The organism is Aeromonas sp. R6-1 (genome assembly GCF_040908165.1).
Classification (GTDB): Bacteria; Pseudomonadota; Gammaproteobacteria; order Enterobacterales; family Aeromonadaceae; genus Aeromonas; species Aeromonas caviae.
In genome coordinates this window covers 1-109,730 of record NZ_JBFODF010000055.1, presented here as the reverse complement: position 1 = coordinate 109,730, position 109,730 = coordinate 1, and the positions used below count along the sequence as shown (strand labels likewise).

Annotated in this window: 106 protein-coding genes and 1 pseudogene (1 of these 107 running past the window's edge); 57 read left to right on the top strand and 50 right to left on the bottom strand. The window is 63.4% G+C overall.

The features are described from left to right. A protein-coding gene (locus AB5Y68_RS19725) for a protein disulfide oxidoreductase (protein WP_039039741.1) crosses the window boundary here: on the top strand, window positions 1–362 show its 3' portion. It extends 163 nt beyond the left edge of the window; the window shows 362 of its 525 coding nt (coding positions 164–525); its start codon lies beyond the left edge, outside the window; it ends in the stop codon at window positions 360–362. Window positions 363–438: 76 nt separating this feature from the next. Here the strand turns inward: AB5Y68_RS19725 and AB5Y68_RS19720 are convergent, their stop codons facing one another. Further along, on the bottom strand, window positions 439–849 hold the full coding sequence (locus AB5Y68_RS19720; protein ID WP_039039742.1) for an EF-hand domain-containing protein: 411 nt from the start codon (window positions 847–849) through the stop codon (window positions 439–441). A gap of 267 nt (window positions 850–1,116) precedes the next feature. Here AB5Y68_RS19720 and AB5Y68_RS19715 point away from each other — a divergent pair, with 267 nt between their 5' ends. The 4 genes from AB5Y68_RS19715 to AB5Y68_RS19700 are packed head-to-tail and all read left to right on the top strand — an operon-like array spanning window position 1,117 to window position 3,661. Beyond that, window positions 1,117–1,401, top strand: coding sequence for a DnaJ domain-containing protein (locus tag AB5Y68_RS19715; RefSeq protein WP_024943298.1), 285 nt, complete (start codon window positions 1,117–1,119; stop codon window positions 1,399–1,401). A 23-nt stretch (window positions 1,402–1,424) separates the two neighbouring features. Further along, window positions 1,425–1,967, top strand: a complete 543-nt coding sequence (locus AB5Y68_RS19710) for a hypothetical protein (RefSeq protein WP_039039743.1) — start codon at window positions 1,425–1,427, stop codon at window positions 1,965–1,967. A gap of 12 nt (window positions 1,968–1,979) precedes the next feature. Beyond that, complete coding sequence (locus AB5Y68_RS19705; protein WP_026035107.1) at window positions 1,980–2,747, top strand: hypothetical protein; 768 nt, start codon at window positions 1,980–1,982, stop codon at window positions 2,745–2,747. An 11-nt stretch (window positions 2,748–2,758) separates the two neighbouring features. Further along, window positions 2,759–3,661 carry a hypothetical protein gene (locus AB5Y68_RS19700; RefSeq protein WP_039039744.1) on the top strand — a complete coding sequence of 301 codons (903 nt, stop codon included), beginning with the start codon at window positions 2,759–2,761 and terminating at the stop codon, window positions 3,659–3,661. Between the two features lie 274 nt (window positions 3,662–3,935). On the opposite strand, the gene AB5Y68_RS19695 is transcribed toward AB5Y68_RS19700, so the two are convergent. The 3 genes from AB5Y68_RS19695 to AB5Y68_RS19685 all read right to left on the bottom strand — a co-directional run bounded on the left by AB5Y68_RS19695 (window position 3,936) and on the right by AB5Y68_RS19685 (window position 5,969). Continuing rightward, window positions 3,936–4,439, bottom strand: a complete 504-nt coding sequence (locus AB5Y68_RS19695) for a histidine phosphatase family protein (protein ID WP_270829789.1) — start codon at window positions 4,437–4,439, stop codon at window positions 3,936–3,938. A gap of 63 nt (window positions 4,440–4,502) precedes the next feature. Next, on the bottom strand, window positions 4,503–5,546 hold the full coding sequence (locus tag AB5Y68_RS19690; protein ID WP_039039746.1) for an SDR family oxidoreductase: 1,044 nt from the start codon (window positions 5,544–5,546) through the stop codon (window positions 4,503–4,505). A gap of 3 nt (window positions 5,547–5,549) precedes the next feature. Further along, on the bottom strand, window positions 5,550–5,969 hold the full coding sequence (locus AB5Y68_RS19685; RefSeq protein WP_039039747.1) for an ester cyclase: 420 nt from the start codon (window positions 5,967–5,969) through the stop codon (window positions 5,550–5,552). A 116-nt stretch (window positions 5,970–6,085) separates the two neighbouring features. On the opposite strand from AB5Y68_RS19685, the gene AB5Y68_RS19680 reads away from it, so the two are divergent. From AB5Y68_RS19680 to AB5Y68_RS19670, 3 genes are all read left to right on the top strand, one after another. After that, a complete protein-coding gene (locus AB5Y68_RS19680; protein WP_039039748.1) occupies window positions 6,086–6,991 on the top strand; it encodes a LysR family transcriptional regulator in 906 nt (301 codons plus the stop codon). A 386-nt stretch (window positions 6,992–7,377) separates the two neighbouring features. Continuing rightward, complete coding sequence (locus AB5Y68_RS19675) at window positions 7,378–7,629, top strand: hypothetical protein (RefSeq protein WP_039039818.1); 252 nt, start codon at window positions 7,378–7,380, stop codon at window positions 7,627–7,629. Window positions 7,630–7,777: 148 nt separating this feature from the next. Beyond that, window positions 7,778–8,152, top strand: a complete 375-nt coding sequence (locus AB5Y68_RS19670) for a hypothetical protein (RefSeq protein WP_039039749.1) — start codon at window positions 7,778–7,780, stop codon at window positions 8,150–8,152. 1,068 nt (window positions 8,153–9,220) lie between these two features. On the opposite strand, the gene parC is transcribed toward AB5Y68_RS19670, so the two are convergent. The 11 genes from parC to nudF all read right to left on the bottom strand — a co-directional run bounded on the left by parC (window position 9,221) and on the right by nudF (window position 20,766). Next, entirely contained in the window at window positions 9,221–11,512 is a 2,292-nt protein-coding gene (gene parC / locus AB5Y68_RS19665; protein ID WP_039039750.1) for a DNA topoisomerase IV subunit A, read from the bottom strand. A gap of 255 nt (window positions 11,513–11,767) precedes the next feature. Continuing rightward, complete coding sequence (parE, locus tag AB5Y68_RS19660; protein WP_039039751.1) at window positions 11,768–13,678, bottom strand: DNA topoisomerase IV subunit B; 1,911 nt, start codon at window positions 13,676–13,678, stop codon at window positions 11,768–11,770. A gap of 113 nt (window positions 13,679–13,791) precedes the next feature. Beyond that, window positions 13,792–15,795 (bottom strand): FUSC family protein, encoded by a 2,004-nt coding sequence (locus tag AB5Y68_RS19655; protein ID WP_039039752.1) that lies wholly within the window; start codon window positions 15,793–15,795, stop codon window positions 13,792–13,794. Window position 15,796: 1 nt separating this feature from the next. Beyond that, window positions 15,797–16,663 carry an HlyD family secretion protein gene (locus tag AB5Y68_RS19650; RefSeq protein WP_039039753.1) on the bottom strand — a complete coding sequence of 289 codons (867 nt, stop codon included), beginning with the start codon at window positions 16,661–16,663 and terminating at the stop codon, window positions 15,797–15,799. Continuing rightward, a complete protein-coding gene (locus AB5Y68_RS19645) occupies window positions 16,656–16,898 on the bottom strand; it encodes a DUF1656 domain-containing protein (protein WP_039039819.1) in 243 nt (80 codons plus the stop codon). Before AB5Y68_RS19645 ends, AB5Y68_RS19650 begins: the two co-directional genes overlap by 8 nt. 170 nt (window positions 16,899–17,068) lie before the next feature. After that, the gene (locus AB5Y68_RS19640; protein WP_039039754.1) at window positions 17,069–17,473 is read right to left on the bottom strand and encodes a GFA family protein; all 405 of its coding nucleotides are present in this window, start codon (window positions 17,471–17,473) and stop codon (window positions 17,069–17,071) included. Window positions 17,474–17,509: 36 nt separating this feature from the next. Beyond that, on the bottom strand, window positions 17,510–18,133 hold the full coding sequence (locus tag AB5Y68_RS19635; protein ID WP_039039755.1) for an NUDIX hydrolase: 624 nt from the start codon (window positions 18,131–18,133) through the stop codon (window positions 17,510–17,512). Window positions 18,134–18,135: 2 nt separating this feature from the next. Further along, window positions 18,136–18,723 carry a YqiA/YcfP family alpha/beta fold hydrolase gene (locus AB5Y68_RS19630; protein WP_039039756.1) on the bottom strand — a complete coding sequence of 196 codons (588 nt, stop codon included), beginning with the start codon at window positions 18,721–18,723 and terminating at the stop codon, window positions 18,136–18,138. A 9-nt stretch (window positions 18,724–18,732) separates the two neighbouring features. After that, window positions 18,733–19,551, bottom strand: coding sequence for a 3',5'-cyclic-AMP phosphodiesterase (cpdA, locus tag AB5Y68_RS19625; protein ID WP_039039757.1), 819 nt, complete (start codon window positions 19,549–19,551; stop codon window positions 18,733–18,735). A 27-nt stretch (window positions 19,552–19,578) separates the two neighbouring features. Then, window positions 19,579–20,025, bottom strand: a complete 447-nt coding sequence (locus AB5Y68_RS19620; protein WP_039039758.1) for a DUF1249 domain-containing protein — start codon at window positions 20,023–20,025, stop codon at window positions 19,579–19,581. A gap of 99 nt (window positions 20,026–20,124) precedes the next feature. Then, window positions 20,125–20,766 (bottom strand): ADP-ribose diphosphatase, encoded by a 642-nt coding sequence (gene nudF / locus AB5Y68_RS19615; RefSeq protein WP_010672772.1) that lies wholly within the window; start codon window positions 20,764–20,766, stop codon window positions 20,125–20,127. 306 nt (window positions 20,767–21,072) lie between these two features. On the opposite strand from nudF, the gene tolC reads away from it, so the two are divergent. Continuing rightward, window positions 21,073–22,398, top strand: a complete 1,326-nt coding sequence (gene tolC / locus AB5Y68_RS19610; RefSeq protein ID WP_029313618.1) for an outer membrane channel protein TolC — start codon at window positions 21,073–21,075, stop codon at window positions 22,396–22,398. A gap of 154 nt (window positions 22,399–22,552) precedes the next feature. Here the strand turns inward: tolC and hldE are convergent, their stop codons facing one another. Continuing rightward, entirely contained in the window at window positions 22,553–23,980 is a 1,428-nt protein-coding gene (gene hldE, locus AB5Y68_RS19605; protein ID WP_039039759.1) for a bifunctional D-glycero-beta-D-manno-heptose-7-phosphate kinase/D-glycero-beta-D-manno-heptose 1-phosphate adenylyltransferase HldE, read from the bottom strand. 248 nt (window positions 23,981–24,228) lie between these two features. Between hldE and lpxL the strand changes: the two genes are divergently transcribed. Beyond that, window positions 24,229–25,152 (top strand): LpxL/LpxP family Kdo(2)-lipid IV(A) lauroyl/palmitoleoyl acyltransferase, encoded by a 924-nt coding sequence (gene lpxL / locus AB5Y68_RS19600; protein WP_010672769.1) that lies wholly within the window; start codon window positions 24,229–24,231, stop codon window positions 25,150–25,152. Between the two features lie 114 nt (window positions 25,153–25,266). On the opposite strand, the gene AB5Y68_RS19595 is transcribed toward lpxL, so the two are convergent. From AB5Y68_RS19595 to AB5Y68_RS19585, 3 genes are all read right to left on the bottom strand, one after another. Further along, window positions 25,267–27,246 carry a bifunctional 2',3'-cyclic-nucleotide 2'-phosphodiesterase/3'-nucleotidase gene (locus tag AB5Y68_RS19595; protein ID WP_039039760.1) on the bottom strand — a complete coding sequence of 660 codons (1,980 nt, stop codon included), beginning with the start codon at window positions 27,244–27,246 and terminating at the stop codon, window positions 25,267–25,269. Between the two features lie 127 nt (window positions 27,247–27,373). Further along, the gene (gene lysE, locus AB5Y68_RS19590) at window positions 27,374–27,994 is read right to left on the bottom strand and encodes an L-lysine exporter (protein ID WP_039039761.1); all 621 of its coding nucleotides are present in this window, start codon (window positions 27,992–27,994) and stop codon (window positions 27,374–27,376) included. A gap of 262 nt (window positions 27,995–28,256) precedes the next feature. After that, window positions 28,257–29,039, bottom strand: a complete 783-nt coding sequence (locus AB5Y68_RS19585) for a LuxR family transcriptional regulator (RefSeq protein ID WP_010672766.1) — start codon at window positions 29,037–29,039, stop codon at window positions 28,257–28,259. Window positions 29,040–29,103: 64 nt separating this feature from the next. Between AB5Y68_RS19585 and AB5Y68_RS19580 the strand changes: the two genes are divergently transcribed. The 8 genes from AB5Y68_RS19580 (at window position 29,104) to AB5Y68_RS19545 (ending at window position 39,552) form a co-directional block, all read left to right on the top strand. Next, entirely contained in the window at window positions 29,104–29,733 is a 630-nt protein-coding gene (locus tag AB5Y68_RS19580) for an acyl-homoserine-lactone synthase (RefSeq protein ID WP_029313613.1), read from the top strand. 233 nt (window positions 29,734–29,966) lie between these two features. Continuing rightward, complete coding sequence (locus tag AB5Y68_RS19575; protein ID WP_010672764.1) at window positions 29,967–30,866, top strand: LysR family transcriptional regulator ArgP; 900 nt, start codon at window positions 29,967–29,969, stop codon at window positions 30,864–30,866. A gap of 86 nt (window positions 30,867–30,952) precedes the next feature. Next, on the top strand, window positions 30,953–32,974 hold the full coding sequence (locus AB5Y68_RS19570) for an exoribonuclease II (RefSeq protein WP_039039762.1): 2,022 nt from the start codon (window positions 30,953–30,955) through the stop codon (window positions 32,972–32,974). Between the two features lie 644 nt (window positions 32,975–33,618). Continuing rightward, complete coding sequence (locus tag AB5Y68_RS19565; RefSeq protein WP_039039764.1) at window positions 33,619–35,547, top strand: PTS mannitol transporter subunit IICBA; 1,929 nt, start codon at window positions 33,619–33,621, stop codon at window positions 35,545–35,547. Window positions 35,548–35,584: 37 nt separating this feature from the next. Beyond that, window positions 35,585–36,730: a mannitol-1-phosphate 5-dehydrogenase gene (locus tag AB5Y68_RS19560; protein ID WP_039039765.1), complete on the top strand. Its 1,146-nt coding sequence runs from the start codon at window positions 35,585–35,587 to the stop codon at window positions 36,728–36,730. 97 nt (window positions 36,731–36,827) lie between these two features. Further along, entirely contained in the window at window positions 36,828–37,349 is a 522-nt protein-coding gene (locus AB5Y68_RS19555) for an MltR family transcriptional regulator (RefSeq protein WP_010672759.1), read from the top strand. 94 nt (window positions 37,350–37,443) lie between these two features. Beyond that, window positions 37,444–39,234: a cation:proton antiporter gene (locus AB5Y68_RS19550; RefSeq protein WP_368207494.1), complete on the top strand. Its 1,791-nt coding sequence runs from the start codon at window positions 37,444–37,446 to the stop codon at window positions 39,232–39,234. Between the two features lie 69 nt (window positions 39,235–39,303). Further along, on the top strand, window positions 39,304–39,552 hold the full coding sequence (locus tag AB5Y68_RS19545) for a hypothetical protein (RefSeq protein ID WP_010672757.1): 249 nt from the start codon (window positions 39,304–39,306) through the stop codon (window positions 39,550–39,552). Between the two features lie 36 nt (window positions 39,553–39,588). Here the strand turns inward: AB5Y68_RS19545 and AB5Y68_RS19540 are convergent, their stop codons facing one another. Both AB5Y68_RS19540 and zntB read right to left on the bottom strand, forming a co-directional pair. After that, entirely contained in the window at window positions 39,589–40,107 is a 519-nt protein-coding gene (locus AB5Y68_RS19540) for a mechanosensitive ion channel domain-containing protein (RefSeq protein WP_039039767.1), read from the bottom strand. Window positions 40,108–40,116: 9 nt separating this feature from the next. Continuing rightward, entirely contained in the window at window positions 40,117–41,082 is a 966-nt protein-coding gene (gene zntB, locus AB5Y68_RS19535; protein ID WP_171865294.1) for a zinc transporter ZntB, read from the bottom strand. Window positions 41,083–41,213: 131 nt separating this feature from the next. Between zntB and AB5Y68_RS19530 the strand changes: the two genes are divergently transcribed. The 3 genes from AB5Y68_RS19530 (at window position 41,214) to AB5Y68_RS19520 (ending at window position 42,663) form a co-directional block, all read left to right on the top strand. Continuing rightward, window positions 41,214–41,666: a YaiI/YqxD family protein gene (locus AB5Y68_RS19530; RefSeq protein WP_039039769.1), complete on the top strand. Its 453-nt coding sequence runs from the start codon at window positions 41,214–41,216 to the stop codon at window positions 41,664–41,666. 121 nt (window positions 41,667–41,787) lie between these two features. Further along, a complete protein-coding gene (locus tag AB5Y68_RS19525; RefSeq protein ID WP_010672753.1) occupies window positions 41,788–42,057 on the top strand; it encodes a PepSY domain-containing protein in 270 nt (89 codons plus the stop codon). Window positions 42,058–42,105: 48 nt separating this feature from the next. Further along, a complete protein-coding gene (locus AB5Y68_RS19520; protein ID WP_039039770.1) occupies window positions 42,106–42,663 on the top strand; it encodes a cytochrome b/b6 domain-containing protein in 558 nt (185 codons plus the stop codon). A 106-nt stretch (window positions 42,664–42,769) separates the two neighbouring features. On the opposite strand, the gene AB5Y68_RS19515 is transcribed toward AB5Y68_RS19520, so the two are convergent. Beyond that, the gene (locus AB5Y68_RS19515) at window positions 42,770–43,975 is read right to left on the bottom strand and encodes a NupC/NupG family nucleoside CNT transporter (RefSeq protein WP_010672751.1); all 1,206 of its coding nucleotides are present in this window, start codon (window positions 43,973–43,975) and stop codon (window positions 42,770–42,772) included. A 529-nt stretch (window positions 43,976–44,504) separates the two neighbouring features. Between AB5Y68_RS19515 and dbpA the strand changes: the two genes are divergently transcribed. Next, window positions 44,505–45,884, top strand: a complete 1,380-nt coding sequence (gene dbpA, locus AB5Y68_RS19510; protein ID WP_039039771.1) for an ATP-dependent RNA helicase DbpA — start codon at window positions 44,505–44,507, stop codon at window positions 45,882–45,884. A gap of 86 nt (window positions 45,885–45,970) precedes the next feature. Further along, window positions 45,971–46,261, top strand: a complete 291-nt coding sequence (locus AB5Y68_RS19505; protein WP_039039772.1) for a YkgJ family cysteine cluster protein — start codon at window positions 45,971–45,973, stop codon at window positions 46,259–46,261. 9 nt (window positions 46,262–46,270) lie between these two features. Here the strand turns inward: AB5Y68_RS19505 and AB5Y68_RS19500 are convergent, their stop codons facing one another. Continuing rightward, complete coding sequence (locus AB5Y68_RS19500) at window positions 46,271–46,693, bottom strand: hypothetical protein (protein ID WP_039039773.1); 423 nt, start codon at window positions 46,691–46,693, stop codon at window positions 46,271–46,273. 255 nt (window positions 46,694–46,948) lie between these two features. Between AB5Y68_RS19500 and AB5Y68_RS19495 the strand changes: the two genes are divergently transcribed. Then, on the top strand, window positions 46,949–48,343 hold the full coding sequence (locus AB5Y68_RS19495; RefSeq protein WP_039039774.1) for a PepSY domain-containing protein: 1,395 nt from the start codon (window positions 46,949–46,951) through the stop codon (window positions 48,341–48,343). 202 nt (window positions 48,344–48,545) lie between these two features. Here AB5Y68_RS19495 and AB5Y68_RS19490 read toward each other — a convergent pair whose 3' ends face one another. Then, a complete protein-coding gene (locus AB5Y68_RS19490) occupies window positions 48,546–49,451 on the bottom strand; it encodes a 1,4-dihydroxy-2-naphthoate polyprenyltransferase (RefSeq protein WP_039039775.1) in 906 nt (301 codons plus the stop codon). Window positions 49,452–49,661: 210 nt separating this feature from the next. Between AB5Y68_RS19490 and AB5Y68_RS19485 the strand changes: the two genes are divergently transcribed. From AB5Y68_RS19485 to AB5Y68_RS19450, 8 genes are all read left to right on the top strand, one after another. Next, complete coding sequence (locus AB5Y68_RS19485; protein ID WP_039039776.1) at window positions 49,662–50,993, top strand: isochorismate synthase MenF; 1,332 nt, start codon at window positions 49,662–49,664, stop codon at window positions 50,991–50,993. 33 nt (window positions 50,994–51,026) lie between these two features. Then, window positions 51,027–52,772, top strand: coding sequence for a 2-succinyl-5-enolpyruvyl-6-hydroxy-3-cyclohexene-1-carboxylic-acid synthase (gene menD / locus AB5Y68_RS19480; protein ID WP_039039777.1), 1,746 nt, complete (start codon window positions 51,027–51,029; stop codon window positions 52,770–52,772). Continuing rightward, window positions 52,762–53,526: a 2-succinyl-6-hydroxy-2,4-cyclohexadiene-1-carboxylate synthase gene (menH, locus tag AB5Y68_RS19475; protein WP_039039778.1), complete on the top strand. Its 765-nt coding sequence runs from the start codon at window positions 52,762–52,764 to the stop codon at window positions 53,524–53,526. The genes menD and menH overlap by 11 nt, the downstream gene beginning before the upstream one ends. Window positions 53,527–53,530: 4 nt before the next feature. Beyond that, the gene (gene menB / locus AB5Y68_RS19470) at window positions 53,531–54,379 is read left to right on the top strand and encodes a 1,4-dihydroxy-2-naphthoyl-CoA synthase (RefSeq protein WP_010672740.1); all 849 of its coding nucleotides are present in this window, start codon (window positions 53,531–53,533) and stop codon (window positions 54,377–54,379) included. Then, window positions 54,379–55,308 carry an o-succinylbenzoate synthase gene (menC, locus tag AB5Y68_RS19465; RefSeq protein ID WP_039039780.1) on the top strand — a complete coding sequence of 310 codons (930 nt, stop codon included), beginning with the start codon at window positions 54,379–54,381 and terminating at the stop codon, window positions 55,306–55,308. The genes menB and menC overlap by 1 nt, the downstream gene beginning before the upstream one ends. A 3-nt stretch (window positions 55,309–55,311) precedes the next feature. Further along, window positions 55,312–56,712 carry an o-succinylbenzoate--CoA ligase gene (gene menE, locus AB5Y68_RS19460; RefSeq protein WP_039039781.1) on the top strand — a complete coding sequence of 467 codons (1,401 nt, stop codon included), beginning with the start codon at window positions 55,312–55,314 and terminating at the stop codon, window positions 56,710–56,712. Between the two features lie 176 nt (window positions 56,713–56,888). Next, the gene (locus AB5Y68_RS19455) at window positions 56,889–59,636 is read left to right on the top strand and encodes a collagenase (RefSeq protein WP_368207490.1); all 2,748 of its coding nucleotides are present in this window, start codon (window positions 56,889–56,891) and stop codon (window positions 59,634–59,636) included. A 201-nt stretch (window positions 59,637–59,837) separates the two neighbouring features. Then, window positions 59,838–60,818 carry a vancomycin high temperature exclusion protein gene (locus tag AB5Y68_RS19450; RefSeq protein ID WP_182935162.1) on the top strand — a complete coding sequence of 327 codons (981 nt, stop codon included), beginning with the start codon at window positions 59,838–59,840 and terminating at the stop codon, window positions 60,816–60,818. 53 nt (window positions 60,819–60,871) lie between these two features. On the opposite strand, the gene AB5Y68_RS19445 is transcribed toward AB5Y68_RS19450, so the two are convergent. Together AB5Y68_RS19445 and AB5Y68_RS19440 are read right to left on the bottom strand one after the other, a co-directional pair. After that, on the bottom strand, window positions 60,872–61,486 hold the full coding sequence (locus AB5Y68_RS19445; RefSeq protein WP_182936360.1) for a superoxide dismutase: 615 nt from the start codon (window positions 61,484–61,486) through the stop codon (window positions 60,872–60,874). 23 nt (window positions 61,487–61,509) lie between these two features. Continuing rightward, the gene (locus AB5Y68_RS19440) at window positions 61,510–61,935 is read right to left on the bottom strand and encodes a hypothetical protein (RefSeq protein ID WP_368207505.1); all 426 of its coding nucleotides are present in this window, start codon (window positions 61,933–61,935) and stop codon (window positions 61,510–61,512) included. Window positions 61,936–62,241: 306 nt separating this feature from the next. Between AB5Y68_RS19440 and AB5Y68_RS19435 the strand changes: the two genes are divergently transcribed. After that, the gene (locus AB5Y68_RS19435) at window positions 62,242–63,153 is read left to right on the top strand and encodes a triacylglycerol lipase (protein ID WP_039039783.1); all 912 of its coding nucleotides are present in this window, start codon (window positions 62,242–62,244) and stop codon (window positions 63,151–63,153) included. Then, a complete protein-coding gene (locus AB5Y68_RS19430; RefSeq protein WP_039039784.1) occupies window positions 63,150–63,890 on the top strand; it encodes a lipase secretion chaperone in 741 nt (246 codons plus the stop codon). Before AB5Y68_RS19435 ends, AB5Y68_RS19430 begins: the two co-directional genes overlap by 4 nt. Window positions 63,891–63,944: 54 nt before the next feature. Here AB5Y68_RS19430 and AB5Y68_RS19425 read toward each other — a convergent pair whose 3' ends face one another. From AB5Y68_RS19425 to sgrR, 3 genes are read right to left on the bottom strand one after another with little or no spacing between them, the layout of a single operon-like run. Continuing rightward, complete coding sequence (locus AB5Y68_RS19425) at window positions 63,945–64,658, bottom strand: hypothetical protein (protein ID WP_368207488.1); 714 nt, start codon at window positions 64,656–64,658, stop codon at window positions 63,945–63,947. Window positions 64,659–64,688: 30 nt separating this feature from the next. Beyond that, entirely contained in the window at window positions 64,689–65,084 is a 396-nt protein-coding gene (locus tag AB5Y68_RS19420) for a thioesterase family protein (RefSeq protein WP_041214362.1), read from the bottom strand. 35 nt (window positions 65,085–65,119) lie between these two features. Next, window positions 65,120–66,874: an HTH-type transcriptional regulator SgrR gene (gene sgrR, locus AB5Y68_RS19415; RefSeq protein WP_182935160.1), complete on the bottom strand. Its 1,755-nt coding sequence runs from the start codon at window positions 66,872–66,874 to the stop codon at window positions 65,120–65,122. Between the two features lie 100 nt (window positions 66,875–66,974). Between sgrR and AB5Y68_RS19410 the strand changes: the two genes are divergently transcribed. The 3 genes from AB5Y68_RS19410 (at window position 66,975) to AB5Y68_RS19400 (ending at window position 69,297) form a co-directional block, all read left to right on the top strand. Further along, on the top strand, window positions 66,975–67,151 hold the full coding sequence (locus AB5Y68_RS19410; RefSeq protein ID WP_080988754.1) for a hypothetical protein: 177 nt from the start codon (window positions 66,975–66,977) through the stop codon (window positions 67,149–67,151). A gap of 139 nt (window positions 67,152–67,290) precedes the next feature. Continuing rightward, window positions 67,291–68,559, top strand: a complete 1,269-nt coding sequence (locus AB5Y68_RS19405; RefSeq protein WP_323923039.1) for an aminotransferase class I/II-fold pyridoxal phosphate-dependent enzyme — start codon at window positions 67,291–67,293, stop codon at window positions 68,557–68,559. Between the two features lie 108 nt (window positions 68,560–68,667). After that, entirely contained in the window at window positions 68,668–69,297 is a 630-nt protein-coding gene (locus AB5Y68_RS19400; RefSeq protein ID WP_039039787.1) for a glutathione S-transferase family protein, read from the top strand. A gap of 194 nt (window positions 69,298–69,491) precedes the next feature. On the opposite strand, the gene AB5Y68_RS19395 is transcribed toward AB5Y68_RS19400, so the two are convergent. Beyond that, entirely contained in the window at window positions 69,492–70,667 is a 1,176-nt protein-coding gene (locus AB5Y68_RS19395) for an iron-containing alcohol dehydrogenase (RefSeq protein WP_368207485.1), read from the bottom strand. 186 nt (window positions 70,668–70,853) lie between these two features. Between AB5Y68_RS19395 and AB5Y68_RS19390 the strand changes: the two genes are divergently transcribed. Continuing rightward, window positions 70,854–71,438 (top strand): hypothetical protein, encoded by a 585-nt coding sequence (locus AB5Y68_RS19390; protein WP_039039788.1) that lies wholly within the window; start codon window positions 70,854–70,856, stop codon window positions 71,436–71,438. A gap of 81 nt (window positions 71,439–71,519) precedes the next feature. Here the strand turns inward: AB5Y68_RS19390 and AB5Y68_RS19385 are convergent, their stop codons facing one another. The 4 genes from AB5Y68_RS19385 to AB5Y68_RS19370 form a co-directional block, all read right to left on the bottom strand. Further along, window positions 71,520–71,945 carry a hypothetical protein gene (locus AB5Y68_RS19385; protein ID WP_029313593.1) on the bottom strand — a complete coding sequence of 142 codons (426 nt, stop codon included), beginning with the start codon at window positions 71,943–71,945 and terminating at the stop codon, window positions 71,520–71,522. Between the two features lie 223 nt (window positions 71,946–72,168). After that, complete coding sequence (locus AB5Y68_RS19380) at window positions 72,169–72,915, bottom strand: SDR family oxidoreductase (protein ID WP_213319763.1); 747 nt, start codon at window positions 72,913–72,915, stop codon at window positions 72,169–72,171. A 42-nt stretch (window positions 72,916–72,957) separates the two neighbouring features. Then, window positions 72,958–73,194, bottom strand: coding sequence for a DUF3624 domain-containing protein (locus AB5Y68_RS19375; protein WP_041212265.1), 237 nt, complete (start codon window positions 73,192–73,194; stop codon window positions 72,958–72,960). Continuing rightward, window positions 73,191–73,664: a GNAT family N-acetyltransferase gene (locus tag AB5Y68_RS19370; protein WP_124244417.1), complete on the bottom strand. Its 474-nt coding sequence runs from the start codon at window positions 73,662–73,664 to the stop codon at window positions 73,191–73,193. The genes AB5Y68_RS19375 and AB5Y68_RS19370 overlap by 4 nt, the downstream gene beginning before the upstream one ends. Window positions 73,665–73,851: 187 nt before the next feature. Between AB5Y68_RS19370 and AB5Y68_RS19365 the strand changes: the two genes are divergently transcribed. Both AB5Y68_RS19365 and AB5Y68_RS19360 read left to right on the top strand, forming a co-directional pair. Further along, entirely contained in the window at window positions 73,852–75,294 is a 1,443-nt protein-coding gene (locus AB5Y68_RS19365) for a RimK family alpha-L-glutamate ligase (RefSeq protein ID WP_010672720.1), read from the top strand. 24 nt (window positions 75,295–75,318) lie between these two features. After that, window positions 75,319–75,849, top strand: a complete 531-nt coding sequence (locus tag AB5Y68_RS19360) for an MgtC/SapB family protein (protein ID WP_160836811.1) — start codon at window positions 75,319–75,321, stop codon at window positions 75,847–75,849. Between the two features lie 55 nt (window positions 75,850–75,904). Here the strand turns inward: AB5Y68_RS19360 and AB5Y68_RS19355 are convergent, their stop codons facing one another. Together AB5Y68_RS19355 and AB5Y68_RS19350 are read right to left on the bottom strand one after the other, a co-directional pair. After that, on the bottom strand, window positions 75,905–77,521 hold the full coding sequence (locus tag AB5Y68_RS19355) for an alpha-amylase family glycosyl hydrolase (protein WP_368207482.1): 1,617 nt from the start codon (window positions 77,519–77,521) through the stop codon (window positions 75,905–75,907). A 117-nt stretch (window positions 77,522–77,638) separates the two neighbouring features. Further along, a complete protein-coding gene (locus AB5Y68_RS19350; RefSeq protein WP_039039795.1) occupies window positions 77,639–77,917 on the bottom strand; it encodes a DUF2442 domain-containing protein in 279 nt (92 codons plus the stop codon). Window positions 77,918–78,175: 258 nt separating this feature from the next. Here AB5Y68_RS19350 and AB5Y68_RS19345 point away from each other — a divergent pair, with 258 nt between their 5' ends. After that, on the top strand, window positions 78,176–80,140 hold the full coding sequence (locus tag AB5Y68_RS19345) for an LTA synthase family protein (protein ID WP_039039796.1): 1,965 nt from the start codon (window positions 78,176–78,178) through the stop codon (window positions 80,138–80,140). Window positions 80,141–80,195: 55 nt separating this feature from the next. On the opposite strand, the gene AB5Y68_RS19340 is transcribed toward AB5Y68_RS19345, so the two are convergent. Further along, window positions 80,196–80,666, bottom strand: a complete 471-nt coding sequence (locus tag AB5Y68_RS19340; protein WP_010672715.1) for an Lrp/AsnC family transcriptional regulator — start codon at window positions 80,664–80,666, stop codon at window positions 80,196–80,198. A 149-nt stretch (window positions 80,667–80,815) separates the two neighbouring features. Here AB5Y68_RS19340 and AB5Y68_RS19335 point away from each other — a divergent pair, with 149 nt between their 5' ends. Next, complete coding sequence (locus AB5Y68_RS19335; RefSeq protein ID WP_039039797.1) at window positions 80,816–81,334, top strand: tyrosine-protein phosphatase; 519 nt, start codon at window positions 80,816–80,818, stop codon at window positions 81,332–81,334. A gap of 5 nt (window positions 81,335–81,339) precedes the next feature. Here the strand turns inward: AB5Y68_RS19335 and metA are convergent, their stop codons facing one another. Continuing rightward, window positions 81,340–82,287, bottom strand: coding sequence for a homoserine O-succinyltransferase (gene metA, locus AB5Y68_RS19330; protein WP_010672713.1), 948 nt, complete (start codon window positions 82,285–82,287; stop codon window positions 81,340–81,342). 144 nt (window positions 82,288–82,431) lie between these two features. Between metA and AB5Y68_RS19325 the strand changes: the two genes are divergently transcribed. Both AB5Y68_RS19325 and AB5Y68_RS19320 read left to right on the top strand, forming a co-directional pair. Further along, window positions 82,432–83,676 (top strand): HD-GYP domain-containing protein, encoded by a 1,245-nt coding sequence (locus AB5Y68_RS19325; RefSeq protein WP_029313584.1) that lies wholly within the window; start codon window positions 82,432–82,434, stop codon window positions 83,674–83,676. A 28-nt stretch (window positions 83,677–83,704) separates the two neighbouring features. Continuing rightward, window positions 83,705–84,880 carry a CinA family nicotinamide mononucleotide deamidase-related protein gene (locus AB5Y68_RS19320; protein ID WP_039039798.1) on the top strand — a complete coding sequence of 392 codons (1,176 nt, stop codon included), beginning with the start codon at window positions 83,705–83,707 and terminating at the stop codon, window positions 84,878–84,880. On the opposite strand, the gene AB5Y68_RS19315 is transcribed toward AB5Y68_RS19320, so the two are convergent. Beyond that, window positions 84,877–85,392, bottom strand: a complete 516-nt coding sequence (locus AB5Y68_RS19315) for a metal-dependent hydrolase (protein WP_010672710.1) — start codon at window positions 85,390–85,392, stop codon at window positions 84,877–84,879. The two genes, AB5Y68_RS19320 and AB5Y68_RS19315, sit on opposite strands and share 4 nt — an antisense overlap. Window positions 85,393–85,429: 37 nt before the next feature. Here AB5Y68_RS19315 and AB5Y68_RS19310 point away from each other — a divergent pair, with 37 nt between their 5' ends. The 4 genes from AB5Y68_RS19310 to AB5Y68_RS19295 all read left to right on the top strand — a co-directional run bounded on the left by AB5Y68_RS19310 (window position 85,430) and on the right by AB5Y68_RS19295 (window position 89,508). Next, window positions 85,430–85,669 (top strand): hypothetical protein, encoded by a 240-nt coding sequence (locus AB5Y68_RS19310; protein WP_039039799.1) that lies wholly within the window; start codon window positions 85,430–85,432, stop codon window positions 85,667–85,669. 117 nt (window positions 85,670–85,786) lie between these two features. Beyond that, on the top strand, window positions 85,787–87,451 hold the full coding sequence (locus AB5Y68_RS19305) for a DUF342 domain-containing protein (protein WP_039039800.1): 1,665 nt from the start codon (window positions 85,787–85,789) through the stop codon (window positions 87,449–87,451). A 113-nt stretch (window positions 87,452–87,564) separates the two neighbouring features. Then, entirely contained in the window at window positions 87,565–88,374 is an 810-nt protein-coding gene (gene yidA / locus AB5Y68_RS19300) for a sugar-phosphatase (RefSeq protein WP_039039801.1), read from the top strand. 363 nt (window positions 88,375–88,737) lie between these two features. Continuing rightward, entirely contained in the window at window positions 88,738–89,508 is a 771-nt protein-coding gene (locus AB5Y68_RS19295) for a gamma-glutamyl-gamma-aminobutyrate hydrolase family protein (RefSeq protein ID WP_039039802.1), read from the top strand. A 151-nt stretch (window positions 89,509–89,659) separates the two neighbouring features. On the opposite strand, the gene AB5Y68_RS19290 is transcribed toward AB5Y68_RS19295, so the two are convergent. The 7 genes from AB5Y68_RS19290 to AB5Y68_RS19260 all read right to left on the bottom strand — a co-directional run bounded on the left by AB5Y68_RS19290 (window position 89,660) and on the right by AB5Y68_RS19260 (window position 95,034). Continuing rightward, window positions 89,660–89,992: a hypothetical protein gene (locus AB5Y68_RS19290; protein ID WP_234704016.1), complete on the bottom strand. Its 333-nt coding sequence runs from the start codon at window positions 89,990–89,992 to the stop codon at window positions 89,660–89,662. Between the two features lie 143 nt (window positions 89,993–90,135). Next, window positions 90,136–90,846, bottom strand: a complete 711-nt coding sequence (locus AB5Y68_RS19285) for an HAD-IA family hydrolase (RefSeq protein ID WP_039039804.1) — start codon at window positions 90,844–90,846, stop codon at window positions 90,136–90,138. A 93-nt stretch (window positions 90,847–90,939) separates the two neighbouring features. Then, window positions 90,940–91,917 carry a tyrosine recombinase XerC gene (xerC, locus tag AB5Y68_RS19280; protein ID WP_039039805.1) on the bottom strand — a complete coding sequence of 326 codons (978 nt, stop codon included), beginning with the start codon at window positions 91,915–91,917 and terminating at the stop codon, window positions 90,940–90,942. Continuing rightward, the gene (locus tag AB5Y68_RS19275) at window positions 91,910–92,590 is read right to left on the bottom strand and encodes a DUF484 family protein (protein WP_010672702.1); all 681 of its coding nucleotides are present in this window, start codon (window positions 92,588–92,590) and stop codon (window positions 91,910–91,912) included. Before AB5Y68_RS19275 ends, xerC begins: the two co-directional genes overlap by 8 nt. A gap of 79 nt (window positions 92,591–92,669) precedes the next feature. Continuing rightward, window positions 92,670–93,500, bottom strand: a complete 831-nt coding sequence (gene dapF / locus AB5Y68_RS19270) for a diaminopimelate epimerase (RefSeq protein WP_029313578.1) — start codon at window positions 93,498–93,500, stop codon at window positions 92,670–92,672. A gap of 62 nt (window positions 93,501–93,562) precedes the next feature. After that, window positions 93,563–94,813 carry a diaminopimelate decarboxylase gene (lysA, locus tag AB5Y68_RS19265; protein WP_039039806.1) on the bottom strand — a complete coding sequence of 417 codons (1,251 nt, stop codon included), beginning with the start codon at window positions 94,811–94,813 and terminating at the stop codon, window positions 93,563–93,565. Between the two features lie 20 nt (window positions 94,814–94,833). Next, a complete protein-coding gene (locus AB5Y68_RS19260) occupies window positions 94,834–95,034 on the bottom strand; it encodes a lipoprotein (RefSeq protein ID WP_010672699.1) in 201 nt (66 codons plus the stop codon). A gap of 73 nt (window positions 95,035–95,107) precedes the next feature. On the opposite strand from AB5Y68_RS19260, the gene cyaY reads away from it, so the two are divergent. Both cyaY and AB5Y68_RS19250 read left to right on the top strand, forming a co-directional pair. After that, complete coding sequence (gene cyaY / locus AB5Y68_RS19255; RefSeq protein WP_010672698.1) at window positions 95,108–95,422, top strand: iron donor protein CyaY; 315 nt, start codon at window positions 95,108–95,110, stop codon at window positions 95,420–95,422. Beyond that, window positions 95,419–96,072 carry an alpha/beta hydrolase gene (locus tag AB5Y68_RS19250; protein WP_039039807.1) on the top strand — a complete coding sequence of 218 codons (654 nt, stop codon included), beginning with the start codon at window positions 95,419–95,421 and terminating at the stop codon, window positions 96,070–96,072. Before cyaY ends, AB5Y68_RS19250 begins: the two co-directional genes overlap by 4 nt. A gap of 187 nt (window positions 96,073–96,259) precedes the next feature. Here the strand turns inward: AB5Y68_RS19250 and AB5Y68_RS19245 are convergent, their stop codons facing one another. Next, complete coding sequence (locus AB5Y68_RS19245; protein WP_039039808.1) at window positions 96,260–98,779, bottom strand: class I adenylate cyclase; 2,520 nt, start codon at window positions 98,777–98,779, stop codon at window positions 96,260–96,262. A gap of 322 nt (window positions 98,780–99,101) precedes the next feature. On the opposite strand from AB5Y68_RS19245, the gene hemC reads away from it, so the two are divergent. From hemC to AB5Y68_RS19215, 6 genes and pseudogenes are all read left to right on the top strand, one after another. Next, window positions 99,102–100,031 (top strand): hydroxymethylbilane synthase, encoded by a 930-nt coding sequence (gene hemC, locus AB5Y68_RS19240; protein ID WP_039039809.1) that lies wholly within the window; start codon window positions 99,102–99,104, stop codon window positions 100,029–100,031. 46 nt (window positions 100,032–100,077) lie between these two features. Further along, on the top strand, window positions 100,078–100,812 hold the full coding sequence (locus AB5Y68_RS19235; RefSeq protein WP_039039810.1) for a uroporphyrinogen-III synthase: 735 nt from the start codon (window positions 100,078–100,080) through the stop codon (window positions 100,810–100,812). Then, a complete protein-coding gene (locus tag AB5Y68_RS19230) occupies window positions 100,809–101,885 on the top strand; it encodes a uroporphyrinogen-III C-methyltransferase (protein ID WP_039039811.1) in 1,077 nt (358 codons plus the stop codon). Before AB5Y68_RS19235 ends, AB5Y68_RS19230 begins: the two co-directional genes overlap by 4 nt. Window positions 101,886–101,895: 10 nt before the next feature. After that, a complete protein-coding gene (locus tag AB5Y68_RS19225) occupies window positions 101,896–103,059 on the top strand; it encodes a heme biosynthesis HemY N-terminal domain-containing protein (RefSeq protein WP_039039812.1) in 1,164 nt (387 codons plus the stop codon). Window positions 103,060–103,117: 58 nt separating this feature from the next. Further along, window positions 103,118–103,252: a hypothetical protein gene (locus tag AB5Y68_RS19220; protein ID WP_010672691.1), complete on the top strand. Its 135-nt coding sequence runs from the start codon at window positions 103,118–103,120 to the stop codon at window positions 103,250–103,252. Beyond that, a pseudogene (locus AB5Y68_RS19215) lies at window positions 103,234–103,628 on the top strand (DDE-type integrase/transposase/recombinase); the annotation flags it as partial. The gene AB5Y68_RS19220 and the pseudogene AB5Y68_RS19215, both read left to right, overlap by 19 nt. 74 nt (window positions 103,629–103,702) lie before the next feature. Here AB5Y68_RS19215 and pmbA read toward each other — a convergent pair. Beyond that, window positions 103,703–105,046, bottom strand: coding sequence for a metalloprotease PmbA (pmbA, locus tag AB5Y68_RS19210; RefSeq protein WP_039039813.1), 1,344 nt, complete (start codon window positions 105,044–105,046; stop codon window positions 103,703–103,705). Window positions 105,047–105,160: 114 nt separating this feature from the next. Between pmbA and yjgA the strand changes: the two genes are divergently transcribed. Then, entirely contained in the window at window positions 105,161–105,685 is a 525-nt protein-coding gene (gene yjgA / locus AB5Y68_RS19205; protein ID WP_010672689.1) for a ribosome biogenesis factor YjgA, read from the top strand. A gap of 86 nt (window positions 105,686–105,771) precedes the next feature. On the opposite strand, the gene AB5Y68_RS19200 is transcribed toward yjgA, so the two are convergent. Together AB5Y68_RS19200 and tmaR are read right to left on the bottom strand one after the other, a co-directional pair. Beyond that, a complete protein-coding gene (locus AB5Y68_RS19200; protein ID WP_039039814.1) occupies window positions 105,772–108,855 on the bottom strand; it encodes a transglycosylase domain-containing protein in 3,084 nt (1,027 codons plus the stop codon). Window positions 108,856–109,068: 213 nt separating this feature from the next. Next, complete coding sequence (tmaR, locus tag AB5Y68_RS19195) at window positions 109,069–109,386, bottom strand: PTS system regulator TmaR (protein WP_010672687.1); 318 nt, start codon at window positions 109,384–109,386, stop codon at window positions 109,069–109,071. Window positions 109,387–109,730 lie beyond the last annotated feature (344 nt).

Genomic DNA, 109,730 nt, shown 5'->3' with positions numbered 1-109,730 from the left:
GCACCACCACCACTCTGGCCGCGCAGAGCCGCGGCAAGCCCCTGCTGGTCTACTACTGGGCCAGCTGGTGCGGGGTGTGCCGCTTCACCACTCCCACGGTGGAGCAGCTCTGGCAGGAGGGTGAAAATGTGCTGACGGTGGCCCTGCGCTCCGGCAGCGATGAGCAATTGCGCGCCGGGATGGCGAAGAAGGGGCTGACCTTCCCCACCCACAACGACGAGTCCGGGGATCTGGCCGCCCGCTGGCAGGTGGGGGTGACGCCGACCTTCCTCGTCATCAAGGATGGGGCTCTGGTGAGCAGCACCACCGGCTGGAGCAGCGCCTGGGGGCTCAGGTTGCGGCTGCTCTGGGCAAGCTGGTAGCCCCCTTCATGCCAGAGATGCAAAGAGCCCGGTATCGCTACCGGGCTCTTTTTCATCAGAGGGCTGACAACCCGTCCTATTGGGCGGCCTCCATCGCCCGCTTCTCCAGATTGGCCTTGATGTCGAGACGCTCAGACTCCCCGATCACTCCGTCACCGTTCTTGTCCAGGCGAGTGAAGAGCGCCTCCTGCCGCGCCATGAACTGGGCCCTGGTGGTCTCCCGCGACGGCTTGAGCTGGCTCATCCGCTCCGGGACCGGCTTGCCAGCCTGTTGCATCACGCCAGCCAGCTTTGCCAGGTTGGCCTCTTTCTCGGCAACCGACAGCACGCCGTCACCGTTTTTGTCTTGCAGGGCAAAGCGCTGGGCGGCGCGCTCCATGAACTGGGCCCTGGTGACATCCCCCATCAGCGGCGAGACGGGCAATATGTCGCTGGCAGAGGCGGCACTGCCTGCCAGCGCGAGCACGAAAAACGCGGACTTGACCATGGCGATGACTCCTTGTGACGGCAGAATCCGGATGGTTCGGACAAGAGGGGGCCGGGCAACGCCGGGGCCTGCCGCCCCCCTCTGCCAGTGTAGCCCCACCGCCATCTCGCACCGCCCGCTCTTTTCGTACAGAAAGACCGCACTTTCATGGCAGAGGCGCCGGCTTTCCGTTAAAATCTCCGGTTTTTGCCGAGCCTGGTTTGCCGACGTTGCGCCACCAGGTCGACACAGGATGAATTCCACCATGCCAGTGAGGCAGGATCCGTCATGAACAACTACTTCCGGGTGTTGGGCGTCAAGTCCAATGCCAGTGAAAACGACATCAAAAAAGCCTATCGACGGCTGTCGAACCAGTACCACCCCGACAAGCTGCACGGGGCGAGCGAAGAAGAGAAAGAGCAGGCAGCCGCCCGGCTGCACCAGGTAAAGCAGGCCTATGAAGTGCTGTCCGATCCGAAACAGCGGGCCGCCTTTATCAAGGATTTCAACAACGTCATCGTGACCGATCCCGCTGCTGCCATGCAGGAGATGTGGGACCAGTTCTACCCCTGAGCCACCAGGCAAGAAGAGCGACTATGCAAAAAAAATGGGACCAGGCACGGCTCAAGGCCCTGCAAAGCGATGCCAGCGAGAACATCGAATCCTACCGGGATCAGGATGACCCCAAGGGGCTCGAGCAGTTCACCGACCAGATGAAGGCCCTGCTGCTGGCCGACATGAGCATGCTGGAGTTCATGCCCGAATACCTGCCGCTCGCCCTCTATGGCCGGGTGCAGTTCCCGGCCAAGGCCAAGTCGCAGTGGAACAAGTGGCTCGCCAGCGGCGAGCAGCCCTCCTGGGACGAGTTCAAGGTGAGCGTCGGCTTCAACAACGCCATCCTGCCCCTGGTCAAGGCGGTGCGGGCACAGAGCGAAGATCAGCTGATGGAAGCCTGCGCCGTGCTGTTCCTGCTCGACAACCCGCTGCCGCGCGGCAGCCACCGCGCTGATGACGACTATGAGCTGCGGGACGAAGAAGAGGAAGACGGGGAAGATGCCGACGCCGACTACCACGGCGGCAGTGACCGCTATGGTGATGACGATGGCGATCAGGATATGTACGACGAAGTCCGTTTCTAATTGGGGCAAGGCATGAGCAACAGTCTGATAGAAATTACCGCCATCGAGATCAAAGAGCTGGCCGTCATCGAGCCGAAGCAGGCCAGCGAGAAGTTCGAGCTGATCGCCAAGACCATGTCTGACGACCAGTTGGCAGAAGTGATTGAAAACATTGATATCGTTACCCTGACCCAGATCAACGGCCAGCACGACATCTCCTTCCCTTCCATCATCTCCGAGCTGATGACCCCGGAGCGGATCCGCGACATCGTCTGCCAGCAGCCCCTCTACTGGGAAGAGGCGATCAAGAACAACGCCGACGAGCTGCAACAGCACACCTTCGACTTCCTCAACTACCTGATCCGCACCCAGGATAGCGAGGCCAAGCAGCGGGAGATCCTCGAGTGCGTGGCCGAAGATCCGGCCGGTCTCTTCTACCTCGCCATCCCCTTTATCGAGTTCTATCGCGGCGATCGCTATGAAGAGGACGAAGGCTATCGCGACGTGCTGCACGCCGAAGAGGAAGATCTCGAAGAGTCCCTGCGCTACAGCGAGCGCCAGCAGGCCGAAGACAGCCACGACTATGCGCTGGACGACCCGCGCAGCCTCTTGATGCTCATTCGCGAGCTGGCCCCCGAGGTGGAAAAATCCATCAAGTCGCTGCTGCGCAACGAGCACTCCACCTGGGACGGCATCATCAACAAGTTTGCCGCCGAGCTGGTGATGCAGGCCAAAGAGAAGAACAAGGTCGAGGAAGACGAGTACGGTGACGTCGACGACATGTTCAGCTTTCTGGATTAAGGAGCCCATTCATGCAGTTAGTCATTCGCGATGCCAACCAGGGCCCCTTTCTGACCCAGGTGCTGCGCTTTGGCCGCGACAACGAACTCTTGAGTCAGCAGCAGCTCGCCGCCATCAAGGGCAAGGCGGTGCTGATGAGCCTCAAATTCGCCGACAAGTACTACAACAAGTACAAGATGCACCTGCTGGAGCAGGCCGCCCACGACGTCATCGGCGTGGTGAGCCTCGGTCTGCAGGAGCTCTCCCAACGGGACCCGGCCAAGGCCCTGGCCCTGCTGCAGGCGCCGGAAGGCCCCATCAAGCCGTTCCAGAAGGGCTGGTCGATGCTCATCACCGTCAGCCCCAAGCAGGCTGGCAACAGCCTCTACGGTGACGTGGATGCGCGCCTGCTGGACAAGATCTCCAGCCCCCCCGATGTGGAGGAGTGGCAAGGGTGGCAGGAGTACGAGAAGGCGCTGACCGAGCACAACAAGAGCCGCCTGATGGCGCTCATCGACCAGCACTTCTTCGCCTGCGAGAGCGACCACCCCACCATGGAGGACAAGCTGGCCGAGGCGCTGCTCTACCGCATCCTCTGCGGCAAGGGCAGTGGCGCCGCCCCCCTCAGGGTGAAGCAGGATCTCAAGCGCAAACTGGCGCGGGAGATTGAGCTCGACGAGGGCTGGTACGACACCGACTACCTCGCCGCCCAGCTCACCCTGATGCTGAGCGCGTTGCCCGCCGACATGGCCACCGCCCTGCGTCAGGAGCTGAGCCCGGGCTTTGTGCCCAACCTGCTGCATACCCTGGGGTTTGTGCGTCAGTACCAGCAGTTGCAAAAAGAGGACGCCTCGCCGGAGAAGCTCGACAACATGGAGATGCGCGCCGGTCTCAAGCATCCATTGCTCGGCTGGCCCCTCTACCACGACTTCTAAGGGGCCATACCCCCTTGCAGGACGGCCCCCGCCGCTCCTCCCCACAACGCCCGGCTTGCCGGGCGTTGTGCTATCTGCCTGGCAGTAGCCGCCGCCGAACAAGCACTGCCAATAGAACACGCCCCTATATAAGCACCAACGTACAACCAACCCAATTGTAAGGCGTCGAGCGCTCCTCTCGGAACGCTCGCAGGTCATTGCAACCATACCCGTATCGGCCCAGTCAATTTCGAAGGGGGGTCGCCGATCTCTGTATAACAGAAGCGCTCACCTCTTAAATGCTGTCATTTTGATACACAGTCGCACTCCAATATTGGCTGCCGTTACCTGTTTGGCGAGTCCATCCATCTGCCTCCAGTTGTCTGGCGATCATTCGATTCATAAAGCCATGACCGAGCAGCAGCACCGGTCCTTCGCTGGCAAGGGATTGAAGTCGTTGAGCTGTCGTGCTGGCGCGCATCTTCGCAGTGCCGACAGATTCGACTCTGTGTGAGTAACCCCACAACCATAAAATTCGCAGGATAAACGCCCAGGCAAACGGCGATAGCCGTGGCAGTATCCAGTGGCCATAAGGCAGTTGCGCTTCACAAAATAGCCCGTCGATGAGGGCGGGCTTCAGGCCGAGAGCCTGGACTGAGGTCAGCGCGCGAGGCAAGTTGCTCGAGACTATTACCTTGGCGGTGGCGGCGAGTTGCCTGCTGGCATCCGGGACGGGGTACTTGGTAATGTCGGAACTGTCGTACTGCTCGATCCAATCTTTCATCTCGAGCGCTGACATTTTGTCGGTTCCGGCCAGCTTTGGCTGGCCGTGACGCATCAGGATTATTTTCTGCTCACTGTCTCACTGTCCGTTTACGCCCTTGTCCTGATATGTTCCAAACCAACCGTGATCACGGTACCACACCACTGTGTCGGTGATGGTTTGCTCCAACGCCCGGAAACGCAGATCAAGTTCTCGCTCACTTTTGCCGTGATTGAAACAGGTGCGGTCCTTTTCTCGTATCAACAGGCGCAACGTAGCCATGCTCAGCAGAATGGGCTTGCCAGTAATACGCGCGTAGACCTCCTGCACCGCCGCCAAGGCGTATAAAAAGGGCAGCGGCAGTTGTCGAACGGGTGTCTTGACGCCAGCGATGCGCCCAAGAACAGGTATCAGCTCACGCATTGTCATATGCCGGCCCGCAGCGAGATAGCGCTCACCCCGGCGCCCATACTTGGCTGCAGCGATCAACGCCAATACCACATCGCGAGCATCGACAACGGAGAAGCTACCGGGGATAAGTCCGGGCAATTTGCCGCGTACGACATCGTTGACCAACTGTCCCGAGGAGGTCGGGCCAATGTCGGCAGGACCCCACATCCAGCCAGGCAGGACCATGCAGGCATGCATCTCGGGATGGGCTTCCAGGAACGACAGGACGACACGGTCGGCGAGGATCTTGCTGCGGTAATAGTCATCCGCGTCAGCGTCGGCCCGCAGACAGCTTTCATCAATTGACGTGCCGGGTGCGCCGTCGAGCACGGCAATGGAAGACGTATGGATAAACCGTCTTATGCCAGCGCTGTAGGCCTGGCCAAGCAGGTTCCGTGTACCTGACACATTAATCTTGTCGAGCTCCTCCCAGTGACTGCCGCCCTTGTAGCAGTCGCGAAAGTACGCTGCAGTGTGGAACACCGTATCACAGCCTTGTAGCGACGCAGCGAACGCATCGACATCAGCCATGTCACCCACCACCAGTTCCACACCCGGCAAATCCTTGAACTGTTGTTCACCTTTGGCTCTTGAACGAACCAGGGCTTTGACTGCGTGACCACGAGCGACCAATTCACGCACCAGGTTGTTGCCCAGCAAGCCGGTCGCGCCAGTGACAAATGTGTTATGCATGCATCACCCCTCAATCTGGTCGGCTAACGGCATCAATACCACACTGTCGAAGAAAACTTCTTCACGTATGACCAAGCCGTCTCTGAAGGTCAGGTGTGCGGCGTAATACAAGGTAATGTGGCGCCCATGAGGTGGAATCACCCGGTCCGACAGCACTAATGGTGCAGTGAAGGTGCCGGTCAGGAAGACGATCAGTGCCAAACGATCGTCAGTGACAACAAATGGGCTCAAGATCACTTGGGCATCAGGGAATGCTTCGAGTAGCGCCAGCTCTCGCTTCTGCATGGCCTCACGACCTGTTTGTATCCCTATGCCATCGAAGTAGATAACGTCTTCGGAAACCAGTGCAAACATCGCCTCCAGGTCTCGGCGATTAAAGGCGCTGGCGGCGCATGCCGCATAGCCATTGGAACCAGTTGTCATACAGTCCATTCCATGCTTTTCGAGGGAGTGTAGATATACCGTTGACGCCGCTATCTAAAAACAGCGACTACTGCATAATGGCTTTGCAAATTTGCAGATCAGGCAAGATATGGAGCATGGCTTTGCAAGCAAACTGGGACGATCTTCGCCTGTTGTTGGCAGTCTCGCGACGTGGCAGCTTTCTTCAGGCTGGCCAATTGCTGGGGATCGCAGCCTCTACTGTGGCGCGACGGCTGACTCAGCTTGAAGGCGCACTGGGCGAGCCACTCGTCGAGCGGGGAGTTGAAGGATGCAGATTGACCCCGCGAGGCCAATCCCTCGTGGACGTTGCCCTGGCTGCAGAAGCAGGCTTGAGACGTCAAACCGTGACGGGCATGTCCGAACCGCACACCGTGCTATCTGGCAATATCGTGGTCAGTGCAGGAGAGGGGTTCTCGTCTTGCGTGCTGGAGGCCGCGAGTCGCTTCACCACTCTGCATCCGCGATGCTCGGTGGAGTTGCTGGTCACAGCCGATTTTCACAAGATCGTCCGCGGCGCCGCAGACATTGCTGTACGCACGACTCATCTGGGCGAACCTTCGCTTATTTATCGCTTCATAGACAGGCTCGCTTATGGTGTCTTCGCCGATGCAGCTTATCTGAAGCAGTTTCCGGGGCTGACTCCAGCCACTGCGGTCAATATTGGCCTGCTTCCTCCGCTGGACATGTTGCCTCAAATGCGTGCGGCAAAGGCCGCAGGTCTGGACCACACGCCGATCAGCGTGAACTCGTTCGCTGTTCAACTCGAATCGGTGAGGCGAGGTATGGGCGTGGCGGTGCTGCCCCGTATTCTGGCGAAGGGTCTGATCGGATTGTTCCCGGAACTCCAGCTTCCAGATATGGAGGTCTATCTGGTGACCCGGCCGCAGGTATTGAAACAGGCTCACATAAAATGTTTTTTTGTCATCCTGGAGAAGGTTCTTATTGAAGCCCTGTCCATGAGCAGTGTCGAAGATCACCTCTTGGGAGACGCGCCGAAATGAGTGCGTCATATACAGGACCTTCAGATTCAACCAATTGAAATAGATATAAAAACACTTCGTTTGTGATCTCGTTTATCGCCACACAAAATCAACACGCGCGAAGCCTATGACCATTATCAATGCTAATGACTAACTTCTGGGTCCCGCCGTACTCGAGCACATTGCTCGGCTGGCCCCTCTACCACGACTTCTAGGGCGCGTGTTCGCCGCCATCCTGTCGCATCACAACGCCCGGCCCGCCGGGTGTTGCGGTGTCTGGCCGGCGGACATCCTGGTCGGACTACCTCGTTAGCCTAATTGGCCCCGTTTTTGGCAGGGATATAATGCATCCTTCCTACAGGCAGCAGGAGCCAGGCGTGAGCAGAAAGCCGGACCGCATGACCGCCATGCAGCAGATCATCGACGCCGTGAAGGCGGAATTTCCGCTCTATCAACCGGATACCTTCAAATGCGGGCCGGACAACACCTGCATCGGCTGCCCCAAGAAGCTGATGGAGCTGGTGGATACGGACCTCTGCTACTGGCAATATCAGATCGATCGCGGCATCCCGCCCAGCTTCGACGAGCTCAACCGCTTCGGCAAGATGTGCAAAAATATCCGCCGGGCCCTGGTGCGCAATGGCCGCATCCCCGCCTGATGAGAAGCAATATGCTGCCTTCATCGGTTTTTTGTGATGGTTTTATCCACCAGAATGAATCACCACCTTATTTAATGGCTAGGCATGCCTTGCTCACCGCCTATCGTGCTGATGGCCGACGCAGGTTCATTGCCCCAAGGAGCACAATATGACTCAGGAAAGCATCCAGACCCGCTACACGCTGGATCCCGCCCTTGCCAGCGCCACCGAGCTGGAGCAAGCCATCGCCCGGGCCATCGAGGCCAACAAGCAGGACTTCTTCCCCCTGCTGGAGCGGCTGGTGGATGTGGGCGACAGCCGGGTCAAGCTCAGCCAGAAGGATCCCCTGCGGGTGCTGGGGGTGGAACTCGACGAGGCTCGCACCGGCGGCACTGCTCGCCTCGGCTACGAATCCAACTTTTCCGAGAGCTGCCGCCTTATCGACGAATACGACCAGCACCAGACCAGCGTGGATTTTACCCTCAACGGGGATCAGCTCGTCTTCGATCTTGAGCTGCCCATCGAGTGGAACTTCGACAACTGATTGGCGGCGTTGCCATTCCCCTGGCTTGTTGTACCCAGCGGCGCCTCCCCTCACCCTCTCCCAAGAGGAGAGGGGATCGTATCCCGCCAGCCAACCGGTGTAGCTGTCACACATTCCAAAATTGCTGCGATCTGGGCTCCCTTCTCCCACTCTTTGCCATAGATAAGGGGAGAAGGGTCGGGGATGAGGGGGAACATACCATCCCAACTGAAGCCATCGACAAGCAGCAGAGCGTTGAATCAAGCAGGGCAAGTAGGGTCGATTAGCGAAGCGTAATCGTCCACGCCATTTGTTCCGTAGCTATAGGCAAAAGAGAGAGAAGAGGGGTGGCCAACAGAACAGCGGCAACCGGTTTTTACGAACGTCTGATTACGCTTCGCTAATCACACCTACGGCCCTGCATGGCATTGAGCTGGCTGGAAGGAAAATATTATCGGCCAAGTTATTTATATTTCACAAGTTAATTGGGACCCACCATATTCTCGTGTCAGCCATAAAACAAAACCAATAATAATCAGCCCTAAGTCATGCTCTAACTAAATTTAAACACCTATCTTGATACCAATCAAACCCAAAAAGTATGTTGTTAAGGGAAATAAAAAAAGAGATGATAGTGCATACACTATTCCAAACCAGATACCTATGTGGCATAACAGGAAAAAGAAAGCAAAGTACAAGATACCAAATGACAGGTACGTTAACGAACGAACCCATTTTTTTGATAGTTCTTTATGGACATCAGCACGATTGCCACCGTCCTCAGATATAGCCACATGTACTATGGTAAAACTTGTGTACATCACAAATAAAATCGTAAACAATGAAATTGATAATATTAACGGAGTGCTTCCCTCAATAACTCCGCCATCTAGAGTCAATGTGGTTAATATGACAGCCAAGCAAATCCCAGCAAGACCAGAGTAAATCCACTTAAGTTGTTCAAGCGCCTCTTGAGACATATAAACCTACGTAAAAAATCAATAAACGTTCAGTGATGCGTAATTAATAATTAACAACCACGTTCACATTGTGATAAATAGAAGGGCGCTTTCGCGCCCTTCTTATCCATTACGCTTCCTGATTGTCCCCCGCCACCGTCTCGCCGGCGACAGTTTCAATCTCGATGCGATCCACCCGCTGCAACCCGCGGGGCAGCTTGGCGCCACGTCGGCCGCGCTCGCCGCGGTAGTAGTCAAGGTCAGACGGCTTGAGGGTCAGCTTGCGCTTGCCGGCAAACAGAGTGACCGACTGGCCCTGGGGGATGACGGCAGCCATCACCACAAACTCCTCCCGCGCCTTCACGCGCGCCGACGGGATGCTGATGAGCTTGTTGCCCTTGCCCTTGCCGAGTACCGGCAGGGTATTGAGCGGGAACAGCAGCATGCGACCCTCGTTGGAGATGGCCATGCAGAGATCGGTGTCCGGCGCGCCTATCTTCTGGGGCGCCATGACGATGCCCCCTTCCGGCACGGTCAGCAGCGCCTTACCGTTCTTGTTCTTACCGATCAGGTCATCGTACTTGCAGACGAAGCCGTAACCGGCGTCAGAACAGATGAGGTACGGCTCGCCTTCGTTGCCCATCACCAGATGGCGCACCTCTTCCCCTGCCCCCAGCGCGAAGCGGCCGGTGAGCGGCTCGCCCTGACTGCGGGCGGAGGGCAGAGTGTGCGCCTCCAGGGAGTAGGTACGTCCCAGGGTGGAGAGGAACACCGCCTGCTGGTTGCTGCGGCCATGGGCATGGGCGAGGTAGTTATCCCCCGCCTTGTAGGAGAGGCCTTCCACGTCCACGTCGTGGCCCTTGGCGGCGCGCACCCAGCCCTTGTCGGAGAGGATCACGGTGACCGGCTCACTCGGGGTGAGCTCCTTCTCGGTCAGGGCCACGGCGGTGGCGCGCTCCACCAGCGGGGTGCGGCGATCGTCGCCGTACTTCTCGGCGTCCGCCAGGATCTCTTTCTTGAGCAATGTGCTGAGACGGCGCTCGGAACCCAGGATCAGTTCCAGCTTGTCGCGCTCTTCCGCCAGTTCATTCTGCTCGGCGCGCAGCTTGAACTCTTCGAGCTTGGCCAGGTGGCGCAGTTTGAGCTCGAGGATCGCCTCGGCCTGGGTCTCGCTGATGTTGAAGCGCTCCATCATCACCCGGCCCGGCTCCTCCTCGGTACGGATGATCTCGATCACCTCGTCGATGTTGAGATAGGCGATCAGCAAGCCTTCGAGGATGTGCAGGCGAGCCAGCACCTTGTCGAGGCGATATTGCAGGCGGCGGCGCACTGTCTCACGGCGAAAACTCAACCACTCGGTGAGGATGGTCTTGAGGTCTTTCACCTGGGGCCGGTTGTCCAGACCCAGGATGTTGAGGTTGACCCGGTAGTTCTTCTCCAGATCCGTGGTGGCGAACAGGTGGGCCATCAGCCCCTCCACGTCCACCCGGTTGGAGCGCGGCACGATCACCAGACGGGTCGGGTTCTCGTGGTCCGATTCATCCCGCAGATCGGTCACCATGGGCAGCTTCTTGGCCACCATCTGGGCGGCGATCTGCTCCATGATCTTGGCGCCTGAGGCCTGATGGGGCAGCGCGGTGATGACGATATCGCCATCCTCTTCGCTCCACACCGCTCGCTGCTTGATGGAGCCCTTGCCGGTCTCGTAGATTTTGCGGATGTCGTCGCGGGGCGTGATGATCTCGGCACTGGTCGGGTAATCCGGCCCCTGCACATGGGCCATCAGGGCATCCAGGCCGGCATTGGGGTTATCCAGCAGTTCCACACAGGCGTGGGCCACTTCCCGCGCGTTGTGGGGTGGGATATCGGTCGCCATCCCCACCGCGATGCCGGTCACCCCGTTGAGCAGGATGTGGGGCAGGCGGGCGGGCAGCACCACAGGCTCTTTCATGGTGCCGTCAAAGTTCGGCGTCCACTCCACCGTGCCCTGGCCGAGCTCGGAGAGCAGCAGCTCGGAGAAGCGCGACAGCCGCGCCTCGGTATAACGCATGGCGGCAAAGGATTTGGGATCGTCCGGCGCACCCCAGTTGCCCTGACCGTCCACCAGCGGGTAGCGGTAGGAGAAGGGCTGGGCCATCAGCACCATGGCTTCGTAACAGGCGCTGTCGCCGTGGGGGTGATATTTACCCAGCACGTCACCCACGGTACGGGCGGATTTCTTGTGCTTGGACAGCGCCGACAGACCCAGCTCGCTCATGGCGTAGATGATGCGCCGCTGCACGGGCTTGAGGCCGTCGCCGATGTGCGGCAGGGCCCGATCCATGATGACGTACATGGAGTAGTTCAAGTAAGCCTGTTCGGTAAAGGTGCGCATTGGCTGGCGCTCTACCCCGTCCAGACTGAGCTCGATGGCATCACTCATGTGATTATCTCTTTCGGTTCGGGAGCTGGTTGGCGCTCTACTTCATCCAACAGACTGAGCTCGATAGCATCACTCATAAGGTTGTTCTCTTGCTATGGCACGCCCTCAGAGGGCACGCCGGAAATGCGGGTCGGCAGGGGGCCGACGGTGAATCACAAGACCCCCTCCCAACCTCCCCCTCCATGAGGGGGAGGAGAGGCTTGGCCCCCTTCCCTTGCGAAGGGGAGGGCCAGGGTGGGGTACTTGCGACTCGCTTTAGATGATGGCGAGGTTGCCCTTCTCTTCCAGCCATTCGCGGCGATCACCGGCGCGCTTCTTGGCCAGCAGCATGTCCATCAGTTGCAGGGTCTCGTCCCCATCTTCCCCTTCTGCCCCCCCTTCCGCGCCCATGGTGAGCTGCACCAGGCGGCGGGTGTTGGGATCCATGGTGGTTTCCCGCAACTGCTTGGGGTTCATCTCACCCAGCCCCTTGAATCGCGTCACCATCACCTTGCCCTTCTTCTTCTCGGCCTCGACCCGTTGCAGCACGCCGTTCTTCTCGTCCTCGTCGAGGGCGTAGAAGACCTCCTTGCCGATGTCGATACGATAGAGGGGCGGCATGGCCACATAGACATGGCCCTTTTCCACCAGGGCGCGGAAGTGCTTCACAAAGAGGGCGCAGAGCAGGGTGGCGATGTGCAGACCGTCCGAGTCCGCATCCGCCAGGATGCACACCTTGCCGTAGCGCAGGCCACTGAGGTCGTCGGAATCGGGGTCGAGCCCGATCGCCACCGAGATGTCGTGTACTTCTTGCGAGGCGAGCACCTGACCGGCCTCCACCTCCCAGGTGTTCAGGATCTTGCCGCGAAGCGGCATGATGGCCTGGAATTCGCGGTCGCGCGCCTGCTTGGCACTGCCGCCCGCGGAGTCACCCTCCACCAGGAAGAGCTCCCCCTGCATGGGATCCGCGCAGCCGCAGTCGGTCAGTTTGCCGGGCAGGGCCGGGCCTTGCGTTATCTTCTTGCGCACTACCGTCTTGGCGGCGCGCATCCGGCGCTGGGCGCTGGAGATACAGAGCTCCGCCAGCTGTTCGGCCAGCTCGGTGTTGCTGTTCAAGTAAAGGCTGAAGGCATCCTTCACCACGCCCGACACGAAGGCCGAGCTCTGGCGGGATGAAAGTCGCTCCTTGGTCTGCCCTGCAAACTGCGGGTCCTGCATCTTGATGGAGAGGATGTAGGCGCAGCGATCCCAGATGTCTTCCGGGGTCAGCTTGACCCCGCGAGGCAAGAGGTTGCGGAACTCGCAGAACTCGCGCATGGCGTCGAGCAGCCCCTGGCGCAGGCCGTTGACATGGGTGCCACCGAGCGCGGTGGGAATAAGGTTCACATAGGATTCGGCGAGGCATTCGCCCCCTTCCGGCAACCAGCACAGGGCCCAGTCCACCGCCGACTGCTCGGAGCTGAAAGAGCCGACGAAGGGCTGCTCCGGCAGGCAGGTGAACTGCTTGACCGCATCGATGAGGTAATCCTTGAGGCCGTCTTCGTAGCACCACTCAAGCTTGATGCCGGTGTTCTTGTCGAGGAACTTGATGGTGAGGCCCGGGCAGAGCACGGCCTTGGCTTTGAGCAGGTGCTCGAGCTTGGAGACCGAGAAGCGCGGCGAATCGAAGTAGCGCGCCTCTGGCCAGAAGCGCACCCGGGTGCCGGTGTTGCGGCGTCCGCAGGTGCCGGTGATGGTCAGCTCCTGCACTTTCTCGCCCCGCTCGAAGGCGATGTCATAGACCTGGCCGTCCCGGCGCACCGTCACCTCGACCCGATCGGAGAGGGCGTTCACCACGGAGATCCCTACCCCGTGCAAGCCGCCGGAGAACTGATAGTTCTTGTTGGAGAACTTGCCCCCCGCGTGCAGCTTGCAGAGGATCAGCTCCACACCGGAAACCCCTTCCTCCGGGTGGATGTCCACCGGCATGCCGCGACCGTCGTCGATCACCTCGAGGGACTGATCCTCGTGCAGGATCACCTCCAGATTGCGGGCGTGACCCGCCAGCGCCTCGTCGACGCTGTTGTCGATGACCTCCTGGCCGAGGTGATTGGGCCGGGTGGTGTCGGTGTACATGCCGGGGCGGCGACGCACCGGTTCAAGGCCATTGAGGACCTCAATGGCATCCGCATTGTATTGAGTGGACATGGAGGGCCTTGCGAATTGACGTTTGGGGGGAATCTTACTCGCTGGGAGGGCCCGGGACAAATGGGGCGCTCGCAAAGGGTGATCCAGAGGGGCTCCGGCCTCCCCGCCCGGGATCAGGCGGGTTCCCCGGGCAGGGCCTGCACAAGCTGGGAGAGGGAGCAGTGGAGTCGCCACACCAGCCCCGCCAGAGCCCGGGCCGCCGGGTCTGCATGTTCCCCCAGCCCCTGGCAGATGCGGTCCAGCTCCGCCAGGGTGCGCCCCAGGGTCTCGTGCTGCACGCCCCCTTCGGTCAGAATGCCTTTCAGGCAGCGCAGACAGCCGTCCCGCACCAGATAGAGGGCCGGATCCCGGCTGCGCCAGAGCCTGAGCTGCCAGACGATATGGCTGCAATTGAGCAGCACCACGCCCCAGCGCAGCACCCAGAGCCGGGCCCCCTGATCCTGACTCTGGCTGAGCTGGCTCACCGCGTGATAGACCCGGGATTCAAACTCCCCCTCGCTCTGCTGCGGGGCCGGGGCCAGCTGGTCCACGAAATCCCGCCGCAGACGGTGCATCAGGCGGCGGCTCTTGCGCCGATCCGAGCTGGGCCTCAGGAGCTGGAACGCCAGTCCGGCACTCATCACCCCCAATGCCTGCGCGAGGCTGCTGTTGACGAAGGCGAGGTAGTCGTAGCTCGGCGGATTGGTGATGGCGAGGAAGGAGCCGAGCAGCACGATGAGCTGGCCCCAGAGCGCCGCCCCCTGGGGGCGCTGCAATTTCAGCAGTTGCAGGGTGATGAGGGCGGGGAACAGCAGGGCGCAGAAGATCCAGAAGTCGTCGATGCGGATCATCAGCCCGAACTTGACCCCGAAGCAGATAAAGCTGAGCAGCACGATGGCTTTGAGCATGGTCTGGGCCCCCTTCGCCGGGGCCGGGGTGGCGGAATAGAGCACGCAGCAGATGGCGAGCAGGGTCAGGGCCGCAGCGCCCGCATCCCACTGGCCGTGGATCCAGAAGGTGCAGCCCAGCATCACGCAGAGGAAGGTACGCCCCCCGTTGTAGGCCGCCTCCAGGCCGTCGGTGTGGCTGGTCAGAGAGCTGTGGCGCGGCGGCGCCGGCCACTCCTGACCATCGTGGCGGGCCAGCCTTTCCAGCCAGCGCTGACACTCCAGGTAGCTCCAGCAGAAGTGGCGCAGCCGCAGCCAGAAGGCCTGACAGCGATAATCGTCCCCCGAACAGGCCACGAAGGGCGCCATCAGGCGGGCGATGCGCAGCTTGTCGCAGCCCCCCTGTCCCAGCTCCCGCAGCACGGCGGCCAGCATGGGGGCCGGGTCGACTGCGTCCTCTGGCCAGTGTTGCAGCATGCGGCGCAGCCCCGAGATGAGGCTGACCATCCTCAGCTGGCGATGGAGCAGATAGTTCAGCAACTGGTTGTGGCGACGCAGGCGGTGGTGGCTCCAGACTGCCTGGATGCGCAGCACGTTCAGGGTGAGGATCTGACCGATCACCCCCTCGTGGGCGGTGCGCACATCGGCGCCCGTCTCCCCGAGCCAGAGCAGCTGGGCATGTTCCAGCAGCCGGGTCTGGCTCTTGCCAAGGGAGTCCAGCAGGGTCTCGCCATCGGAGAAACTCGGCAGGATCATCATCATCAGTCCGCCGCAGAGGATGCCGACGATCACCTCGCTCACCCTGGCCTGGGCGATGTCGAAGATATGTTGCGGGTCGGTCAGGTTGACGCAGGAGAAGGCGATGATGGCGGCGGTATAGCCCGCCAGGGCGAAACCGTAGGAGACGTTGTTCTGATGGTGGTTGGAGATGTAGGTGCAACCCCCCAGCCAGAGGGCGATAAGCAGGCTGAAGAGCCAGGGATCACCGATGCCAAGGCCGGTGATCATCACCGCCGCCATGGCGCCGATGAGGCTGCCCACCACTCGCCCCAGGCTCTTGCTGATGACGCCCCCCACGGTGGGAAAGCTCACCACGGCGGCGGAGGTCATGGCCCAGTAGGGAGAGTCGAGTTGCAGCACGAACGCCAGCCAGAGCGACAGGCACATGGCCAGGGCATTGCGCAGGGCGTAGCGCCACTGGCCGCCGTTGGCCTTGCCCCAGGGGGTCTGGCGCCAGAGCGAGGGGATCACTCTAGTCCCCTATGGTGATGGTACAGGTCGTGCCCGCGATCAAGACCAGATCCGGGGGAATCGCCAGCAGCCTGATCCGCACCGGCACCCGCTGGGCCAGGCGCACCCAGGGCACATTCGGCTTGACGTCGAGCAGCAGCCCCTCGCTGCCTTCCAGGCTCTGATCGTGAATGGCGCGCCCTATGCTTTCCACCTCCCCCCTGAGTACCCGATCCCCGCTGTAGAGCACCACCTCGGCCGGTTTGCCGGGGGCGATGTGTCTGAGCTTGGTCTCTTCGAAATAGCCCTGCACATAGAAGGAGTGGGTGTCTATCAGGGCCACCAGGGGCACCCCGGCAGTGGCGTAGTTGCCGACCCTGGCCTGCAGATTGGTGATGTAGCCGTCGCTCGCGGCGTGGACCTCGGTCCGGGCAAGGGACCATCTGGCCTGCTCCAGATTGGCTTGGGCCACCTCATAGGCCGCCTTCATCGCCTGGGCATTGAGCCTGGACTCATCCACCGCCTCGGCGGAGATGACGGTGCGGGAGAGGCTCTGGCGACGGTTCGCCTCGTGCTCCGCCTTGTCGAGATCCGACCTGGCCTTGGCCAGGGCCGCGCTGGCGTTGTCCAGCGCGATGCGATAGGGCTCGGGATCCAGAGTAAAGAGCAGGTCCCCCGCCTTCACCAGCTGGTTGTCCTTGACCCCTATCCTGACGATCTTGCCAGACACCTGGGGCGTGATGCTGACCAGCTCGGCCCGCACCTTGCCATCCCGGGTCCAGGGGCCCTGCATGTAGTCGTTCCACAGCCACCAGAGCGACACCAGCGCCAGGGCAAAGACCAGCAGGGTGGAGAAGTATTTGAGGGTCGCAAGGGGTGATTTAGCCATGTAGCAATATCCATAGGGCGCCGCTGACGGCGAGGATGAAGAGGGAGAGATCCATCAGCAGGGGGTGCCAGACCTCGCCGCCGTAGAGCCAGTCCCGCAGCAGATGGTGCAGCGGCAGCCAGCCCAGCAGGCCGAGCAGCACGGCCTTGAACAGGGGCGGAAAGTAGAGCGAGGCCCCGAGGATCAGATCCGGCAGCGCTGAAGCAGTCGTCACGGGTGTGCCCCCTGTTGGCAGAGATGGAATGAAGAGAGAGGCCGGGGTCCGCCGGGAGACGGACAGGGCAAGGTTAACACAGCCATGGCGGAGGCTACACAAGCAGATGACCCCCTGAGATGTCGTCACGGGAGTGACGCGGCAACGCCTCGCCCGTCCTCCCCGCCACCCGTCGGGCACTCACCTCGCGTTCAATCGGCTACGGTATCTGCCGGGTGATGCACCCCGTCGCGGGTCGGCACCTCTCCCAGATCGAACGGGTTGACACCCTCCAGACAGGCGAGGTTGTAGCCATATTCCGCCGGATTGGATCGGCGCTGGTGATGGGTGTAGATGCCGCAGACGCTGCAAAAGTAGTGTTTCGCGGTGCGGGTGTTGAACTGGTAGCAGCGAAGCGCCGCCTCCCCTTGCAGGATGCGGATGCCGGAGAGCGGCACCGAGGCGACGATGGCCCCTCGCCGCCGACAGAAGGAGCAGTCGCAGCGGCGCGGATCCACCACGCCATCCGGCAGGGTCAGCTCCAGCACCACGGCGCCGCAGTGGCAGCTCGCCTTGTGTTTCTTCTGGATGGGGGTATTGCCGATGCGTGTGATCATGCTGCCTCCTTGCCGCAGTGTCAGGCTGCGAACCGGTTAATCGAACAGGGTATCCCCCCGCCCCTGCGACAGATGGTCATGGAGGGTGCGCAACTGGGACGCCACCACCCGGTGGCGGGAGAGTTCGGGCAAGGCGTCGATGGGGAAGTACCCCGCCCCTTTGGTTTCATCGGTGTCGGTAAGCAGAGCGCCGCCCGTCACCTCGCACAGGAAGAAGGCCTTGTGGGCGTGGGGCAACTGCGGGGGATGGGGATGCTTGAGCTTGTCGAACAGGGCCAGCAGTTGCACCGCCCGACAGGCGAGGCCGGTCTCCTCGCTCACTTCCCGCACCACGGCGTCCGCAGGCGAATCGCCGATGTCGCACCAGCCCCCCGGCAGGGTCCAGCAACCGTCACTGCGCTCCTGCACCAGCAGGATATGGCCCGCGTCGTTCTGAATGAAGGCCCGCACATCGAGCTTGGGGGTGGGATAGCCGCTGTCGAGGGCAATCCAGTCGCCGATGGCATCGGGAGCCAGCTCGCTCTGGCTGGCGATGAGCGTCACCGTGGCCGCTCGCAGCGCCTCGAAGCGGGCGATGTCGAAGGGATCCCGGGAGTAGGTGAGCCCCGCCTGGGCCGTGGCCAGCACCTGTTCGAGGAAGGCGGCCAACGGCGGTTGCATGGCTAGAGCCCGAGGAAACGGACGATCTGGGCGGGGTAGCGCTCGAAGCCTGTGAAGGCGTGATCGCCGCCGCACTCCAGGGAGAGACGGGCAAAGCGGTATTCGTCCAGCGCCTTGCGATAGTCGAGCACCTCGTCCTCCTGCTGTTGCAGCACCCAGAGCCGCTCGGGAGCAGTCACCGGCACCGCCAGCGCTCTCAGCTCGTCCATGTGCCCAGGCAACAGTTCATAGCGTTCGCCGCTGTAGGGGTTGGTCTGGGGGCCGAGGTAGTCGCAGAGCAGCTCGTGGGGGCGCACCGCCGGGTTGATGAGGGCGGCGCGGCAACCGTACATCTCGCTCACTCGCGTGGCCATGAAGCCACCGAGGGAGCTGCCCACGGTGCCAAGCTTGAATTCGTTGCCATAACGGCTCTGCAGATCGGCAATGGTCTGCTCGATGGCCACCCAGGCCGCCGCCGGGGTGTTGGGCTGGGCCGGGATCACCACCTCGATATCGGGCCTGTTCTCTGCCACCCAGGCCGCCATCTGCTGCGCCTTGGCCGAGCCGGGGGATGAATTGAAACCGTGCAGATAGAGCAGGACGGGCTTCATGGCAACGCCTCAGTAACCGGTGGCATTGGGGTCGGGCACGAACTGCCCCAGCGGCAGGCGCCACACCTGACTCGCCACCCGGCCATCCGGGTGCAGGGTGAGATAGCGCCAGCCCGGGCCGGATTCGTCCAGTGCGAAACCGTCGGAGAGCGGCTTGAACTGGATGCAGGTAGAGGGGCTGGCGATGAGCCGCACTCCGTGGTGCACCTCGTCAAACTCCTGATGGACGTGGCCGAACAGGATGGTCTTCTGCTGCGGGTGGCGGGCCAGCACGGCGAACAGGTCGTCGGCATTCTTGAGGTTGTGCTGATCCAGCCAGGCGCAGCCCACCGGCACCGCCTGATGGTGCAGGGCGATCAGGGCATGGCGCTCGGGATGCTGGCGCAGGGCCTGATCCAGGGCCGCCAGCTGGTGATCCCCCAGCACCCCGTGAGGTTTGCCGCGCACCTGGGTATCCAGCAGGATCACCTGCCAGTGATCCCCCACCAGTTGCTTGGCCTCGCTGATGCCGGCCGCATGGAGGTATTCGGTCATCAGGGGGCCGTCGTCGTGGTTGCCGGGCAACCAGTAGATGGGGCGAGCCAGGGGCGCCATCATGGAGGCGAAGCGCTGGTACGACTCCGGGCTGTGATCCTGGGAGAGATCCCCGGTGGCGAGGATGAGATCGAACGGGTGCTCGTTGGCCTGCACTCGCTCCAGCACGGCGGCCAGACTCTGCGCCGTGGGCACGGCCAACAGCCGCCCCTCGGCACTGGCGAAGAGATGGGTATCGGTAATCTGTAACAGGCGCACACTGCCGTCCGGCGCCTGAGGTAGCTCTGTTTCCAAAATCACGCTTCTTTTTTATGGGTTCGACTAGAGGATGTTAATCAGGCTGGTGCCGTGTTTGAGACAAAATCTCAACCAATCGGCCAAGAATAGATTTACCTGCTCCTTTTCATCCCTGTGATGCATTTTTTGATTGGGATAATCATAACGTGGTTGCAACATTGAAATCTGTTGCGCCGCACACACTTCCGCCATTCGCACATCATGATACAAACGAATCTCTATCCGGGCTTGCAAGTAGCTCGGCAATTCGGGGTTGTGCTGGGCCAGGATCACCTGGCTGGTGAAGCGGCTCTCCTCTGTCACCGTGAGCTGGAACTGCAGGCCGTTGCCGACCTGATAGCGGCGCTCAGCACCCACGCTGCCACCGGGCGGCAACAGTTTCATCAGCGCCATGTAATTGACCTCGCAGGTACGCTGCAAGGACATCAAATCAGGCACATAGCGCTTCATCGGGCTCTGGACTAATGACATGTCGCGGCTCCCTCAATCAGGATCCATGAAGGGTGGACCCACTGCACAGTGTTCCAGTCGGACACAGGGCACCTGACCCGGGTCTGAACGAGCGTCACCTCAGCGCCCCGCCAGCCAGCGTGCCCGCAGCTCGCCGTGGTTCAGAGCCAGCCACTGCAGGGCGATGACGGAGGCGGCATTGTCGATGCGCCCCTCTTTGAGCCAGGCATAGGCCTGCTCGCGGCTCACCACGTGGACCCGGATGTCTTCCCCCTCTTCCGCCAGACCGTGGATCCCCTTGGCCTGACTGGCATCCACCTCGCCCACGAACACCTCGATGCGCTCGGTGCTGCCACCCGGGCTCACCAGATAGCTGATGGCATGTTCGCAGCGTCCCACCTCGATCCCTGCCTCTTCCACCGCCTCGCGCCGCACCACAGCCTCGGCGGTCTCCCCTTCATCGATGATGCCGGCCACCAGCTCCAGCAGCCAGGGGGTGGCGCTGGTCTCCATGGCGCCGATGCGAAACTGCTCCACCAGCACGATCTCGTCCCGCACCGGATCATAAGGCAGCAGGGCGGCGGCATGGCCACGTTCGAACAGTTCCCGGACGATGGGGGCGTTCCAGCCACCGGCAAACAGCCTGTGTTGCAGGCGGTAGACATTCACCTTGAAGAAGCCATTATATCCAGCTGATTTTTCAATGATTTTCACATCATCGCTGGAGTAGTGGCAGGTTTGAGGCAAGGCTTGCTGTGACATTCGAGACTCCTGCCAGCTTGACTTGGCTTGGTTTGACCATAATATTCGGGGGCATGAATGAACATTCATTCACTCGCTCTCGCCGACGATGAGGGAAGGATTTTAGCAGCCACAGGGCATTTGGCTAGGCGCGTTGCCGAGAAAACTCGCCCCGGACCTTGACGTTTCCGCAGCTGGAAAAGAGACAGTTCGCAATGAAATCTGCTTATAGTAGAGTGGTTAAGCTGAAATCAAGCTTGGTCGGTGACAATCCCCCCTTCATCCAGCGGACAGCTTTGGGTTGATACAAAAGGTTAAAACTATCATATGAAAAGAACACTCTTGTCAGTCATGGTGATGCTGGGTGTGAGCGGCGCCGCTCATGCCGAAAACCTGCTCGATATTTACCAACAGGCCCAGATCAAGGACACCCAGCTGCTGGAATCCAAGGCCAAGCGGGACCAGGCCTTCGAGAAGATCAACGAATCCCGTGCAGCCCTGCTGCCCCAGATCAACCTGGGCGCCGGCCTGAACTACCTGCAAAACAAGAACGACACCATGACCAACACGGGCGCTACCGGCTCCGTGACCCTGGATCAATCCATCTACCGTCGCAGCAACTGGGTCAACCTGGATCTGACCGAGAAGAGCGCCACCCAGTCCGACGTGGCCTACAACCTCGAGTACCAGAACCTGATGCTGCGTACCGCCCAGGCCTACTTCGACGTGCTCAAGGCCATGGATACCCTGGAATTCGTGCGTGCCAACAAGACCGCGGTCGAGCGTCAGCTTGAACAGACCCAGCAGCGCTTCGAAGTGGGCCTGACCGCCATCACCGACGTGCACGAGGCCGAGGCCGAGCGCGATCAGGCGCTGGCGGACGAGATCAATGCCGAGAACACCCTGGACAACAGCTACGAGAGCCTGCGCGAGCTGACCGGTATCGACCACCGTCAACTGGACGTGCTCAACACCGATCGCTTCAGCCCGCAGAAGACCGCGTTCAACTCCGACAAGTGGCTGGAACTGGCCCTGGACAAGAACCTGGAGCTGCACAGCGCCCGCATCGGCAAGGACATCGCCAAGGAGCAGATCGATCTGGCCAAGACCGGTCATGAACCGACCCTGGATCTGGGCGCCGGCCTGAACGCCGGTTACAACGATTACAAGGACGAGATCCGCAACCCCGAGAGCAACAGCAATCAGGGCAACATCGGCCTGAACTTCAAGCTGCCCATCTACACCGGCGGGGCCACCACCTCCCAGGTCAAGCAAGCACAGTTCAACTACGTGGCTGCCAGCGAACAGCTCGAACGCAGCTTCCGCTCGGTGCAGAGCACGGTCCGCTCCTCCTACAACAACGTGAACGCCAGCATCGGCTCGGTCCGCGCCTACAGCCAGTCCGTCATCTCCGCCGACAGCGCCCTGAAGGCGACCGAGGCCGGTTACGAGGTGGGCACCCGCACCATAGTCGACGTGCTGGACTCCACCCGCAAGCTGTATCAGGCCAAGCAGAAGCTCTCCGAAGCCCGCTACAACTACATCCTCAGCATCCTCTCCCTCAAGCAGGCCGCCGGCATCCTGGAGCAGAAGGATCTGGAAGAGGTGAACCAGGGTCTGATGCCCGCCGCCCAGGTCACCAAGAAGTCCTGAGCCAGGCGCACACCATGAGAAAAGGCGACCCCGGGGTCGCCTTTTTCATCTCTGTTCGCCGCTGGAAGTGCGTTGGCCGGGGCCTGCCAGGCAGCGTCCATGTCACCGACCCGGCAGCCCCATCAAAAAACCCGGCCTTGGCCGGGTTTTACGCTTATCCGCGCTCGCGGATTGTCTTGATGATGTCGGTGGTGGAGCAGCCGTCCTCGAAGTTCAGCACCCGCACCTCGCCGCCATTGGCGGTCACCTCGGCGTAACCGGCGATCTCTTCGGGCTTGTAGTCGCCCCCCTTGACCAGGAGGTCTGGCAGGATCTCGGCGATCAGACGCTGGGGAGTGTCTTCGCTGAAGGGGACCACCCAGTCCACGGCACCCAGGGCCGCCAGCACAGTCATACGGCGCTCGGTCGGGTTGACCGGGCGACCCGGCCCCTTGAGGCGACGCACGGACTCGTCGGTGTTCACCGCCACGATCAGGCGGTCCCCCAGCTTGCCCGCATTGGCCAGATAGGAGACATGACCCGCGTGCAGAATGTCGAAGCAGCCGTTGGTCATCACCACCTTCTCGCCGCGCAGACGGGCGGCCTGGACGGCCACCTTGAGCTGGGCCTCGGACATGACGCCAAAACCGGTCTCCTGCTCGGTGTAGAGGGCGTTGGCCAGTTCCACCGGGCTCACGGTGGAGGTCCCCAGCTTGCCGACCACGATGCCGGCGGCGGTGTTGGCCAGGGCGCAGGCCTCATCCAGACTCTTGCCTGCGGCAAGGGAAGTCGCCAGGGTGGAGATGACGGTGTCACCGGCACCGGTGACGTCATAGACCTCGTGGGCCTGGGCCGGCAGGTGCAGCTCGGGCTGCCCTTCGCGGATCAGGGTCATGCCGTTCTCGGAACGGGTGACCAGCAGGGCGTCCAGCTCGAAGCGCTTGACCAGCTCCAGCCCCCTGGCGACCAGATCTTCTTCCCCCTTCACCTTGCCCACCACGGCCTCGAACTCGGACATGTTGGGGGTCAGCAGGGTGGCACCACGGTACTTCTCGAAATCGGTCCCCTTGGGGTCGACCAGCACGGGAATGCCGGCGGCGCGGGCACGCCGGATCATGCCGGGCACATCGTTGAGGGCGCCCTTGCCGTAGTCGGAGAGGATCATCACGTCCGCCTGGGGCAGCGCCTGCTCCACCTTGCCCATCAGCAGGCTGGCATCCACGTCGTGGAAGGCCTCTTCAAAGTCCAGACGCAGCAGCTGCTGGTTGCGGGACAGCACCCGCAGCTTGGTGATGGTCGGATAGTCGGTCAGGCGCACGAAATCACAGGCCACCTTGACCCCGGCCATCTGGCTGGCGAGGGCATCGGCGGCTTCATCCTGACCGGTCAGGCCCAGCAGCACGGCCTGGGCGCCGAGGGCGGCGGAGTTGAGCGCTACGTTGGCGGCGCCGCCCGGACGCTCCTCGATGTGCTCGACCTTGACCACGGGGACCGGCGCCTCAGGGGAGATCCGGCCGGTAGGGCCATGCCAGTAGCGATCCAACATGACATCGCCAACGACCAGGATGCGGGCTTTTTCAAACTCGGGCAGGGTGATTTTCATCTGTATCGGCTCTCAAAACCTGAAAAATTCAGCGGCCGATTTTATCACACTCTTTTCCGGGGCGTGAAAAAAGCACGGCCCTGCCCCCTGACGCCCCCTCTGACCAGATGACGGCGATTCGCGCCCGCCCCCGCTTTTCGGATAGAATCCTCGACATGCGAGTGACCGCATCCGCGCCGGGCCACCCCACACAGGCCCCCCGGTTCGGTCGGACTCCCCCCTTTGCCTTTGCGAACAAGAGACTCTTCATGGCCCAAGAACACGCTCCCCGCCTCGAACCCCGTCTGTTCCATCCCCGTTACTGGGGGAGCTGGCTGGGCCTCTCCCTGCTCTGGCTGCTGGTGTTGCTGCCCTGGCGCAGCCAGATGTGGCTGGGCCGCCAGCTCGGCACCCTGGCCCGCAAGCTGCTGAAATCCCGCGTCAAGATTGCCCGCCGCAACCTGGAGCTGGCGATGCCCGAGCTCAGCCGGGATGAGCGCGAAGCCCTCCTGGTGCAGAACTTCGAGAGCGTGGGCTGCGCCATCTTCGAGGTGGGCATGGCCTGGTTCTGGCCAGACTGGCGGATGCGCCGCCTGATGAAGGTGGAAGGGGAAGAGCACGTCATCAACGCCATGGAGAAGGGCCAGGGGATGCTGCTGCTCTCCTGCCACTTCCTGACGCTGGAGCTCAATGCCCGCTGCTTCGGCCTGGTGCGCCCCGGGGTCGGTGTCTATCGCCCCAACACCAATCCGGTGCTGGAGTACGCCCAGTACCACGGTCGCTGCGCCTCCAACAAATACCTGGTGGACCGGATGGACGTGAAGGGGATGATCAAGGCGCTGCGCAACGGCGACGCCCTCTGGTATGCACCGGATCACGACTACGGCAGCCATGCCAGCGTCTTCGTGCCCTACTTCGCGGTGGAGCAGGCCGCTACCATCACGGGGACCGCCACCCTGGCCCGGGTGAAGAACACAGTCACCCTGCCCTGCTACAACATCCGCACCCGGGAGGGCTACACCCTGCATATCGGGGCCCCGCTCGCGGACTACCCGAGCGGTGACGACATGGCGGATGCCAGCCGCGCCAACCGCGAGATTGAAGCCGCCGTGCGCAAGGCGCCAGAGCAGTACATGTGGCTGCACCGCCGCTTCAAGACCCGCCCCAATCCGGACGATCCCGGCTACTACTGATGCCCTCCCGCCCCGTCGACCGGGCAAGTCCAGACGACAGGACAGGATGGCACCGCGCCCCATGAAAAAGCCCTCGCACTGCGAGGGCTTTTTTGTTGGCTGCCAGCGTCTGCCTTACTGGCGGATCAGGCGGTAGATGGCGTAGCCGGGGTGCTTGGCGTCATCCATCGGCAGGGTGGACTGGTACGACAGATCCGCCCCCGCCAGGGCCTTGGCCTCGTCGGTCGGCGAGGAGTAGAGGCGCACGTCCACGTTGGCGGGCAGGGCCTTCATGTGCCAGTTGTTGTTGGCCGCCGGGCTGAAGCCGGCCGGGTTGTCCGCAGACTGGGCCTTCAGGTACTGGGCGATGATCTCCCGCGTCTCGAAGGGATCTTCATGGACGATGTTGCTGCCGTCGATGCCCGGGAAGTGGCCACCGCCGCTGGCGCGGTAGTTGTTGGTCACCACGTAGAACTTCTGGGCCGGGTCCACGGGCTGGCCGTTGAAGGTGAGGCCGCTGATGCGCTGGCCGTCGCTCACCTTGACCCCGTCCTTGCTGTAGCGGGCCGGCTGGGTGATGTCCACCTCGTAGTTGACCCCGTCAATCACATCGAAGTTGTAGGTGGGGAAGCTCTCGTTCACCAGCCACTGCACCTCTGTCTTGCCGGTGTCGATCTGGTTGAACTGGCCGGCGCTCATCTCCAGCCACTCCTTGACGGTGGCCCCGCTCACCTCGACCACCTGCAGGGTGTTCGGATAGATGTAAAGGTCGGAGACGTTGCGCAGGGAGATGTCACCCTGAGCCACGTAGGTGAAGTCGTTGATGCCGTTGCGACCACCACGGAAGGGGGCCGCCACCGAGAGGATGGGGTAGGACTCCTTGAGCAGGCCGTCTTGTTGCAACTGCTCCGCGTGGCGGCGCTGGGCATCGCTCACCAGCTGCACCGAGGGGTCGTCCTGTACCAGGGCGAAGAAGCTGTGGATGGGGGAGGTGATCTTGCCGAGCGGCTCGTCCAGCCACTGGTTGGTGGCGTCGTGATCCGCCTGCACCAGGTCCACCACCCGCTGATCCACCGCACTGCCCTCGCTGGCGTCTATCTTGCGCAGGCTGGCCTGGCTCTGCTTCACCTGCCACTTGCCGTCCACCTGCTCCAGCTTGAGGTCGATGATGCCGAGGTGGTTGCCCCAGTAACCGGGCATCACGGTGGGGATGCCGCTCAGGGTACCGGCCTGGTTGTCCACCTCCGGCAGATCCGGGAAGTCCCCGGGGAAGTTCTTGTGGGCGTGGCCCAGCATCAGGGCGTCCACCCCCTTCACCTTGGCCAGATGCCAGGCGGAGTTCTCCATCATGGCCTCGTAGCTGCTGGCATTGATGCCGGTGTGGGCCACCACCACCACGATGTCGGCGCCCTTGGCGCGCAGCTCGGGCACATAGTGATTGGCGGTCTCGACCATGTCGGCCACCACCACCTTGCCCTCCAGATGACGCTTGTCCCACTGCAGCACCTGGGGCGGGGTCAGACCCAGGATGCCCACCTTGACGCGCTGGCGCTGGCCCTTGTCATCGGTCACCTCGCGCTCCAGCAGCAGATAGGGGGTGAACTTGTTGCCGCTCCAGTCAATCTGTCCCTTGGCATCGCGCTTGAAGGCCCCCGCCTCGAACACGTTGGCGTTCACATAGGGGAAGTCGGCTCCCGCCAGCACCTTGCCAAGGTAGTCCAGGCCGTAGTTGAACTCGTGGTTGCCCAGGTTGCCCGCATCGTAGCCCAGCTCGTTCATCGCCTTGAACACCGGGTGCGCCTGCTTCTCGAGGTAGCCGGCACCGGACTGCTCGAAGATGTAGTCCGCCAGCGGCGTGCCCTGAATGAGGTCACCGTTGTCGAGCAGCAGGTTGTTGGGGTTCTCGGCGCGGGCGGCGCGGATCAGCAGGGCGGTGCGGGAGAGGCCGAACTTGCGATCCTCCTTGTTCTGGTAGTAGTCGTACCCCAGCACGTTGGAGTGGATGTCGGAGGTCTGGATCAGGCGCAGGGAGACGGTCCCCGGCTGCGCCTTGCTGTCATTCTCGTTGCTGCAGGCAGACAGCAGCACGATGGCGGCAATAGCCCCCAGCTTCATGGTGTTATTCACTGTTTTTTCCCTTTTATTATGAGTAACGCTTTACCAGCGCCGGGAATTTAACAGACGAATATGTCAGCAGATGGCACCGGGACTCATTTTTATGAAGCCCGGCACAAAAATAGCCTCATGAGGCCGGTATGGCACCCAACGCCAGCTTGGCCGCCAGCACCAGCATGATGAGACCTACAACAAGATCAATGGCTTGCTGCACCCGGCCCCGGGCAAGCCAGGGGGAGAGTGCCGCCGCCCCGAACGCCAGTCCGTAGAACCAGACCAGAGAAGCCAGCATGGCCCCCGCCGCGAAGGCGGGTCTGAGCTCCTCGGCAAACTGGCTGCCGAAGGAGCCAAGCAACATCAGGGTATCCAAGTAGACGTGGGGATTGAGCAGAGTGACTCCGAGGGTCATGGCCAGCACGCTCTTGACCCCCATCAACCGGGGCGAGTCCGCCAGGGCCGCCTCCTGGCCGCGCCAGGCGCTGCGCAGGGAGCGCACCCCGAACCAACCGAGGAAGAGCACGCCGCCCCAGGTCAGCAGGGCCAGGCCGATCGGGCTGGCTGCCAGCAGGTTGGCCCCGCCGAACACCCCGATGCCGATCAGCACGAGATCGCACAGGCAGCAGAGGGTCGCCGTCAGCAGGTGGTGGTTGCGGTGAATGCCCCGGCTCAGCACGAAGGCATTCTGGGCCCCGATGGGGATGATCATGGCAAGGCCGAGGGTAAAGCCTTGCAGGGTGGTGGCGAACATGGAGATGCGTTCCTGTGAAAGAGAGAAACGCACTATAAGGGGGCGCGGGTAATCAGAGAAATTCATTCATTTTCTGATGCATTCATAAAACTGATGAAAACCGGGCCGAAACCACACAAAGAAGGTTGTCAATTGCAGGATCTGACAATTGTGGGGTCACAGCCCCGCCCCGAGAATCGGCGGCAGGATGGGACGGCGCAGGACAGCGGTGATGGCGACAGAGGGGATGCCAGGCGACGAGCCGGTGCCGCCGGGCCTGTATTCACTGCAGCAGGGAGGGGAAGTTGGTGACCACCACCTGCTCCAGGTTCGGCAGCAGGATGCCGCTGCTCACCCCCTTGGCGATGGCCTGGTAGCGGTTCATCGATCCCGTCTTGCGGGTGACCTGATTGAGGTGGTAGTTCACGGTGCGCTCCGTGATGCCGAGGATGCAGGCGATCTCCCCCGATGTCTTCCCTTCGCTGGCCCAGAACAGGCACTCGGTCTCCCGCTCCGTCAGGGGTTCCTGGGGATCGTCCTCCCTCATGCTCTGGCGCACGATCCGGATCGCCGCCTCGAAGATGTAGTTGGACATCCAGGAGAGGATGGGCGAGGACTCCAGCATCAGATCGCTCGACGCCCGCTCCCGGGTGATGAAAGAGAGTATGCCGTTCTCCCCCGCCGCCCCGTGCAGCGGGAACGAGATGCCGTTGCGCAACCCGAATTCCGCCGCCAGCCCCATCACATCCATGCTCCCCTCTTGCAGGAAGCGCGCCTTCTCGTCCAGCCGGTTCCAGTAGATGGGCAGGGTCTGCCTGCGGGCGAGCTGGATGATGGGATCGCAGGCCAGCATGTTGTTCAGGGTGTAGGCCTGTACCCAGGAGTCGGGGCACTGGTTGAACAGCACCACCTTGGGCCTTTGCATCGACATGGGCAGGATGAGGGCAAAGCGGTAGTAGTCGTAGCCCATTCCCAGGGTGAAGCGGCCGATGAGCTCGGACAACCGGTTGCCATCGGTCACCAGCGTGAAATGTTCCAGGTACTCAAGCAGTTGGTCGCGTGTCATAGGCAAGCCTCCCCTGGCCAAGGCCTTGGATTATAGCGCCTAACCATGAAATGGAGAGACATGAATGCTTGTTTTCAAAGGAAAATTGAAAGAACACCCCAGATGGGAGGTCGAAAACGAGCTCTACCGATTTCGCAACCGCGTCTTCTCCGATCGACTCGGTTGGGACGTGGAATCCCGCCGTGGCCTGGAGCGGGACAACTTCGACAAGCCCGACACCCACTGGGTGCTGATTGAAGACAAGCAGGGGCTGTGCGGATGCATCCGCCTGCTCAGCTGCGCCCAGGATTACATGCTGCCCAGCATCTTCCCCACCGCCCTCGCTGGCGAAGCCCCGCCGCGCGGCAACGACGTGTGGGAGCTGACCCGCCTCGCCATCGACGCCGACCGGGCCCCTCGCCTGGAAAACGGCATCAGCGAACTCACCTGCGTCATCTTCCGCGAGGTGCTGGCCTTCGCCAGGGAGCAGGGGATCCGCGAGCTGGTGGCCGTGGTCAGCCTGCCGGTGGAGCGCATCTTCCGTCGCCTCGGCCTGCCCATCGAACGCCTCGGCCATCGCCAGGCGGTGGATCTGGGGGCCGTGCGCGGGGTCGGTATCCGCTTCCACCTGGACGAGCGTTTCGACCGCGCCGTCCATCGCCCCCTGCAGGGCCATTACCGGCCGGCGGGGGATGCTCTGCTCGCAGTCATCTGAGCAAAAAAAGTCCCGGGACCGGCCCGGGATTCAAGACGCTCGCTATGGTCCGTTTCCACCCCATGCAAAAACGGACCGGGTGAGTATCTTATGAATCTCATGTCAGGGCTACTGTCACATCTCACAGGGGCGGCCCCGGGCACGGGCCCCCTCCATGGGGGCGGTCAGGTTGTCCTCTGGCGCGCCCTTGAGTAGCATTCTTGCTGAACTCCCTTTTTTCATAAGGAATGCTGATGAAGACGCTGGACTACAAGCTGCTGCTGGCCCTGGACGCGGTGATCCGGGAGCAAAACTTCGAGCGTGCCGCCCAGCGCCTGCACATCACCCAGTCCGCCATCTCCCAGCGCATCAAGCAGCTGGAGCAGCAGTTTGCGGAGCCGCTCATCATCCGCAGCCAGCCGCTGCAGGCCACGGGGCTCGGCCAGAAGCTGCTGGCCCACTATCGCCAGGTGCGCCAGCTGGAGCTGGAGCTGGCCGGCGAGCTCTCCCCCGACGAGCCCAGGGCCCCCATCCGGGTCAGCATCGCCGTCAATGCCGACAGCCTGGCCACCTGGTTCCTGCCCGCCCTGGCGCCACTGCTGGAGCAATACCCCATCGAGCTGAACCTGCTGGTGGATGACGAGAGCCGCACCCTGGACCGGGTGCGCGAGGGGCAGGCGTTCGGCGCCGTCAGCCTGCAACCCCAGCCGCTGGCGGGCTGCTGCGTCGACGAACTCGGCGAGATGCGCTATCTGCTCACCGCCAGCCCCGCCTTCGTCGCCCGCCACTTCCCGAACGGCCTCACGGCGGCGGCCCTGGCCAAGGCGCCGGCGGTGGCCTTCGATCAGCGCGACGACATGCACATCAGCTACATGGCCCGTCATTTCGCCCTCCCCCCCGGTGGCTACCCCTGCCACACGGTGCGATCCTCCGAGGCCTTCGTCGCCATGGCGGAGCAGGGGCTGGCCTGCTGCCTCATCCCGGAATTGCAGATCCGCCAGCAACTGGAAGAGGGGCGCCTGCTCGATCTCAACCCGGATCACCACCTGGTCGAGCAGCTCTACTGGCACCGCTGGGTGCTGGAGCGGGGGCTGCACAAGCAGATATCCCAGCGCCTGATCCAGCAGGGGCGACGGGCACTGCAACCCCGTTGAGGGGGCCATTCACCTTGGCTTTGGGGGGGTAAAAACGTATAGTGCTGGGCGATTAACCATCAGGTCTCCACTCAGGTTCCCCATTTATGTTCCAAGACAATCCGCTGCTGGCCCAGCTCAAGCAACAAATCCGCGAAAACATCCCCAAGAAAGAGGGTGTGATCCGCGCCTCCGATCGGGGCTTCGGCTTCCTGGAGGTCGATGAGAAGACCAGCTATTTCGTGCCGCCTCCCTACATGAAGAAGGTGATGCACGGTGACCGGGTGAGCGCCCTGATCCGCACTGAAAAAGAGAAAGAGGTGGCCGAGCCGGATGCCCTGCTGGAGCAGGCCGTCACCCGCTTCGTCGGCCGCGTCAAGATGTTCCGCGACCGCCTCAACGTGGTGCCCGACCACCCCCTCATCAAGGACGCCATCAAGGCCCGCGCCAAGAAGGGTCTGGACGAGAAATCCTTCAAGGAAGGGGACTGGGTGGTCGCGACCCTCAAGCGCCATGCCCTGGTGGACGGCAACTTCTCCGCCGAGATCACCCAGCTCATCGCCACCCAGGAAGATCACAACGTGCCCTGGTGGGTGGTGCTGGCACGCCACAACCTGGCCCAGATTGAGCCGGCGGACCTGCCGGAGTGGAAGGTGATCGAAGAGGAAGAGCTGCCCCGCCGGGATCTGACCCAGGTTCCCTTCTTCACCATCGACGGTGCCAAGACCAAGGACATGGACGATGCCCTGGCCATCACCAAGCTGGAGAACGGCTGGGAGCTGCTGGTGGCCATCGCCGACCCGACCGCCTATGTGGCCGAGGGGAGCGAGCTGGACAAGGAAGCCGCCCAGCGCGCCTTCACCGTCTACATGCCGGGGCGCAACGTACCCATGATCCCGCGCACCCTCTCCGACGAGCTCTGCTCCCTGAAAGAGGGCGAGGAGCGCAACACCCTGTGCGCCCGTCTGCTCATCGCCGAGGACGGCCTGCTGCTGGAGGAGACCGAGTTCTTCGCCGCCCGCATCGTCTCCCATGCCCGTCTCAGCTATGACGACGTCTCCGACTGGGCTGAGCATGGCAAAGAGCTGGCCATCGACGCCGGTGTGCTGGCCCAGCTGCCGCTGATGAAGGCGATGACCGAAGCGCGCATCAAGTGGCGTACCGAGCACGCCCTGGTATTCCCGGATCGTCCCGACTACGACTTCGAGCTGGGTGAAGACGGCGAAGTGCTGGCCATTCACGTCGAGCCGCGCCGCATCGCCAACCGCATGGTGGAAGAGTCGATGATCGCCGCCAACATCTGTGCCGGCCGCGTGCTGGGCAAAGAGGTCGGCTACGGCATCTTCAACGTCCACACCGGCTTTGACGAGGAGTCCCTGGACGGCGCCATCGAGCTGCTCAAGACCGCCGAGGCCCCGTTCGAGAAGGAAGAGATCGCCAGCCTCTCCGGCTTCTGCGCCCTGCGCCGCTGGATCGACAACCTGGACACCCGCTGGCTGGACGGCAAGATCCGCCGCTTCCAGAGCTATGCCCTGATGTCCGCCGAACCGGGTGCCCACTACGGCCTGGGGCTGGATGCCTATGCCACTTGGACCTCCCCCATCCGCAAATACGGCGACATGGTCAACCATCGCCTGCTCAAGGCGGTCATCGCCGGCAAGACCCCGGGTGAGCGCCCCAGCCTGGAGCTGACCGAGCACCTGACCGCCTGCCGCCGCCTGCACCGCATGGTGGAGCGCGACATCGGCGACTGGCTCTATGTGCGCTACCTCAAGGCCGATGCGGGCACCGACAAGGTGTTCAACGCCGAGATCATCGACGTGATGCGCGCCGGCCTCAAGCTGCGCCTGCAGGAGAACGGCGCCGTGGTCTTCATGCCCGCCCGCCATATCCTGGACAACAAGGATCGGCTGGAGTGCAACTGGGACAACGGTCGCGTCTATCTGGACAAGACCGAGGTGGTCTACGAGCTCGGCCAGATCATCGAGGTGAAGCTGACCGAGGCGGTGGAAGAGACCCGCTCCCTCATCGCCAAGCCGGCGGTGGATCTGGTGCCGGGTCCGGCGCCGGTGGCCCCTGCCAGCGAGGCCGATGCCGCGCCTGCCGACGAGGCCCCCAAGGCGCAGTGATCCCCCTGCTTGTCTGCTCTGCAAAAGCCCGCATCCTGCGGGCTTTTTTTATGGCTGCGCTCCGCGGGCAGACGGGATGGGAGACCCGCTCGCAGGCCCCTGCCTGCGTCGCGACCGGCAGGGAGGATCGAGACGGGAGCGGATCAGGATCCGCCACCCGGGCGTCACAAGAGGCCTTGTCGGAACCGATCCTCTCGGGGGAAAAACTGAAAGTGGGTTACAAAATAAATGATTCATTGGTGATTAACGATGAACTACGGCATATCCATCGTCATTACTTGCGAATACGAGGCGACAAATCATGACTCATTTGAGTGCAAAATTTGGTTTTGTGACGACAGTCACGTTGACACCGTGTTTGCGCAAACCACAAAACGAGACATCAATCACAAAAAATTGACACCCAGAGGCGAGAAGATCGAAATGTTGCCGAAATACAGCGACTGACTGTGATCGTCATCACTATGCCGGGAGGGGGGAGGTCGGGGTATTTGAGATCCAGGTCACAAGACACCCCGTTTTCAGCCTAATTTGATCACAAGCTGGTAGATTGAAGTTGCTTAGACGACTGGGATGGGAGTTCGGCAAAACTCGTCATCCCGACTACCACTTTTAATCACACAGGCTTAAAACGGGGTCCCGACATGTTATCACCGGATACCAAAGTCAAGATACAGAATTTTGGACGCTTCCTGTCCAATATGGTCATGCCCAACATAGGCGCCTTCATCGCCTGGGGCTTCATCACCGCCCTCTTCATCCCCACTGGCTGGCTGCCCAATGAAACCTTGGCCAAGCTGGTTGGTCCCATGATCACCTACCTGCTGCCGCTGCTCATCGGCTATACCGGCGGCAAGCTGATCGGGGGTGACCGGGGTGCCGTGGTCGGTGCCATCACCACCATGGGCGTCATCGTGGGGACCGACATCCCCATGTTCATGGGCGCCATGATGGTCGGCCCGCTGGGTGGCTGGGCCATCAAGCGCTTCGACAAGGCGATGGAAGGTCGCGTCAAGAGCGGCTTCGAGATGCTGGTGAACAACTTCTCCGCCGGCATCATCGGCATGTTGCTCGCCATTCTCGCCTTCTTCGTCATCGGTCCCTTCGTCAAGGTGCTCTCCGGCGTGCTGGCGAGCGGTGTCGGCTTCCTGGTGGACAACCACATGCTGCCCCTCACCTCCATCTTCGTCGAGCCGGCCAAGATCCTGTTCCTGAACAACGCCATCAACCACGGCATCTTCTCGCCGCTCGGGATCCAGCAAGCCACCGAACAGGGCCGCTCCATCTTCTTCCTGATCGAAGCGAACCCGGGTCCGGGCATGGGCGTGTTGCTGGCCTACATGGTGTTCGGCCGTGGCGCCGCCAAGCAGTCCGCAGCCGGTGCGTCCATCATCCACTTCTTCGGCGGCATCCACGAAATCTACTTCCCGTACGTGCTGATGAACCCGCGCCTCATCCTGGCGGTGATCGCAGGCGGCATGACCGGGGTCTTCACCCTGACCCTGTTCAACGCCGGTCTGGTCTCCCCCGCCTCCCCGGGCTCCATCTTCGCCGTGCTGCTGATGACGCCGAAAGCCTCCCTCATCGGGGTGCTGCTCTCCATCGTCGCCTCCGCCACCGTCTCCTTCCTGGTCGCCGCCGTGTTCGTCCGTGCCCAGCAGCCGGAAGCCGACGAGGCCGATGCCCTGGGTGAAGCCACCCGCAAGATGAAGGCCATGAAGGGTACCAAGCCCGAGACCACCGCCGCCAAGAAGCCGGAAACCGAGCTGACCGCAGTGCGCAACATCGTCGTCGCCTGCGATGCGGGCATGGGCTCCAGCGCCATGGGCGCCGGCATGCTGCGCAAGCGGGTGCAGGCCGCCGGTCTCGACATCAGCGTCACCAACCGTGCCATCAACAACCTGGATGATCAGGTGGATCTGGTCATCACCCACAAGGATCTCACCGACCGTGCCCGTCGCCATGCGCCGCATGCACAGCATATTTCGCTGACCAACTTCCTCGACAACGCCCTCTATCAGGAGCTGGTACAGAACCTCAGCCTGGCCAACGCGGCCAACGATGACGTCGCCAACCCGCAACTGCTGGTGGCGGCCAACGACGACAGCTACGAGCCGCAGGAGCCGGAAGTCTTCACCCTGAGCCTGCAAGACGTGCACCTGGGCCTCAAGGCCGAGAGCAAGGAAGCGGCCATCGTGACCGCCGGCAAGCTGCTGGCCGAGCGAGGCTATGTGGCACCGGACTACGTCGACGCCATGCTGGAGCGCGAACAGCTGGTCTCCACCTACCTCGGCGAATCCATCGCCGTGCCCCACGGCACCATCGCCGCCAAGGAGCACGTGAAGCGTACCGGCATCGTCATCTGCCAATACCCTGCCGGGGTCGCCTTCGGCGAGGGCGCCGATGAAGTGGCGCGCCTGGTAATCGGCATTGCCGCCCGCAACGATGAACACATACAGGTCATAACCCGCCTGACCAATGCACTGGATGAGCCCGGTCTCGTCGACCGTCTGGCCAGCACCCAGGATCCCCAGGAGTTCCTGGATCTGCTGGGGGCCGAGCAGGCCGCGTAATCATCCGTCATCGTCTTTGGTTGTAGAGGTTAATATCATGAAAACATTGCATTTTGGTGCCGGCAACATCGGTCGGGGCTTCATCGGCAAACTGCTGGCTGACGCCAGCCATCAGGTCACCTTCGCCGACGTCAACGAGACCCTGATCGACCAGCTCAACCACCGCCAGGAGTACAAGGTGCACGTGGTGGGCACGGATCAGAAGCTGGACGTGGTGCGCAACGTTGCCGCCGTCAGCTCGGCCGGACACGAGGTGATCGCCCGTATCATCACCGCCGATCTGGTCACCACGGCGGTCGGCCCCAACATCCTGGACAAGATTGCCAGCACCCTGGCCAAGGGGCTGCAGGCCCGCTTCGATGCCGGCAACCTGACTCCCCTCAACGTCATCGCCTGCGAGAACATGGTGCGCGGCACCAGCCACCTCAAGGAGGAGGTACTCAAGTACCTGCCGGTCGCGTATCATGCCACCCTCGAGCAGTGCGTCGGCTTCGTCGACTCGGCGGTGGATCGCATCGTTCCGCCCGCCGCGGCGAACGACGATCCCCTGGAGGTGACGGTGGAGAGCTTCAGCGAGTGGATCGTCGATCGGACCCAGTTCAAGGGGGAGATGCCCCAGGTAGCGGGCATGGAGCCCACCGACAACCTGATGGCCTTCGTCGAGCGCAAGCTGTTCACCCTCAACACCGGCCACATCGTCACCGCCTACCTCGGCAAGCTCAGGGGCTATCACACCGTGCGCGAGGCGATCGAGGATCCGCTGATCCGCAGCAAGGTGCGCCGCGCCATGGAGGAGAGCGGGGCCGTGCTGGTGAAACGCTACGGCTTCGACCCGCGCCTGCACGCCGCCTACATCGAGAAGATCCTCTCCCGCTTCGCCAACCCCTATCTGGTGGACGAGATTGACCGGGTCGGTCGCCAGCCGCTGCGCAAGCTGGCGGCGGGGGACAGGCTGGTGAAGCCGCTGCTCGGCACCCTGGAGTACGGCCTGCCCAGCGATCACCTGCAGGAGGGCATCGCCGCCGCACTGCATTACCGCAATGAGGACGATCCCCAGGCGGTGGAGCTGCAGGCCATGCTGGCGGAACTTGGTCCGGCACGGACCCTGGCCCGCGTCACCGGCCTGGATGAGCACAGCGATGTGGTACGCACCATCGTCGCCCGTTACAACAACTTGAAGTGACCTGATGGGGTGGCGTCACACCGCCCGTGACGGACCCCATACGATACAAACCGGGGGAGGGCCTGCTCTCCCCCTGTCAGCCGGACCCGAAGCACTTATGACCACACACCAGGAAGATGAAGTACTGGAGCGACTGAACGAGCAGGATGGCCCCCGCGGCTTCTTTCTCGAGGTCGTGACCATCCTGGAAGAGGCGGTCGACTCCCTGATGCGGCGAGCCTTTCGTCAGGAGGAGTATGCCGTCAAATACGCCATCGAACCCCTGCTCAACCAGAGCGGCCCCCTCGGCCAGCTGGAGGTGCGCCTCAAGCTCATCTTCGCCCTCGGCCTCATCTCCCTCGAGCGCTATCAGGATCTCGAGGCATACCTGAAGATCCGCGACTTTCTGGTACGCGACCCCAAGGATTACCGCTTCAGCGACAAGCCGGTCCGCGATCTGCTCGAGCGCCTGAATGCCATCCAGCAGGGCAGCATGATGCCGCAGGATCCCCCGGCCAACGAGGAGGACTGGCCCCTCTACCAGATGCAGCTCAACCGGCTCGATCAGATGGTGCGCTCCGCCCTGGTGCTGGCGGTGACCGATTGCGTCACCGAACTCCACAAAGAGAGCCCCATCTGATCTGAGCGGCTCTCCCCTGCACGCCTGGCGGGTGTCATCTTGCCCCCCTTCCCCGCTACACTAGGTCCAACCCCATCACCTGTACGAGGTTGGCATGATTGCTCTCTCCCTCGCCGGAATAGCCCTCATCTCCCTGCTCGCCCAATGGCTTGCCTGGTCCGTGCGCGTTCCCGCCATTTTGTTCCTGCTGCTGAGCGGCCTCTTGCTCGGCCCGGTGACCGGTCTGCTCGATCCCGATCAGTTGCTGGGGGATCTGCTGTTTCCCCTGGTCTCCCTCTCGGTCGCCATCATCCTGTTTGAAGGGGCGCTGACCCTGCACCTGACCGAACTCAAGGGGATCGGCAAGGTGGTACGCAACCTCTGCTCCACCGGCATGGTGACCAGCTTTGCCGTCATCGGCGCCGCCAGCTACTTCCTGCTTGGGCTGGACTGGCGGGTCGCCATGGTGCTCGGCGCCGTGCTGGTAGTGACCGGCCCCACGGTGATCGCCCCCATGCTCAACGTGATCCGCCCGGTCCGGGAGGTGGACAAGATCCTCCGCTGGGAGGGGATCGTCATCGACCCCATCGGCGCCCTGTTCGCGGTACTGGTGTTCGAGGCGGTGCGCCTCGGCAGCCAGGGAGATCTGGTCGGTCATACCCTGCTGGCCCTGGCCAAGACGGTGGGAGTGGGGTCGCTCATCGGGGTCGGTGCCGGCTGGCTCACCACCCTGCTCATCCGCAAGGACTGGCTGCCGGTCAGCCTGCACAAGTTCGGGGTACTGGCGCTGGTGCTGGTGACCTTCACCCTGTCTGACTGGCTCAGTCACGAATCCGGCCTGCTGGCGGTGACCGTGTTCGGCATTTGGCTCGCCAACCAGGAGGGGCTGGATCTGGAGGAGGTGCTGGCCTTCAAGGAGGATCTCGCCGTCATTCTCATCTCCTCCCTCTTCATCCTGCTGGCGGCCCGCCTCGATCTGGCCCAGCTCTGGCAGCTCGGCCCCATGGTGCTGGCCCTGCTGTGCGTGGTGCAGTTCGTGGCCCGCCCGCTCTGCATCCTGGTCTCGACCCGGGGGTCGGACCTGCCCTGGCGCGCCCGCGCCCTGCTCGCCTGGATAGCCCCCCGGGGCATAGTGGCGGCGGCGGTCAGCGCCTCCTTCGCCATCAGCATGCACGAGGCCGGCATCCAGGATGCCGACAAGCTGGTGCCCCTGGTGTTTGCGGTCATCATCTTCACCGTGGTGCTGCAGAGCCTGACGGCCACGCCATTGGCCAGATTGCTCGACATGCGCCAGAGCGCCCCCAATGTCTGGCTGCTCATCGGCGCCAACTCGGTGGCCCGGGCCATCGGCAAGGCGCTGGCGGATCAGGGGATCCCGGTGCAGCTCTCCAATCCTGCCTGGGAGCACTGCAAGCTGGCCCGCATGAGCGGCCTGCCCTGCTACTTCGGCAACCCCCAGTCGGAGCACGCCGAGCGGCACCTGCCCCTCACCAGCATCAGCACCGTGCTGGCGCTCTCTCCCAGCCGCCACAACAACGCCCTCGGGGTGCTGCACTTCGCCCACCTCTACGGGGAGGAGAAGGTCCACTCCCTGCGTTCCAGCGAACAGCACGGCAAGGCCAACCGGGAGAGCGCCACCTTCCGTGCCCGCCAGAACCTGTTCGGTGCCGACATCAACTTCGCCAGGCTGAGCGGCCTGCTGAGCCGGGGCGGGCAGATCAAGGCGACCCGCCTGAGCGACACCTTCGACTGGGACCAGTATCAGGAGGCCAATCCCGGCGCCATTCCTCTGTTCGTGCTGGATGCCAGGGCCAGACCCTGGGTGGTCACCGGCCCTGTCACGCCGCTGCCCGGGGAGCTGCTGATCGCCCTGCAACCACCCCGGGAGGGGGCGACGGCGCCCTGATCCGATGACGGCGCCACCGGGAAGGAGAACTAGACTTGAGGGTGGCGCCATGAGTCATAGGAGGATGTCATGACAGTCAGTGAATTGCGCGCGCTTCACCAGCAGCACAGGTTCAAGGAGGCCGAGATCATGCACGACATCGTCTCCCCCGGCTGGATCGTGGAGTTCAGGGGGCAGGACGGCCACCTCTACGTGATGACGGACACCCTGGGGTGCCCCATGAGCTTCTCGTCCACCGAGGAGGCACGGGACCACATCCACCTGGTGGCCGACTGCCCCGTCCAGGTCGAGCACCTCTACCGCTTCTTTGAACGCTGAACACCCATCGAAAAAGGCTCCCGAGGGAGCCTTTTCTCATTCCGGCTGCGTGGACTCAGCCTCCTTTCCCTCCAGCCGCCTCACCGGCTTTTGCAGAATAAGGTTCGCCGGATAGGTGACCAGATCGCCGTTGTCATCCCGCACCCGCACGTAGAAGAGACCGATCTCGGTGATGATGCCGGTGACGGAGTCATCCTTGTCGAGGATGCGGATGCGATCGCCAATCTTGTAGGGGAAGGCGAAGAAGATGGTAATGCTGGCGGTGATGTTGGAGAGGATCGACCACTGAGCCACCATGGCGACCCCCAGTACCGCGAAGAAGGAGGAGGCGAGCACCACCAGCCGGGAGAAGTCGAGCCCCCAGACCCCGGCCAGGATCAGCAGGGTGGCGCAGCCCAGCAGGAAGTGGAATACGTGCTCCACGTAGAGTACCCGGTTCTCGCTCACCTGCCGGCTCTGGCCAAGGGCCATCAGGCTCTTGTGAATGAGGCCGCGCACCAGGGTGTGCCCCAGCAACAGCAGCAGGGTCACGCCAAAAGATTCCCATGTCGTCATGTTCACTCCTTACCACCAGCGCCTGTGCTTGAGCCAGACCGCCAGTCCGGTCGCCAGCACCAGCAGGAAGCCACAAAACACCCAGAAGGCGGTCGGACTCTCGGCCCCGGGGATCCCCCCCAGGTTGATGCCGAACAGGCCGGTCAGGAAGCTGGCGGGCAGGAACAGCAGCGCCATCACCGACATCTGGTAGGCGCGGCGATTGGTCGCCTCCGCCATCAGGTTGTTGATCTCGTCCGCCAGCACGGCGGTGCGCGCCACCCCGGCATCCAGATCGTCGAGCCAGCGCCGCAAGCGGTCGGCGATGTCGAGCAGGCGTCGCCTGTCATCTTCGTCCAGCCAGCTGATCTTCTCGTTGGCCAGGCGCGCCACCAGATCCCGCTGGGGGGAGAGGTAGCGACGGATCATGATGAGCTGCTTGCGGATGCGCGCAAGCCGACCGTTGGCGGGCAGGTCGCGCATCAGCACCATCTCCTCCAGATCCAGGATCTGGTCGTGCAGCTCCTCGACGAACTCCCCGGCCCGGTCGGTCAGGGCGTCGCAGATCTCCACCAGCCAGTCGGCGGGTGTGTCGGCACCGCCCCCCAGCGACAGTTGCTCGAACACATCTTTCTCGGAGAGCAGCGGACGACGTCGGCTACTGATGATGAGATCCGGCGTGATGAAGATCCGCAGGGCAACCATCTCTTCAGGCCTGTGATCCTTGTTGTGGTTGATGCCGCGCAGGATCAGCAGCACCGTCTCCCCCATCCGCACCAGCTTGGGACGATTGCTCTGGCCGAGCAGGGCCTCCCGGGCCGCCTCCCCCAGCAGCGGCGTCTGCAGCAGCCAGCGCGCCGACTCCGGGTTGCCATAGTCCAGATGCAGCCAGCCGGGCTGGGCACCGGGGATCTCGCTACCTTCAGCCAGCGGGGTCATGCCCCCCTTGCCGTCCAGGGTCAGGCCATAAATCACGTCACCGGGCACCCGATCCATCTCGTCTCCTTCTCGTTTCATGTGCAGGCCCCAGCTTACACCAAAGGCGGGGACGACTCAGCCCCGGGGCAGCCGCCCCGCGCCAGCCATGCTAAGATGCGCCACCCGTTCCAGACACAGGAAGCCATGCCATGCCCATCTGGGTTGATGCCGATGCCTGCCCCATCCCGGTCAAGGAGATCCTCTACCGCGCCGCCCACCGCGCCCAGGTGGTGACCACGCTAGTGGCCAACCAGGGGCTCAGAGTCCCCCCCTCCCCCTTCATCAAGACCCAGCAGGTGGAGAAGGGCTTCGATGTGGCAGATCATGTCATCGCCCAGCAGGTCAAGCCCGGCGACCTGGTGATCACCGGCGACATTCCCCTCGCCTCCTGGGTCATCGACGCCGGGGGCGAGGCGCTCAATCCCCGGGGCGAGATCTACACCCGGGAGACCATCCAGGCACGGCTCGGGATGCGCAACTTCATGGAGGAGCTGCGCTCTGCCGGCGTCCAGACCGGTGGCCCTGCGCCCTTCAACGCCGCCGACAAGCAGCGCTTCGCCAATGCGCTGGACAAGTGGCTGGTCAGGGGCAAGCTAAGCTGATCACCCTCTCCCCGGCCCACCGCCGGGGAGAGCCATTCATTTCCCTTTTCCCTTAATTCTTCCTTAATGCGCCTTGATTAGCCTTGCGACTGTTGACCCAACCACCCGCAAGGAGCAAGCAATGAAACTGACCCCCCTGTTGTTACTGATCCCCCTGTTGAGCGGCGCAGCCCTGGCCGACCCCCAATGCACCCAGGCCGACAAGAGCAAGTGGATGAGCGAAGCCGACGCCCAGCAGCAGATCAAGGCGATGGGATACGACATCAAGAAGTTCAAGGCCACCAAGACCGGCTGCTACGAGATCTACGGCTGGGACAAGGAGAAGCGCAAGGTCGAGATCTACTTCGACCCGACCGACCTGAAAAAGGTGAAAGAAGAGATCGACGAGTAACGCCGCCCTGGGCCGGTCTTCCCCCGGCCCCCACCATGGAGCCTTGCCATGACACCTGCCTCTGAAGTGAAAGTCTGGGATCCCCTCATCCGGGTGTTTCACTGGGCGACCGTCACTCTCTGCCTGCTCAACTTCTTCGTGCTGGAAGAGGGTAGCAAACCCCACAGATATGCTGGCTACGCGGTGGGCATCCTGCTCATCATCCGCCTGCTGTGGGGACTGGTCGGCCCCTATTACGCCCGCTTCGGCCAGTGGTGGCCAACCCCTGCCCGGGTCCGCTACTACCTGCGTCAGCTCGCCCAGGGGCGCCACCCCTACTACCTCGGCCACAATCCGGTCGGCTCCCTGATGATCTGGTTGCTGCTGCTGTCCCTGGTCGGGACCGTCGTCACCGGCTGGCTCACCACCTGGGATGCCTTCTGGGGCGAGGAGTGGCTGGAGGAGCTGCACGGCATCATCGCCAACACCCTGATGGCCGCCGTTGGCATCCATGCGGCCGTGGTACTCCTGACCGATCGCCTCACCCGCAGCGATTTGGTCCGCGCCATGGTGCTGGGCAAAAAGCGGGTCCCCGCCAACATCAAGGTGGAAGACCCCCGCGCTTGATGGCCGGGCTGCCGACCAGTCCCCTCCTCTGTTCACCCGCTCATCTGCCCAAAAAAAGACCCCCTGCCAAGGCAGGGGGTCGTCATGAGCAGCGCGGGGGGAGGACCTAGATCATCACACCGGCGATAACGGCGGAGAGCAGGCTCACCAGAGTGGAGCCATAGACCAGCTTCAGACCGAAGCGGGAGACCATGTTGCCCTTCTCTTCGTTGAGCGCCTTCACCGCACCGGCAATGATGCCGATGGAGCTGAAGTTGGCGAACGACACCATGAAGATGGAGAGGATACCGACGGTGCGCGGGGAGAGCTCGGCGGCAATCTTGCCCAGATCCATCATGGCCACGAACTCGTTGGTCACCAGCTTGGTCGCCATGATGGAGCCGGCCTGCAGCGCTTCACTGCCCGGGATGCCCAGGATCCAGGCAACGGGATAGAAGATGTAGCCCATGACGTGCTGGAAGTTGACGCCGAACGCCGCCTCGAACAGGTAGTTGATGAGGGCGATCAGGGCGATGAAGCCCACCAGCATGGCACCGACGATCACCGCCACGGTGAAACCGGCCATGATGTATTCCCCCAGCATCTCGAAGAAGTTCTCCTTCTTCGGCGTGTGGTGCTCGTCACCCTCGGCCAGCGCCTTGGCATCGGTCACGGTGTTGTCGGGCTCGTAGGGGTTGATGAGGGAGAGCACCACGAAGGTGCTGAACATGTTGAGCACCAGCGCGGCCACCACGTAGCGCGGCTCGATCAGCTGCATATAGGCACCGACGATGGACATGGAGACGGTGGACATGGCCGTCGCCGCCAGGGTGTACATCTGCTTCTCGTTCAAGTGCGGCAGTATGTTCTTGAGGGCGATGAAGTTCTCGGACTGACCGACGATCATGGAGCTGATGGCGTTGAAGGACTCCAGCTTGCCCATGCCGTTGATCTTGGCCAGCACGGTGCCGATGCCACGAATGACGATGGGCAGCAGACGGATGTACTGCAAAATGCCGATCAACACGGAGATGAAGACGATGGGCATCAGCACCATCAGGAAGAAAGAGAAAGCCCCTTCGTTGACCAGACCGCCGAACACGAAGTCGGTCCCCTGCTTGGCAAACTCCATCAGCTTGGTGAAGCCGGCGGCAAAGCCACCCACCACCGCCAGACCCACTTCGGAGTTGAGCATGAACCAGGCGAGCGCCAGCTCGACCACCAGCAGCTGGCCGATGTAACGCAGCTTGATCTGTTTCCAGTTGCGGCGGTTTGCCAGCAACGCCAATGCCAGGACCATCACGAGTCCGAGCACGAAATGAACGTATTCCATACCAGTAGCACCCATTGAATTGTTATTTTTGACCGGCGCCATCATAAAGAACTGCATATTTAAAAATCAGAGAATCATCACAATCCGCGGTAAAAATATGCATGCGAAATAATACAAACGTTTTTAAATTAATTGCCATGACACACGATTATTAATCGTTAATGGATGAGGTTAAAAATAAATCAAAAACAATAAGTTATGCTCATTTGTTAATTTCATTCCTCATTCGTATATAGATTGAATAACGACCATATCCCATATGGCATCCTCCGATGACTCATCATCACCAGGGCATGTTTAATTAAAAACGTTTTCTCGCCATTCATCATGATCTGGCCATGACCACCCCCTGCTCCATTGTGCTCTTTTTACATACCGCAAGCCCGCCAACGCAGACAGAAGCCTCCATCGGCAACCCATGACGCCAACCGTTCAAATATTCACCGCATCCGGCGGCACATTCTGGTATGATGCGCCCCCTTGCGCACCGCGCACCCCCATTTCTGGTTTTCCGACATAGAGTCCTTTTGTGAACAACAGCGAATTTAGCAGCCTGAACCTCTCCTCCGCCCTGCAGGACAACCTCGCCAGCCTGGGCTATCTGCAGATGACCCCGATCCAGGCCCAGAGCCTGCCCCTGGTGCTCGACGGCAAAGATTTGATCGCCAAGGCGAAAACCGGCAGCGGCAAGACCGCGGCCTTCGGCCTGGGTCTGCTGGCCAAGCTGGACGTCAACCGGCTGGCCGTGCAGGCGCTGGTGCTCTGTCCGACCCGCGAGCTGGCGGATCAGGTGGCCACCGAGATCCGCCGTCTCGCCCGTACCCTGCCCAACGTCAAGCTGGTGACCCTGTGCGGCGGCACCCCGACCGCACCGCAATCCGCCACCCTGGGCTTTGGCGCCCACATCGCCGTCGGCACCCCGGGCCGGATCCTCAAGCACCTGGAGCAGGGCACCCTTGAGCTCGACGATCTCAAGACGCTGGTGCTGGACGAAGCGGATCGCATGCTGGACATGGGCTTTGGTGAAGACATCAACCGGGTCATCAGCCACGCCCCGCGGGACCGGCAAACCCTGCTCTTCTCCGCCACCTATCCGGAAGGGATCGCCCAGATGAGCCGCGGCGTGCAGCGCAATCCGGTGGAGGTGAGCGTGGAGTCCCTGCATGAAGAGAGCGCCATCGAACAGAAGCTGTATGAAGTGCCGGCCGGCCAGCGCCTCGATGCCCTCACCTGGCTGCTCAGCCACTACCAACCGGGCTCCTGCGTGGTGTTCTGCAACACCAAGCGCGCCTGCAACGACGTGGCCGATCACCTGGCCGCCAAGGGCTTCTCGGCGCTGGCGCTGAACGGTGACCTGGAACAGCGTGAGCGGGATCAGGTGCTGGTGCGCTTCGCCAACGGCAGCGCCACCATACTGGTCGCCACCGACGTGGCGGCCCGCGGCCTCGACATCAAGGAGCTGGGGGCCGTCATCAACTACGAGCTCACCTACGACCCCGAGGTGCACGTGCACCGCATCGGCCGTACCGGCCGCGCTGGCCAGCAGGGCCTGGCCCTGAGCCTCTACCAGCCGAACGAGGCCCAGCGCGTCAACTTCATCGAGGAGTACCAGCAGGCCCCCATTCCCCAGGGCGACCTGGCCGGGATCGGCCGCGACATCAAGCCGATCGCGCCGCAGATGGTGACCCTCTCCATCGATGCAGGCCGCAAGAGCAAGGTGCGTGCCGGTGACATCCTCGGCGCCCTGACCGGCGAAGGCGGCATTGCCGGGGCCGATGTGGGCAAGATCCAGATTTCCGAGCAGTACTCCTACGTGGCGGTGAAGCGCCAGGTGGCGAGCGCCGCCCTCAAGCGGTTGCAGGAAGGCAAGATCAAGGGGCGCAGCTACCGTGCCCGCAAACTGGGCTAAGGTATTTCACACGCCCCAGCCAGACCACAGGCGCCTGACAGGCGCCTGTTTCATATCATTCGCCGCCATGCGGCAAGACAGGTGACATGACCCAAGCAATCCAGAGCGATGTGAGCTGCCAGAACTGCGAAGCCTGCTGCTGCCGCCTCGAGGTGATGCTCTTCACCGACACCGGCGTGCCGGACCGCTATATCGAGGAACGGGAAGGAGAAGTGCCCGTGATGCACAGACTGGAAGATGGCTGGTGCGCCGCCCTCGACCGCAACACCATGATGTGTCGCATCTACGAGGTGCGGCCGCTGATCTGCCGTGAATTCGAGATGGGGGAGCCCGACTGCCTCGACGAGCGGGACAAGTGGTTCATCAGGCTGGAGTAACCGGGGTGTTCAACCCGTGCTGACGTGGATCTCCTTGCCTTGCAGCCCCTCGAGGCGCTGTGTCAGCCAGTGGATGGCCTGCGCTTCCTCCTCGAAATAGCGCACCTCCTGAAAGGGAAGCTCGCTGAAAACGTGATCCGCCAGATAACGTTTGAAATCCCCGATCATGACCACCGCCAGAAAGGCGCAGCCATGGGTGGCGCACCAGTTGAACTGGCGACGAAAACGGGCCAGCACCTCGGGGCCGGCGGCCTCGAACTCGGTCGCGACCTCGACGATGCCCCAGGGGGCTCCCTGCAAACGGCTTATCTGCTGGCTGAACTTGCCCTCATAGGCCATGGCGCCTGCCAGGTTGAAAGGGCCGCTCGGCCGACAGATCAGCAGTTGCCCTTGTCGCTGCATCTCAAAATGGCCGTGTGCTTGCACGTTCACCTCCTGCCTTGAGTCCTTCGCTGCGGCTGATATGCCCTGTGTTGCCACAAAGTAAGAATTTATCCCCGAAAAGTCCATGAAGCTCCCCCCATTGTGAACGGAAAGCGCCATTCACCCCCCGTTTTTACCCCAGTGGCGGAATGTACATTTCTTCGACATGTTCTGTTGCAGTTAACAAAACGTTGCTGCTATCATCCGCGCCACTCAAAACATTCCACCTACTGAAACCTTTTGGCGTTCACCCAGGGATCAACGATGAAGCAACAAGACGCAAGTTATTACCAACGGATCTGGCGCTGGCATTTCTATGCCGGTCTCTTCGTCGCCCCCTTCCTGATCCTGCTCTCCCTCACCGGCATCGTCTACCTGTTCAAGCCGCAGCTGGACAACCTGCTCTACCCCCAGCTGATGAAGGTGACGCCCGCCACCCAGACCCTGAGTGCCGACCAGCTGCTGGCCAAGGCAACCATCGCCATGCCGGACGCCAGCCTGCGCAAATACCTGCCCCCGGTGGCAGCGGACGCGAGCGCCCAGATAGTCGTGATGCGTGAAGGGCAGGAGCTGACCCTCTTCATGGATCCCGCGAACGGCGCCCTGCTCGGTACCATGGACAACAAGTGGAACCTGCAGGCGGTGGCGCGCGCTCTCCATGCGGAGCTGATGCTTGGCACCACGGGTGATCGCCTGATCGAGCTGGCCGCAGGCTGGGGAATCGTGCTCCTCGTCAGCGGACTCTATCTCTGGTGGCCCCGCAAGGGGCCGGGTGTGGGGGGCATCCTCTGGCCGAGAATGCACCAGCGCGGCCGTCTCTGGTGGCGTGATCTGCACGCCGTGGTCGGCTTCTGGGGCGCGGGTTTCCTGCTGCTGCTGCTGTTGACGGGCATGACCTGGACCGGTTTCTGGGGCGGCCAGTTCGCCGATGTCTGGAACCGCTTCCCTGCGGCCATGTGGAACGAGGTGCCCAAGTCGGCCCCCCTCACCCGCAGCCTCAACCAGGCTCACGAACAGACCGTCTCCTGGGGGGCCGAGACCCTGCCCATGCCGAGCTCCCAACCCACGGCAGAGAGCCATGATCACAGCGCCATGACCCATGGCGGCGGACACGAGGGCATGGTCATGGCCAGCCATCGCATTCCGCTGCAACAGGTGGTCGACATCGCCAGCGAGCGTGGGGTCAGCCCGGGTTACAGCATCACCCCCCCGGTCGGTGAAACCGGCGTCTATACCATCGCCATCTTTGCCGATGATCCCCGCAACGACGCCACCCTGCACATCGACCAATACAGCGGCAAGGTGCTGGTCGACGTGCGTTGGCAGGATTACGGCCCGGTCGCCAAGACGGTGGAAACCGGCGTCATGCTGCACATGGGCAAGCTCTACGGCTGGCCGCACCAGCTCGTCATGCTGCTCATCTGCCTGATGATTCTGGCAAGCTCGGTGAGCGGGCTCTGGATCTGGTGGAGCCGCCGTCCCAGTGGTCGCCTCGCCGCCCCGCCCCTGCCCGCCAAGTTGCCTCCCATGGGCGGTGCCATCGCGGTGCTGGTCGTGCTCGGGATCTGCTTCCCGCTGGTGGGGGCCTCCATGGTTGCCATCTGGCTGCTGGACTGTCTCTTCTTCTCTCGCCGCACGGCCGTAGCCCAGGCAAGCTGACCCAGGGGCAAGCCCGCCTCATCCACACGAGGGCTCCCTGTCGGGGGCCCTCGTCGTCTGCATCACCTGGCATCATCCTTCGCCTGGCGGCATGCTCCTCCCCTGGCGATCATCACATCGGTCTGATGAACAACAACGCATCGACACAACAGCAAAAAGGGCTCCCGTTCGGGAGCCCTTTTCATTGCCAAACGCGTCGGCCTCAGGTGAGCGCCAGCCCGGCGGAGAGCAGCAGGCTGAACAGAAATGCGCTGATGGCGGTCTTCTTGAGGGCGCCGGTCAGCACCTCGCCATCGAAACTCTCTCGCAGGGTGCGGGCGGCATCGGTGAGGGGCTTCATGGCGGGCAGGAAGATCCAGGGCCAGAGGCTCGCAGGCTGAGTCAGCAGGAAGGCGATGGTCGCCAGCAGCGCCGCCCCCAGCAAGACCCAGTGATAGGCGATGGCCCGGTTGCGGCCAAGGCGCACCGCCAGGGTGATCTTGCCGCTGGCGGCATCGGTCTCGATGTCCCGCACGTTGTTGATGTTGAGCACGGCAGTCGCCAGCAGGCCGCAGGCGGTGGCGGGCAGCAACAGGTCCCACTCCAGGCGATGGGTGAAGAGGTAGTAGGAGCCGAGCACCCCCAGCAGGCCAAAGAACAGGAACACCGAGATGTCCCCGAAGCCGCGATAGCCGTAGGGGCTCTTGCCCACCGTGTAGGTGATGGCCGCGACGATGGCCGCTCCCCCCAGCAGGATGAACGTCAGGATCTGCTGCCACGCCTCCCCGAAGGCGCAGACCAGCAGGGAGAGGCCGCTCACCACGGCCGCCAGGGCGGTCAGCCCCATGGCCACACACATCTGGTGCCGGGTGATGAGGCCGGAAACCACGGCGCGCTGGGGACCGATCCGCTCCCCGTTGTCGGCACCGGAGACCGCATCCCCATAGTCGTTGGCAAGATTGGAGAGAATTTGCAGCAGGATGGCGGTCAGCAGGGAGAGCCCCATGATGGTGCCGTCGAACGCTCCCCGGCTGGCTGCCAGCCCCGAGCCCAGCAAGATGGAGGAGCACGCCAGGGGCAGTGTTCGCAAACGCGCCGCCAGCAACCAAACAGAGAAGGTATTTGTCATATTGTGATGGCCAAACAATCAGATATTGATCGTGTTAAGGGTTATCGAACCGGATTTAGGTATACTTGGCTGCGCGGGGGCGTCGGCTCCCCCGGGCAATTTACATGGACGAATGGGCAGATAATATATAGGAAATCGTCGCCCTTTGGCATCAACCTGCGCCATCCTCCCCCGGAGCGATCGCGATTATCCGGCTCAGACTAGACATCCATGTTGGCTCAGACCCACCTCAAGCAACAACTGGACGCCCTGCGTCACAGCACTGTCAGCGGTTTCGTGCGACTGCGCGTGGCCGCTCACGTCGACGTCTTTCCCGGCTGGTTGGCGGCCCAGACGCTCTACCCCCGCATCTATTGGCACGCCAGAGGGCAACAGAGCCCGGAGTACGTGGCGCTTGGCGCCATCCACGAACTGACCCGGCCGGAGGATATCCAGCGGGTCTGCGACCTTGTCGGCTCGGCCAGTGAAGACAGCCCTCGCTACTACGGCGGTCTGGCGTTCGACCCGGATCTGCCCGGCTGGCAGGGTTTTGGCCCCTGCCGCTTCGTGCTGCCCCGTATCGAGCTGGTACGCCGGGGGGAGTGCACCAGCCTCTGCCTCAATCTCTGGCTGCCCGCCCGGGAAGAGGGTCACGCATTCGAAGCCGAACTCTGCGCCGCCGAGGCGGCGCTTGATGCCCTGCAACCCGAGGCCCCCCTGCCCGCCCTGCAAAAGCGGCCATGGCAGCGCCAGGACCTGCCTGGCCCTGCCCAGTGGCAGACCCTGGTGGAGCAGGTCACGGCCCCCGACTTCCAGGCCCGCACCCCCAAGGTGGTGCTGTCGCGGGAGAGCCTGCTCCAGAGCGAGGCGCACGATGCGCCCCTCTGCCCCTGGTCCCTGCTGACACAGTGGGCCCGCCACGCCCAGGAGTGCTTCCACTTCGGCTTTCAGTTCTCCCCCGAGCAGAGCTTCATCTCCTGCTCCCCTGAGCGCCTCTACCGCCGGGAGAAGGGCCACCTCTTTACCGAGGCGCTGGCAGGCACCATTCGCCGTTCCGGGGATGAGGCGACCGACGCGGCCCTGGCCGCCGAGCTGCTGGCCGACAGCAAGAACCGGCTGGAGAACCGGCTGGTTCACGCCGACATTCTCAGCCGCCTGGCCCCCCTCACGACCGATGCCACCCTGACCGAGCCGCGCATTCTGAAATTGCGGCTGCTGCAACACCTCAAGTGCGACATCGAGGCCGAGCTCAAACCCGGCGTCTGCGACTGGCAACTGCTGGCTGCCCTGCACCCCACTCCCGCCGTGGGGGGCGCCCCCCGCGAGGCAGCGCTCGCCTTCATCCGTGAATGCGAGCCCCATGATCGCGGCTGGTATGCCGGTGCCTGCGGCATGCTGAGCCGGGAGACCTCGGAGTTCTCCGTCGCCATTCGCAGCGCCCGGATCAGGGGCCAACGCATCAGCCTGTTCGCCGGTGCCGGCATAGTGGCGGGATCGGAGCCCGCCGCCGAGTGGGCCGAACTCGACAACAAGATCGCCAACGTGCTCTCCCTGCTGGGATAGCGTTTCTCACCGACTCCTCACTGCGAGAGCTTCATGTCCGCCAGCCACGTGTCCGCGCATCACGCCTTTGCCAGCCATCACGCCACCTTCAACCATGTCTGGTCCTCCCTCTTGCTGGAAGAGCTCTTTCGCCTCGGCGTACGCGACATCGCCCTGGCCTCCGGCTCCCGCTCGGCGCCGCTCACCATGGCCGCCGCAGCCCACCCGGGCTTTCGCCGCCATTTGCACTTCGACGAGCGGGGTCTGGGCTTCATGGCGTTGGGGCTGGCCAAGGGGAGCGGCCGCCCGGTGGCGGTGATCATGACCTCGGGCACCGCGGTGGCCAACCTCTGGCCCGCGGTGGCGGAAGCCCAGCTCACCGGGGTCCCGCTCATCATTCTCTCTGCCGACAGGCCACCCGAGCTCATCGACAACGGGGCCAACCAGGCCATCGATCAGCCGGGGATCTTCGGTCGCTACCCCGTCTATCAGCAAAATCTGCCGAGCCCCACTCCCGCCATTCCGGCGGCCTTCGTGCTGAGCTCGGTGGATCAGGCCCTGGCCCGACAGGCGCACACCCCGGGGCCGGTGCACTTCAACTGCATGTACCCCGAGCCCCTCTACCCCGGCGACCACTATCTGGACTTTTCCGATTACCTGGCGCCCCTCGGCGACTGGTTGCACTCGGCCAAGCCCTGGAGCCCCTGGCTGGTGGGCGAGCCGGGCTGCCCCGCCCAGCCGGACTGGGAGGAGCTGAAGGGCAAGCGCGGTGTCATCGTCGCCGGGCGCATCCAGGATCCGGTGCAAGGCAAGGCGGTGGCCGAGCTGGCAGACAGCCTCGGCTGGCCCCTTCTGGCGGATCTGCAAAGCCAGATCCGCTTCGATGATCGCAACCTCGTCCACACGGATCTCGCCCTGCAACACAGCGACTTCGTGGCCGAGCTGGCCCGCGCCGAGGTACTGCTGCAATTCGGCGCTCGCCTCATCTCCAAGCGCCTCGGCCAGTTCATCAAACAACACCCCTGGCAGGATTACTGGCTGGTGGACCCGCAGCCGGCACGCCTCGACCCCGACTACCGGCTGCGCCGTCGCCTGGTGTGCGACCCCGCCGCCTTTGCGGCCGCCCATCCAATCCCCCATTCGCAGCAGCCCTGGCACCAGTTGGCCGCGCGCCAGCAGGCCATCAGCCAGCAGATCCGCACCGCCTGTGATCGCTTCTCGGAGCTCGGAGTGTGCCACCGCCTGAATCAGCTCATCCAGGGTCAGTTGTTCGTCGGCAACAGCATGCCGGCCCGGCTGATGGACATGCTGGGCGAGGTGGGCAAGGGCCCCAGCCGGGTGATGACCAACCGCGGCGCCTCCGGCATCGATGGCCTTATCGCCACCGCATACGGCTTCGCACAGTCGGTTCCACCTGACAGTCGCGAGCCCACCACCCTGCTGCTCGGGGATCTCAGCGCCCTGCACGATCTCAACAGCCTGGCGCTGCTCGGCAAGGGGAGCCGCCCCCTGGTGGTGATCCTGCTCAACAACGACGGCGGCAGCATCTTCCGCATGCTGCCTGTGCCCACCCGGGACGCCCTGCTGGAGACCTACTACTGCCTGCCCCACGGCCTGCACTTCGAGCACGCCGCCGCCATGTTCGGCCTGCACTACCGGGCCCCCACCACCCTCGACGCATTTGAGCAGGACTATGCCGCAGCCCTGAAAAACGGGGTAACCCTGATTGAAATCAAGGTACCGAGCAGTGAAGTCGCCGAGGATCTCAAGGCACTGGGAGCCGCTATCCGTGGTCTCTGATCCCGCCGCGCCGCTGGTGCTGCTGCACGGCCTGCTGGGGGACGCCGACGACTGGCGACCTGTCATCCAGACCCTGCCCGGCGTCCCGTGCCATGCCCTGGATCTGCCGGGCCACGGCCGCAACCGGGCACTGCGGGTGAGCGGCTTTGACGAGGCCCATCGCTGGCTCTGCGACGAGCTGGCCGCGCGGGATATCGACCACTACCGGCTGGTGGGGTATTCGCTGGGGGGGCGGCTCGCGCTTCATCACGCCAGCCACTCCCCGGCGGGGTTGCAGGCCCTGCTGCTGGAGAACTGCCACCCCGGGCTGCCTGCCGGGGAACGTCCGGCCCGCATCGCTCACGATGAAGCCTGGGCCCGGCGTTTCGAGTGCGAGCCCCTGACCCGGGTGCTTGCCGACTGGTACCGCCAGGGCGTCTTCGCCGACCTGGACGACGATGCCCGCACCCGCCAGGCCGCACGCCGCCTTGGCAACGACGGCAAGGCCGTGGCCGCCATGCTGAGGGCCACGTCCCTGGGGCGGCAGCCGGATCTCGCCCCCTGGCTTCGGGATACCCGGCTGCCGGTGCAGTGGATCTCAGGCAACCGGGATCACAAATTCCATGCCCTCGCTTGCCAGTTGGTAAAGCAAGGCTGCAATATCAAACACTTGGCTCTGGATGGCGGACACAATCTGCACACAAGCCAGCCCGATACCTTTGCCCGGCTCCTGCGGGAGTGGGCTCACCAACCAGAAGAGAAGATCCATGATTGAAGCAATGACGGAAGCCGAGCTCTATGCCCCTGTCGAGTGGCACGACTGCTCCGCCGGTTACGAGGACATCCTCTATCACAAGTCCCCAGAGGGCATTGCCAAGATCACCATCAACCGTCCCCAGGTGCGCAACGCCTTCCGCCCCCGTACCGTGAAAGAGATGCTGCAAGCCCTGGCCGATGCCCGCTACGACGACAAGGTCGGCTCCATCATCCTCACCGGCTTCGGCGAGAAGGCCTTCTGCGCCGGCGGCGACCAGAAGATCCGCGGCGACTACGGTGGCTACAAGGACGATGAAGGCACCCATCACCTCAACGTGCTCGACTTCCAGCGTGACATCCGTACCTGCCCCAAACCCGTGGTGGCCATGGTGGCTGGCTACGCCGTCGGTGGCGGCCACGTGCTGCACATGATGTGCGACCTGACCATCGCCGCCGACAACGCCCAGTTCGGCCAGACCGGCCCCAAGGTGGGCTCCTTCGACGGCGGCTGGGGCGCCTCCTACATGGCCCGCATCGTCGGCCAGAAGAAGGCTCGGGAGATCTGGTTCCTCTGCCGCCTCTACGACGCCAAACAGGCCCTCGACATGGGGCTGGTCAACACCGTCGTGCCCCTGGCCGAGCTGGAGCGTGAAACCGTGCGCTGGTGCCGCGAGATGCTGCAACACAGCCCCATGGCTCTGCGCTGCCTGAAGGCGGCCCTCAACGCCGACTGCGACGGCCAGGCCGGTTTGCAGGAGCTGGCAGGCAATGCCACCATGCTGTTCTACATGACCGAAGAGGGTCAGGAAGGGCGCAACGCATTCAACGAGAAACGCCGTCCCGACTTCTCCAAATACAAGCGGAACCCCTGATGACACTCGCCCTCTACCGCTACCAACTACCCTTTACCCAGCCCCTGGCCTTTCACGGTCAGTTGCAGGTAGCGCGCGAGGGCCTGCTGGTACGCATCGACGATGGCTGGGGGGAGATAGCCCCCCTGCCAGGATTTTCCAAAGAGACCCTGGCCGACGCCCAGGCCGAGGCCCTCGACTGTCTGGCGCAGTTGGCGCGGGGACAGACCCCGACGCCACAGCTGCCCTCGGTGCAGTTCGGGCTCGACTGCGCCCGTCGTAGCTGGCCCGAGCAGGGTGCCCCCCTGCCCGAGCCCTATCCGCTGATCCAGGGCTCTCCCCAGGAGCTGCTCAAGAACTGGAAGCAGTGGCTGCACGAGACCCCCCTCAAGGCCAAGCTGAAGGTGGCCCGCTACCCCATGCGCGACGAGCTGGCGCTGATCCGGCTGCTGCTCGATCGGCGCCCCAACCTCAAGCTGGTCCTGGACGCCAACCAGGGCTGGACCCGCGAGGAGGCCTGGGCCTTCTGCGGCCACCTGGATCCGAATCGCATCGAATACCTCGAAGATCTGTGCGCCGACTTCGAGGACATCGCCTTCGTCGCCAGCCGCACCGGCATGCCGGTGGCGCTGGACGAACTGCTGGCCCAGGGCAAGCCCTGGGAGCCCATCCCGCAACTGCGCGCCCTGGTGCTCAAGCCGACCCTGCTCGGCACCCTGGCCAACAGCGAGGCCCTGGTAGCCCGCGCTCGCGAACTGAAACTCAAGGTGATCGTCTCCTCCTGTTTCGAGTCCGGTCTCGGCCTCGGTCAGCTCGCCCGCCTCGCGGGGGAGTGGGCGCCGGATCAGGCCCCTGGCCTCGATACCCGCCGCTGGCTGGCCAGGGATCTGCTGGACAAGCAGGGACAACCCGATCCGGGCAGGATGGACCCCCTGTTTCACCGAGACTGATCCATGGTGACCCGTCAGATCCCACGGCAGGAAACCTGCCCGGTACGACGCTGGGCGACACTGGCCCCTCATCGTATTGCCATCCACAGCGGGGAGCCTCTTAGCTACCAGCGCCTCGACCTGCGCCTCAACAGCCTGTGCAATCAGCTCGCCCGGGCCGGGCTGGAACGGGGAGATCATCTCGCCGCCGTGGTGCGCGGCGCTCTGGAGGATGTGTTGCTGGCCTGGGCCTGCGTGCGCAGCGGCATCGTCTTCTGCCCCCTCAATCCCGCCTTTCCGGCAACCAGACACAGCGAACTGGCGAGCCAGCTCGAGGCCCGGGCATTCTGGTCGGCAGGCGAGATCCCGGCGGGCGACTGGCAAGCCCTCAGCCTCGACTTCACGGGCGATCTGGCCGCAGATGGGGAGTCCCCGCTGGTACCCGACCAGCCGAACAACATGATCCTCACCTCGGGATCCAGCGGTACCCCCAAGGCGGTGGTCCACCGCCTCGCCAACCACCTCGCCTCGGCCCGGGGTTCCGCCACCCTGATCCCCCTGGACGAAGCCTGCGGCTGGCTGCTCTCCCTGCCACTGTTTCACGTCGGCGGTTACGCTATCTTGTTTCGGGTCTTCCTGGCGGGAGCCGCCCTGGTGCTGGACGATCGCACCCGGCCCCTCAAGGCGCGGCTCGAGGATCAGCCCATCACCCACCTCTCGCTGGTGCCGACCCAGCTCTGGCGCCTGCTGGCACAGGGGTTCGACCCATCCCGCACCCGAGTGCGAGAGCTGCTGCTCGGGGGCGCCGCCATCCCGGCGCCCCTGGTCAACCGGCTGACCGCTCTGGGGCTGGAGCCCAAAGTGAGCTATGGCCTCTCCGAGATGGGCAGCCAGGTCTGCACCGGGCAACCCTGCGCCGCCGGCGTGGTGGGCCGCCCGCTGCCGGGGCGGGAGGTCTGCATCCGCCAGGGGGAGATCTGCGTGCGCGGTGAGACCCTGTTTGCCGGCTATTTCAGGGAAGGCGAGCTGGTGCGCCCCCTCGATGAAGAGGGCTGGTTCCACACCCGGGATAAGGGCCGCCTCACTCCGGGGGGCGATCTGGTGGTGGAGGGGCGGCTCGACAACCTCTTCATCTCGGGGGGGGAGAACATCCAGCCCGAGACCATAGAGCAGCGGCTGGTGGATCACCCCGCCGTGGCCCAGGCCCTGGTGGTGCCGGTGCCGAGCGACGAGTGGGGGCATAGGCCCGCCGCCTTCATCGACTGGCATGGCGAACCTGTCCCCCCTGCCGAACTGGCCGCCTGGATCAGGGTGTCGTTACCCGGCTTCATGGTGCCGGACCAGTGGCATCCCTGGCCGGATCTCGGCGGCAATCTGAAACCCTCCCGCACCCTGCTAGCCCGCAGCTTGCGACAAGAGGAGTGACGCCTCCCCCATATGGGGCGGAGTCCTTGCTATCAACACAGCCCCCTTTGGGGCTGTTTTTATGTTGTTTGCTCCCGAATGCATCATTTCGCTGCGCCATCTGGCCAATTGATATTCCTTTGGAGCCCAATACCCTCTCTGGTCCCCACGCCTCTCCATCCACCAAAGGGATCATGATGAAGCACCTCTCTCCCCGGCTGCTGCTCCTGGCAGCCCCAAGCCTGCTCGCCACTTCGGCGCTGGCCAACTACTCCCCCTCCGACTGGCAACAGTATCAACTCAACGGTGAATCCAGCCGTCAGCTGGGGGATCGTCTCACCGAAGTGACCTTTGAACTGAGCGCCCACAGCAGCGACGCCCCTTATCAGCAGTTGAGGGTGTATCGCCGCTTCGACTGGCGCGATGCCAACCTGGCCGCGCTGGCAGAGCAGCAGTGCGGCGAGCCGCAACTCAAGATCGAGCAGGGCTGGCAGATCCGCTACCTCAGCTGTGAAGAGGTGGTACCGGCCGGCAAGGCCGTCCCGGCCAGCAGCTATGACAATGGCTACGGCATGAAGCAGGGCCGCTGGGAGCCGCTGGCGGGCACCCCGACCGCGCCGCGTCAGGATCGTCTGCCGCTGGCTGAACGGGTCATTCTGGGTCACAGCGAGCAGGAGCTGGATCGCTGTGAGCTCAACGCCGAAGGTCGCTGCGCCGAGCAGGCATGGCAGTACCAGCCGCAAAACTGGCAGCAATTGAAGGTGCTGGAAGAGACCCCCAATGAACGGGATGGTCGCCTCGAGCAGATCTTCTTCCGCCTGCAGCCCATCGCGGGCAGCCAGGCCGCCAAACAGGTGAGCGAGCTGCACGTCTGGCGCCAGTACACCTGGCTGCTGGACGAGATCAAGGCCCAGCAGGAGTGCGATGAACCCCAGACCCGTCAGGAAGGGGACAAGACCATCAGCTATCGGGTGTGCCGTCAGACCCTGCCCGCCGGCAGCGAAGTGCAGGTGGTCTTGAAGGACACCGGCTATCAATACCCGGTGGGGGGCAGCGAATGGCAGACCCTGCCGGAAACAACCGAGTGGCAGGAGAGCCGGGTGCTCAACCACCCCATCGTGCTGGCCAGCAAGGAAGAGCAGCTCGACTGTCGCCGTGCCGACGGCCGCGCCTGCTCCGAGCCGGATCTGCCGGGCACCGAACTGCTGGACGCCGAAGCTGCCAAGATAGTGCAGGATGCCAGTGGCCAGCCCGCGCCGGTCTGGCAGGAGAACTATGGTCACGATGACACCAAGCTGCTGGCCGTGTCGCGCGGCATCCAGAGCCTGCTGGCGGCCAATCAGCCGGCCCATCCGGCCATGAAACTGCTGCTGGAATACGTGCGAGCCCACAACTACCACAACTACGGCAAGCACAAGGAAGACGGCCCGGCCGCCGCCGAGGCGCTGGCCGAGGCATTGACCGCACTGGGTGCCCATCCGCTGCTCTTCCCGGAGCAGGCCAGCGACGAGGTAGGTGCCGTCATGGGTGCCTGGAGCATCGCCCTGCACGGCCAGTTCAAGAGCCCGGCAGTGCAGAGCCGTTTTGGCACCCTGCTCGGCGAGTTCAACCAGATGCTGGCCTACGCCACCCGCCATGCCAGCGAGATCAACGGTCAGCACGCCTGGGCAACCGGCCTGTTCGATCTGCTCAACTTCCTCGACTTCGCCAGCGACTACAGCGACCCCTTCGCCAACGACTTCCGCCAGCAGGATGGCGAGCTGCGCAAGCAGCTGCACGCCCTCGGCATGAGCGAACTCGCGTTGTGGCAAGGAAGGGATGGCGCCGATCTGTTCCTGCTCAACAACGTGCTGGATGCCTACACCCGCCTCTACCGGGTCGCCCGCTATACCCGCCCGGACGAGCTCGACGGCTACCGCAAGCTGCTGGATGACTCCGTCATCGCACTGGTTCGCCACCACGACCTGATCCCTGGTGGTCAGCAGAGTCAGGACCTGCTGGAAGACATGTCACTGACCCTCTCCACCTATTACCTGACCTACACGGACCGCACCAGCGAAGCCTGCATCAGCGGTGACTTCGCCGGTCTCTGCACCCCTGTCCGGGTGGAGGACGTGCTGCCGTTCGAGCACACCTGCTCGCCGACCCTGCGCCTGCGGGCCCAGGATCTGACCATGAGCCAGGCCGAGGGGATCTGCCGTGAACTGGGTGCCGAAGAGCAGCAGTTCCACCAGCAGATGGAGACCGGCTGGCAGCCGGTGGCGGATGATCACAACGAGGCGCTGGAACTGGTGATCTTCGACTCCTCCGCTGACTGGAAACGCTACGGCAGTGCCCTGTTCGGCGGCGTCTCCACCGACAACGGCGGCATCTACCTCGAAGGGGATCCGGCGCGCCCCGGCAACCAGGCCCGCTTCTTCGCCTACGAGGCGGAGTGGAAGCGCCCTGCATTCCAGGTGTGGAACCTGCGCCACGAGTACGTGCACTACCTGGACGGCCGCTTCAACCAGTACGGCAGCTTCGGCCACTACCCGCTCAACCGCACCACCTGGTGGTCGGAAGGGCTGGCGGAGTTCATCGCCCACGGCCAGTGCTTCGCCCGCGGTCTGGACAACGTCACCGGCCGCCCGGCCAGCGATCGTCCGGCCCTCGCCGACATCCTGCACCTGGATTACGACAAGGGCGGCGAGATGGTCTACTCCTGGTCCTACACGGTGCACCGCTTCCTGAACGAGACCGGTCGCGGCGCCAGCTGGCTGGCCATGGCCCGGGCCCTGCGAGGCCCGGATCGAGAGCAGGCCATGAGTGCCTTCGAAGCCGAGCTGGACCAGCTGATTGCCAATGACAGCGAGGCCTACCAGCAGTGGCTCGGCCGCGAGCTGCTGCCCTGGTGGGAAGCCAACAAGGACTCCGACAAGTGCAAGGCCAACGACTCCTCCCACTGAGGACGAGACGGCGATGACAAGGGGCGGCCATGGCCGCCCCTTGTTTATGGCGCCGTTTGATAAGCCCGGGATCCTGGCGCGCGCTGCGACAACCTCTGCCCGAGTGAGCCCCTGCGCCGCCATCAAACCTGACGCGCCACAACAACTTGTAATAGAATGGCCCCCTGTCTTCTCTTACTTCAGACCCGAACCGCACCGCGCATGAAGAAGTTTGCCAAGATCCTGCTCGCCTGCCTCTGCCTGTTGCTGGCCTCCATCGCCGCCCTGCTTGGCTACAGCGAGTGGACCGTCTCGGACGCCCGTCACTACACCTACGACGACGTCAACGCGGTGCCCTACAACCGGGTCGCCCTGGTGCTCGGCACCTCCAAATACCTGATTGGCGGCAGCCCGAACCACTACTTCAAATACCGGATCAAGGCCGCCGCCGAGCTCTACAACAACGGCAAGGTGGACTACATCCTGGTCTCCGGCGACAACGCCACCGTGCAGTACAACGAACCGCGCCAAATGCGGCGGGCCCTGATCCAGGCCGGCATCCCGGCCAACGCCATCTACAGCGACTACGCCGGCTTTCGGACCCTGGACTCCATCGTGCGTGCCAAGGAGGTGTTCGGTCAGGCCCACTTCACCGTGGTCTCCCAGGCCTTTCACAACGAGCGAGCCATCTTCATCGCCCGCCATTTCGGCATCGAGGCGGTCGGCTTCAACGCCGTGGATCCCAGCGCCTATCAGGGCATCAAGACCCGGGTGCGCGAGGTGTTCGCCCGCCTGATGGGGCTGCTCGACCTCTACGTGCTGGACAAGGGTCCCAAGTTCCTCGGCGAGCCCATCGTCATCGGCGGCCCGGTCCCCTGCCAGGCGCTGAGCACCATAGGCGCGAGCCAGCCCTGCCTGCCCATTGCACCGCCCCCTCATAAGCCGAAGGCCAAACCGGCAGCGGCAGTGAGCGCGGCAACCGCCACCAGTGCGGCGGCTGCAACCAGCGGAGCCTTGGCCACCAGCGCCGCCGTGCCGAGCGAGGCAACGCTCATGGATAGCCCGGCTGCCGCCAGTGCAGCAATGCCAACCAGCAGTGCCCCGGCCACCAGCGCAGCCGTGCCGAGCGAGGCAACGCCCGTGGATAATCCGGCTGCCGCCAGTGTGGCGCCGCCAACCGGCAGTGCGCCGACCCCTCAATAGCAGAGACCCGCCAACAGGCGGGTCTCTTTCATTGGGCTCGGTATTTCCGGTGATCAGGCCAGCGCCGCCACGTAACGCCGTGCCACCTCGTCCCAGTCGATCACGTTGTAAAACGCGGCTATGTAGTCGGGACGCTTGTTCTGATACTTGAGGTAGTAGGCATGCTCCCACACATCCAGCCCGAGTATGGGGGTGAGCCCCTCCATCAGGGGGCTGTCCTGGTTCGCGCTGCTCACCACCTGCAACTTGCCGCGCCCATCGACCACCAGCCAGGCCCAGCCGCTGCCAAAACGGCTCAGCGCCGCCTGGGTAAAGGCCTGCTTGAAGGCCTCCAGCCCACCCAGATCCCGCTCCATCGCTGTGGCCAGCTCGCCGCCCGGCTCGCCGCCGCCCTGTGGACTCATCACCTGCCAGAACAGGCTGTGGTTGGCGTGGCCGCCGCCGTGATTGCGCACCGCCCCCTGAACCTGGGCCGGCAGGCTGTCGATACGGGCAAGCAATGCCTCCAGCGGCAGGGTAGCCAGCTCCGGCAGATCGGCCAGGGCGGCATTGAGGTTGGTGACATAAGTCTGATGGTGACGGCTGTGATGGATCTCCATGGTCTTTGCATCGATATGGGGTTCCAGCGCGTCATAGGCGTAAGGAAGGGCTGGCAGGGTATGGCTCATGTTCATTGTCTCTCCTGTTGGGCTCAATGCAGTTGATGGGCAGAGCCGGTCTGACACAGACATTGACCCAGGCTGCGCTGGATGCCGTCGTGATGACCGTGTTTGCCCAGAAAGGCGAGCAGCTCGGTACGGGTGCTGCGGGCGTGGCGAACAGCCGCCTCCCGCAGGGCAGCGGCACTGGTGGGGGACTGGCTGGTGGCCAGCAGGCAATCATGGATGTGACACAGCAGGTCGGCGGCCCGATCCGGCAGGGTCATGGCCACCAGCAGATCCGCCAGGTTGTGATGGGCCACCACCAGGGCCGCCACCGCTTCGTCGGCATCGTGCCAGTCGGCAAACTGCTGGCGGGCAAGCCACAGCGCCTGCTGATAGCAGTCGAGCGCCCTGGCGTACTCCCCCGCATCGAAATGGCGGTTGCCACTCAGGGTCTGCGCCTTCCAGTGCGCCATGCTGCTGTCCGCTCCGGTGGTACCGACCCACCCCTTCACCCAGGTTCCCGTCATGACTCGACCACTCAAATGATAATAATTATTATTTAACTTATTTAATGGGCAGACACAAGGAATAGTTGGTGCCGCCTTTTTTGCCCATATGGGTAGGGTTTTTCTGCAATCCCCGGTTTAGTGATCCCACCCACAGATACATTTGAGTTCAGCTACCATGCTGCCGGTACTGGCATGAGGCCGGTGGCTGCCCCGGTGACGACCCCCGGTGACGACCAGAATGCAGCCGGTTTTTTCACAAGGACGGTGAAGATGAAAAGATGGCTATTGATGCTGTTGTGCGCCCTGCCCATGCTGGGTCAGGGCGCCGGTTATACCCAGACCCGCTACCCCATAGTGCTGGTGCACGGTCTGTTCGGTTTCGACAAGCTGCTCGGAGTCGATTACTTCTACGGCATCCCCCAGGCCCTGACCCGGGATGGCGCCAAGGTTTACGTGGCCCAAGTCTCCGCCACCCAGAGCTCGGAGCTGCGCGGTGAACAGCTGCTCAAGCAGGTGCAGCAGGTGCTCGCCATCACGGGGGCGGAGAAGGTGAACCTCATCGGCCACTCTCACGGTGGCCCCACCATTCGCTATGTCGCTTCGGTCGCCCCCGAGCTGGTCGCCTCCGCCACCAGCGTGGGCGGGGTCAACCATGGCTCGGAGATCGCCGACCTGGTGCGGGCCAAGGTGACGCCGGGCTCGGCGGCCGAAGGTCTGGCGGTGGCCGCCGCCTCGGCCCTGTCCGGGGTCATCTCGCTGCTCTCCGGGGGAAGCCAGCTGCCGCAGGATCCCCTCGCCGCCCTCGACGCCCTCACCAGCACCGGCGCCCAGCGCTTCAACCAGCGCTACCCGGAAGGGCTGCCGAGCCAGCATTGCGGTGAAGGGCCTATGCAGGCCGCCAACGGGGTCTACTACTTCTCCTGGAGCGGACGCGGCACCATGACCAACATCCTGGATCCGGTGGATCCGGCGCTGGCGCTGACCGGCAGCTTCTTCAAGGAGCCCAGTGACGGCCTGGTCGGGGTGTGCAGCAGCCACCTCGGCAAGGTGATCGGCACCCACTACCGCATGAACCATCTGGACGAGGTGAACCAGTCGTTCGGCATTCGCCACCTGTTCGAGACCGACCCGGTCAACCTCTATCGCCAGCACGCCAACCGCCTGCAGAGGCTGGGACTATGAACAGGGCATGGCTGATGGCCGTTCCGATGGCGGCGGCCCTGCTGCTGGGGGGCTGGCAGTATTGGACCTCCGCTGACGCAACCGCCCCTTCGCCGCAACATGCCGGGCCCGCTTCCCCTCTGGTCAGGCAGGCCGCACCGCCGTCGGACAAGGGCTCGCTGCAGGCCCGCCATGAAGCCTTTCTCGCGGCCGAGGGCAACCTGACGGTGCCGGCGGATCCGGGCCTCGCCAGCTTGCAAAAGCTGTTCGACGAGCGCGAGCAGTTGCGCAGGCAGCGTTTCACCCCGGCCGAGCAGGAGCAGCTGTTTGCCGAGGACAGGCTGATGGAGCAGTGGACCCTGCGCCGCAAGGCGCTGGCGGAGGCCAGCGATGCCGACAAGCCGCTGCTGGCGAGTGAGTTGGAGCTCTGGCTGGCGGAGCAGCCCCAGTGGTTTCGGGAGGCGGAGGCCAACAGCCGCCTGCTCGGCGATCTGCAGGCTCTGGAGCAACTCCCCGCAGTAGGGCGTGACGCCGCACTGCGCGAACAGTTGGGACCGGAGGCGGCAGACCGGTTGCACCAGCTGGCAGAGAGCCAGCAGGGGTTCGAGCAGCAGTTGGCCGGCTATCTGGCCGAGATCAGGCCCCTGCCTGCCGAGGCCCGTGCCAGCCAGCAGCCGGAGATCCTGGCACGCTGGTTCGAGCCCGGTCAGTGGCGACGGGTGGAGGCCCTCACCCGGCTCACCCTGGGCGAGCAGTAACCGGCATGAAAAAGGGGCCCGCAAGTGGGCCCCCATTCTTTGACGCTGCCGCCCTTACTGCGGCTTGTTGGCCCCCGGCAGCGGCTGCCAGGTGAGGCGAGTCACCCGGTTGCCCTGCACCTCGCAGGTGAGGCAGAGATCCTGCCACCCCTTCTCCTGGCGCAGGGAAACTTCTCCCTTGATGCCCTCTGCATTCCTCTTGAGTTTGGCCGGCTCGAAGGTCACCTTGTCACCCCCGGCCAGCGCCATCAGCTTGCCATTGCAGAGCCACTGGGCGAGCTCGGCCCCCTTGAGCTTGACGCCCCCCTTGTCAGCCTTCTCCTCGGCGGTGCTCGGTGCAAACAACCCGCCCAGCTCGGCCGCCCGTCTGGTCAGCCAGGCTTCCCGCTGCTGCATGCTCATCTTGCTGACAAACTCCGCAGGCTGCCCCTTGTCGTCCAGCCATTGGGTCAGCTTGCCACTGTCATCGAAGGCGAACTGAGCGGCGGGCTCCTTCACCCCGAACAGCTTGCCGCCCTTGAAGTAGTAACGGCTCTCCCCTTCCTGTTTGCCCTGCTCGTTCAGGATGGGCACGGCGATGATGACGGGCGTGCCGTCGACCCAGGCCTTGATGTCAACGCCATCGTGGCTGAACAAGCGGGTATCGAGGGCGCTGTTGGCCCCCTTCTCCATCAGGGTGAACTGCTCGGCCAGGGAGGCGGCGAATGAAGGCAGGGAGCAGAGTCCCAGTCCCAAGCCGAGGCTCAGGGCGATCGCGGTTGTGCGCATAAGTGTCCTGTGGTGGGCCCGAAGGCCGGATTAACTCTCTACCAGCCAGGTCCTCAGTCCCTCCCGGTGAGCCTCGCTCAAAGGGATGGACTGCCGGGACCGGTAGTCAAAATGGATCAGGGTCGTCTCGGCGGTCACCGCCAGCTCGCCGCCCTGCCAGGCTTCCTGCCAGAGCGTGAAGGAGCTGGTACCGATACGCCGCACGCCGGTCTTGATCGACACCATCTGGCCATAGAACAGCTCCCGTTTGAATTGCACCGTGTAGCCCGCGATGATCAGATGCCAGTCATGCACATCCAGCTCGGGGGAGAAGAGGCGAAACAGGGGATCACGGGCCGATTCAAACCAGACCGCCGGCACCGTGTTGTTGATGTGGCCGAGGGCGTCCGTCTCTTGAAAACGGGGTTGGATCTGCATTTCCAGCATGGATGTCGACTCCTTGTCGTAGGACCGCGCACAGGCTAGCGCGCCAACCCGTCCGACTCAAGCGTCCCTGCCTGGGGGTGAGAGCCACCGCCGGTTTCCGGCTCCTGCGCCACCTGCTCGGGCTTTAACCAGGCGCTGCGAAAATCGAACCAGCCGAGGGCCGTCATGCGCACACCGTGCACGCCGACCCGGCTCTCCAGCTCCAACCAGTGGTGAAACAGCGGCACGAACCAGCTCTGGCGCTGCACCTCGGCCAGCAGGGCGCGGGGGCCGGGCTCTTCACCATGGGCGCGCCACTGCGTCAATCCCTGCCACAGGGCCTGCTGGCCGCCCCACACCCGGCGCAGCAAGGGGGTGCCCTGAAGCCAGGCGTAAGGGGCGAAGGCGTGCTCATGCTCCAGGTTGAGGGTGCCGAACCAGAGATCCACATCTTCATCCTCCCCGCTCACCCAGCGGCCGTAGTCCAGGGTACGTACCTCGAGCTGGATCCCCTGCTCTGCCAGCAGGCTGCTCATGGCGCTGGCGCACTCGTTGAATTCCAGGTGCTGGTTGAAGCAGGCCAGTACCAGCCGCGCTGGCAGGCTGACCGGGCCGGGCTCGGGAAGAGGCAGGCTCTCGCGCCAGTGGGGCAGGAGGCCCAGTGCGCTGGTCCAGCCCCGCTGCAGTTCGGGTGCCACCCGGGCCATCAGGGCCACCGGACTGAGCAGCTGAATGATCCAGTAGCGCAGAGCAGGATCCTGCAAGGCGCGGGAGCGCTCGTCCTGCAGCAGGAAGTAGCAGCCCGATTCGAGCTCCGACTCGCCGCGCATGGTGCCAAGCTCGGGGCTGTCGCGACCCAGCTGCAGGTGGCTCTCCAGCCGCTCCGCCAGCTCCGGCAACATCCAGATGTCGATCTCGTCGAGCAGGGCGCGCAGGCCGAAATAGTCGTCAAAGGCGGCGAGGCGCAGCTGCAGCGGGTCGTTGGCGATCACCCGATAGGGGCCGGTACCCACCGGTTGCAGGGCGAAATTCGCCTCCCCCTTGAGCTCGCGCGGCAGGATGGCCGCCACCGGCTCGGCCAGCAGGTCGGGCAGCAGAGGATCCGGGCTGTCGAGATAGAGATCCAGGGTGCGCGGCCAGGGGCTCTCCAGCCGCGCCAGATGGGCGAACAACGGGCGATCCCGCAAGGCCAGCAGACTCTCCATCACATCCTCCACCACCAGCTCACGCCCGTGGTGAAAGCGCACCGCCGGGCGCAGGTAGAAGCGCCAGTGACAAGGGCCGACCTGCTCCCAGTGGTGAGCCAGATCGCCCTCGATTTCCCCATTTTCCTCATTTCGCCGGGTGAGGCCGTTGAAGATCTGGCGGCTCAGGTGAATTTCGGAGCGGCGCAAGGGCGCGGTGGGCAGCAGACCGGGCAGGGGCCGGTAGTAGGGCACCCTCAGGATCTGGCGCCCCTCCCGGGTGGCCTGGCCGAGCTGCTCGATAAGCAGCGGGGTGAGCAGATCCAGGCGATCTTCGGCCAGTCGCACCGCCTGCGCCAGCTGGCCCTGACTCAGCAGATCCCGCAATCGGCGCCGGGTCAGGCTCTCCTGGTTGTCGAGCAGGGTGAGGCGGGAGCGCCGCCCCCGCCCTGCCTCCGCCGTCCAGCACAGCCAGCCCTGCCCTTCCATGCGGCGCAGCAGCAGGCGGGCATTGCGCGTGGTGCAGCAGAGCAGATCCGCCACCTCGGCGAGGCTGATCTCCCGCTCATCGCAGCCAAGCTGCTGGGTGAGCCGTTGAAATTGCTGATAAAGGCGGGTGGTAGGCATAAAAGAGGAAATCCTGTCTCTGAAAGTCATCAGTTTTTACTTCCGCATTTTAGCTCAATACTGCTGGCGAACGTGAGAACCACTGCACAGGAGCACCATCATGAGCCATGCCAACCCCCTCAAACCGAACCGGATCCAGCAAACCCTTCGTCGCTACTTCCTGAGGATCCTGCCCCGCCCTCTGACGCTGGTCGAAGATCCCATGGTGCAGCTCAACCGCCTGATGCAGTGGGATATGCACCAGATAGACGACAGGGAGTATCGCCGCCGTCTCTGAGGTTGCCGTCACCGACGCCATCCGCTCACCGCCATCCCCCGGCATTGCTTTGCCGGAATGGGTGGTTTACATCGGCGCCAGGACTGCTAGATTGGACGTCTATCCATCCATAATGGTGACATCCAACAAGGAGTGTGTGATGAAAGATGCGACCCTGGCCCTGCACCACGGCTTTTCCAGCGATCCCGCCACCAAGGCGGTGGCCGTGCCCATCTACCAGACGGTGGCCTACGAGTTCGAGAGCGCCCAGCACGGGGCGGATCTGTTCAATCTGGCGGTACCGGGCAACATCTACACCCGCATCATGAACCCCACCAACGATGTGCTGGAGCAGCGGATGGCCGCCCTTGAAGGGGGGATCGCCGCCCTGGTGGTCTCGGCAGGTTCCGCCGCCATCACCTACGCCATCCAGGCGCTGACCGCCGCCGGTGACAACATCGTCTCCACCCCCCAGCTCTATGGCGGCACCTACACCCTGTTCGCCCACATGCTGCCAAGTTTCGGGGTCGAGGTGCGCTTCGCCCAGGATGACAGCGCCGAGGCCATCGCCGCCCTCATCGATGACAAGACCAAGGCGGTCTATTGCGAGAGCATCGGCAACCCGGCGGGCAACATCGTCGATATCGCCGCCCTGGCCAAGGCCGCCCACGCCCGCGGCGTGCCGCTCATCGTCGACAACACGGTCGCCACTCCGGTCTTGTGCAAACCCATCGAACACGGCGCCGACATCGTGGTGCACAGCCTGACCAAATATGTCGGCGGCCACGGCAACTCCCTGGGGGGCGTCATCGTCGACTCGGGCAAGTTCCCCTGGGCGGATCACGCCGAGCGCTTCCCCCAGCTGACCCAACCCGAGCCTTCTTATCACGGGGTGGTCTACACCGAGGCCTTCGGCCCGGCGGCCTTCATCGGCCGGGTGCGCACCGTGCCGCTGCGCAATACCGGCGCAGCGCTGGCGCCGATGAACGCCTTCCTGCTGCTGCAAGGGCTGGAAACCCTGAGCCTGCGCATGGAGCGCCACGTGGACAACGCTCTGCGGGTGGCCCACCACCTCAAGCACCACCCCAAGGTGGCCTGGGTCAGCTACGCCGGTCTGCCGGGTCACCCCCACTACCCGCTGGCGGAGAAGTACATGGCCGGTCGCCCCTCGGCCATCCTCTCCTTCGGCCTGAAGGACGGCTACGAGGCGGGCGTGCGCTTCTACGATGCCCTCAAGATCTTCAAGCGGCTGGTCAACATCGGCGACGCCAAGTCCCTGGCCTGCCACCCCGCCTCCACCACCCATCGCCAGTTGAGCGAAGAGGAGCAGGCCAAGGCTGGAGTGAAACCTGAGATGATCCGGCTGTCGGTGGGGATCGAAGCCATCGAGGACATACTGGCGGATCTGGATCAGGCGCTGGAGGCCTGAGTCAATCGACGAAGGAGCGGGCACCACGCCCGCTCTTTTTCATCCATCAGTGAACCTGCTGCCGGGGCGCTACGTATCACCGCCTTCCGTCACTGCGTCGAGGTTTCCATGATAGTCCTGCACCACCTGAACAAATCCCGCTCCCAGCGCATCATCTGGCTGCTTGAAGAGCTGGGCCTGCCCTACCAGATCAAGGCCTACCAGCGCGATGCCGCCACCTTTCTGGCGCCGCCCGAGCTCAAGGCCGTCCACCCCCTCGGCAAGTCGCCGGTCATCGAGTTTGACGGGCGGGTGCTGGCGGAATCCGGTGCCATCACAGAGTACCTGATCGCCCGCCACGCCCCGGACCGGCTGGCACCGGCCGCCGACAGCCCGGAGTATCCCGAATACCTGCAGTGGCTCCACTTCGCCGAGAGCTCCGGCATTCTGCCGCTGCTGCTCGACATGTTCGTGCGCAAGGATGGCAGCCCGATGCGCTTCCTGCCGGACTACGCCAAAGCCGAGTGCGCCAAGGTGCTGGGTTATCTCGATGAGGTGCTGGCAAACCGCCGTTACCTGGTGGCCGATCGCCTCACCGGCGCCGACATCCTGAACTCCTTCCTGGTGGATCTGCTGGCCCAGAGCGGCCAGCTGGCCCAGTTCCCGCACCTTGAGGCCTACTGGCAGCGACTCAACACCTATCCGGCTCGCCAGAAGGCGGCAGCCCTGGAGCGCGAGCTGGACCGCAGCGCCGAATAAACGGCGGTGCCCCGGTGACACCCTGCAAAACGCCCCGATGATCGGGGCGTTCTCTTTTCCGGCCGTCAGCCAGATATCAAAGCGCGTGGGACAGGATCCTGGCCGCACTTATTGTCCAGATCGCCCCTTGACCAAGGGACTCAGGCCTAGAGGGCGCGAGAAAGGATCCGCGCCACTATGGTTGCCAGGATGACTTACAGCGCGTGGGAAAGGATCCTGGCTACCTTGTCGGGGTCGATGTCCTGCTGCTCCCCGAGGGCGGTCAGGCCGAACAGCTTGAGGTTGGAACAGATCCCCGGGATGCAGCGCGCATCCAGACCATAGTCGGCGAGGCGGGTACCCACCCCCATCTGCTGGAAGAACTGCTCGGTACGGATGATCGCCTCCTCAATGCGCAGTGCCTTGTCCTCGCGGCTGGAGTGCCATACTCGCTCGGCGAACTGGGCCAGCTTCTCCTGCTTCTGGGCCGATTGCTCCCGCAGCAGGGAGGGCAGCACCACCGCCAGACTCTGGGCATGATCCAGCCCGTGCAGGGCGGTGAGCTGGTGACCGATGGCGTGGGTGGACCAGTCCTGGGGCACACCGCGACCGATGAGGCCGTTGAGGGCCAGGCTGGCCGCCCACATCAGGTTGGCACGCACCTGGTAGTTGGTGGGCTCCGCCAGCGCCCGCGGACCGTTGTCCACCAGCACCTGCAACAGCCCTTCCGCCAGCCGGTCCTGCACCTCGCCCCCCACCGGGAAGGTGAGGTACTGCTCGAGGATGTGGACGAAGGCATCCACTACGCCATTGCCCACCTGGCGCGGCGGCAGGCTGTAGGTGGTGGCGGGATCCAGCACCGCAAACACCGGTTGCACCAGCGGATTGTAGAAGGAGAGCTTGGCCTCCCCCCGGCTCACCACGGCGGCGGGGTTGCTTTCCGAGCCGGTGGCCGGCAGGGTCAACACGCAGCCCAGCGGCAGCGCTGCCTTGATGGGGGCCTTGTCCCGCAGGATCTCCCAGGGATCGTCCCCCTCGAAGCAGGCCGCGGCGGCCACGAACTTGGTGCCATCCACCACGGAGCCGCCACCCACCGCCAGCAGGAAGTCGATGCGCTCGCGCTTGACCAGAGCCACCGCCTCCATCAGCTGATCGTACTGGGGGTTGGCGCCGATGCCGGGAAACTCCAGCCACTCCCGGCCCGCCAGCGCCTGGGTCAACTGCTCATAGACCCCGTTCTGCTTGATGCTGCCACCCCCGTAGAGCACCAGCAGACGGCTGCCGGCCGGGATCAGTTCGGGCAGAATGGCTATCTGGCCTTCACCAAAGCAGATGCGGGTGGGATTGGCATATTGGAAGTTGTACACGGCAGAGCCCTCGGTTGATTGCATGCCGGGGAATTGTGCGCCTGCCGTGCCATCAGGTCAAAAAACGGGATCCTGTCGTCAAAAATACGATGCCAGCTTGCCGATGCCGGGCGCTCCTGCCCGGCTTTGCTATGGTGATAGCGGGAAGACGAGTTCGTCGCCCCCTCAAGCCCCTCCCGGGGTCCCTTTCCCACTCACTGGGTCTCTATCATGAAACTGAAGCACGCCTGGATTGCGGGTGCCCTCACCCTCTGTGCCCCTCCCCTGCTCTATGCCGCCGAGGTCACCACCCATGTGGCCGTGGCCCCCGGACAAGCCAGTCTGGCCGAAGAACTGACGGCCAGGGCAACCGTCACCGCCATCGACCTGGCCACCCGCAAGGTCAGCCTGAAAAATGCCGAAGGGCAGACCCTGGATCTGATCGCCGGGGAGGAGGTGACCAACCTTCCCCAGCTCAAGGTGGGAGATGTCGTGGCCTTGAGATATCTGCAACTGCTGGACCTGACCCTGCTCAAGGGCACCGCCGGGGTGAGAAAACGGGTGGTGGAAGTGGAAGGGGGCAAGGCGGCCGCCGGGGAGAAACCCGCAGCCGGCGCCGGCATGCAGGTAACCATCTATGCCGACGTCATCGACGTGGACAAGGCGCACCAGACCATCCGGGTCAAGGGGGTCGACCACACCCTGACCCTCAAGGTGCAGGATCCGGCCCAGTTCGCCCTCATCGCCAAGGGGGACCAGATCAAGGCCGTGCAGACCACCGCCATCGCCATCGGCATCACCCCCCAGAGTCCCTGAGCCCTGACCACGGCCTGCCAGCCCCGTGGCAAGGGGGCAACTCCTTGCCTTTAACGCCCAAAGATTTCCGTTTGAATCACATCATGCCTGGGAGGCGGATTTGCCGGTGAGGCGATCCATGGCCTCCTTGAGCATGGCATCGCGCTGCGCGGCCAGGTCCTTGCTCTGCGTTTCGCGCTCCTCGGCAGAGAGCGTCTTGTCATCCGCTATCCCCTTGAGCTGACGCTCGAGATCGTCAAATTTTTTGCGATCAAAGCCCAGGGCCTTGTCCACCATCTGCTGCACCCGCGCATCCTTGACACCACCGGTCAGGACTGTGTTCTTGCCGTTCCTGGCCAGATGCTCGTAGGTCAGCGCCTGCTGCGCCTTGCCGGTCAGCACCTGACTGGAGAGGCTGACCTGCTGAGACCAGCCGCTCTGCTTGTCGTCGCTGTCGCTGAGGGTCGCCAGGGCACGGTTCTGGGACGCGCTCTGGGCGAGTTGATGACCATAGGGTTTGATATCCATGAAGGCTCCACGCTCACTGCCGGCCTCGCCGGCTCCGGGGATGGTTTCCCCGCCATGAGCCGGAGACAGCAAAATGCAGGCCAACTTGGGTACCCCCTCTCTCGACGGCTGAGCACGGGGTCGCAGCACGCCTCCTTCTGCACTCCATGACGAGTGCGACCAGATCCATTAAAAAAGGCGCCCGAAGGCGCCTCTTGTGGACAGGAGTCGGCTCGTCATGACATCAGCGACGGCTGATGTGGAGCGGGCCGAAGGTCTGGGCCACCGGCATGATCTCGATGCTGTTGATGTTGACGTGGGCGGGCTGCTCGCTGATCCAGAGTACGGTATTGGCGATGTCTTCCGGCAGGATGGCCTGCACCCCCTGATAGACGGTGGCCGCCTTGGCGTCGTCGCCGTGGAAGCGCACGTTGGAGAACTCGGTGCCGCCACACAGGCCGGGCTCCACGTTGGTGACACGCACCGCCGTGCCCGCCAGATCCGCACGCAGGTTGAGGCTGAACTGCTTCACGAACGCCTTGGTCGCGCCGTAGACGTTGCCGCCCGGATAGGGATAGGTCCCTGCGATTGAGCCGATGTTGATGACGTGGCCGCGGTTGCGCGTCACCATGCCCGGCAGCAGCAACCGGGTGATCAGGGTCAGGCCGCTGATGTTGGTGGCGATCATCTGCTCCCAGTCTTCCAGATCCGCCTTGTGGGCAGGCTCCAGCCCCAGAGCCAGGCCGGCGTTGTTGACCAGCAGGTCCACCTGTTGCCATTCGGTCGGCAGCCCCTCGATGGCGGCGCGGGTGGCAGCCTTGTCCTGGACATCGAACACCAGGGGCAGGAACTGCTCGCCCAGCTCCTCGGACAGGGCGGCCAGCCGTTCGGCGCGACGCCCAGTGCCGATCACCCGGTGGCCTGCGCTCACCAGCAGGCGGCTGATGGCCTCACCAAAGCCGGACGAGGCGCCCGTTACCATTGCAATCATGTGAACCTCCATTGTTATTTGTCTTCTTGAAAAATCAGCACGTTATATGTCGCGCTTGCCCAGCTTTCGCCATGCGAACACCGCCAGATGCAGCAGGAAGAGACCCGAGCCCCCCAGCGCAAACAGCAGGCCGGTCAGGGCGTTGACCGAGGTATCCGCGCCGCACCACCACCAGACCAGCCAGCCGACGACCCCGATGAGAAAGGTCTGGGCGGCGCAGACCGGGCAGCGCCCGAGCTTGGCCCTGATGGCGGTGGCCAGGCAATCCTCGCAACTCATGATGGCTCCTGCCGCTCATCCCCCAGCGCCAGCACCAGGCGGTGGGCATGCTGGCCGGGCCCGTAATAATCGGGCAGCCGTACCCCGGGGCGAAACCCCAGCCCCTGATAGAGGGTCCTGGCTTCTGGGTTGGCGTCGGCGACCTCGAGGCGAATCGCCCCCCAGCCGGCCTCGCGCCCTTCACGGATCACCTGCTCCAGCAGGCGGCGTGCCCACCCCTGACGGCGGACGGTCCAGCGGATGGCGAGGGTCTGGATGATGAGACGATCCCAGCCTTTGTGCTCCAGCACGCTCAAATAGCCCATCACCTGCGCCTTCTCGTCTTGCAGCAGCAGGGTGCGCCCCTTGGCCTGATTGAGCAGATAGTGCCAGCGGCTGCGGCCGAAGGCGACCTCGGGGGGAAAACAGTAGCGTTCCAGCTTCACGATGGCGCCCAAATCATCGGCTCGGGCGGCGCGCACGGTCAACACGGGGAGTCCTTGTTCGGTTATTTATCCTCAGCACCAGAAATGCGACTTGTATCACAAGTTACCAAGGCAGAATATTAGGCACTGTAACCTCTTGTTTCCCCTCGCGCCATTGTCGTGCTTGTCGGTGCATCGAAGCCCACTGGGGATCCTGCCGTTTCTGGCAGTCCTTTCTGTGGAGCCTGAAAATATGAGTACCTATGTCATCGTCGAGGAGCCGGGCGACTGGCCCTGCCATGCCGACTATCTGCTGACCGCCCGCACCTACCTGCAACACGGTCTGCCCACCACAGGGGGGCGTCCGCGCATCATCAACCTCTGCCGCAGCCTGGAACACCTGGGGGCCGGTTATTACTGCTCCCTGCTGGCCCAGGCCCGCGGCCACCACTGCCTGCCGGGATTGCAGGCCATCAGCAGGCTGCAACCCCAGCAGCCTCCCGCCAAGCTGTGGCGCAAATTGCAGGGCTGGCTGGCCCAGCAGAGCGAGGACAGGATCCGGGTGCGCGCCATCTTCGGCCAGTGCGAACAGAGCGAGCTGGCGGGGCTCGCCCGCTATTACTACGGCCTGAGCCAGTTGCCGCTGCAGGAGCTGACCCTCAAGCGCGGTCGCCACGGCTGGTCGGTGCGCCAGCAGGAGAGCCTGTCACCGCTGGCGCTGAGCCCGAGCGAGAAGGCGCTGATGGTGCAGCACGCCCAGGCGCTGGTGGGCACGGGGGACGAGGAACAGACGGCGCCACGCTACCAGCTCGCCATCCTGGTCGACCCCAACGACGGCCGCGCCAGCAGCGATGCCCTGGCGCTGGAGCGTTTCATCAAGGCGGCCGCTGCCCAGGGGATCCAGGCCGAGATCCTGCCTCCCTCGGCCATCGAGCGGTTGCCGGAGTTCGACACCCTCTGGCTGCGCGCCGAGACCGCGGTCGGCCACTACACCTTCGAATTTGCCCGCCGTGCCGAGCAGCTCAAGATGCCGGTCATCGACAGCTCCCGTGCCATCCTCGCCTGCAGCAACAAGCTCTATCTCTACGAGCTGATGGTGCGCAGCGGCGTGCCCATGCCCCCCACCACCGTCGTGACCCGCCGCGGCCGCCAGCATGTGGACGAACTGGTGCAGCGCCTCGGTCTGCCGCTGATGGTGAAGATCCCCGACGGCGCCCAGGGGCGCGACCTCGCCATGGCCAGCGATGACATCCAGCTCGCCCGCCTGCTGGACGAGGGGCTGGCCCGCTCCGCCCTGCTGCTGGTCCAGAGCCGGATCCCTGCCGAGTTCGACTGGCGCATCGGCTTTCTCGACGGCTCGCCGCTGTTCGCCTGCCGCCGCTACCGACCCGAACCCGGCAACCGCATCCGTCGCCGCAAACACCCCCTCGACATGAGCCGCATCGAGGCGCTGCCCCTCAGCGACGTGCCGGAGCGGGTGCTGCAAACCGCCCGCCGCGCCGTGCACCAGCTCGGCAACGGCCTGTTCGGGGTGGATCTGCGCCAGCAGGGTCAGGGCTGCGTGTTGCTGGAAATCATCGACAACCCCTGGATACGTGGCGATATTGAAGACAGGGAGGCAAAGGACCTCTACGAGCGCCTCGCCCGGGCCTTCCGCCAGCGGCTGGAGAACCGGGGGCAGAGCGCGACAGGATAACAAGCATCGCGAGCAGAGGTGGATATGATGACAATGCAGTGGTGGGACATCGCGCCCCTTGGCTGGGAGAACATCCTGGTCTGTCTGGTGTGTGGCACCCTGGTGGGGCTGGAGCGGCAGCTTCGCGGCAAGCCGGTGGGGATCCGCACCTCTTCCCTCATCGTGCTCGGCACCTACTGTTTTCTCGCCATCGGCGCCGCCGTCAGTCCTCAGGGCGCCGATCAGGCGCGGGTGCTGGGTCAGCTCATCACCGGGGTCGGCTTTCTCGGGGCCGGGGTCATGATGACCCGGGATGGTCAGGTGCTGGGGGTGACCTCCGCCGCCGCCATCTGGATGCTGGCCGCCCTCGGCGCCCTCATCGGCATGGACATGCTGCATCAGGCGCTGCTGCTCACCGGCGTCACCCTCTCCATCCTGGTGGGGGTGGACTACTTGGAAGCCAGCTTCAAGAGCCTGCGCCGCGGGGTGCACAATCGGCTGGAACACTGGCGCCACGGGGCCGAGCCCTCGGTCTCTTCCCGCCGGGACGATCTGGGCAGCGGCATCGAGAAGTAAGCCGCCACCATGAAAAAGGGCTCCACTATGGAGCCCTTTCTGTTGTCTGCCTCCCTCAGCGCACCAGCAGGAAGCGGCCGGTGAGGGGCGGCAAGTCCACCGTCACGCTGCTGCCACCGATGGCCAGGTTCTCGCCGCTCTGCAGATCCACCAGGGCGCTGCCGCTGCGCAGCTTGCCGACCGGCACGGCGTAGCTCTGAGGCGTGGTGGAGACATTGAGCAGGTAGACTACTTGCTCGCCCGCCGTCTGCTTGATGTCGCCATAGACGCTCCCCTCGGCCACCAGCTTGACCCGCTCCCCCTGATAGAGGGCGGGGTGGGCGGCGCGCAGGGCCAGCAGAGCGCTCAGCCACTGCTTGAGCTCGGCCTGCTCGCTGCTCGGCACGAAGCCGGTGACACCGGGGACCTTGCCATCGCTGCGGGCCACGTGATCATCGCAGAGCCCCTGGGCCGCACAGTCGCCCCCCACCTGACTGGCAAAGCCAGGCACCTCGTCGCCAAACTCCTCGCCATAGTAGAAGGTAATGGGACCGGAGCGGGCGGCCATGAAGCTGAAGGCCGCCTTGTGGCGCTGCCAGTAGTCCGCCCCATTGAAGTTGCCCCGCTCCAGCAGATCGCCGAAGCGCACCAGATCGTGGTTGCCCAGCATCAGGTTGGGCATGGCATGGTCCGGGTAGTTCTCCACCTTGTTCCAGCTGGCGTCGAGCACGCTGGCCCCCTGCCCGCCCTTGCCGGACTCTTCCACCGCCAGCGCCTGTACCAGGCCGTAGCGCAGGGGGAAGTCGAACGCCGAAGAGAGCGCCGGGTTGTCGCTCGGGCCATAGGCCTGGGTGCGGATCTCGTCGGCGCCCTTCCACACTTCCCCCACCATGTAGCCGAGGGTGCCCCACTGCTGGCCGGCGGCCTTGCGCGCCGCGCTGGCCCGCGCCACCTCGCTGCGAATGGCGCGCCAGTCATCCAGCCCCAACTGATAAGCCTGATCGAGGCGCCAGCCGTCGATGCCGTACTGCTCGACCCAGTAACGGGCCACCTCCTTGAAGTAGGCCAGACTCTCGGGCTGGCCGTAATCCACCAGTTGGCCCGGGTAGCCTGCGCCGCCGCTCTTGAGGGCAGGCAGCCGCCCCTCTGGTGAAGGCTTGCTCACCCCCACCTTGTTGACGTGGCCGAACACCCCGTCGAGGAAGACATAGAGCCCGCGCTGGTGCGCCCCGTCCACCAGTTGCTTGAGCTGGGCGTTGCTGCCGAAGTTGGGATCCACGTTGAAGAAGTCGCAGGCGAAGTAACCGGTGGCATCCAGCCGGTCGTCCCCGGCCTGGCCGGCGCAGGAGTCAAACACCGGAGTGAGCCAGATGGCGTTGACGTTGAGGCTCTTGATGTGGTCGAGGCTGTCGATGATCCCCTGCAGATCGCCGTTGTGCCGGGAGGGGCCGTAGCCAACGCCGTAGTTGGCGCTGCCGTCGCCGTCGACGAAGGACTCCACCATCACCTGGTAGGTGCGCAGGTTGCAGGCTGGCTGATCATTGCCGTAGCAGGCGCGGCTGGCCGACGCGGGGGGCGGATTGACCACCGGGGGCTGGGGGTCACTGCTGCCACCGCCTCCCCCGCTGCCGCAAGCCGTCAGTAACAGGGCGGCCCCGATGAGGCCGCCACGACGCAACGTTCCTTGTTTCATTGTTATGTTCCCGCTGTGGTGGATGGGCGCCCAAAGCGCCGCACTGGGGTCATGATAACGACCTGACCGACGCGGGTCTGTGACTGAAAACGTTACCTGACTCAACGAGTTAGCATGTCAGAAGCGATGCATGTTGCGATCGGGGAAGGCGGCGCGCTCGTCGATGGGCAGGATCAGGTGGTAGACCTCGTGGGCCGCCAGGGTGAAGCCCGAGGGCCACGCCAGTTGATGGCGATCATCGATGAAGACACGGGCGAAGCGACGCTCGGTCTCCATGGCCGCAAACAGCGGCTGGCCGCGCCAGGGGGTGAGATCCAGCACGCCTGTGGTGCCGTCGGAGAGCACCACGAACAGAGACCAGCCCTGCATATATTCCACATCGATGAAGACCGGCATCCCTTCGGCTCCGATTGAGAAATTCGGCGCCATTATAGGCACGACCATTGTCTCGATGTGCCAGCAGGATCACAGTTTTCCCAGCGTTTTATGCTCTCTTCGAACCCTGCATCCCGTCACAAAAAAATCATAAAACGTGCCAACTTTTCCATGTATACCCCATGCCCATGCAACCTTTGCCAGGCGCCACTGTCATACTCCTGCACCATAACAACAATGCGTCCGGGGACTGGGCGCAAACAGGTTTGCAGGAACAATATGACCACCATCAGACAATGGCTGGGACCGGTTTGGCCCATCGCCGTATTTTCATTGATCGCGCTCATCTCCCTGACCGTCAGCCGCCTTGGCCTGGGGCTCTGGCAACTGGAACGGGTGGATGCTGTCTCTGGCTGGCAGGAGATGCTGCTGCAAGGCATTCGCGTCGACGTCGCCACCCTCTGCTGGGTCTGGGGCGTACCCGCCGTCTTGACCCAGTTGCTGGCCGGGCCCCACGCGCCGGGGCGGCTCTGGATGCAGCTTATCCGGATCTGGCTCACCCTGGGGCTCTGGCTGATGCTCTTTCTCGAGATCTCCACTCCCGCCTTCGTCACCGAATACGGGGTGCGCCCCAACCGCCTCTATGTGGAGTACCTCATCTATCCGAAAGAGGTGCTCTCCATGCTGTGGGCTGGCCGCAAGGGCGAGCTGCTGCTGGCCGTGATCTTCAGCGGCGCCGTGCTGGGCGGTGGCTGGTGGCTGAGCGGCCGCCTGGTGCGTGACCTAAGCTTCCCCCGCTGGTACTGGCGCCCCGCCTTCGCCCTGCTGATCCTCGCCGTCGGCTTCCTCGGCGCCCGCTCCAGTCTCGGCCATCGCGCCCTGAACCCGGCCATGGTGGCCTTTGCCGACGATCCCCTGGTCAACGCCCTCACCGTCAACTCCGCCTACTCCCTCTTCTTTGCCATCAAGCAGATGGGGGCCGAGGAGGACGCCAGCCAGTTTTACGGCAAGATGGCTGACCATCAGGTACTAGACATAGTCCGCGAGGAGAGCGGCCGCCCTCTCGGCGATTTCACCTCTGCCGATCTGCCGAGCCAGACTTTCAATACGGCCAGCTACCAGGGCAAGCCCAAAAACCTGGTGATCCTGCTGCAAGAAAGCCTGGGGGCCCAGTTCGTCGGCTCCCTCGGCGGCCTGCCGCTCACCCCGAACATCGATGCCTTGTCGAAAGAGGGTTGGGCGTTCGAGCAGCTCTACGCCACCGGTACCCGTTCGGTACGCGGCATCGAGGCGGTGCTCACCGGCTTCACGCCGACCCCGGCCCAGGCCGTGGTCAAGCTCGGCAAGAGCCAGACCAACTTCTTCACCATCGCCGACCTGCTCAAGCAGCGAGGCTATGACACCAGCTTCATCTATGGCGGCGAGAGCCACTTCGACAACATGCGCAGCTTCTTCCTCGGCAACGGCTTCACCACCATCGTCGAGCAGAAGGACTTCAAGAACCCGGTGTTCGAGGGATCCTGGGGCGCCTCGGATGAAGATCTGATGGCCAAGGCCGACGAGACCTTCGCGGCGCTGCACAAGGAGGGCAAACCCTTCTTCAGCCTGGTGTTCAGCTCCAGCAACCACGATCCCTTCGAATTCCCCGACAACCGCATCGCCCTGTACGAGCAGCCCAAGCAGACCCGCAACAACGCCGCCAAGTACGCGGACTACGCCGTCGGCGAGTTCTTCAAGAAGGCCAGGGCATCGGACTACTGGAAGGACACCCTGTTCCTGGTCATCGCCGATCACGACAGCCGGGTCGGGGGAGCCAGCCTGGTGCCCATCCCCCGCTTCCACATCCCGGGGGTCATCCTGGGGGACGGCATAGCACCGAGAAAGGACCCCCGCATCGTCAGCCAGATCGACATGGCCCCGACCCTGCTCTCCCTCATGGGCATAAGTGCCGACTACCCCATGCTGGGCAAGGATCTCACCCGCATGCCCGCCGACTGGCCGGGACGCGCCATCATGCAGTACGACAAGAACTTCGCCCTGATGCGCGGCAAGGATGTGGTGATCCTGCAGCCCGAGCGGGCGCCGGAAGGCTTCATCTACGAGGATGCGACCGAGACGCTCACCCCGGCGCCGCAGCCGGGCGCCATGAAGGATGCCGCCCTGGGGCTGGTCCTGTGGGGCAGCCTGGCCTATCAGCAGGGGCTCTACCGGACGGCGCAGGACAGCCGGCTGGCTCTCAACTGAGGAACCGCCCACAAAAAAACCGCCCTCGGGCGGTTTTTTCTTGCGGCTCGCCCCATCAGGGGTGGGGGAAGCAGGGGAGCGAGCGGCTGAACCTGTGCTCGAACACCAGGGAGGTCTCGAGGTGCACCACCTCTTCCCGGGAGGTGAAGTGATCGAAGACGAAATTGCGCAGGTGTTCGGTATCGGAGACGCACAGGTGCACCAGGAAATCATCCTTGCCGCCCATGTGGAACAGGCTGATCACCTCGGGCAGGGCCAGGATGGCGTCGCGAAACGCATCGATGATCTGGCGGCTGTGACGGGCCAGTTGCAGGGAGACCATGGCCTGGATGTGACCGCCCAGGGCCTGGTAATCCACCTCGCAGTGCGCCCCCTTGAGCACGCCATCCTGCTGCAGCTTGCGCACCCGCTCCAGACAGGTGGACGGCGCCACCCCGACCAGGGCCGCCAAATCCTTGTTGGTCATGCCCGCATCGCGAAACAGATGGGCCAGGATGTCCAAGTCCAGTTGATCCAGGTTTCTCATCTTTACTCCTTGCATCGCTCGATTTTTTTAGACTCTGCCCGTAAACCGGGCCGAACACAACGCAGATTGACATCGCCTCCGGCCCCTCTATGCTGTGCCGCACCCGCGGGATGCCGATCCCGTTGATCCCGGCCACCACGAGGAACCCCATGCTCAGTGCCCATCCCTTCTGGAGCCTGGACATTCCACGGCTCGACGGCCAGCTCCTGCTCACCCCCTGCCCCGGCAGCCAGCAGGTCCCCATGGCCGACGCCCTTGCCCAGTTGCAGCTGGCCGGTGCCGGCGGGGTGCTTACCCTGATGACGGAAGAAGAGCTGGCCCTGTGCGGGCCCCTCTCTCTCGGGCAGCTGGTGCAGGCCAGAGGCATGAGCTGGTTCCATCTGCCCATTGCGGATGACGAGGCACCGGATGCAGCCTTCGAACAGGCCTGGCCCGGGGTGCAACCCCGACTGCTCGCCCTGCTGCGCGAGGGACGGCACCTTGCCATTCACTGCCACGGCGGAAGCGGGCGTACCGGGCTGGCGGCCGCCCTGCTGCTGATGACCCAGGGGCTGCCCCAGCAGGAGGCCATGACCCTCATCCGGGCCAGACGGCCACGGGCCTTCACCCTGGCCTGCCACCGTCACTGGCTCGATACCCGTGGACGGCGGCTGGCCGGGGCGGACTGAGGGCTCTATCCCTTGGGCTGCTGGTAGGTAAAGACCTTGCCGATGTCTTCCACCTTGTAGCTGGTCAACTGGTAGACGTAATAGTTGAGCCAGTTGGAAAACAGCAGGTGACCGTGGCTTCGCCAGGTGGCGCGCGGGGTCTGGCTTGGATCGTTGTTCGGGTAATAGTTGACCGGAATGACGGGGGTGAGCCCGGCCGCCAGATCCCGCCGGTATTCCCCATCCAGGGTCAGGGCGTCATATTCCGGATGGCCGGTGACGAACACCTGGCGACAATCCTTGGTGGCGGCCAGATAGACGCCCGCCTCTTCCGACTCGGCGAAGATCTGCAGATCGGTGTGGGCGCGGATGAGATCCCCGTCGAAGGCCGCATAGCGGGAGTGGGGCGCCACGAATTCGTCATCGAAGCCACGCAGCAGCGCCTCGTGCTCGTCGAGGCGGTGGTGGCGATAGACCCCGGAGAGCTTCTCGCCGTGGGTCTGCTTCTCCATGCCGTACAAGGCTTTCAGCGCCGCCTGCACCGCCCAGCAGAGGAAGAGGGTGGAGGTGACATGCTGATGGGACCACTCGATGATCTCGACGATGCGGGGCCAATAGACCACCTCCTCGAACTCCACCAGCCCGAGCGGCGCCCCCGTGATGATCATACCGTCGTAGTTGTTGCCTCTCACCTGCTCGAAGTCGTGATAGAAGTTCTCCAGGTGCGCCTGGGGCGTGTTTTTCGACTCCCGATCGTCGATGCGCAACAGATCCACGTCCACCTGCAAGGGCGAGTTGGAGAGCATCCGCATCAGCTGGATCTCGGTTTCTATCTTCTTGGGCATCAGATTGAGGATGAGCACCCGCAGCGGGCGGATGTTCTGGGTGACGGCCCGGGATTCCGTCATCACGAAGATGTTCTCCTGCCCCAGCACTTCGGCGGCGGGCAACTGGTCCGGGATCTTGATCGGCATGCTGACTCCCTGTACTGCATCGGTAAATATGTCTGGACATCTAGAAGCCTATAATAAAGCGCTCCCGCTGTCATCAGATACCTTTTGTATTCACCCCGCCCTTTGACTAGCATACGGCTCAGTGTGTCCCTCGTGCCCAACCCCATGACAGGAATCAAGATCTCCGTAGAACGGCTGCAAGTCGGCAATTATGTCTCCCTGCCTTTGGGATGGCGTGAGCACCCGTTTCTGTTCTCCAGCTTCAAGCTCAAGAGCGAGGAGGAGATCGAGCTCATTCGTCGCCTTGGCCTCAAGCTGGTGACCATCATTCCCGACAAGAGCGACACGCCGCCCAAGCCCCTCGGCCAGACCCAGCCCCAGGCGGATGAGGTTGAGGGAGAGGGTCTCGTCGCCCGCCAGGAGGAGATGCAGCAGGAGAAACTGCGGCGCATCGAGCAGTTGCAGCGCTATCGCCGCGACCTGCAGCAGTGCGAGAAACAGTTCCGCCAATCCCTGGCCCAGGTGCGCAACCTCATGGGCAAGATCCAGTCCCGCCCCCTCAACGCCATCAGCGAGGCCCAGGAGCTGATCAACGCCATGACGGAGCAGCTCCTCTCGGTGGACGAGATGGTGCTGCACCTGGTCTCTGACAGCGATGATGGCAACAGCCTGCAGTTTCACTCCCTCAACGTCAGCGTGCTCAGCATGCTGCTCGCCCGGGAGTGCAAGTTGCCGGCCGAGGCGATCCGCCAGGTCGGCATGGGGGCCCTGTTCCATGACATCGGCAAGCTGAGGATCCCGAGCCAGATCCTGCGCAAGACGGAGCCGCTGACCAAGCCGGAGCAGAACCTGATGGCCCAGCATCCCCGCTACGGCCTGGAACTGCTGGGGCTGGTCAGCGATTTTCCGGAAGCAGCCAAGCAGATAGTGCAGAACCACCATGAGTACCTGGACGGCACCGGCCCCCAGGGGCTCAAGGGGGATCAGCTCGATCCCCTCACCCAGATCGTCTCCCTCATCAACGAGTACGACAACCTCTGCCACCTGGAGGCCAAGGTGCCCTACGCGGCCCTCGGCAGCCTCTACAAGCAGCGCAAGTCCCAGTTCAACGCCGATCACCTCGGCATGCTGATCCGGCTGATGGGGGTCTATCCCCCGGGCAGCGTGGTGCAGCTCTCCAACGGCCAGGTGGGGCTGGTGATGTCGGTCAACGCCTCCCGCCTGCTCTACCCCGCCGTGCTGGTATACGACCCCCGCATTCCGCGCCAGGAGGCGGCCATCATCGACCTCGACGCGGCCGGGCTGACCATCGCCAAGGTGATCCAGCCCAAACGCCTGCCCCCGGCGGTGTTCGAATACCTCAACCCCCGCACCCGGATCAGCTACTACTTCGAACACGGCAAGCCCTGAGAGGGCTGGCCCCACCCAAGGAGTCCCCATGCGCATCGAGATCATCAGCACAGGCGACGAGATAGTGACCGGCCTGGTGGTGGACACCAATGCCGCCTGGCTCAGCGCCCTCTTGCTGGAGCAGGGCTGGCAGGTGCGCCGCCGCGCCACCGTGGGGGACAACCTCGCGGATCTGACAGCCGTACTGCAGGAGAGCGCCAACCGCGCCGAGGTGGTACTGGTGTGCGGAGGGCTCGGCCCCACGGCAGACGACCTCACCGCCCAGGCCGCGGCCGAGGCGTTTGACCAGCCCCTGACCCTGTTCCCGGACTGGCTCGCCACCATGGCCGAACGCTATGCCAGTCGGGGCCGCACCATGGCCCGGAGCAACACCAAGCAGGCCTGGCTGCCCCGGGACTGCGAGATCCTCGACAACCCGGTGGGCACCGCCTGCGGCTTTGTGGTCTGCCACCCGGCCAGCCACGGCCAGAGCCGGCTCTTCTTCACCCCGGGCGTGCCGTTCGAGTTCAAGCAGATGGTGCGCGAACAGATCATGCCCCGCCTCAAGTCGCTGGCCGGGGAAGAGACCGACACCGAGCTGCGCCGTTTCTACACCTTCGGCGTCTCGGAGTCCGCCCTCAGCGACATGCTGGATGCGGCCCCCTGGCCTGCCGGCATCGAGCTGGGCTACCGCTCCTCCATGCCTCTCATCGAGCTCAAGCTCATCGGCCACGGTGCCAGCACCGCCGACATGGACGCCGCCGAGGCGAGGCTGCTTGCGGCCATCGCCCCCTGGCTGGTGGGGCGTGGCAACGAGGCGCCTGCCAGCCAGATCCTGGCCCTGCTGGGGGAGCGGTCGCTGCACCTGCAAGAAGGAGAGAGCCGGGGCGCCCTGCTGACCATGTGTCACGGGCACCCGGCCCTGACCGCCGGCTTCAGCCACACCCTGAGCGACGATCTGACTCAACTGGCGGTGCCCGCCGCCCCCCTGAGCCTCACCATAGGCCGTGCCGGGCCGGACGGCGTGCCGCTGCTGCTCTGCGCCGACGGGCAACTGCACGGCCAGACGCTCAGGGTCAGCCACCCGGATCCCGCGAGCGGTCGCCGGATCCTCGCCTTCGCCGCCCTCGACATGCTGCGCCGCCACCTGCTGGGGCTGCCGGTGCTCGCCGATTACCTCACCCTGACCCGAACGGCCAGATGCCAGGAGGGCGCCCGGGGCTAGAAGTGAGCCAAGCCTGCACCGCCATGGACCCAGTACCCGGCGAGCGCCAGGGTCAGCAGGCAGAAGGCCCTCTCGTAGCCCCCGCCGCTCTTGAGGGGCAGGCCGGGCAGGCGAAAGCGCCGACGCCAGGGCCAGAGCAGGGGAATGCCCATGGGGGTGAGCCAGTCCCCCAGCAGATGGCTGAGATAGCCCACGATGAGGGCATCCTTCACCGCCCCCGACAGCAACCAGGGGGCTTCCACCTGGGCCAGCCCCCAGACCCCCATCCCCACCGCCAGCAGGCTGTGGGTGAAACCGCGATGGCCGAACAGCCGGGAGAGCGGCCCCGAGATCCAGGGCAGTTGCCGCCCGAGCAGGGAACGGGGGTGATCGAGATCCGGCAGCAAGGCGCTCGCCAGGGCCATGGGGACGATGTGCCACAGGCTGGCATCGGCCAGGGCCGGAGTCAGTTCGACCTTGTGGGCAAGCAGGACGCAGGTGACGGAAAACAGCAGGTGGCCTTGGGCGGTCATGGGGCTCGTTCGGTTGGACAGAAAAAGGGGCTGATCGATGGTGACCAGGGTCCTCGCCCTGGGGCGGCGGCAGATTAAAATCCTTCTCTTCCTGCCTGGCAAGGTGATTTGCATCGCCACCTTCAACGTGGTTGACACTCTGGATAGCGAAAGCATAAAACGTCAGCATATTGCGCTAAAAAACTGCAATGGAGCCCATGGCATGGCCGGCTCTGCCCCTCTCCCGTCAGCCGATATTTCCTCAACCCGGCTCACCCATTTGCATTCAGATCGTTGACCCGGAAGGAAAAATACCCGAATACTGCGCGTTGGATCCGCCCCGGCGGCATTGGATGCCGGCAAGGAGAGGCCCCGGCATGGGGCAAACCGGACAGGGACAACGAAGGAGGGCCCGGTGTTAAGCAAAGCGTGGTTTCAGCTGTCGGCCGACATGAGCTATGTCTGCCTGCGCATCACCTCGGGCCTCACCGAGCCCATCCAGGAAAGCGACGTCCTGGCCCTGCTGCGACTCTCCAACTGCCGGCGCTACGAACCCCTCGGCGAGGGGATCCGCGAAGCCGTCACCCTGCTCAACGCCCTCATCGCAGAGCCGGATGCCCCCGCGCATCCGCCAGTCCCCATTGCCCGGCGCCAGGATGCCAGGCTGCTCATCCAGGTGGACAAGGACCAGATGAGCGCCAGGGCGCAGATCACCGCGGACTGGGGTGGCCAGCCCCTGACCCTGGCCCGGTTGCAGGAGGCCCTGGCGGCCAGCACGGTCAAGCAGGGGGTGAGCGAGCGACTGCTTGCCGCCGCCATCCAGGCGGCGGGTGAGGCTGCCCCCGGTGCCCAGCTCAATCCCGTCATCGCCCTCGGCAAGGCCGCCAGGCACGGCCTGGATACCCGCCTGGAGCGACTGGTGGAGACCGCAGCCGAGCGGATCCTCAAACCCCAGGAGCGGGATCACGGCAAGGTGGACATGCGCGACCTCGGCACCCTGCTCACCGTCAAGGCGGGGGCGTTGCTGATGCGCAGGCACCCCGCCACCCAGGGCATCGACGGCTTCACCGTGACGGGCCAGACCCTGACCGCCCGCCACGGCAAGGAGAGCGCCATGACGCCGGGTGACGGCACCTGCCTCTCCCCCGAGGATCCGGACCTGCTGCTGGCGACACGCCCGGGGCTCCCCTGTCAGGAGCGTGCCGGGATGCGGGTCGACGAGGTGCTCAACGTCAAGCAGGTCGACATCCGCCACGGCCACGTCGAGTTCGAGGGATCGCTGCTGGTCACCGGGGACGTCATGCCCGGCATGCGCGTCAAGACCAGCGGTGACGTGGTGATCGGCGGCTTCGTCGAGGGCGGCTACATCGAATCCGGCGGCACCATCACGGTGCGTAACGGCATCATAGGGCGCAAGCTGGCGGACGACGAATACCTCTGCCACCTCAACGCCGGGGGGGAGATCCACGCCAGCTATGCCCAGTACGCCAGGCTGGAGGCCGATGGCGACATCCATATCCTGAGCCAGCTCAGTCACTGCTATTGCCGCAGCGGCCAGGATCTCAAGGTGGGGGACAGCGCCATGCGCAAGGGGCACCTCATCGGCGGTATCAACATCGCCAACCGGCTCATCATGGCACCGGTGCTCGGAGCCTCGGCGGCCAACCGGACCCGGTTGCAGATCCTCGGCGGCTATTTCAGCCAGAAGGAGCAGGAGCTGGCGCTTCGCCAGCGCAAACAGACCTGCGCCGAGCAGATAGACAAGCTGCAGGATCTCATCCTGCGTCTGCTGCAACTGCCTCGTGACAAGCGCAATCCCGAGACCCTGCAGAAGATCAAGGCGCTGCGCACCCGCCAGTTCGACGAGAGCAAGAGCCTGGACGAGCAGCTCGCCGAGGCGCAGCGGGAGCTGCAGGCGCTCATGGCCAACATGGACATCATCGCCACCCAGCGCCTCTTCCCCGGCGTCGAGGTGGAGATGGCCCATCACCACAACAGGGTCGACATCGAGCACGGCCCCATCCACTTCGCCATCCGGGAAGATCAGCTGCAACTGACCCCCTACCAGGGCCAGCGCTGAGGGGCAACGTGCCCCCGCGTCGGCAGGCGGCGTGATCCCGGCGGCGATTTTCGCTACACTCGGCCTCCCCATGGCCCCATCGGGCGGGCCGGCCAGACTCAGGTAGTGAGAAGATGTACAAGCTGATCGCATTGGATATGGATGGCACCCTGCTGACCCCAGAGGGCCGAATCTCCCCCCGCACCCAGGCCGCCATCGCGGCAGCCCGCGCCAGGGGCGTGACCGTGGTGCTGGCCTCCGGCCGCCCGCTGGAAGGCATGACCGCCGCCCTGACCGAGCTGGGCCTCACCGGACAGGATGACTACGTCATCTGCTACAACGGCGCCCTGGTGCAGCAGGTGTCCGAGCAACGCATCATCCGCAGCCAGTTGCTGACCGGCAGCGATGCCCATGCCATCGCCCACCTGGCCTGTGAGCTGGGGGTGAACATCCACGGCTTCTCCGTCCGCCAGGGGCTCATCAGCCCCAGGATCAGCCCCTACACCGAGCACGAATCCCGCCTCATCGGTCAACCCATCAACCTGGTGGACTTCGCCACCCTGCCCGACGACGAGCAGATCATGAAGGTGATGATGATTGACCCAGAGCCCCTGCTCTCCCGTGCCATCGCCCAGCTGCCCGCCGAACTCCACGAGCGCTATACCGTGGTGCGCAGCGCCCCCTACTTCCTCGAGTTCATGAACAAGCGCAGCAACAAGGGCACCGGCGTCGCCGCCCTGGCCGAGCACCTGGGGCTGGATGCCTCCCAGGTGATCGCGGTGGGGGATGCGGGCAACGATCACCACATGATCGCCTACGCCGGACTCGGGGTCGCCATGGGCAACGCCACCGACGAGATCAAGGCGCTGGCACAGCACACCACGGGGCGCAACGATGAAGACGGGGTCGCTCAGGTGATCGAACGTTTCATCCTGAACGCCTGAGTCGACAAGGGGCCCTGTGGGCCCCTTCTGCTATCCGGCCGCCCGGCCAGATGTTTAATATATCCACCATCAAATCTCTCGCCGCACCAGACATCCCCCCTCAAGCCCCTTTAAATGGGACTCACAGCCCTATCTCGGCATCAGCGGTTAACATAATTGCATCATTTTGTTTGACATATTGAACGGCCTTGGCAGACTGGAGGCAGGATCCAGGCTGTCGTTGCCAAGGCTGACCGACGATTCTGGCACGCTGGCGCGACCCTGATCCCACGACCATGCCTTGAGGTATGCCCTTGCGAGCCGAGGCGGCAAGGGCCTTCCCAAGGCGCAGGATGAGACCGCCAAGGATAGCCAAGGTGACCTATGCCCAACCCCAGTGCCCATAACAAACCCGTCGTGCTGATGACCATGGGGGCCCAGGCCCGCAGTGGCCACGCCTACCAGGTCATGACCCACAAATACATCAAGCCTCTGGTGGAGATCAGCGGCTGCGTGCCGCTGCTGGTGCCCACCTGCTGTGGCACCGAGGATCTGGAGCAGTATCTGGACCTCGCCGACGGGGTCTATCTGAGCGGTGCCGGATCCAACATCGATCCTGCCCTCTATGGCCAGGAGAACCTCACCCCGGAGAAGCCCCAGGACAGGGACAGGGATCTGTTCGATATTCCCCTGGTGCGCGCCGCCCTCGACCGTGGCCTGCCGATCCTCGGGATCTGCCGCGGCATGCAGGAGATCAACGTGGCCCTGGGGGGGGACATTCACCAGAAGGTCTATTGCGAGCCGGGTTATGACGATCATCGGGAGGATGCGGATGACCCGGTGGACGAGCAGTATGGCGAGAGCCATCAGGTCGAGCTGGTGCCCGGTACCTGGCTGGCCGAGCTGATGGGGCAGCCGTCGATTCCGGTCAACTCCCTCCATGGGCAGGGGATCAAGACGCTGGCCAAGGGGCTGGCACCCCTGGCCCATGCCGAAGACGGGCTGATCGAGGCGATCCACGCTCCCGCCCTCTCCCCCTTCCTGCTGGCGGTGCAGTGGCACCCGGAGTGGAAGGCCAGCGAGAACCCCCACTCCATCAAGCTCTTCACCGCCTTTGGCGACGCCTGCCGCCGGTTCAGGCAGCAGGTCGGCTAGTCGCCGACCCCTTGCCCTTGAGCCTGGGCAGGGCCCCGTGCATCGGGGGCTGCCCGGAGGCATCCGACGTGGCGGGCCTGTGACCCCCCCACGCCATCAAGCTGTCCACTGCCTTCGGCGATGCCTCCTGCCCATTCAGGCAGCAGACGGGCTAGTCGCCAAATCCCTTGCCCTTGAGCTTGGGCAGGGCTCCGCGATCAGGGCGCAGGGTTCGGCAGACATCCAGCCCCTTGAGGCCCCGCTGGATATGGTCCGGGGCCTGCCCGAGCACCATGCCGTTGCCGCGATAGAGACGGGCATCCTCCAGCTCGAACAGCTCGCCGCCGATGAGCAGTTGCTCCCGGCCATTCACCACCTTGCCCCGTTTCAGGGGCAGGGTCATGTCCACCTGGATCTCTCCGGTGGCACACCCCTCGCGCCAGCGCGCCTCGTCGGAAAACGGGGAGATGGCGATCTCCCGCCAGGATCCGTCCCTGAACTCCATCCGGTAACGGTCTTGCACCAGATCGCATCCCGCCAGCACCACGGGGATCGCCAGCCAGATGACACCCTTCAGTCCCTTCACGCCCTTGCTCCCTTGTTGTTATTGCCCGATATACATCACGGAATCTGTCCCTCACCCCCAGCTCAGAGCAGCAGGGTGGCCAGATCCTGCAGCTGTCCCAGCTCCACATCCGGCAGCAGCGACAGCGACTGCCAGGACTGACCGCTCTCGTTGAGCCAGGCGGCCCGAAAGCCGTGCAGCCTGGCCCCCAGCACGTCGGTCACCGGGTGATCCCCCACATGGAGGATGCGGCCGGGGGTCAGCCCCAGGGCCTCTTGCACCTGCACGAACATGTCGGGCGCCGGTTTCATTCTGGCTCCCGCTCCCGCCTTGCAGACCAAGGTGAAGTAGCCAGCCAGACCCGCCAGCTCCAGATCCAGGTTGCCGTTGGTGATCACCGCCAGCGGGTAGCGCGCCGCCAAACGAGCCAGCAGGGCGTGAGTCGCCTCGCTCACCTCTATCTTCGAGCGCTCGGCCATGAAGCCGGTGAACACCGCCCTGGCCTGCTGCTCCGCCAGCCCGGGCTCCATGCCCCCCTGCACCAGGGCCTCGCGAATGCCCCGCTGCCGCGCCAGGCTGACGTCGTGGCTCAGCGCCGGGTGGTCCAGCAGCAACTGGCGCTTGAGCGCGAGCCAGCGCGGTTTGTCCAGCATGGCGGTAGCCAGGTATTCGCTGCGCAGATGGTCCAACATCCACTGTTCCGCCCGCGCGATGGCGGGACCGTTGTCATAGAGGGTGTCGTCCAGATCGAACGAGATGGCGGCCACCGGCTGCCAGCGACGGTAAAACTGCATGGCTGTTTCTTTACTCCTCATTCTCTGGCGTTGCGAGCGCCCGCCTGACCCGGGCGACGTGGAGATTGTCATCCCCGCAGATCGCACACCACATCACTCATCCTCCGGCGTTTCCGGATCCCGCTTCGCTCGCGGGTGGGCACTGTCATATACCTTGGCCAGATGCTGGAAGTCGAGGTGGGTATAGATCTGGGTGGTGGAGAGATCCGCATGCCCCAGCAGCTCCTGCACCGCCCGCAGATCGCCGGAGGATTCCAGCATGTGGGTGGCGAAGCTGTGGCGCAGCTTGTGGGGATGCACGTGGGCATTGAGCGCCTGCTTGTTGCCCCAGCCGTCGAGCCGCTCCTGTACAGAGCGGGCCGAGAGCCGCTGCCTGCGCTTGGAGACGAACAATGCCTCCCCCTCGTCACCGGCCAGCAGGGGGCGTACCTTGAGCCACTTGTGCAACCACTCCACCGCCATCCGCCCGATGGGCAGCACCCGTTCCCGCGAGCCCTTGCCGATCACCCTGAGCTGGCGCTCGTCGAGCTTCACGTCCGCGAGGTTGAGCCCCACCAGCTCGGCAAGGCGCAGGCCGGAGGAGTACATCAGCTCCATGATGGCGCGATCCCGTACCGCCAGCGGATCCTGCTCGTCGGTGATGTTGAGCAGCTGATACATCTCGTCCACGTCCAGGTTCTTGGGCAGGGGCCGCCCCTGCTTGGGGGTGACGATGCCCCGCGCCGGGTTGGCGGTGAGCCGCCCCTGGCGCACCTGCCAGTCGCAGAAGCTGCGCAGGGCCGACACCTTGGTGGCAAGGGAGCGGGGCGCCAGCCCCCCCTTGTGCATCCGGGTCACCAGACTGCGCACCTGGCTCGCCTCGAGCCGGGCCCAGTCGTCGACCCCGAGCTTCACCAGCTCGGCAGTCATGGCTTCCAGGTGGGCCTGATAGTTGCTACGGGTGTGGGGGCTGAGCTGGCGCTCGACCCGCAGGTATTCGATAAAGGCGTCCAGCTCCCCCGCCAGTGCGACCGGCAGGGGGTCGGCGGCAGGGGGCGTCCTGGCAGGGGCTCGGGTCGTTGCCTTAGCCACGGGCCAGCTCGGGCAGACGCAGTTGCAGCAGACGCCCCAGCTGACCCAGCAGCAGGGTGTCGTTGTGGGGGGTGAAGTGGCTGGGATCCGAGCTCGCGAAGGCCAGCACGCCGAGCTCCCCGAGCCGCATCAGGGCCACCGAGTTGACCAGCACATCATTGCCAAACAGCGCCTGCTTCTCGCTCTGGTTGAGGCGACCGAAATAGTAGTCCGTGCCGGGCAGGCGCTGGCCCAGCAGTTGTTCGAGCTGTTTGCCCTGCGCCAGGAAACGCTGCTCGGGGCCGCTCAGCTGGAAATGCCTGGGATTGAGCCAGAGCCGCAGGCCGGTGAGTCGCAGCCGCTGGACGAAGGCCTTGCCCATCACGGCGCTCAGCTCGAACAGGGTCTGGCAACCGTAGATCTCCCCGTAGAGATCCGCATAGACCCGGAAGATCCGCTCGTTCTCGCTGGCGACCCCCATCAGTTCGGTGATCTCCTGCTCCAGCTGCTCGATGCGCTCCCGCTGTCTGTCCAGCTGGCGCTCCACCAGGGAGATGGTGCCCTTTTGCGCATGGGGAATGCGGATCTTGTCCAGCATGGCCCCGTGACGCAGGAAAAACTCGGGATAACGGGCCAGGTACTCCAGCACTGTGGCTTCATCCACCAGTGATTCCTGCCGTTTGAGTTCGCTCATAACTTGGTTGATCCATCCGAAAAAGGGGCCAAGGGCCCCGATATGATCCGTTGATGGAGCGGGATCACCCGCTCCTTGTCTACAACTCTATCTGGCCGTCAAAGACGTGCTCGGCCGGTCCCGTCATGTAGACGGGCTGACCCGGTCCCTTCCAGGCGATGGTCAGCTTGCCACCCGGCAGGGTGACGGTGACCCGCTCCTTGAGCTTGCCCTGGCTGATGCCTATCACCACGGCCGCACAGGCCCCGGTCCCGCAGGCCAGGGTCTCCCCCACCCCGCGCTCGAAGACCCGCAGCTTGATCTCGCTGGCGTTGACCATCTCCATGAAGCCGACGTTGACCCGCTCGGGGAAGCGCTCGTGGCGCTCCATGATGGGTCCCAGGGTCTCCACCGGCGCATCGGCCACCGAGGGCACCTCGATGACGCAGTGAGGGTTGCCCATGGAGACGGCACCGCACATCACGGTGTGATCCTGGGCCCGCAGCAGATACGTCTTCTCCGCCTTCTGGGCACGGAACGGGATCTTGCCCGGCTCGAACTGGGGCACCCCCATGTTGACCGTGACCTGGTTCTCCCCTTCCAGCTGCAGAGTGATGCGGCCCCGGGCGGTACTGACCGCGATGCGATCCCGGTTGACCAGCCCCTTGAGACGCACGAAACGGGCGAAGCAACGGGCCCCGTTGCCGCACTGTTCCACCTCGCTGCCGTCGGCATTAAAGATGCGGTAGTGGAAGTCGAGCTCGGGGTCATAGGGCGGCTCCACCAGCAACAGCTGGTCGAAGCCGATACCGAAGTGACGATCCGCCAGCTTCTTGATGATGTCGTTGCTGAAGAACACCTTCTGGGTGACGCCATCCACCACCATGAAGTCGTTACCGAGGCCGTGCATTTTGGAAAACTCAATCAACATCGCGCGTTCCTGTCTCACCGTTAATCACGCTCTCACATGGAGGAACGCTGAAAATCCATCCATCACGGCAGCAGGTGCTCGCCACGCCAGAGATCCGCCAACTGCTCCCGCTCACGGATGAGGTGCGCCTGGTCACCGTCCACCAGCACCTCGGCCGCACGGGGTCGGGTGTTGTAGTTGGAGGACATGGTAAAGCCGTAGGCGCCAGCGGAACGCACCGCCAGCAGGGAGCCCTCGGCAATCGCCAGGGTACGCTCCTTGCCGAGGAAGTCGCCGGTCTCGCACACCGGGCCCACCACGTCATAGAGTGCCTTCTCGTGGGTCGCCCGGCTGTCCACCTCGATGATGTTCATCCAGGCGCCGTAGAGGGAGGGGCGCAGCAGATCGTTCATGCCGGCGTCGATCAGGGCGAAGTTGCGAGTCTCGCCGGGTTTGAGGAACTCGACCCGGGTCAACAGCACACCGGCGTTGGCGACGATGGCGCGGCCCGGTTCGAACAAGAGGGTCAGATCCCGGCCCGCCAGCTTCTGCTTGAGCGCCTCGGCATACTCGGTGGGGTGCGGCGGCTGCTCGGCGCCGTAGTTGACCCCCAGACCGCCGCCCACGTCCAGGTGATGGATGTGGATGCCTTCCGCCGCCAGCTCGTCGATGAGCTTGAGCAGCTTGTCCGCCGCCTCCATAAAGGGATTCAATTCAGTGAGTTGCGAGCCGATGTGGCAATCCACCCCCTTGATCTCGATGTGGGCCATGGCCGCTGCCTTGCGGTAGATGGCGGGCGCCTGTTCGATGGGGATGCCGAACTTGTTCTGCTTGAGGCCGGTGGAGATATAGGGGTGCGTGCCTGCGTCGATGTCCGGGTTGACCCGCACCGAGACCCGCGCCTTCTTGCCCATGCTGCCTGCAACCCGGTTCAGGCGCTCCAGCTCGGCTTCGGACTCCAGGTTGAAGCAGAGGATCTCTTTTTCCAGCGCAAGGCGCATCTCGGCTTCGCTCTTGGCGACGCCGGAGAAGACCACCTTGGCCGGATCACCGCCCGCCGCCAGCACCCGGGACAGCTCGCCGCCGGAGACGATGTCAAAGCCCGAACCAAGGCGTGCCAGCAGATTGAGCAGGGCCAGGTTGGAGTTGGCCTTGACCGCGTAGCAGATCAGGTGGGGAATGTCGCCAGCCGCCTGGTCGAAGGCATGCCAGTGGCGTTCCAGGGTGGCGCGGGAGTAGACATAGAGCGGAGTGCCGTACTGGTCGGCAAGCTGTTGCAGGGGAAGCTGTTCGGCCTGAAGCTGACCGTCTGCGTCGTAGTTAAAGTGATCCAAGGGGGCGGTTCCTTCCTAGATTATTGCGGCGCGGCCTCTGAGGCCGGTGTAGCGGTCGCAGGCGAGGCGGCTTGCGGTGTACTCTCTGTCTTGGGCTGTGTCTGCTCTGCAGGTGCGGGCTGTTCGGCCGGCGGCATGTAGAGCGGCCCCGTCAGGCCACAGGCGGCCAACCCGAGCGACAGCGACGCGGCAAACAGGCACTTGGTGAACTGGGTAATCATAATGGTTCGCTGCGAAAAAATTTTTGGCCCTCTATAATCGCACTCACATTGTTAAAAGCAACAGGATAAACCGATGAAGGATCACGAGTATCACGCCCTGACCGACGCCTTTTTCCAGTATGTGGAAGACACCATCGACGAGGGGTATCCGGATATCGACTGCGAACGCGCCGGCGGGGTGCTGACCCTGAGCTTCGAGAACAAGACCAAGGTCATCATCAACAAGCAGGAGCCCCTGCACCAGATCTGGGTCGCCACCCGGGAGAACGGCTTCCACTTCGAGCTGCGCGGTGACAGCTGGATCGACAACCGCTTCGGCGACGAGCTCAAGGCCCTGCTGACCCGGGCCTGCACCACCCAGGCCGGCGAGCCCGTGGTCTTCTCATGACGGATCTGCATCCCGAAGGTGCCCGCCATGCGGTGATCTGGCTGCACGGGCTGGGGGACTCCGGCGCCGGCCTCGCCCCCCTGGTGGAGGCGCTGGCCCTGCCCGCCGACCTGCCCGTCCGCCATCTGCTGCCGGATGCGCCCGAGCGCCCCATCACCATCAACATGGGCTACAGGATGCGCGGCTGGTACGACATCAAGAGCTTCGAGGATCCGGCGGATCGCGCCGTGGAGTCCCATGTCAGGGAGTCAGCGGCCCGTATTGCCGCGCTGATCGACCAGTTGGTGGCCGAGGGTTTCCCCCCCGAGCGCATCGTGCTGGCCGGCTTCTCCCAGGGGGGCGTCATCGCCTCCTTCACCGCCCTGCGTCATCCGGTGCCCCTGGCAGGCCTGCTCTGCATGTCCACCTACCTGGCGGTACCCGATGCCCTGCAAGCAGAGATGAGCGAGGCGGCCCGCGTCCTGCCCATCTGCTACATGCACGGCATCTATGACGACGTGGTGAACCTCTCCATGGGCTGGGACGCCAAGAACCGGCTGGAAGCGGCGGGACTCAGCCCCGAGTGGCACGAATACCCCATGCGCCACGAGATCTGCCGCCCCCAGCTGGGCGACATTCGCAGCTGGTTGCTGGCCCGCCTCGGCGCCTGATTGTCGGCTCACGGGTAAGACAACGGCCTGCATCAGCAGGCCGTTTGCTTTCATCCCTGACGGCGATGCTCGACGGCATCCCCCCACTGGCTGCGCCCCCTCCACGCCTGATTCCCGCACCACGGATACGACAACGGCCTGCATCATGCAGGCCGTTTGCCATCTTGCCGGTGCTGTTATCAGCGCATCATCCTACTTCCCGCGCCGCGCCTGGGGTGTCCCGCTGCGGGCTCTGGCTGCGGTAGGGGATCACATCGAGTTTGTCACCCACCTGCACGATTTCGTAGTACTGGGGCAGGTTGAAGTTGCTGAACTGACCCGCATTGCTGAATCGCTCGTGACCCGAGGTGTAGAACCGGTTCACCCCCTGTACCAGTTCGTCCTTGTTGCCGGCGAAGTGCTGGTAGATCTCCACCCGATTCGCCTCGTCCAGGATATAGATGTTGGTGCCTGCATCCCGGGTATCGAAGAAGAACTGCACCAGCCCTTCGCTGGCGTAGGCGTCGACGATACCGGGCAGGTGCTGGCTGTGAGTCTTGTCGAGGCGCAGCGGCAGGTGATCCAGCTTGTTGTGGGAGATGTGGCGGTAGAAGTCGATGGCGTTTTCCAGCTTCTTGACCGACACCCCGCGCCGCTCGAAGAAGATGCCGTACTTCTCCTTGCCGAGCGCCAGCGTCTTGACCAGCTGCTGCTTGTCCCGGGCCAGGCGCAGCTCGATGCATTCAGCCACAAGCTGCTGGAAGCGGGTGCGCACCAGGGAGCGGAAGTGCTGGCTGTAGCAGAACACCTCGATCATCTCGGGGGCCGCGGCGTCCTGGTGCATCTTGCCGAGGATGGTGGTGAGGGCGTCCACCACGGCTTCCTCTCCCTCGAAGTGCAGGGTGCGGATCTCGCTCCAGGAGTTGCGATAGACGAGATCCACGGATCCCACCAGACACTCCTGGTTGCGACCGAACGAGAAGACATCGGCGGCGTTGGCATCGAACTCGATCACCTGCCCCACCCAGTGGCTGGACGGGTCCGTCTCCAGGTTCAGGAAGATGGAGAGCTGGCGGATCTCGCACGGCCGGCTCAGGGCCAGGTTGGTCGCGCGGGGATACTTGACCGGGAAGGTGCCGGAGAGATCGCGACAGAACTGATGCAGGTTGTCGATGTGCAGATCCGAGCCCTGGTTGAACAGGTGTACCCGGGACTGGGGCGTCAGCAGGCCGTTGAAATAGGCCCAGGCCACCAGCTTGCTGATGTAGCCGTTATATTCGAGCGGCGCCCGGCCGATGATGTCGGCGGGTTCGAGGGAATGCTTGTAGAGATACCAGCCGGCGCGATTCAGGCGGCCGTGGGGTACCTGTACCAAGCTGAGATCCGGCTCGCCGAGATCCGGCGCAATCTTGAGGTTGATGCGCTGCACCTTGCCCGGCAGGCTCTCGAATGCGGCATAGAGCTTGCGCGACAGGATGCCGATGTCTTCCGGATTGATGGACTCGCTGATGTTGTTGCGCCGGGCGAACTGGATGAGGTTGCGGTAGCTCTGCATCAGAGCCTCCAGCAACTCGGCGTAGGCCACCTTGACGTCCTCCACCTTCCACTCCTGGCGGTGATCAAGGTGGTAAAGGCGCTCCGGACTCCAGCCCCAGTAGGCCACCAGCTGGGCCATCTGCTCCCGGCGCCAGTCCGGGGAGTGATCCTCCTTGGGATGGCTCAGCCCGTCGCACACCTTCAGATAGAAGCAGCGACGCACCAGATCGAGGCGCTGCATGTCGCCGATGGACTTGAGGTAGTTGGTCACCTTGTCCAGCATCAGACAGTAGTTGTCGAGGCGGTAGTGCATCCCCTCGTTGTGCTGGAACCAGTCGCGACTGGTCACCGACAGCAGCCGGGTGTTGGGATACTCGTGGGAGTAGGCCTCCATCAGCACCGACTTGAGCACCGCCTTGTAGGGGGAGTCGATCCCCTTGTAGAGCTGCCACAGGGCGGAGCCGAAATACTCCTCGGCAGGAATGCGATCAAAGCCGCCGAGATCGAGCCAGTCATCCTGGCTCAACTTGCCGTGGGCAAACAGGCCGTTGACGTAGTCGTCGTAGTGATCGTCATATTCGGCCGGCACCAGATACCAGAGCAGCCGCTTGCCGGCGATGTGCATGGCACTGCGGTAGAACTCGTCAAGCAGCAGCAGGTGCTGGGCGCTGCCGCAGCTCTCCCCCTGCATCTGGGCATCGTTGCGCTGACGGAACTTGTCTTCGGGGATCAGGAAGAAGTTGAGATCGACCCCCCGCTGCTCGGCCCACATGGAGAGGTGCTGGCACTTCTGTTCCAGCAGGGCGAGGCGCTCGCTCGACAGACCGGCCACGTGGCAGACCCAGATGTCGAGATCCGAGTGGCAGCACTGACCGATGGAGGAGGTGCTCCCCATGGAGTAGAGGCCCTGGATGGACTTGTCGTGGGTACTGAGACCGCCCTGGCAGTTGGCGTTCTGGCAGAGATCCTGGATGAAGGCCTGCTGGGCATCGTTGGCGACAAAACTCCAGATACCATGAGGCACATCCCCTGCCACATAACCGGGCAACAGGGGGTGATTGAAGTGCAGCATGACAGGCAGCAAGTGGAAAACCTGCTGCCCGTAGCGACTCATGAGATCCAGCGCTCGTTGCGTCTTGAGACGATTGAGTTCGTCGTAGCGCGCCACCAGCGTGTCGAGTTTAACCAGCAATGCCCTACCTATGGGGAAGAGAAATGACGCACCAAAACGGGGAGACGTCAAAAAAGTGTGATCATGTTAACAATGCAAACAGCAGTGGTAAACAAGCCCGCACACAATCACCGGATTATTTCTGACCCCGTTCGTAACGGTATCAGAGGAAAGCAATAAAGTTGCTTACTTTCAATAACTTAAAATCAATTATTGGCTGAATGAAAATAATTTTCAGCCCCCGTTTTTGAGCTTGGCCCCGCTTTTGCGGGCTGCGCCATGAAAGCCCCTGCAAAGGGTGGTAAGATCGTTTTCCTCTCAAAAGATGAAACAACTGATTGATATGGCAGCCCGAACCCTGAGAATTGCCACTCGAAAGAGCCCACTGGCCCTGTGGCAGGCCAATTTTGTGAAAGATCGGCTGGAGGCACTCCATCCGGATCTGCAGGTCGAACTGGTGCCCATGAGCACCCAGGGTGACAAGATCCTCGACACCCCCCTCGCCAAGGTCGGCGGCAAGGGGTTGTTCGTCAAGGAACTGGAGACTGCCATGCTGGAAGGGCGTGCCGACATCGCTGTCCACTCCATGAAAGACGTACCTGTGGAGTTCCCCGACGGACTCGGCCTGCACACCATCTGTGAGCGCGAAGACCCACGTGATGCCTTTGTTTCCAACCATTTCAACCAGATAGACGAGCTGCCTCAAGGGGCCGTGGTCGGCACCTCCAGCCTGCGCCGTCAGTGCCAGCTGCGCGCTGCCCGCCCTGATCTCGTGATCCGCGACCTGCGGGGCAACGTCAACACCCGCCTCGCCAAGCTGGATGCCGGTGAATATGACGCCATCATCCTGGCCGCCGCCGGCCTGAAACGACTGGAGATGGCCCATCGCATCGCCGCCTTCATCGAGCCCGAACAGAGCCTGCCCGCCAACGGCCAGGGGGCGGTCGGCATCGAATGCCGCCTGGATGATGTTGAGCTGCACGCCCTGCTGGCGCCGCTCGAGCACGCCGAAACCCGCATCCGGGTGCTGACCGAGCGCGCCATGAACCGCGCCCTGCAAGGGGGCTGCCAGGTGCCTATCGGGGCCTACGCCCTGGTACAGGGAGAAGAGGTATGGCTGCGCGGCCTGGTGGGCAGCCCGGACGGTGCCCGCGTCATTCGCGACGAGATCCGCGGCCCCCTGGCAGAGGGCGAGGCACTGGGCCACACCCTGGCCCAGCGCCTGCTGGCCGCCGGTGCCGACGTTATCCTGGCCGAGGTCTACCGGGCATGAGTGCAGCACAGCCAGGTTCGCGGTCATCTGCCCGGAGCGCCGCCTGATGGTCCCCCTGGTGGTGCGCCCGGCCGCCCAGGCCAACCAGCTGGTGCAGATGCTGCACCAGCTGGGTCATGCACCGCTCTGCTGTCCGCTGCTGGAAACCCGGCCGGGATGCGACCTCCCTCACCTGGGTGACATGCTGCGGGAGGCGGACCTCGTTATCGCCGTCAGCATGCATGCCGTTCATTTTGCACATCATTTTCTGTTGCAAACTGGTCAGACCTGGCCACATATTGATTACTTTGCAGTCGGTCAGGCGAGTGCGGATGCCTTTGCCGAGGCGGGCATCCAGGCCCTGTGCCCGGCCGATCCCCGCAGCGAAGGGCTGCTGGCCCTGCCGGCACTGCAAGGGGTGAGTGGCCGCCGGGTGCTGATCCTGCGCGGCAACGACGGGCGGGATCTCATCGCCCGGACGCTGGCCTCACGGGGCGCACTGGTGCACTATTGTGCCACCTACGAGCGCCACTACCCCGATCTTGACGGGGACGCATTGACCCGCCACTGGCAGGCAGCCGGGCTCGACAGCCTGCTCATCACCAGTGGCGAATTGTTGCAGCGGTTGCTGGCCCTGGTGCCCGGCCCGCAGCACCCCTGGCTTTATGACCGCCTGCTGGTGGTGCCCAGTCCCCGGGTGGCCGAGATGGCAGAAGGGGCTGGTTTTACCCGTATCGTGATTGCCCAAGGTGCATCCAACCAGGCTCTGGTGGCCGCCCTGGAACTGAGGAAGATGGAATGACTGAACAGCAAGAAGTCCAGCCGAGTGCCGCGGCCACCGTGGCCGACAACAACAAGCCCGCGCCCGGAACGACAGGGAGCAAGAAGGGCAGCTCTGGCACCGTGCTTGGCGGCATCGCCATCCTGCTGGCCCTGGGGCTGGCCGGTGGTCTCTATGTGCACGGACACCAGAACGCCGTTGCCCAGCAGGCCGAACTGGTAGCCCTCAAGCAGCAACTGGCCGACGCCATGACCAGGATTGATCAGGGTAGCAGCAAGGATGCCGAACAGATCGGTGCCCTCGGCAAGAGCCAGCAGCAGTTGCAGGAGGCGCTGGACGCCTTGCAGACCAAGGTGCTGGATCTGGACGACAAGCGCCCGAATGACTGGATGCTGGCCGAATCCGAATACCTGGTGCGCATGGCGGGCCGCAAGCTGTGGCTCGAACACGACATCGTCTCCGCCATCACATTGCTCGGCAACGCCGACGAGCGCATCAAGGCGCTCAACGACCCCAGCCTGATGCCCATTCGCAAGGCGCTGGCGGAAGACATCGCCAAGCTCAAGGGGATGCCGCGGGTCGATCGCGAAGGGTTGACCCTGAAGCTGGCCGCCCTCTCGGACCAGATCGAGCTGCTGCCCCTCTCCACTGTCAGCATGCCGGAAGCCAAGAGCGAGCCCGACCAGACCGTCAGCACCAACCCGGACGAGTGGCAGAGCAACCTGAAGAAGAACTGGGTCAAGTTCACCGAAAACTTCATCACCATTCGTCGCCGGGATGGCGCCGTGGAAGCCCTGCTCTCCCCGCAGCAGGAGATCTTCCTGCGGGAGAACCTCAAGACCAAGCTGCTGCAGGCCCAGCTCGCCGTCTATCGTGAACAGCAGTCCCTCTATGTCGACAGCCTGGAGAAGGCCCAGCGCTGGCTGACCCAGTATTTCGATGCCGACAACAGCGCCACCCAGTACATGCAGTCCGAGCTCGACAAGCTCAAAGGCGAGCAGATCCAGTTTGACTACCCGGATCAGTTCAAGACCCAGACCATGCTGGAACAGGTGCTGACCGAACGCCTGCAACGCATCCTGGCCGGCAACTGAGGAGGAGACCATGATTCGTCTGATCGTCATAGTCGCCGTGATGGTGGCGGGCCTCATCTTCGGGCCCGAAGCCTCCGGCAACAAGGGCTATGTGCTCATCTCGCTGGGCAACTACACGGTGGAATCCTCGGTCACCAGCGCGGTGATCCTGGCGGTGCTGTTCTACGGCGCCCTGCTCATCGTGGAATGGGTGCTGGCCCGCCTGTTCGGCCTGCGCCGCAAGACCCAGGGCTGGTTCGGTTCCCGCCGCCGCCGCAAGGCCAACCTGCAAACCGTCAATGCCACCCTGGCCATGGCCGAGGGGCACTACAACCAGGCCGAGAAGCTCCTCATCAAGGGCGCAGACAACAGCGACACCCCGCTGCTCAACTACCTGAGCGCCGCCCGGGTGGCCCAGGCCCGGGGCGATGACGTGCGCCGGGATCACTACCTGCAGAAAGCTCAGGAAGAGAACCCCAAGGCAGAGCTGGCACTGACCCTGATCCAGACCCAGTTGCAGATTGAGCAGGGCCAGTACGACAGCGCCCTCGGTCGCCTCGAGTCCATCTATGCCCTCAACCCGCGCCACCCCATGGTGCTGGATCAGCTGCGTCAGGTGTATCTGGCCCGTGAAGACTGGGCGGCCCTCATCGATCTCGCCCCTGCCCTGCGCAAGGTGGGCAAGCTGACCGCTCAGCAGGAAGAGACCCTGCTGCACCAGGCGTGGTGCGGTCGTCTGGAGGCCGCCAGCGACTCCCTCGACACCCTGCGCACGGTCTGGCAGGGTCTGCCCCGCAAACAGCGCCAGGATCCCGTGCTGCTGGCCAGTTACGGGGATCGCCTGCGCCGATTGGGGGCCGATGCCGAAGCCGCCGATCTCTGGCTGGAGGCCCTGCGCAAGGATCCCTCCCCCGAGCTGTTCGCCCGCCTGCCCAAGCTCAAACTGGACGACTACCAGCCCATGCTGACCCTGCTCAGAAAGATCCAGGATCAGCCTGGCGCCGAAGCCGCGCTGGCCCGGGTCTGCCTGCTGGCCGGTCAACTGGACGAAGCCCAGCGGCTGCTGGAGCAGGAAGTGGCGAAGGCGCCTGATGCCGCCCTCTACCACGCCCTCGGCCAGGTGATGGACAAGCGCCGCCTGACCAATAAGGCCAACGAGTACTACCGCCAGGCATTGCAGCTGGCCGACGTCTGATCGGCGCATCTGCCTGAATATGGTTTGCATCTTCTCCTCCGAATAGATGGAGATCTCGATGGGACAGGGCGTAAACGAACACAACACAATTACTCTGATTTTTAAACTGGCCCTGGTCGAGCAGATTGAAGAAGGCAAGCTCACCTATAAACAGACGCAGACGCGTTATGACACTCAGGGCCGCTCTACCTGAGCTAGGTGACGGACACCTGCTCACGCAAAATAGTGGCAACTAAGAGATGAATGCCGAGTCGATGGTGATCGAGAAAACACTGAAGCAACAACGTGACCACGGAGAGCTTATTCATCATTCGGACCACCAGGTGCAGTATTGTTCGGGGTTGTATCAGTCATTGCATGAACAACACGGGGTCAAATGCTTGATGACAGATACTCATAACTGTCACCAAAATGCACTGAGATCTTGAAAAGAGAGTCACTGCTGCAAAGCCTGCAGAGGCTGGCGCAGGCGGGGAAAAGTGCGAAAGGCAGTGGATACTTATAACCTGGAGCAACCGCATCAGGCATTGAAATACAGAACCCCTGATGTGACGCATCGGGGGTTCTGAGTGCTAAAAGCTAGCTGAAAATGTGTAGACCTATCTCAGGACTAGACACCATATTCCAGATCGGACGGAGGGGATCAGTGCCCCGCCAGTTTCATCTGCTCGACCAGTACGGAGCCGGTCTTGAGGCTGGAACGCTCATCCTCATCACTGCCCACCGCCACGATATGGCTGAACATGTCGGCTAGATTGCCTGCAATGGTGATCTCCTCCACAGGATAGAGGATCTCGCCATTTTCAACCCAGAAACCGGCTGCGCCGCGGGAGTAATCACCATTGACGATGTTGACCCCCTGCCCCATCAGCTCGGTCACCAGCAGCCCGGTGCCCATCTCTTTGAGCATGCCCTGGAAGTCCTGGCCGGTATTGGAGACCTGCCAGTTATGGATGCCCCCGGCGTGGCCCGTGGTGGTCAGGCCCAGTTTGCGGGCGGAGTAGGAGGTGAGCAGCCAGCTCATCAGCTCGCCGCTGCGGACGATGTCCATGTCGCGGGTGCGAACCCCTTCCCCGTCGAACGGGGTGCTGGCAAGTCCTCCCGGCAAGTGGGGGAACTCCTGGATGGTGAGCCACTCGGGCAGGATCTGCTTGCCCAGTTTATCCAGCAGGAAGCTCGACTTGCGATAAAGGTTGCCCCCGCTGATGGCCATCACCAGATGGCCCCACAGGCCGGCAGCGGTATCGGGGTGGAACAGCACAGGGGCATGGCGGGTGCTGATCTTGCGAGCCCCCAGGCGGGAAACAGTGCGCTCCACCGCCTCGTCAGCGATGCGCTGGGGGCTCCACAGCCCGTCCAGGGAGCGGCTGGAGGAGTAGCCGTAGTCGCGCTGCATGTCGCCATCCTGCTCGCCGATCAGTACGCAGCTCAGGGAGTTGCGCGATGCAGCATAGCCTTTGACGAAGCCGTGGCTGTTGCCATAAACCTTGACGCCCAGGTGGCTGGAGAAACTGGCTCCGTCAGAGTGCTTGATGCGGGCATCCCGTCCCAGGGCCAGCCGCTCGCACTCGATGGCCAGCGCGATGCCACGCTGGGGATCCAGCTCGATTTGGTGGCACAGTTGCAGGTCCGGGGCATCCCAGGCCAGCAGATCCGCATCCGCAAGACCGGCGCAGTCATCGGGAGAGGTGTGGCGGGCGATCTCCATGGCCGCTTCCACGGCGGCGCGAATGGCCGGCTTGGTCAGATCCGTGGTGGAGGAGGACCCCTTGCAACCATCGCGATAGACGGCGATGCCGAGTGCGCCATCCTTGTTGAATTCGATGCTTTCCAGCTCGCAGCCCCGGGTGTTCACCGAGAGGCCGGTCTGTTTGCTGATGGAGACTTCGGCAAGCCCGGCGCCCAGCCCTTTCGCTATCTCAAGGGCCTCGGCGACCACGGCCTCGAGATGGGATTGATCCTGGCGGATTTGATCTTGCTGGTCCATAACTCACATCTGTATGAAGGGAAGGAAAGGGGCTAAGCATATCAGACCCCTGCGCCCAGCGGGAGAAGCTGGTAACATATCCGCCAAACGTGAATGACAGGAATACAGAGACCGATGAGTCAATATCAAGACGACAACGAGTGGGAAGACTGGGGCCCCAGCAAGAGCCAGCTCAAGCGTGATGCCGAAGCCTTGCAGAAGATGGGGGAAGAGATCGTCTCCCTGAGTCACAGCGAGCTGGAGAAGATCCCCCTGGATGAAGAGCTCGCCGAAGCGGTCGAGCTGGGTCGCAAGCTCAAGCCGAAGAAGGATGAGTCCTTCCGTCGCCATCTCCAGTTCATCGGCCGTCTGATGCGTAGCCGCGATGTCGCCCCCATCGAAGAGGCCCTCTCCATCATCAAGATGCGTCACTCCACCGTGAACGCCCGCCTGCATCGCCTCGAACAGTGGCGCGAGCGGCTGATCACCGAAGGCGACAGCGCCCTCAACGAGCTGATGTCCCAGTTCCACGAGCTGGATCGCCAGAAGCTGCGTCAGCTGATCCGCACCGCCAACAAGGAGCGGGAGCTGAACAAGCCGCCGGTAGCCTATCGCGAGATGTACCAGTACCTGCGCGGTGAAATTGAAGATCTGTTGTAAGTGATGACTCACGTCCGCCTCAGGGCGGCGTGCAGTACACAATCAAACGGGGCCGAAATGGCCCCGTTTTTTCATACGCTATCCGCTCAGCTGCCCGCCATGCACTGGGTATGAGTAGCAGGTTGCAGATAGGGGACCAGCAGGGGGGCCATCCCCTTGAGCACCTGTACAGGCAGCGCCGACGTGAAGCGGAACTTGTCGGACTGGCTGCCAGGTACATAGGCCGTCAGCGTGCCGAAGTGATCATCCCCGATGTAGAAGACGAAAGTCGCAGTCCGGTTGCGAGCCAGTGAACTGGTCACATTGCCGTAGCGACCGACCGTCTCGATCCGGTTGTCCCCGGTCCCCGTCTTGCCCCCCAGGGCCAGGACAGTACCATCCTGCAAGGCGAAGGCCCCGGCGATGCGCCGCGCCGTCCCCCCTTCCACCACCTTGGAGAGTGCATTGCGCAAGGCGTTGGCCACCTCGGCAGGCATCACCCGTTCCCCCTGGGTGTTCGCCGGCTCAAAGACGGTGGCGAAGGGGGTCCCCTTGGCAAAGGAGAGGTGCTCGATGCGCAGGGTCGGCGCACGAATGCCGCCGTTCTGGATGATCCCCATCAGCTCGGCCAACGCAGCAGGACGATCGCCCGAGCTGCCCAGTGCGGTCGCCAGGGACGGAACCAGGTGATCGAACGGGTAGCCCAGGCGAGCCCAGCGCTGATGGATGTCGAGGAAGGCCTCAACCTCCAGCATGGTGCGGATCCGGCTATCCCGGGCACTGCGATGACGGGTCTTGAACAGCCAGCTGTAGACCTCCTGACGCTCGTCACGGCTGGCGGTTACCGCATCGGTAAAGGTGGCCTTGTCAAACTCCTTGAGATAAGCAAGCAACCACAGCTCAAGTGGATGCACCCGTGCGATATAACCTTGATCCGGCAGAGAATATTTGCCAGGGCCGTAATTGGTATAGAGCTGCTCTATGCGCTTCTCGGTCAATTTCTCCCGCGGCAGGCGCTTGGCCAGGAAAGCGGCAAAGTCGGCCTGGGAGGCTTCCGGCATCAGATAGCGATGCACGGCGGCGAGACGCACCGCGCTGGGTTTGAGACCATCGAGGAAGGTATCGAGCTGCTCTTCTGCACTCTTGCCACGATATTTGCGCCAGAACCTCAGCAGATAGGTCTGGCCCTCTTTGTCAGCAAACTTGGCCAGGTACTCGGTACGGCGAGGATCCCTGTCATCTTTCAACAACTGGGCACGATTTCCCTCCTTGTAGAGGCTGTAGCGGACGATGTCCCGCATCAAGCGCACGAAGGGCAGGTTGATGGATTCCCGCAGCGCATCGCGAATGGGCGGGATGCGACCGTTGTCTTCCTTGCGGAAGTTGTTGAAGGTGTGCATGCCACCGCCGGTAAAGAAGCCTTCATAGGGACTTGCGGAATACTTGCGGTCCAGTGCGGCCTCCAGCATCACCGGCAGGCTTCTGTCCTTGGCACTCATCAGATAGGCGATGGCCCAGCGGCTGATGTTGTCCTGATCGGACACTTCGATCTTTCGCAGGCTCTCCACCGGCATATTGCCGTAGCTGTCATGCAACTCGGTGACAATCTCGAGATAGGTGGTCAGCACCCGCAACTTGGCGGTGGATCCCAGTTCAAGCTTGCTGCCCTCATTGATGTCGAACGGCTGGTCCGTGTTGTCGGTCTGCACCCTGACCTTGACCCCTTCCGGCGTCTTCTCGAACAGGGTAAAGCTGTACTTCACATCACCCGTCTTCTCCGGCGAGAGCAGGCGCTCACCAAACAGGCCCACCTGGGCTGCGAATGCAGGGTCTGCCAGTTGCTGCAGATACCGTGACACCTCGTTCTGCAGCGGCATGTTGAGGGTGGTGTTGGCCGTCAGATCCATGCGATCCAGATCATAAAGCTGCACCCCGAGCTGACGACTGAGACGAGTGCGAGCCACCTGCAGTCCCTTGTTGTTGTTGACCCTGGTGATGGCAGGTGCCTGCAGGAAATCGCGGAAGACCAGCTTGGCCTTGAGAGCCGACTCCATCAGGGGGGGCGTGATCATTCCCTCCTGCACGAAGAGTCGCAGATAGCTGTCTGTCAGGGTCGACAGTGCTTCTCTGCCCTGCGCCAGGTAATAGGAAGGACGGCGGTGGGCGATCATCAGGGAGACAACCTGGCGCAAGGCAAGGCCCTGCTCGGCCAGGGTGGAATCCTGGTTGCGAGCGGGATCCAGCAGTCGATTCACCTCATCGACATTGGCGCCAAACCAGACCCAGAGGCCATCACCGAGACCGTGGACCTCGCCATAACCGGGCGCCGCAGAGAGCGGGACAGAGTTGAGGTAGGCCCAGGCAACCAGCTTGCGGGCCTCCAGGGTCTCGGGCCCCAGCCGATAGGCACGAACGCTGGCCGAGACCATCTGGCGGATCTTCTCGGTCGGCGAAACGGTCAGTCCATCGGGAGAATGACGATACTTCTCCACCTGGGTCGCCAGGGTGCTACCGCCAGCAGATTGATCCTGCATATCCAGCGCCTTGCCCACCTGAGACAGCGCCGCCTTGGCAAAGCGCGGCCAGTCTACGGCCGGGTTGGCCAGCGGTTCCTTGTTGCTCAGGAGGTCACGGTTCTCGATAAACAGCAGAGACTGGATGACCAGGGGCGGTATGGCATTGAAATCCGGATAGTAATGAGTCGGATACTTGTACTGGTAGAAAGGTTCTGCACGGCAGTCATAGAGTGTCAATCCTGCCTGGACCTTCTCGGTATAAGGCACGAAGAAACCGTGGCTGGCGTAGTTGTAGAGCGCATCGGAAAAACGGACCTGTTCGCTCACCTGGTAGCCACGCTGAACGAGACGTTCCTGGATCATGGGCATCAGCACATAACCGAGTCGCTTGTCGAACGGGCCGTCGTCGGGGAAGGCAATTTGCTTGCTGGGGCCGGGTTCGATCTGATAGGTCAGGGTGGCCGCATAGCGGGAGATCTCCTGTGACTGCAGTCGGGAGGTCTTCATTTCATAACCCACCAGGGCGATCGCGGCAGCCAGGCAAAGCAAAAAGATAAAACAGAACAACCAGCGCCACCAGGGTCGGCGTTTACGCTGTTGTTGCCCGTCCGTATTAGGTACGGATGAATCCTGAGATGCCACTTTATTTGAATCCGTCTGTTTTGATGCGCCCATATCAGCCCCACCATGGTTGCGCAATTTATTGTCTTTCAATCAAGCTTAGTCGTTTCAAGTCAAGGGCTTGAAATCTATTGACCGCTTTGCAGCGATGTTAACAGGGCGATTGTGAAAATGGGAGCCGATTGTTGCAATGCGGCAAGAGATCCGAGCTGCGGCATGAAAATGAAACACCGGCCAGAGGCCGGTGTTGACGAGAGCGGGGCGGTATTATTTGCTGGTGCTCATACTCTTCAGCTTGGTACTCAGCTCCTTGCGCTCCTTGGAAAGCTCGGCATTTTTGATGATATGGTCATCTACGCGCTCTTCATAATCGGTCCGCATGTTGGCGATGATGGCCTGAACCTCGTCAATGCTCATGCCGGGCTTGATATAGTCACTCAGGTTGTCGAGCAACAGTACCCGCTTCTGGTTGTCACGGATCTTTTTCTCGTTGTCCGCGATTTCACGCTTGAGCTTGTTCTGACGACGGGACATACGCACATATTCCAGCACATCGTTGAAGGTTGACTTGTTTACTTGTTCCATATCGGTACCACTGAGTGAAGGTGAATAAAAACAGGCTGAGAGTCCCATACCAGAAAAAGAAACCGAAACCATGGCACGGGCAAACCCGGAATGCCCCTTACTCTACCGAGTTATGATTCAGATACAACCCCAATCGCAGCGCGGGCGGCGGGTTTAGACAGAACAGCTCCGACTGGGTTATTACGCTAAAAATGATGAAAACGGAGAGAGCCAACATGTGGGTTCGGCAACAAGTGAACGTGAACGACGAACAGCACCATAGTGCCCGTTTGCCCTCCAGTGAGGGCTGAATTTCAGGCAATAAAAAACCCCGCTCGAGTGAGCGGGGTTTCTTGTATTGGGTG

What these genes read in the sequence shown, in the direction of transcription:
- AB5Y68_RS19720 (WP_039039742.1), bottom strand. Translation starts at nt 849, where the DNA reads ATGGTCAAGTCCGCGTTTTTCGTGCTCGCGCTGGCAGGCAGTGCCGCC.
- AB5Y68_RS19715 (WP_024943298.1), top strand. Translation starts at nt 1,117, where the DNA reads ATGAACAACTACTTCCGGGTGTTGGGCGTCAAGTCCAATGCCAGTGAA.
- AB5Y68_RS19710 (WP_039039743.1), top strand. Translation starts at nt 1,425, where the DNA reads ATGCAAAAAAAATGGGACCAGGCACGGCTCAAGGCCCTGCAAAGCGAT.
- AB5Y68_RS19705 (WP_026035107.1), top strand. Translation starts at nt 1,980, where the DNA reads ATGAGCAACAGTCTGATAGAAATTACCGCCATCGAGATCAAAGAGCTG.
- AB5Y68_RS19700 (WP_039039744.1), top strand. Translation starts at nt 2,759, where the DNA reads ATGCAGTTAGTCATTCGCGATGCCAACCAGGGCCCCTTTCTGACCCAG.
- AB5Y68_RS19695 (WP_270829789.1), bottom strand. Translation starts at nt 4,439, where the DNA reads ATGTCAGCGCTCGAGATGAAAGATTGGATCGAGCAGTACGACAGTTCC.
- AB5Y68_RS19690 (WP_039039746.1), bottom strand. Translation starts at nt 5,546, where the DNA reads ATGCATAACACATTTGTCACTGGCGCGACCGGCTTGCTGGGCAACAAC.
- AB5Y68_RS19685 (WP_039039747.1), bottom strand. Translation starts at nt 5,969, where the DNA reads ATGACAACTGGTTCCAATGGCTATGCGGCATGCGCCGCCAGCGCCTTT.
- AB5Y68_RS19680 (WP_039039748.1), top strand. Translation starts at nt 6,086, where the DNA reads ATGGCTTTGCAAGCAAACTGGGACGATCTTCGCCTGTTGTTGGCAGTC.
- AB5Y68_RS19675 (WP_039039818.1), top strand. Translation starts at nt 7,378, where the DNA reads ATGCAGCAGATCATCGACGCCGTGAAGGCGGAATTTCCGCTCTATCAA.
- AB5Y68_RS19670 (WP_039039749.1), top strand. Translation starts at nt 7,778, where the DNA reads ATGACTCAGGAAAGCATCCAGACCCGCTACACGCTGGATCCCGCCCTT.
- parC (WP_039039750.1), bottom strand. Translation starts at nt 11,512, where the DNA reads ATGAGTGATGCCATCGAGCTCAGTCTGGACGGGGTAGAGCGCCAGCCA.
- parE (WP_039039751.1), bottom strand. Translation starts at nt 13,678, where the DNA reads ATGTCCACTCAATACAATGCGGATGCCATTGAGGTCCTCAATGGCCTT.
- AB5Y68_RS19650 (WP_039039753.1), bottom strand. Translation starts at nt 16,663, where the DNA reads ATGGCTAAATCACCCCTTGCGACCCTCAAATACTTCTCCACCCTGCTG.
- AB5Y68_RS19640 (WP_039039754.1), bottom strand. Translation starts at nt 17,473, where the DNA reads ATGATCACACGCATCGGCAATACCCCCATCCAGAAGAAACACAAGGCG.
- AB5Y68_RS19635 (WP_039039755.1), bottom strand. Translation starts at nt 18,133, where the DNA reads ATGCAACCGCCGTTGGCCGCCTTCCTCGAACAGGTGCTGGCCACGGCC.
- AB5Y68_RS19630 (WP_039039756.1), bottom strand. Translation starts at nt 18,723, where the DNA reads ATGAAGCCCGTCCTGCTCTATCTGCACGGTTTCAATTCATCCCCCGGC.
- AB5Y68_RS19620 (WP_039039758.1), bottom strand. Translation starts at nt 20,025, where the DNA reads ATGTCATTAGTCCAGAGCCCGATGAAGCGCTATGTGCCTGATTTGATG.
- nudF (WP_010672772.1), bottom strand. Translation starts at nt 20,766, where the DNA reads ATGTCACAGCAAGCCTTGCCTCAAACCTGCCACTACTCCAGCGATGAT.
- tolC (WP_029313618.1), top strand. Translation starts at nt 21,073, where the DNA reads ATGAAAAGAACACTCTTGTCAGTCATGGTGATGCTGGGTGTGAGCGGC.
- hldE (WP_039039759.1), bottom strand. Translation starts at nt 23,980, where the DNA reads ATGAAAATCACCCTGCCCGAGTTTGAAAAAGCCCGCATCCTGGTCGTT.
- lpxL (WP_010672769.1), top strand. Translation starts at nt 24,229, where the DNA reads ATGGCCCAAGAACACGCTCCCCGCCTCGAACCCCGTCTGTTCCATCCC.
- AB5Y68_RS19595 (WP_039039760.1), bottom strand. Translation starts at nt 27,246, where the DNA reads ATGAAGCTGGGGGCTATTGCCGCCATCGTGCTGCTGTCTGCCTGCAGC.
- lysE (WP_039039761.1), bottom strand. Translation starts at nt 27,994, where the DNA reads ATGTTCGCCACCACCCTGCAAGGCTTTACCCTCGGCCTTGCCATGATC.
- AB5Y68_RS19585 (WP_010672766.1), bottom strand. Translation starts at nt 29,039, where the DNA reads ATGACACGCGACCAACTGCTTGAGTACCTGGAACATTTCACGCTGGTG.
- AB5Y68_RS19580 (WP_029313613.1), top strand. Translation starts at nt 29,104, where the DNA reads ATGCTTGTTTTCAAAGGAAAATTGAAAGAACACCCCAGATGGGAGGTC.
- AB5Y68_RS19575 (WP_010672764.1), top strand. Translation starts at nt 29,967, where the DNA reads ATGAAGACGCTGGACTACAAGCTGCTGCTGGCCCTGGACGCGGTGATC.
- AB5Y68_RS19570 (WP_039039762.1), top strand. Translation starts at nt 30,953, where the DNA reads ATGTTCCAAGACAATCCGCTGCTGGCCCAGCTCAAGCAACAAATCCGC.
- AB5Y68_RS19565 (WP_039039764.1), top strand. Translation starts at nt 33,619, where the DNA reads ATGTTATCACCGGATACCAAAGTCAAGATACAGAATTTTGGACGCTTC.
- AB5Y68_RS19560 (WP_039039765.1), top strand. Translation starts at nt 35,585, where the DNA reads ATGAAAACATTGCATTTTGGTGCCGGCAACATCGGTCGGGGCTTCATC.
- AB5Y68_RS19555 (WP_010672759.1), top strand. Translation starts at nt 36,828, where the DNA reads ATGACCACACACCAGGAAGATGAAGTACTGGAGCGACTGAACGAGCAG.
- AB5Y68_RS19550 (WP_368207494.1), top strand. Translation starts at nt 37,444, where the DNA reads ATGATTGCTCTCTCCCTCGCCGGAATAGCCCTCATCTCCCTGCTCGCC.
- AB5Y68_RS19545 (WP_010672757.1), top strand. Translation starts at nt 39,304, where the DNA reads ATGACAGTCAGTGAATTGCGCGCGCTTCACCAGCAGCACAGGTTCAAG.
- AB5Y68_RS19540 (WP_039039767.1), bottom strand. Translation starts at nt 40,107, where the DNA reads ATGACGACATGGGAATCTTTTGGCGTGACCCTGCTGCTGTTGCTGGGG.
- zntB (WP_171865294.1), bottom strand. Translation starts at nt 41,082, where the DNA reads ATGGATCGGGTGCCCGGTGACGTGATTTATGGCCTGACCCTGGACGGC.
- AB5Y68_RS19530 (WP_039039769.1), top strand. Translation starts at nt 41,214, where the DNA reads ATGCCCATCTGGGTTGATGCCGATGCCTGCCCCATCCCGGTCAAGGAG.
- AB5Y68_RS19525 (WP_010672753.1), top strand. Translation starts at nt 41,788, where the DNA reads ATGAAACTGACCCCCCTGTTGTTACTGATCCCCCTGTTGAGCGGCGCA.
- AB5Y68_RS19520 (WP_039039770.1), top strand. Translation starts at nt 42,106, where the DNA reads ATGACACCTGCCTCTGAAGTGAAAGTCTGGGATCCCCTCATCCGGGTG.
- AB5Y68_RS19515 (WP_010672751.1), bottom strand. Translation starts at nt 43,975, where the DNA reads ATGGAATACGTTCATTTCGTGCTCGGACTCGTGATGGTCCTGGCATTG.
- AB5Y68_RS19505 (WP_039039772.1), top strand. Translation starts at nt 45,971, where the DNA reads ATGACCCAAGCAATCCAGAGCGATGTGAGCTGCCAGAACTGCGAAGCC.
- AB5Y68_RS19495 (WP_039039774.1), top strand. Translation starts at nt 46,949, where the DNA reads ATGAAGCAACAAGACGCAAGTTATTACCAACGGATCTGGCGCTGGCAT.
- AB5Y68_RS19490 (WP_039039775.1), bottom strand. Translation starts at nt 49,451, where the DNA reads ATGACAAATACCTTCTCTGTTTGGTTGCTGGCGGCGCGTTTGCGAACA.
- AB5Y68_RS19485 (WP_039039776.1), top strand. Translation starts at nt 49,662, where the DNA reads ATGTTGGCTCAGACCCACCTCAAGCAACAACTGGACGCCCTGCGTCAC.
- menD (WP_039039777.1), top strand. Translation starts at nt 51,027, where the DNA reads ATGTCCGCCAGCCACGTGTCCGCGCATCACGCCTTTGCCAGCCATCAC.
- menB (WP_010672740.1), top strand. Translation starts at nt 53,531, where the DNA reads ATGACGGAAGCCGAGCTCTATGCCCCTGTCGAGTGGCACGACTGCTCC.
- menC (WP_039039780.1), top strand. Translation starts at nt 54,379, where the DNA reads ATGACACTCGCCCTCTACCGCTACCAACTACCCTTTACCCAGCCCCTG.
- menE (WP_039039781.1), top strand. Translation starts at nt 55,312, where the DNA reads ATGGTGACCCGTCAGATCCCACGGCAGGAAACCTGCCCGGTACGACGC.
- AB5Y68_RS19455 (WP_368207490.1), top strand. Translation starts at nt 56,889, where the DNA reads ATGAAGCACCTCTCTCCCCGGCTGCTGCTCCTGGCAGCCCCAAGCCTG.
- AB5Y68_RS19450 (WP_182935162.1), top strand. Translation starts at nt 59,838, where the DNA reads ATGAAGAAGTTTGCCAAGATCCTGCTCGCCTGCCTCTGCCTGTTGCTG.
- AB5Y68_RS19445 (WP_182936360.1), bottom strand. Translation starts at nt 61,486, where the DNA reads ATGAGCCATACCCTGCCAGCCCTTCCTTACGCCTATGACGCGCTGGAA.
- AB5Y68_RS19440 (WP_368207505.1), bottom strand. Translation starts at nt 61,935, where the DNA reads ATGGCGCACTGGAAGGCGCAGACCCTGAGTGGCAACCGCCATTTCGAT.
- AB5Y68_RS19435 (WP_039039783.1), top strand. Translation starts at nt 62,242, where the DNA reads ATGAAAAGATGGCTATTGATGCTGTTGTGCGCCCTGCCCATGCTGGGT.
- AB5Y68_RS19430 (WP_039039784.1), top strand. Translation starts at nt 63,150, where the DNA reads ATGAACAGGGCATGGCTGATGGCCGTTCCGATGGCGGCGGCCCTGCTG.
- AB5Y68_RS19425 (WP_368207488.1), bottom strand. Translation starts at nt 64,658, where the DNA reads ATGCGCACAACCGCGATCGCCCTGAGCCTCGGCTTGGGACTGGGACTC.
- AB5Y68_RS19420 (WP_041214362.1), bottom strand. Translation starts at nt 65,084, where the DNA reads ATGCTGGAAATGCAGATCCAACCCCGTTTTCAAGAGACGGACGCCCTC.
- sgrR (WP_182935160.1), bottom strand. Translation starts at nt 66,874, where the DNA reads ATGCCTACCACCCGCCTTTATCAGCAATTTCAACGGCTCACCCAGCAG.
- AB5Y68_RS19410 (WP_080988754.1), top strand. Translation starts at nt 66,975, where the DNA reads ATGAGCCATGCCAACCCCCTCAAACCGAACCGGATCCAGCAAACCCTT.
- AB5Y68_RS19405 (WP_323923039.1), top strand. Translation starts at nt 67,291, where the DNA reads ATGAAAGATGCGACCCTGGCCCTGCACCACGGCTTTTCCAGCGATCCC.
- AB5Y68_RS19400 (WP_039039787.1), top strand. Translation starts at nt 68,668, where the DNA reads ATGATAGTCCTGCACCACCTGAACAAATCCCGCTCCCAGCGCATCATC.
- AB5Y68_RS19395 (WP_368207485.1), bottom strand. Translation starts at nt 70,667, where the DNA reads ATGCAATCAACCGAGGGCTCTGCCGTGTACAACTTCCAATATGCCAAT.
- AB5Y68_RS19390 (WP_039039788.1), top strand. Translation starts at nt 70,854, where the DNA reads ATGAAACTGAAGCACGCCTGGATTGCGGGTGCCCTCACCCTCTGTGCC.
- AB5Y68_RS19385 (WP_029313593.1), bottom strand. Translation starts at nt 71,945, where the DNA reads ATGGATATCAAACCCTATGGTCATCAACTCGCCCAGAGCGCGTCCCAG.
- AB5Y68_RS19380 (WP_213319763.1), bottom strand. Translation starts at nt 72,915, where the DNA reads ATGATTGCAATGGTAACGGGCGCCTCGTCCGGCTTTGGTGAGGCCATC.
- AB5Y68_RS19375 (WP_041212265.1), bottom strand. Translation starts at nt 73,194, where the DNA reads ATGAGTTGCGAGGATTGCCTGGCCACCGCCATCAGGGCCAAGCTCGGG.
- AB5Y68_RS19365 (WP_010672720.1), top strand. Translation starts at nt 73,852, where the DNA reads ATGAGTACCTATGTCATCGTCGAGGAGCCGGGCGACTGGCCCTGCCAT.
- AB5Y68_RS19360 (WP_160836811.1), top strand. Translation starts at nt 75,319, where the DNA reads ATGATGACAATGCAGTGGTGGGACATCGCGCCCCTTGGCTGGGAGAAC.
- AB5Y68_RS19355 (WP_368207482.1), bottom strand. Translation starts at nt 77,521, where the DNA reads ATGAAACAAGGAACGTTGCGTCGTGGCGGCCTCATCGGGGCCGCCCTG.
- AB5Y68_RS19350 (WP_039039795.1), bottom strand. Translation starts at nt 77,917, where the DNA reads ATGCCGGTCTTCATCGATGTGGAATATATGCAGGGCTGGTCTCTGTTC.
- AB5Y68_RS19345 (WP_039039796.1), top strand. Translation starts at nt 78,176, where the DNA reads ATGACCACCATCAGACAATGGCTGGGACCGGTTTGGCCCATCGCCGTA.
- AB5Y68_RS19340 (WP_010672715.1), bottom strand. Translation starts at nt 80,666, where the DNA reads ATGAGAAACCTGGATCAACTGGACTTGGACATCCTGGCCCATCTGTTT.
- AB5Y68_RS19335 (WP_039039797.1), top strand. Translation starts at nt 80,816, where the DNA reads ATGCTCAGTGCCCATCCCTTCTGGAGCCTGGACATTCCACGGCTCGAC.
- metA (WP_010672713.1), bottom strand. Translation starts at nt 82,287, where the DNA reads ATGCCGATCAAGATCCCGGACCAGTTGCCCGCCGCCGAAGTGCTGGGG.
- AB5Y68_RS19325 (WP_029313584.1), top strand. Translation starts at nt 82,432, where the DNA reads ATGACAGGAATCAAGATCTCCGTAGAACGGCTGCAAGTCGGCAATTAT.
- AB5Y68_RS19320 (WP_039039798.1), top strand. Translation starts at nt 83,705, where the DNA reads ATGCGCATCGAGATCATCAGCACAGGCGACGAGATAGTGACCGGCCTG.
- AB5Y68_RS19315 (WP_010672710.1), bottom strand. Translation starts at nt 85,392, where the DNA reads ATGACCGCCCAAGGCCACCTGCTGTTTTCCGTCACCTGCGTCCTGCTT.
- AB5Y68_RS19310 (WP_039039799.1), top strand. Translation starts at nt 85,430, where the DNA reads ATGGTGACCAGGGTCCTCGCCCTGGGGCGGCGGCAGATTAAAATCCTT.
- yidA (WP_039039801.1), top strand. Translation starts at nt 87,565, where the DNA reads ATGTACAAGCTGATCGCATTGGATATGGATGGCACCCTGCTGACCCCA.
- AB5Y68_RS19295 (WP_039039802.1), top strand. Translation starts at nt 88,738, where the DNA reads ATGCCCAACCCCAGTGCCCATAACAAACCCGTCGTGCTGATGACCATG.
- AB5Y68_RS19290 (WP_234704016.1), bottom strand. Translation starts at nt 89,992, where the DNA reads ATGGAGTTCAGGGACGGATCCTGGCGGGAGATCGCCATCTCCCCGTTT.
- AB5Y68_RS19285 (WP_039039804.1), bottom strand. Translation starts at nt 90,846, where the DNA reads ATGCAGTTTTACCGTCGCTGGCAGCCGGTGGCCGCCATCTCGTTCGAT.
- AB5Y68_RS19275 (WP_010672702.1), bottom strand. Translation starts at nt 92,590, where the DNA reads ATGAGCGAACTCAAACGGCAGGAATCACTGGTGGATGAAGCCACAGTG.
- dapF (WP_029313578.1), bottom strand. Translation starts at nt 93,500, where the DNA reads ATGTTGATTGAGTTTTCCAAAATGCACGGCCTCGGTAACGACTTCATG.
- AB5Y68_RS19260 (WP_010672699.1), bottom strand. Translation starts at nt 95,034, where the DNA reads ATGATTACCCAGTTCACCAAGTGCCTGTTTGCCGCGTCGCTGTCGCTC.
- cyaY (WP_010672698.1), top strand. Translation starts at nt 95,108, where the DNA reads ATGAAGGATCACGAGTATCACGCCCTGACCGACGCCTTTTTCCAGTAT.
- AB5Y68_RS19250 (WP_039039807.1), top strand. Translation starts at nt 95,419, where the DNA reads ATGACGGATCTGCATCCCGAAGGTGCCCGCCATGCGGTGATCTGGCTG.
- hemC (WP_039039809.1), top strand. Translation starts at nt 99,102, where the DNA reads ATGGCAGCCCGAACCCTGAGAATTGCCACTCGAAAGAGCCCACTGGCC.
- AB5Y68_RS19235 (WP_039039810.1), top strand. Translation starts at nt 100,078, where the DNA reads ATGGTCCCCCTGGTGGTGCGCCCGGCCGCCCAGGCCAACCAGCTGGTG.
- AB5Y68_RS19230 (WP_039039811.1), top strand. Translation starts at nt 100,809, where the DNA reads ATGACTGAACAGCAAGAAGTCCAGCCGAGTGCCGCGGCCACCGTGGCC.
- AB5Y68_RS19225 (WP_039039812.1), top strand. Translation starts at nt 101,896, where the DNA reads ATGATTCGTCTGATCGTCATAGTCGCCGTGATGGTGGCGGGCCTCATC.
- AB5Y68_RS19220 (WP_010672691.1), top strand. Translation starts at nt 103,118, where the DNA reads ATGGGACAGGGCGTAAACGAACACAACACAATTACTCTGATTTTTAAA.
- pmbA (WP_039039813.1), bottom strand. Translation starts at nt 105,046, where the DNA reads ATGGACCAGCAAGATCAAATCCGCCAGGATCAATCCCATCTCGAGGCC.
- yjgA (WP_010672689.1), top strand. Translation starts at nt 105,161, where the DNA reads ATGAGTCAATATCAAGACGACAACGAGTGGGAAGACTGGGGCCCCAGC.
- AB5Y68_RS19200 (WP_039039814.1), bottom strand. Translation starts at nt 108,855, where the DNA reads ATGGGCGCATCAAAACAGACGGATTCAAATAAAGTGGCATCTCAGGAT.
- tmaR (WP_010672687.1), bottom strand. Translation starts at nt 109,386, where the DNA reads ATGGAACAAGTAAACAAGTCAACCTTCAACGATGTGCTGGAATATGTG.